106 protein-coding genes (2 of these 106 cut by a window edge) are annotated in these 114652 nt (G+C 62.1%); 33 read left to right on the top strand and 73 right to left on the bottom strand.

What is annotated here, in order from left to right; translation table 11 throughout:
* The 3 genes from J2857_RS02180 to J2857_RS02170 form a co-directional block, all read right to left on the bottom strand.
* On the bottom strand, positions 1-915 hold the 5' portion of the coding sequence (locus tag J2857_RS02180) for a substrate-binding domain-containing protein (protein ID WP_210008340.1). Its footprint begins 36 nt before the window's first position; the window shows 915 of its 951 coding nt (coding positions 1-915); it begins with the start codon at positions 913-915; its stop codon lies beyond the left edge, outside the window.
* 75 nt (positions 916-990) lie between these two features.
* Positions 991-1992: an ABC transporter permease gene (locus J2857_RS02175; protein WP_210008339.1), complete on the bottom strand. Its 1002-nt coding sequence runs from the start codon at positions 1990-1992 to the stop codon at positions 991-993.
* Positions 1992-3515, bottom strand: coding sequence for a sugar ABC transporter ATP-binding protein (locus J2857_RS02170; RefSeq protein WP_210008338.1), 1524 nt, complete (start codon positions 3513-3515; stop codon positions 1992-1994). The genes J2857_RS02175 and J2857_RS02170 overlap by 1 nt, the downstream gene beginning before the upstream one ends.
* 327 nt (positions 3516-3842) lie before the next feature.
* Here J2857_RS02170 and J2857_RS02165 point away from each other — a divergent pair, with 327 nt between their 5' ends.
* Positions 3843-4409, top strand: a complete 567-nt coding sequence (locus J2857_RS02165) for a hypothetical protein (RefSeq protein WP_210008337.1) — start codon at positions 3843-3845, stop codon at positions 4407-4409.
* 117 nt (positions 4410-4526) lie between these two features.
* Here the strand turns inward: J2857_RS02165 and xylA are convergent, their stop codons facing one another.
* The 5 genes from xylA to J2857_RS02140 form a co-directional block, all read right to left on the bottom strand.
* On the bottom strand, positions 4527-5837 hold the full coding sequence (xylA, locus tag J2857_RS02160; RefSeq protein ID WP_210008336.1) for a xylose isomerase: 1311 nt from the start codon (positions 5835-5837) through the stop codon (positions 4527-4529).
* Between the two features lie 124 nt (positions 5838-5961).
* The gene (gene xylB / locus J2857_RS02155; RefSeq protein WP_210008335.1) at positions 5962-7416 is read right to left on the bottom strand and encodes a xylulokinase; all 1455 of its coding nucleotides are present in this window, start codon (positions 7414-7416) and stop codon (positions 5962-5964) included.
* Positions 7417-7441: 25 nt separating this feature from the next.
* Positions 7442-8482: a LacI family DNA-binding transcriptional regulator gene (locus J2857_RS02150; RefSeq protein WP_210008334.1), complete on the bottom strand. Its 1041-nt coding sequence runs from the start codon at positions 8480-8482 to the stop codon at positions 7442-7444.
* Between the two features lie 141 nt (positions 8483-8623).
* Positions 8624-10216, bottom strand: coding sequence for a DHA2 family efflux MFS transporter permease subunit (locus J2857_RS02145; protein WP_210008333.1), 1593 nt, complete (start codon positions 10214-10216; stop codon positions 8624-8626).
* 21 nt (positions 10217-10237) lie between these two features.
* Positions 10238-11452, bottom strand: coding sequence for an HlyD family secretion protein (locus J2857_RS02140; RefSeq protein ID WP_210008332.1), 1215 nt, complete (start codon positions 11450-11452; stop codon positions 10238-10240).
* A gap of 133 nt (positions 11453-11585) precedes the next feature.
* Between J2857_RS02140 and J2857_RS02135 the strand changes: the two genes are divergently transcribed.
* The 4 genes from J2857_RS02135 to J2857_RS02120 all read left to right on the top strand — a co-directional run bounded on the left by J2857_RS02135 (position 11586) and on the right by J2857_RS02120 (position 13892).
* Complete coding sequence (locus J2857_RS02135) at positions 11586-12287, top strand: TetR/AcrR family transcriptional regulator (protein ID WP_210008331.1); 702 nt, start codon at positions 11586-11588, stop codon at positions 12285-12287.
* Positions 12288-12385: 98 nt separating this feature from the next.
* Positions 12386-13150: a TerC family protein gene (locus J2857_RS02130; protein WP_210008330.1), complete on the top strand. Its 765-nt coding sequence runs from the start codon at positions 12386-12388 to the stop codon at positions 13148-13150.
* A 95-nt stretch (positions 13151-13245) separates the two neighbouring features.
* Positions 13246-13533, top strand: a complete 288-nt coding sequence (locus J2857_RS02125; RefSeq protein WP_210008329.1) for a toxin-antitoxin system TumE family protein — start codon at positions 13246-13248, stop codon at positions 13531-13533.
* Positions 13530-13892 carry a hypothetical protein gene (locus J2857_RS02120; protein WP_210008328.1) on the top strand — a complete coding sequence of 121 codons (363 nt, stop codon included), beginning with the start codon at positions 13530-13532 and terminating at the stop codon, positions 13890-13892. Before J2857_RS02125 ends, J2857_RS02120 begins: the two co-directional genes overlap by 4 nt.
* Before the next feature lie 113 nt (positions 13893-14005).
* Here J2857_RS02120 and J2857_RS02115 read toward each other — a convergent pair whose 3' ends face one another.
* Positions 14006-14548, bottom strand: a complete 543-nt coding sequence (locus J2857_RS02115) for a glutathione peroxidase (protein WP_210008327.1) — start codon at positions 14546-14548, stop codon at positions 14006-14008.
* 205 nt (positions 14549-14753) lie between these two features.
* Here J2857_RS02115 and J2857_RS02110 point away from each other — a divergent pair, with 205 nt between their 5' ends.
* The 3 genes from J2857_RS02110 (at position 14754) to lysS (ending at position 19824) form a co-directional block, all read left to right on the top strand.
* Entirely contained in the window at positions 14754-16526 is a 1773-nt protein-coding gene (locus J2857_RS02110) for an SLC13 family permease (RefSeq protein ID WP_210008326.1), read from the top strand.
* 115 nt (positions 16527-16641) lie between these two features.
* Entirely contained in the window at positions 16642-18099 is a 1458-nt protein-coding gene (gene gltX / locus J2857_RS02105) for a glutamate--tRNA ligase (RefSeq protein ID WP_210008325.1), read from the top strand.
* A gap of 228 nt (positions 18100-18327) precedes the next feature.
* Positions 18328-19824, top strand: a complete 1497-nt coding sequence (gene lysS, locus J2857_RS02100) for a lysine--tRNA ligase (RefSeq protein ID WP_210008324.1) — start codon at positions 18328-18330, stop codon at positions 19822-19824.
* A gap of 137 nt (positions 19825-19961) precedes the next feature.
* On the opposite strand, the gene J2857_RS02095 is transcribed toward lysS, so the two are convergent.
* Both J2857_RS02095 and J2857_RS02090 read right to left on the bottom strand, forming a co-directional pair.
* Positions 19962-20279, bottom strand: coding sequence for an antibiotic biosynthesis monooxygenase family protein (locus J2857_RS02095; protein ID WP_210008323.1), 318 nt, complete (start codon positions 20277-20279; stop codon positions 19962-19964).
* A gap of 243 nt (positions 20280-20522) precedes the next feature.
* Entirely contained in the window at positions 20523-21857 is a 1335-nt protein-coding gene (locus J2857_RS02090; RefSeq protein WP_210008322.1) for a hypothetical protein, read from the bottom strand.
* Positions 21858-22074: 217 nt separating this feature from the next.
* On the opposite strand from J2857_RS02090, the gene J2857_RS02085 reads away from it, so the two are divergent.
* From J2857_RS02085 to J2857_RS02070, 4 genes are all read left to right on the top strand, one after another.
* The gene (locus J2857_RS02085) at positions 22075-22476 is read left to right on the top strand and encodes a MarR family winged helix-turn-helix transcriptional regulator (protein WP_210008321.1); all 402 of its coding nucleotides are present in this window, start codon (positions 22075-22077) and stop codon (positions 22474-22476) included.
* A gap of 75 nt (positions 22477-22551) precedes the next feature.
* Entirely contained in the window at positions 22552-23847 is a 1296-nt protein-coding gene (locus J2857_RS02080) for an MFS transporter (RefSeq protein WP_210008320.1), read from the top strand.
* 128 nt (positions 23848-23975) lie between these two features.
* Positions 23976-24773, top strand: a complete 798-nt coding sequence (locus J2857_RS02075; RefSeq protein WP_210008319.1) for a class I SAM-dependent methyltransferase — start codon at positions 23976-23978, stop codon at positions 24771-24773.
* Between the two features lie 192 nt (positions 24774-24965).
* Positions 24966-25199, top strand: coding sequence for a hypothetical protein (locus J2857_RS02070; protein WP_210008318.1), 234 nt, complete (start codon positions 24966-24968; stop codon positions 25197-25199).
* An 80-nt stretch (positions 25200-25279) separates the two neighbouring features.
* On the opposite strand, the gene tal is transcribed toward J2857_RS02070, so the two are convergent.
* The gene (tal, locus tag J2857_RS02065; protein ID WP_210008317.1) at positions 25280-26245 is read right to left on the bottom strand and encodes a transaldolase; all 966 of its coding nucleotides are present in this window, start codon (positions 26243-26245) and stop codon (positions 25280-25282) included.
* Between the two features lie 234 nt (positions 26246-26479).
* Here tal and J2857_RS02060 point away from each other — a divergent pair, with 234 nt between their 5' ends.
* Entirely contained in the window at positions 26480-27433 is a 954-nt protein-coding gene (locus J2857_RS02060) for a sugar-binding transcriptional regulator (protein WP_373426823.1), read from the top strand.
* Between the two features lie 29 nt (positions 27434-27462).
* On the opposite strand, the gene J2857_RS02055 is transcribed toward J2857_RS02060, so the two are convergent.
* The 3 genes from J2857_RS02055 to J2857_RS02045 form a co-directional block, all read right to left on the bottom strand.
* Entirely contained in the window at positions 27463-27747 is a 285-nt protein-coding gene (locus J2857_RS02055) for a PilZ domain-containing protein (protein WP_348635648.1), read from the bottom strand.
* Positions 27748-27872: 125 nt separating this feature from the next.
* Complete coding sequence (locus J2857_RS02050; protein ID WP_210009996.1) at positions 27873-28754, bottom strand: methylated-DNA--[protein]-cysteine S-methyltransferase; 882 nt, start codon at positions 28752-28754, stop codon at positions 27873-27875.
* 147 nt (positions 28755-28901) lie between these two features.
* Entirely contained in the window at positions 28902-29384 is a 483-nt protein-coding gene (locus J2857_RS02045) for a DUF2244 domain-containing protein (protein ID WP_210008315.1), read from the bottom strand.
* Between the two features lie 36 nt (positions 29385-29420).
* Between J2857_RS02045 and nth the strand changes: the two genes are divergently transcribed.
* Positions 29421-30212, top strand: a complete 792-nt coding sequence (gene nth, locus J2857_RS02040; RefSeq protein WP_210008314.1) for an endonuclease III — start codon at positions 29421-29423, stop codon at positions 30210-30212.
* 24 nt (positions 30213-30236) lie between these two features.
* Here nth and J2857_RS02035 read toward each other — a convergent pair whose 3' ends face one another.
* Positions 30237-30950 (bottom strand): sulfate transporter family protein, encoded by a 714-nt coding sequence (locus J2857_RS02035; protein WP_210008313.1) that lies wholly within the window; start codon positions 30948-30950, stop codon positions 30237-30239.
* Between the two features lie 364 nt (positions 30951-31314).
* Between J2857_RS02035 and J2857_RS02030 the strand changes: the two genes are divergently transcribed.
* Positions 31315-33069 carry a peptidoglycan D,D-transpeptidase FtsI family protein gene (locus J2857_RS02030; protein WP_210008312.1) on the top strand — a complete coding sequence of 585 codons (1755 nt, stop codon included), beginning with the start codon at positions 31315-31317 and terminating at the stop codon, positions 33067-33069.
* Between the two features lie 90 nt (positions 33070-33159).
* Here the strand turns inward: J2857_RS02030 and J2857_RS02025 are convergent, their stop codons facing one another.
* From J2857_RS02025 to J2857_RS01980, 10 genes are all read right to left on the bottom strand, one after another.
* A complete protein-coding gene (locus J2857_RS02025; RefSeq protein ID WP_210008311.1) occupies positions 33160-34752 on the bottom strand; it encodes an FGGY-family carbohydrate kinase in 1593 nt (530 codons plus the stop codon).
* Positions 34753-34804: 52 nt separating this feature from the next.
* Positions 34805-35515: an HAD family hydrolase gene (locus J2857_RS02020; protein WP_210008310.1), complete on the bottom strand. Its 711-nt coding sequence runs from the start codon at positions 35513-35515 to the stop codon at positions 34805-34807.
* 12 nt (positions 35516-35527) lie between these two features.
* The gene (locus J2857_RS02015; RefSeq protein WP_210008309.1) at positions 35528-37009 is read right to left on the bottom strand and encodes a mannitol dehydrogenase family protein; all 1482 of its coding nucleotides are present in this window, start codon (positions 37007-37009) and stop codon (positions 35528-35530) included.
* Positions 37010-37031: 22 nt separating this feature from the next.
* Positions 37032-38036 (bottom strand): ABC transporter ATP-binding protein, encoded by a 1005-nt coding sequence (locus tag J2857_RS02010; protein ID WP_210008308.1) that lies wholly within the window; start codon positions 38034-38036, stop codon positions 37032-37034.
* Between the two features lie 11 nt (positions 38037-38047).
* Positions 38048-38872 (bottom strand): carbohydrate ABC transporter permease, encoded by an 825-nt coding sequence (locus J2857_RS02005; RefSeq protein ID WP_210008307.1) that lies wholly within the window; start codon positions 38870-38872, stop codon positions 38048-38050.
* A gap of 9 nt (positions 38873-38881) precedes the next feature.
* Positions 38882-39754, bottom strand: a complete 873-nt coding sequence (locus tag J2857_RS02000; RefSeq protein ID WP_210008306.1) for a carbohydrate ABC transporter permease — start codon at positions 39752-39754, stop codon at positions 38882-38884.
* A 213-nt stretch (positions 39755-39967) separates the two neighbouring features.
* Positions 39968-41293 carry an ABC transporter substrate-binding protein gene (locus J2857_RS01995; protein ID WP_210008305.1) on the bottom strand — a complete coding sequence of 442 codons (1326 nt, stop codon included), beginning with the start codon at positions 41291-41293 and terminating at the stop codon, positions 39968-39970.
* Between the two features lie 146 nt (positions 41294-41439).
* Entirely contained in the window at positions 41440-42393 is a 954-nt protein-coding gene (locus J2857_RS01990; RefSeq protein WP_210008304.1) for a sugar-binding transcriptional regulator, read from the bottom strand.
* 459 nt (positions 42394-42852) lie between these two features.
* Complete coding sequence (locus tag J2857_RS01985; protein ID WP_210008303.1) at positions 42853-44700, bottom strand: ABC transporter ATP-binding protein; 1848 nt, start codon at positions 44698-44700, stop codon at positions 42853-42855.
* Positions 44701-44714: 14 nt separating this feature from the next.
* Complete coding sequence (locus J2857_RS01980; RefSeq protein ID WP_210008302.1) at positions 44715-45878, bottom strand: M20 aminoacylase family protein; 1164 nt, start codon at positions 45876-45878, stop codon at positions 44715-44717.
* A 325-nt stretch (positions 45879-46203) separates the two neighbouring features.
* Here J2857_RS01980 and J2857_RS01975 point away from each other — a divergent pair, with 325 nt between their 5' ends.
* The 4 genes from J2857_RS01975 to J2857_RS01960 all read left to right on the top strand — a co-directional run bounded on the left by J2857_RS01975 (position 46204) and on the right by J2857_RS01960 (position 50246).
* A complete protein-coding gene (locus J2857_RS01975) occupies positions 46204-47913 on the top strand; it encodes a peptide ABC transporter substrate-binding protein (protein ID WP_210008301.1) in 1710 nt (569 codons plus the stop codon).
* Between the two features lie 77 nt (positions 47914-47990).
* Entirely contained in the window at positions 47991-49001 is a 1011-nt protein-coding gene (locus J2857_RS01970) for an ABC transporter permease (protein WP_210008300.1), read from the top strand.
* Positions 48994-49920, top strand: coding sequence for an ABC transporter permease (locus J2857_RS01965; protein ID WP_210008299.1), 927 nt, complete (start codon positions 48994-48996; stop codon positions 49918-49920). The genes J2857_RS01970 and J2857_RS01965 overlap by 8 nt, the downstream gene beginning before the upstream one ends.
* Before the next feature lie 128 nt (positions 49921-50048).
* Complete coding sequence (locus J2857_RS01960; protein ID WP_210008298.1) at positions 50049-50246, top strand: CsbD family protein; 198 nt, start codon at positions 50049-50051, stop codon at positions 50244-50246.
* 277 nt (positions 50247-50523) lie between these two features.
* Here J2857_RS01960 and J2857_RS01955 read toward each other — a convergent pair whose 3' ends face one another.
* The 3 genes from J2857_RS01955 to J2857_RS01945 form a co-directional block, all read right to left on the bottom strand.
* Entirely contained in the window at positions 50524-51525 is a 1002-nt protein-coding gene (locus J2857_RS01955; RefSeq protein ID WP_210008297.1) for a sensor histidine kinase, read from the bottom strand.
* Positions 51526-51628: 103 nt separating this feature from the next.
* Positions 51629-51793, bottom strand: coding sequence for a DUF1328 domain-containing protein (locus tag J2857_RS01950; protein ID WP_007758228.1), 165 nt, complete (start codon positions 51791-51793; stop codon positions 51629-51631).
* An 80-nt stretch (positions 51794-51873) separates the two neighbouring features.
* On the bottom strand, positions 51874-52668 hold the full coding sequence (locus tag J2857_RS01945) for a response regulator (RefSeq protein WP_210008296.1): 795 nt from the start codon (positions 52666-52668) through the stop codon (positions 51874-51876).
* Between the two features lie 168 nt (positions 52669-52836).
* On the opposite strand from J2857_RS01945, the gene J2857_RS01940 reads away from it, so the two are divergent.
* On the top strand, positions 52837-53019 hold the full coding sequence (locus J2857_RS01940; protein WP_210009995.1) for a NepR family anti-sigma factor: 183 nt from the start codon (positions 52837-52839) through the stop codon (positions 53017-53019).
* A complete protein-coding gene (locus tag J2857_RS01935; RefSeq protein ID WP_037077490.1) occupies positions 53016-53582 on the top strand; it encodes an RNA polymerase sigma factor in 567 nt (188 codons plus the stop codon). Before J2857_RS01940 ends, J2857_RS01935 begins: the two co-directional genes overlap by 4 nt.
* 31 nt (positions 53583-53613) lie before the next feature.
* Here J2857_RS01935 and J2857_RS01930 read toward each other — a convergent pair whose 3' ends face one another.
* The 22 genes from J2857_RS01930 to J2857_RS01825 form a co-directional block, all read right to left on the bottom strand.
* Positions 53614-53958: a hypothetical protein gene (locus J2857_RS01930; protein WP_210008295.1), complete on the bottom strand. Its 345-nt coding sequence runs from the start codon at positions 53956-53958 to the stop codon at positions 53614-53616.
* 209 nt (positions 53959-54167) lie between these two features.
* Positions 54168-54599: a hypothetical protein gene (locus J2857_RS01925; protein WP_210008294.1), complete on the bottom strand. Its 432-nt coding sequence runs from the start codon at positions 54597-54599 to the stop codon at positions 54168-54170.
* 23 nt (positions 54600-54622) lie between these two features.
* Positions 54623-54976, bottom strand: a complete 354-nt coding sequence (locus J2857_RS01920; RefSeq protein ID WP_210008293.1) for a DUF883 family protein — start codon at positions 54974-54976, stop codon at positions 54623-54625.
* Positions 54977-55196: 220 nt separating this feature from the next.
* The gene (locus J2857_RS01915; RefSeq protein ID WP_210008292.1) at positions 55197-56591 is read right to left on the bottom strand and encodes an amidase; all 1395 of its coding nucleotides are present in this window, start codon (positions 56589-56591) and stop codon (positions 55197-55199) included.
* A gap of 21 nt (positions 56592-56612) precedes the next feature.
* Positions 56613-57431, bottom strand: a complete 819-nt coding sequence (locus J2857_RS01910) for an ABC transporter permease (RefSeq protein ID WP_210008291.1) — start codon at positions 57429-57431, stop codon at positions 56613-56615.
* 11 nt (positions 57432-57442) lie between these two features.
* The gene (locus J2857_RS01905) at positions 57443-58393 is read right to left on the bottom strand and encodes an ABC transporter permease (RefSeq protein WP_210008290.1); all 951 of its coding nucleotides are present in this window, start codon (positions 58391-58393) and stop codon (positions 57443-57445) included.
* Positions 58394-58663: 270 nt separating this feature from the next.
* Positions 58664-60193, bottom strand: coding sequence for an ABC transporter substrate-binding protein (locus tag J2857_RS01900; RefSeq protein ID WP_210008289.1), 1530 nt, complete (start codon positions 60191-60193; stop codon positions 58664-58666).
* A 144-nt stretch (positions 60194-60337) separates the two neighbouring features.
* Complete coding sequence (locus tag J2857_RS01895; RefSeq protein WP_210008288.1) at positions 60338-61267, bottom strand: LysR family transcriptional regulator; 930 nt, start codon at positions 61265-61267, stop codon at positions 60338-60340.
* Positions 61268-61347: 80 nt separating this feature from the next.
* Entirely contained in the window at positions 61348-62097 is a 750-nt protein-coding gene (locus J2857_RS01890; protein WP_210008287.1) for an ABC transporter ATP-binding protein, read from the bottom strand.
* Entirely contained in the window at positions 62094-62933 is an 840-nt protein-coding gene (locus J2857_RS01885) for an ABC transporter ATP-binding protein (protein WP_210009994.1), read from the bottom strand. Before J2857_RS01885 ends, J2857_RS01890 begins: the two co-directional genes overlap by 4 nt.
* A gap of 2 nt (positions 62934-62935) precedes the next feature.
* Positions 62936-63880, bottom strand: coding sequence for an ABC transporter permease (locus J2857_RS01880; protein ID WP_210008286.1), 945 nt, complete (start codon positions 63878-63880; stop codon positions 62936-62938).
* Positions 63877-64881 (bottom strand): ABC transporter permease, encoded by a 1005-nt coding sequence (locus J2857_RS01875; protein ID WP_373426824.1) that lies wholly within the window; start codon positions 64879-64881, stop codon positions 63877-63879. Before J2857_RS01875 ends, J2857_RS01880 begins: the two co-directional genes overlap by 4 nt.
* An 80-nt stretch (positions 64882-64961) precedes the next feature.
* Positions 64962-66605 (bottom strand): ABC transporter substrate-binding protein, encoded by a 1644-nt coding sequence (locus tag J2857_RS01870; RefSeq protein WP_210008284.1) that lies wholly within the window; start codon positions 66603-66605, stop codon positions 64962-64964.
* Positions 66606-66650: 45 nt separating this feature from the next.
* On the bottom strand, positions 66651-67700 hold the full coding sequence (locus tag J2857_RS01865; protein WP_210008283.1) for a dipeptidase: 1050 nt from the start codon (positions 67698-67700) through the stop codon (positions 66651-66653).
* A 91-nt stretch (positions 67701-67791) separates the two neighbouring features.
* Positions 67792-68469 (bottom strand): phosphoribosyltransferase, encoded by a 678-nt coding sequence (locus J2857_RS01860; protein ID WP_210008282.1) that lies wholly within the window; start codon positions 68467-68469, stop codon positions 67792-67794.
* Positions 68470-68478: 9 nt separating this feature from the next.
* Positions 68479-70266, bottom strand: coding sequence for an adenine deaminase (locus J2857_RS01855; protein ID WP_348635647.1), 1788 nt, complete (start codon positions 70264-70266; stop codon positions 68479-68481).
* On the bottom strand, positions 70263-71186 hold the full coding sequence (locus J2857_RS01850; RefSeq protein WP_210008281.1) for a nucleoside hydrolase: 924 nt from the start codon (positions 71184-71186) through the stop codon (positions 70263-70265). Before J2857_RS01850 ends, J2857_RS01855 begins: the two co-directional genes overlap by 4 nt.
* Positions 71187-71197: 11 nt before the next feature.
* Positions 71198-72235 (bottom strand): ABC transporter ATP-binding protein, encoded by a 1038-nt coding sequence (locus tag J2857_RS01845; protein ID WP_210008280.1) that lies wholly within the window; start codon positions 72233-72235, stop codon positions 71198-71200.
* The gene (locus tag J2857_RS01840; RefSeq protein ID WP_210008279.1) at positions 72228-73010 is read right to left on the bottom strand and encodes an ABC transporter permease; all 783 of its coding nucleotides are present in this window, start codon (positions 73008-73010) and stop codon (positions 72228-72230) included. Before J2857_RS01840 ends, J2857_RS01845 begins: the two co-directional genes overlap by 8 nt.
* The gene (locus J2857_RS01835) at positions 73007-73849 is read right to left on the bottom strand and encodes an ABC transporter permease (protein WP_210008278.1); all 843 of its coding nucleotides are present in this window, start codon (positions 73847-73849) and stop codon (positions 73007-73009) included. Before J2857_RS01835 ends, J2857_RS01840 begins: the two co-directional genes overlap by 4 nt.
* A gap of 165 nt (positions 73850-74014) precedes the next feature.
* Positions 74015-75049, bottom strand: a complete 1035-nt coding sequence (locus J2857_RS01830) for an ABC transporter substrate-binding protein (protein WP_210008277.1) — start codon at positions 75047-75049, stop codon at positions 74015-74017.
* Positions 75046-76143 (bottom strand): LacI family DNA-binding transcriptional regulator, encoded by a 1098-nt coding sequence (locus tag J2857_RS01825; RefSeq protein ID WP_245362986.1) that lies wholly within the window; start codon positions 76141-76143, stop codon positions 75046-75048. Before J2857_RS01825 ends, J2857_RS01830 begins: the two co-directional genes overlap by 4 nt.
* Positions 76144-76297: 154 nt before the next feature.
* On the opposite strand from J2857_RS01825, the gene J2857_RS01820 reads away from it, so the two are divergent.
* The gene (locus tag J2857_RS01820; protein WP_210008276.1) at positions 76298-77725 is read left to right on the top strand and encodes an amidase; all 1428 of its coding nucleotides are present in this window, start codon (positions 76298-76300) and stop codon (positions 77723-77725) included.
* Between the two features lie 201 nt (positions 77726-77926).
* Here J2857_RS01820 and J2857_RS01815 read toward each other — a convergent pair whose 3' ends face one another.
* Entirely contained in the window at positions 77927-78850 is a 924-nt protein-coding gene (locus J2857_RS01815) for a LysR family transcriptional regulator (RefSeq protein ID WP_210008275.1), read from the bottom strand.
* Positions 78851-78964: 114 nt separating this feature from the next.
* On the opposite strand from J2857_RS01815, the gene J2857_RS01810 reads away from it, so the two are divergent.
* Positions 78965-80140, top strand: coding sequence for an acyl-CoA dehydrogenase (locus J2857_RS01810; protein WP_210008274.1), 1176 nt, complete (start codon positions 78965-78967; stop codon positions 80138-80140).
* 94 nt (positions 80141-80234) lie between these two features.
* On the opposite strand, the gene J2857_RS01805 is transcribed toward J2857_RS01810, so the two are convergent.
* Both J2857_RS01805 and J2857_RS01800 read right to left on the bottom strand, forming a co-directional pair.
* Positions 80235-80729 carry an SRPBCC family protein gene (locus tag J2857_RS01805; RefSeq protein WP_210008273.1) on the bottom strand — a complete coding sequence of 165 codons (495 nt, stop codon included), beginning with the start codon at positions 80727-80729 and terminating at the stop codon, positions 80235-80237.
* An 11-nt stretch (positions 80730-80740) separates the two neighbouring features.
* The gene (locus J2857_RS01800) at positions 80741-81214 is read right to left on the bottom strand and encodes a VOC family protein (protein WP_046628929.1); all 474 of its coding nucleotides are present in this window, start codon (positions 81212-81214) and stop codon (positions 80741-80743) included.
* Positions 81215-81432: 218 nt separating this feature from the next.
* On the opposite strand from J2857_RS01800, the gene J2857_RS01795 reads away from it, so the two are divergent.
* From J2857_RS01795 to J2857_RS01785, 3 genes are all read left to right on the top strand, one after another.
* The gene (locus J2857_RS01795) at positions 81433-82014 is read left to right on the top strand and encodes a cupin domain-containing protein (RefSeq protein WP_210008272.1); all 582 of its coding nucleotides are present in this window, start codon (positions 81433-81435) and stop codon (positions 82012-82014) included.
* A 157-nt stretch (positions 82015-82171) separates the two neighbouring features.
* A complete protein-coding gene (locus J2857_RS01790) occupies positions 82172-83608 on the top strand; it encodes an NAD-dependent succinate-semialdehyde dehydrogenase (RefSeq protein WP_210009991.1) in 1437 nt (478 codons plus the stop codon).
* Positions 83609-83735: 127 nt separating this feature from the next.
* Positions 83736-84842 carry a DNA alkylation repair protein gene (locus tag J2857_RS01785; protein WP_210008271.1) on the top strand — a complete coding sequence of 369 codons (1107 nt, stop codon included), beginning with the start codon at positions 83736-83738 and terminating at the stop codon, positions 84840-84842.
* On the opposite strand, the gene J2857_RS01780 is transcribed toward J2857_RS01785, so the two are convergent.
* The 13 genes from J2857_RS01780 to J2857_RS01720 form a co-directional block, all read right to left on the bottom strand.
* A complete protein-coding gene (locus J2857_RS01780; RefSeq protein ID WP_210008270.1) occupies positions 84839-85858 on the bottom strand; it encodes a sulfate/molybdate ABC transporter ATP-binding protein in 1020 nt (339 codons plus the stop codon). The two genes, J2857_RS01785 and J2857_RS01780, sit on opposite strands and share 4 nt — an antisense overlap.
* Positions 85855-86742: a sulfate ABC transporter permease subunit CysW gene (gene cysW / locus J2857_RS01775; RefSeq protein WP_210008269.1), complete on the bottom strand. Its 888-nt coding sequence runs from the start codon at positions 86740-86742 to the stop codon at positions 85855-85857. Before cysW ends, J2857_RS01780 begins: the two co-directional genes overlap by 4 nt.
* A gap of 2 nt (positions 86743-86744) precedes the next feature.
* Complete coding sequence (gene cysT, locus J2857_RS01770; protein ID WP_210008268.1) at positions 86745-87566, bottom strand: sulfate ABC transporter permease subunit CysT; 822 nt, start codon at positions 87564-87566, stop codon at positions 86745-86747.
* A gap of 80 nt (positions 87567-87646) precedes the next feature.
* Positions 87647-88633 carry a thiosulfate ABC transporter substrate-binding protein CysP gene (gene cysP / locus J2857_RS01765; protein ID WP_210008267.1) on the bottom strand — a complete coding sequence of 329 codons (987 nt, stop codon included), beginning with the start codon at positions 88631-88633 and terminating at the stop codon, positions 87647-87649.
* 209 nt (positions 88634-88842) lie between these two features.
* Entirely contained in the window at positions 88843-89046 is a 204-nt protein-coding gene (locus J2857_RS01760; RefSeq protein WP_037077586.1) for a DUF1059 domain-containing protein, read from the bottom strand.
* Positions 89047-89144: 98 nt separating this feature from the next.
* Positions 89145-90038 (bottom strand): 3-hydroxyisobutyrate dehydrogenase, encoded by an 894-nt coding sequence (gene mmsB / locus J2857_RS01755; RefSeq protein WP_210008266.1) that lies wholly within the window; start codon positions 90036-90038, stop codon positions 89145-89147.
* A 23-nt stretch (positions 90039-90061) separates the two neighbouring features.
* The gene (locus J2857_RS01750; RefSeq protein WP_210008265.1) at positions 90062-91141 is read right to left on the bottom strand and encodes an enoyl-CoA hydratase/isomerase family protein; all 1080 of its coding nucleotides are present in this window, start codon (positions 91139-91141) and stop codon (positions 90062-90064) included.
* 13 nt (positions 91142-91154) lie between these two features.
* A complete protein-coding gene (locus J2857_RS01745) occupies positions 91155-92750 on the bottom strand; it encodes a GMC family oxidoreductase (protein WP_210008264.1) in 1596 nt (531 codons plus the stop codon).
* A gap of 70 nt (positions 92751-92820) precedes the next feature.
* Positions 92821-93819: a branched-chain amino acid ABC transporter permease gene (locus tag J2857_RS01740; protein WP_210008263.1), complete on the bottom strand. Its 999-nt coding sequence runs from the start codon at positions 93817-93819 to the stop codon at positions 92821-92823.
* A 1-nt stretch (position 93820) separates the two neighbouring features.
* Positions 93821-94708 (bottom strand): branched-chain amino acid ABC transporter permease, encoded by an 888-nt coding sequence (locus J2857_RS01735; protein WP_210008262.1) that lies wholly within the window; start codon positions 94706-94708, stop codon positions 93821-93823.
* Between the two features lie 4 nt (positions 94709-94712).
* On the bottom strand, positions 94713-95414 hold the full coding sequence (locus J2857_RS01730) for an ABC transporter ATP-binding protein (protein ID WP_210008261.1): 702 nt from the start codon (positions 95412-95414) through the stop codon (positions 94713-94715).
* The gene (locus tag J2857_RS01725; protein ID WP_210008260.1) at positions 95414-96196 is read right to left on the bottom strand and encodes an ABC transporter ATP-binding protein; all 783 of its coding nucleotides are present in this window, start codon (positions 96194-96196) and stop codon (positions 95414-95416) included. The genes J2857_RS01730 and J2857_RS01725 overlap by 1 nt, the downstream gene beginning before the upstream one ends.
* Positions 96196-97395 carry an ABC transporter substrate-binding protein gene (locus J2857_RS01720; protein WP_373426825.1) on the bottom strand — a complete coding sequence of 400 codons (1200 nt, stop codon included), beginning with the start codon at positions 97393-97395 and terminating at the stop codon, positions 96196-96198. The genes J2857_RS01725 and J2857_RS01720 overlap by 1 nt, the downstream gene beginning before the upstream one ends.
* Before the next feature lie 196 nt (positions 97396-97591).
* On the opposite strand from J2857_RS01720, the gene J2857_RS01715 reads away from it, so the two are divergent.
* Positions 97592-98578: a LysR family transcriptional regulator gene (locus J2857_RS01715; protein ID WP_210008258.1), complete on the top strand. Its 987-nt coding sequence runs from the start codon at positions 97592-97594 to the stop codon at positions 98576-98578.
* Here J2857_RS01715 and J2857_RS01710 read toward each other — a convergent pair.
* The 3 genes from J2857_RS01710 to J2857_RS01700 form a co-directional block, all read right to left on the bottom strand.
* Positions 98527-101682, bottom strand: a complete 3156-nt coding sequence (locus J2857_RS01710; protein ID WP_210008257.1) for an efflux RND transporter permease subunit — start codon at positions 101680-101682, stop codon at positions 98527-98529. The genes J2857_RS01715 and J2857_RS01710 overlap by 52 nt on opposite strands.
* Before the next feature lie 27 nt (positions 101683-101709).
* Complete coding sequence (locus J2857_RS01705) at positions 101710-102867, bottom strand: efflux RND transporter periplasmic adaptor subunit (protein ID WP_210008256.1); 1158 nt, start codon at positions 102865-102867, stop codon at positions 101710-101712.
* 71 nt (positions 102868-102938) lie between these two features.
* The gene (locus J2857_RS01700; protein WP_245362985.1) at positions 102939-103541 is read right to left on the bottom strand and encodes a TetR/AcrR family transcriptional regulator; all 603 of its coding nucleotides are present in this window, start codon (positions 103539-103541) and stop codon (positions 102939-102941) included.
* 272 nt (positions 103542-103813) lie between these two features.
* Here J2857_RS01700 and J2857_RS01695 point away from each other — a divergent pair, with 272 nt between their 5' ends.
* Together J2857_RS01695 and J2857_RS01690 are read left to right on the top strand one after the other, a co-directional pair.
* Positions 103814-105757: a hybrid sensor histidine kinase/response regulator gene (locus J2857_RS01695; RefSeq protein ID WP_210008254.1), complete on the top strand. Its 1944-nt coding sequence runs from the start codon at positions 103814-103816 to the stop codon at positions 105755-105757.
* A gap of 52 nt (positions 105758-105809) precedes the next feature.
* A complete protein-coding gene (locus J2857_RS01690) occupies positions 105810-106085 on the top strand; it encodes a BON domain-containing protein (RefSeq protein WP_210008253.1) in 276 nt (91 codons plus the stop codon).
* A gap of 69 nt (positions 106086-106154) precedes the next feature.
* On the opposite strand, the gene J2857_RS01685 is transcribed toward J2857_RS01690, so the two are convergent.
* Positions 106155-108497 carry a glucose/quinate/shikimate family membrane-bound PQQ-dependent dehydrogenase gene (locus J2857_RS01685; protein ID WP_210008252.1) on the bottom strand — a complete coding sequence of 781 codons (2343 nt, stop codon included), beginning with the start codon at positions 108495-108497 and terminating at the stop codon, positions 106155-106157.
* 178 nt (positions 108498-108675) lie between these two features.
* On the opposite strand from J2857_RS01685, the gene J2857_RS01680 reads away from it, so the two are divergent.
* Together J2857_RS01680 and J2857_RS01675 are read left to right on the top strand one after the other, a co-directional pair.
* Positions 108676-109311 (top strand): UdgX family uracil-DNA binding protein, encoded by a 636-nt coding sequence (locus J2857_RS01680; protein WP_210008251.1) that lies wholly within the window; start codon positions 108676-108678, stop codon positions 109309-109311.
* A 2-nt stretch (positions 109312-109313) separates the two neighbouring features.
* Positions 109314-110039 (top strand): glutathione S-transferase, encoded by a 726-nt coding sequence (locus J2857_RS01675; RefSeq protein ID WP_210008250.1) that lies wholly within the window; start codon positions 109314-109316, stop codon positions 110037-110039.
* A gap of 112 nt (positions 110040-110151) precedes the next feature.
* On the opposite strand, the gene J2857_RS01670 is transcribed toward J2857_RS01675, so the two are convergent.
* On the bottom strand, positions 110152-110658 hold the full coding sequence (locus tag J2857_RS01670) for a sigma-70 family RNA polymerase sigma factor (protein ID WP_306871951.1): 507 nt from the start codon (positions 110656-110658) through the stop codon (positions 110152-110154).
* Positions 110659-110834: 176 nt separating this feature from the next.
* Between J2857_RS01670 and J2857_RS01665 the strand changes: the two genes are divergently transcribed.
* A complete protein-coding gene (locus J2857_RS01665; protein WP_210008249.1) occupies positions 110835-111683 on the top strand; it encodes a Ku protein in 849 nt (282 codons plus the stop codon).
* A 2-nt stretch (positions 111684-111685) separates the two neighbouring features.
* A complete protein-coding gene (gene ligD / locus J2857_RS01660; protein WP_210008248.1) occupies positions 111686-114202 on the top strand; it encodes a DNA ligase D in 2517 nt (838 codons plus the stop codon).
* Positions 114203-114211: 9 nt separating this feature from the next.
* On the opposite strand, the gene J2857_RS01655 is transcribed toward ligD, so the two are convergent.
* Positions 114212-114652, bottom strand: the 3' portion of a protein-coding gene (locus J2857_RS01655) for a Ku protein (protein WP_210008247.1). The gene runs 366 nt beyond the window's last position; only the last 441 of its 807 coding nucleotides appear in the window; its start codon lies beyond the right edge, outside the window — the gene reads right to left on this strand; the stop codon is at positions 114212-114214.

Below are 114652 nucleotides of genomic sequence, written 5' to 3'. Positions count from 1 at the left end.
ATTTTCCTTCGTCACCAGCGTGGCGTCGAGGATGTAGGTGCCGCTGACCGGAACCTTGTCGTAGAAATTGCCGGCGGTAAGTTCCATGGCGGTCGCCACCATTGCCGGCGGATAGAGAACGTCGACCGGAACCATCTTGTCGCCGTCCATGACCTTCTTGATCATGTCCTTGGAACCGGCGCCGGCAACGATATACTTGATGTCTGTACGCTTGGCCTGGGTGATGGCTTCGAGAACGCCGACGGCCATGTCGTCGTCCTGGCACCAGACCACGTCGATCTTCGGATATTTGGTCAGGTAGTCCTGCATGACCTTGAATGCGTCGTCGCGGCTCCAGTTGCCGAACTGGCGATCGAGAACCTTGACCTTGGAGCCTGCAATGCCCTTGTCGAAACCGTCCTGGCGCTGCTGGTCGATCGGGATCGGCAGGCCACGGATGACGACGACCTGTGCGTCCGGCGTGGTCTTCTTGATATATTCGCCGGCGACCTGGCCGAGCGCCGGGTTGTTGCCCGCGACATAGAGGTCACGGATGGTGCTGTCGTTGACGGAAGGCGCGCGGTCGACGAGCGCCACGAACGTGCCCTTGTCCTTGACCTGCTGGATGGCGTTGACGAGCGGATCCGGATCGGACGGCAGGATGACCAGCGCGTCGAGGCCCTGGACCGCGAGGTCCTGCACGGCGTTCGCCTGGCTTGCCGCATCCGGCGAGGTCTTGACGATGACGTTGAGGCCCGGATGCTCCTTCATCAGCAGCTTGGCGACGCGTTCGGCATGGAACACGACGCCGGCGGTCCAGCCATGGTCAGCTGCCGGAATGGAAACGCCGATCGTCACCTTCTTGTCCTGGGCGTAAGCGGCGCCGGCGAGAAGCGCCAGCGACGCGACGGCCAGTCCCAAAATTTGTCTGCGCATTGTTTCTCTCTCCCACAATATCAGGGTCTTTAATATTTGAAGACCGGACGCGACCCATCAGCCCGGTCAATCTCCTCATTTCCGCATCAGCGACCTTTGGACCAGCATGGCGATGATGATGATCGCTCCCTGGATGGCGCCGATCAGGTATTCGCTGACGAAGTTGGACAACAGCATGATGTTGCCGACGATTTCCAGAATGAAGGCACCACAGATCGTGCCCCAGATGCGCCCGACCCCTCCCCGGAGCGCCGTGCCGCCGACGACGACGGCGGTGATCGCCTGCAGTTCCCAGAAGCTGCCGGTCGTCGCCGATGTCGAGCCGAGGCGCGGCACGTAGAGCAGCACCGCAACGGCGACGCAGAGCCCCTGGATGACGTAGGTTACGGTGCGCACCCGGTTGATCGAGATGCCGGAATAACGCGCGACGTCCTCGTTGGAGCCGACTGCGGTCACATGGCGGCCGTAACGGGTGCGGTAAAGCACGAAGGCTGCGATGGCGGCGGTGACGAAGATGACGATGATCGGGATCGGCACGCCGACGAAAGAGCCGGAATAGACCGGCCGGTAGAGCGCCAGAATATCGCGGTCGCGCACCGTGATGGCGCCGCCCTGGCTCAGCCAGGTGGTGAGGCCGCGATAGATGCCCATCGTGCCGAGGGTGGCGATGAAGGGTTCGATCCGGCCGATCGTGGTGATCAGGCCGTTGGCGAGCCCGCAGACCGCGCCGATCGCAATCGCCAGCGCCATGCCGGCCACCAGCGCCATGGACGGATCGGCTATCGTCCCCGAGTTGAGGAACAGGATCATCAGGCTGGCGACAAAGGCGAGCATTGCGCCGACCGAGAGGTCGAGCCCGCCCGCGGTGATCACATAGGTGGCGCCGAGCGCGATGACGGCGATGAAGGAACTGCGTGTGACGACGTTGAGCAGATTGGGGATCGTCATGAAGTTCGGATTGGCGAAATAACCGAGCACCAGAAGCAGGGCGAGCGCGATGAACGGCGCGACCGCCGCCATGTCCCAGTCCTTGGAGGTCTTCGGCGCCTTGGCCGTTTCGGTCGCGACATTCGCCATCACGCGGCCTCCCCTTTGGTGACGCCGGTGGCGAGCACGACAATTTCGTTTTCGTTCATATGGTCCCCCGTCACTTCGCCAACGATCCGGCCGGAGCGCATGACGAGGATGCGGTCGCAGATACCGATCAGTTCCGGCATTTCGGAGGAGACGACGATGATCGAGCGTCCCTCCTCTGCCAGGTTGGCGATGAATTTGTAGATCTGTTCCTTGTTGCCGATATCGATGCCGCGCGTCGGCTCGTCGATGATGACGATCGACGGATCGAGCAGCATCATCTTGGCGAGCAGCAGTTTCTGCTGGTTGCCGCCGGACAGCTGGCCCGCAAGGATATCCTTTCGGCCGGTGCGAATATCGAAATCGCGGATAGCCTTGTCGAGTGCTGCACTCTCGCGCTTGCGGTCGATTTGGAGCGCGCCCGCGAACTTGCCGAGCGAGGCGAGCGTCAGGTTGACGATCAGGTCCTTGGTGAGCAGCAGGCCCTTGCCCTTGCGATCTTCCGACAGATAGACGATGCCGGCCTTGAGGCTCGCATGCACGTCCCTGAAATTGACCGGCTTGCCGAGATGGCGGACCGCGCCGCGGCTCGGGCGAAGGCCGACCATACCCTCCATCAACTCGGTGCGGCCGGCCCCGACGAGGCCGGCAAAACCGAGGATTTCCCCCTTTTTAAGCTGGAACGAGGCATCCTGCGCATACCCGGGAACGCTGAGATGCTCGACCTCCAGCACCGTCTCGCGCGCCTGCGCCGCATGGCGGTCCGGATAGAGCTTCGCGACGTCGCGGCCGACCATCAGCCGCGCCATGTCGGCGGGCTGGATCTCGCTCGTCTCATGGCTGGCGACAAGTTTTCCGTCGCGCAGCACCGTCACCCGGTCGGCGATCTCCTTCACCTCCGGCAGGCGGTGGGAAATGTACAGCACGCCGACACCCTTGGCGCGGATCTGCCGGATGACCTTCAGCAGCGCGTCGGTTTCGTGCGGCGTCAGCGACGCGGTCGGCTCGTCGAAGATGACGATGCGATGCGGCACCAGCAGCACGCGGGCGATCTGCACCAGCTGGCGCTGGGCGATCGACAGACGACTGACGATGGTGTCGGGGTCGATATCGCCGCCGAGACCGCGCACCGCCTTTGCGGCACCTTCGTTCATCCTGCGGTCGTCGATGAAGACGCCCTTGTGCAACTCGCGGCCGAGATAGATGTTCTGGGCGACGGTCAGGTCCGGCGCCAGCAGGATTTCCTGGTGCACCAGCACGATACCGCGATGTTCCGCATCGACAGGACCGGAAAAAGTCACGGTCTCGCCGTCGATCCTCATCTCGCCGCGGGTCGGGGCCAAGTTGCCGGCGATGATCTTCATCAGCGTCGACTTGCCGGCGCCGTTTTCACCGATGATGGCGTGAACCTCGCCGGCGCGGACGGTGAGATTGATGTCCTTGAGCACCTCGACAACGCCGAATGTCTTGGAAAGGCCGGTCGCTTCGAAGAGCGGCACGGCGGGGTTGGCGTCCGCAAAACTCATCGCGCGCCACCCTTGACCATAGAGCAACACACGACCCGACAGCGGACCGCTGCGTTACCGACAGCACGCCTGTATATGACAATCTGCACCCGAACTCCTCCCTACAAGAACGCTAGCCCAGATTCTGAGGTACGTAAAGCAGATTTCCCTCTCAGATATACATGCGTTGAAATGGCTCGCGCAGATCTACCTGCATTTATCGTTGGCACGAACAGCGCCTCAAACGAGAACGCTAGTAACACCCTGGCGTGCAAGACGCTCTTGAAGAGGGCTCCTTGGCGTGCCAGAGAAGCTCCAGATGGGCTACCGGACGGGCGATAAGGTTGCATGGATGAGCTAGAGGAAAAGCCGATAGGGCAACCGGCCAAACAAGCATGGAGGCTAGTCAAAATCGCTTTTCTGATTGGCGCAGTGCCTGCTTTACCGCAAGTGTTTGGTTTTCAGTTCACGCCATCGGCGGAATGGACAAGGACCGCATTCGTTCCCGGTCTTGCAGGAGGTTTACTCGGTGGGATCCTGCTGCCTTGCCTCCTGTCGCGGCACATCGATAATATGCCCGGTAACGATCTGAAAAAGCTTTGTGCCGCTCTAGCATCTCCGTTAGGTGGGTTCTTTCTGGGAAAGAGCTCCATCGTCATTGCAGGGCCAATGATCCTTGCGGTGATCGCGGGTCATCAGACCGACCTCACATATGTGGTTGACGATGCTCATCCCCCCAGTTCCAGAGGGTGCCGCTCTCCTCTTTCACTCCAAGAGCTTCCCTTTTTCTTTGACAAGCTTTGCGGCGTCAAAAACGAGTTCAAGCTAGGTTTGGCGCGGGGTAGCAAGATCGTCGTCACCGGTCGCGGCACCAGCTTTGGAATATTTGCGTACGGCATGCGTCGGTTCGATTAACAAACCTGGCCATCGGCAAGGCGACGCGCACCACTCCGACCGTCCCAACATCATCTGAAGGCGAGAACCACCCGCAGCTTGCGGGCGGGCGAGGCTGAGCCTCACCCGCCTCCAACATCAAACGTAGCGATTGACGACGTTTTCCAGATATTCCTGGCGGCCGGACTTCGGTTCCGGGTTGATGTTCTGCTTCTCGACCCAGGAAGCGATGTCGTCGAGCTTGTACTCGCCGCGCAGCATCTTCTGGTACTCCGGGCTGTCCCACTTCTCGTAGCGGGCGTCGAGCGGAGCCTTCAACGCACCGTCGTCCAGCATCTTCGCCGCCGCCTTGATGCCGCGGGCGCAGCAGTCCATGCCGCCGATATGGCCGATCAGCAGGTCTTCAGGATCGAGCGACTGGCGGCGCAGCTTGGCGTCGAAATTGGTGCCGCCGTTCTGGAAGCCGCCGCCGGCCAGGACATGATAGTAGGCGAGCGCCATTTCCGGCACATTGTTGGGGAACTGGTCGGTATCCCAGCCGGACTGCATGTCGTTGCGGTTCATGTCGATCGAACCGAAAATGCCGAAGGCGTTGGCCATGGCGATTTCGTGCTCGAAGGAATGGCCGGCGAGGATCGCATGACCCTGCTCGATATTGACTTTCACTTCCTTCTCCAGCCCGTTCTTCTGCAGGAAGGCATAGACGGTGGAGACGTCGTAATCGTACTGGTGCTTGGTCGGCTCCTGCGGCTTCGGCTCGATCAGGATCGTGCCTTCGAAGCCGATCTTGTACTTGTATTCGACCACGAGGTTGAGGAAGCGGCCCATCTGGTCGAGTTCACGCGACAGGTCGGTGTTGAGCAGCGTCTCGTAACCTTCGCGGCCGCCCCACAGAACGTAGTTGGCACCGCCGAGGCGCTTGGTGGCGTCGAGGCAGGTTTTGACGGTCGCGGCGGCAAACGCAAAAACGTCCGGATCCGGATTGGTCGCAGCGCCCGACATGTAGCGGCGGTTCGAGAACAGGTTTGCCGTACCCCAAAGCAGCTTGGTGCCGGTCTCCGCCTGCTTCTTCTCGAAATAGTCGACGATCTCGTTGAGGTTTTTCGTGTTCTCGGCGAAATTATTACCTTCCGGGCGCACGTCGGCATCGTGGAAGCAGTAGAACGGCGAACCGAGCAACGAGAAGAATTCGAAGGCGACATCGGCCTTCATCTTCGCCGCTTCCATCGTATCCGAGAACCAGGGGCGCTGGAACGTCTGGCCCCCGAAGGGGTCACCGCCTGGCCAAGTGAACGTGTGCCAATAGGCGACGGCGAAGCGGAGGTGATCCTCCATGCGCTTGCCGGCGACGATCTCGTCCGGATTGTAGTGGCGGAAGGCCAGCGGATTGGTGCTGTCCGGGCCTTCGTATTTGATTTTCTGGATGTCTCCGAAAAAGCCTGTGCTCATGGGGTGTTTCTCCTTGGGTTCGAATTGTTGTTTGGCGGATGGGTCGCCCCCTTATCCGACCCTTCGGACCATCTTCTCCCCGAGGGGAGAAGATGGTCGCGGCGGATGAGGGGGCGCCTCATACTCAATGCGCCAGCGATCTGATCGCCGGATAGAGCGCCCGGTAGCGGGCGTATGCGGTGTCGTATGCTTCCGAAAGAGCCGCGACAGGCTCGATGGTCTCGTCGGTTTTCGGGGCCGAGCAGACGGAAAGCGGGTCGGCGCCGGTGGCTGCGATGAGGCCGAGGCGCGCGGCTCCGAAGGCGGCTCCGAAATCGCCGTCGGCCGGAATATCCACCGGCACGCCAAGAGACGTGGCGATCGATTGCAGCCAGTAGCGGGAGCGGGAGCCGCCGCCGATCGCGGTGACGCGGGAAATCGAGGTGCCGGCGGATTTCAGTGCTTCGAGATTGTCGCGGATGGCAAAGGTGACACCTTCGAGCACCGCCTGGGTCAGTACCGACCGGCTGCTTTCATGTTCCAGACCGATGAAGGCGCCTCGGATGGCCGCGTCGTTATGCGGCGTGCGCTCGCCGGAAAGGTAAGGCAGGAAGGTGACGCCGGAGGGCGTCTTCAGCGTGTCGCCGAGTTCGCCGGTGAGTTCGGCGGCCGTCTTGCCGGCAATCTGCGAATACCAGTTGAGCGCGTCGGTCGCCGACAGGATGACGCCCATCTGGTGCCAGGTCTTCGGCAGCGCATGGCAGAAGGCATGCACGGCACTTTCCGGCTTCGGCAGATACGAGGCGTTGGCGGCGAAAAGCACGCCGGACGTGCCGAGCGAAACGAAGGCATTGCCCGGGGCGACCGTGCCCATGCCGCAGGCGGACGCCGCATTGTCCCCTGCCCCGCCGGCGATCACGACGCCCTCGCCCATGCCCCACTTGTAGGAAAGCTCGCCACGCAGCTTGCCGGCCTGTTCGGTGCCTTCGACCAGCGACGGCATCTGGCTTTCGGCAAGGCCCGTGGCCGAAAGCAGTTCCGACGACCACTTGCGGGCGCCGGTATCGAGCCAGGACGTGCCGGCCGAATCCGACATTTCGGAGATGTGCTCGCCGGTCAGCCAGAGACGCAGGTAATCCTTCGGCAGCAGCACCTTGGCGACCTTCGCGAAGATGTCAGGCTCGTTTTTCGCGACCCAGACGAGCTTCGGCGCGGTGAAGCCGGGGAAGACGATATTGCCGGTGAGCTTGCGGAAGATCGGGTTCGCATCAAGGGCGGCCGCTTCCTGATGGGAACGTGTGTCGTTCCAGAGAATGCAGGGCCGCAGCACCTTGTCTTCGCTGTCCAGCAGCGTCGCGCCATGCATCTGGCCGGAAAGGCCGATGCCCTTCACCGCCGCGAGTTCCTTCGGAAATTTTGCCTTGAGACCGGTGACCGCTTCTTCGGTAGCGCGGATCCAGTGGGCGGGATCCTGTTCAGACCAGCCGGAATGCGGACGCGAGACGTCGAGCGAGCCGCTCGCCGAACCGACGATCGTCTGATCGCCGTCGATCAGCATCGCCTTGACGCCCGAAGTGCCGAGATCGAGACCGAGATACATGGTGTTTCTCCTAATGCTCCGCCCTTCAGGGCAGATTGTCTTTCAAGAATATGTCGATGCGGATGCGTTCCTGGGCGGCGAGCACCGGCAGGCCGTCTGCCTTGGCTTTCAGCACGCGGATCGCGCTTCTCACTTCGTGGCCCGCATCCTGGTTCAGAACCGCGTCGATGACGCCGTCGGCAAGTGCGGCGCGGGTCGAGGCGGTCAGTTCATGAGCGATGACGAGCGGCCGGCGGGGTCCGTGCGCCTTCTGCAGCGCGCGGATGAGGCCTCGGTTGCCGGCACCGAGACTGTAGATGCCGGCGATGTCCGCATTGCGGCGCAGCGCCTCCGCGACCATCGTCTCGGAGAGCCCCGGATCGTCACGGCCTTCGAGCACGGGCAGGATATGGACGTTCGGATAGGCGTGTGCGATGACGGTCGAAAAACCTTCAAGCCGCTCGCGATGGTCGCGCACCAGCATGGAGCCGGCAAGTACCGCGACGGTTGCCCCTCGTTCGCCGAGGAGAGGGCCGCTGAGGAATCGTCCCATCAGGCTGCCGGCGGTGCGGCCGGCGGCGATATTGTCGATGCCCGCATAATGGTCGCGGGAGGAATCCGGCAGATCCGACACGAGCGTTACCATCGGGACGCCGGCCTCCGTGAGGCGGCGGGCGACGGCTCGGACTTCCGGCGCATCGATGGCGACGAAGGCGACACCGGCCGGCTTCTCGGCAAGCACGGCTTCAAGTGCCGCAACCAGCGCGCCCGGATCGAAGGGCGGCACGTCGACGATGCGGATATCGGTGCGTTCGGCGCTCGAGCGGGCGACCGCGCCACGCACTTCCTCATGCAAGCCGATCATGAAGGAGTTGTCGTTGGCCGGCAGAATGAAGACGAAGGAATAGGTCCGGCTTTTGGCAAGGTTGGCTGCGGCGAGATCGCGCACGTAGCCGAGCGAAGTGATCGCGTCCTCGACCTTGCCGCGGGTGACGGAACGCACGCCCGGCCGGCCGTTGAGGACCCGGTCGACGGTCGCGAGGCTGACGCCGGCGATCTTCGCAATGTCGTGGACTGTGGGCTTCATGAACTCCTCCGCCGACCGTGTTAGCGGAAATTCTGAGGTACGTAAATCAGAATTTGAGGTACGTGTTTCAAAAAGCCGCCCCCAAAAGAAAAAGGCCGCCACTTGCATGACGGCCCCCTTCCCGGCGGTGGAATGCTGCGATCAATGCCCGCCGCCACCGGCCCCTGCGGGGCGGGCCGGCTTGGCGATCAGGAAGACGAAGAAGATCAGGCTGCCGAACAGCCCCGTCAGGATGAAGAAGACATCCATGAAGGAAAGCAGCGTCGCCTGCTGGGTGATGATGCCCGAGATCTTCTGAAGCGCGACGGCGCTGCCGTCGAGGCCAAAGGAATTGTAGTTGGCGCCGACGCTGTCGAGCCAGTTCATCGCAGCCGGATTGCCGTAGTTGACGTGTTCGGAAAGCCGGGCGTAGTGCTCGTCGGAACGCTGGGTCAGCGCCGTGTTGATGACGGCGAGGCCGACCGCGCCGCCAAGGTTGCGGGTCAGGTTGAAAAGACCCGACGCGCCCTGGATACGTTGCGGCGCAAGCGTGCCGAGCGCTATATTACTGATCGGCACCATGCACATCATCATCCCGAACCCGCGCAGGATCTGCGGCAACAGCAACTCGTAGAAATCCCAGTCGGCGGTGAGCCCCGTCATCAGGTAAGTGCCGATCGCAAACGAGCCGAAACCGATCGCCATCAGAATGCGCAGGTCGACGATGTTCGACAGCCGCCCGACGATCGGCGCCGAGACGAACATGGCGATGCCTGAAACGAACATCGTCTCCCCGATCATCAGCGAATCGTAGTGGCGGATGCGACCGAGATAGAGCGGATAGAGATAGGTGAGCCCGTAGAGCCCGACGCCCATGATGAAGGAGAACAGTGAGCCGAAGGCGAAATTGGCGTTGCCGAACGCCCTGAGATCAACGATCGGGAACTCGACCTTGAAGGCACGCCAGAAGAACACCACGGCGCCGATGACGATGAAGACGGTGCCGATGACGATCTTGTCGTCGCTGAACCAGTCCTTGTTGTTGCCCTCTTCAAGCACGTATTCCAGCGCGCCCAGGAAGACGGCCATGGAGGCGAGCCCCCACCAGTCGAACTTCTTCATGAGCTGCAGCTGTGGCTTGTCGAAGTCGATCAGCGTGAAGGTGACGGCAGTCACGATGATGCCGGGGATGACATTGACCAGAAACAGCCAGTGCCAGGAGAAGGAATTGGAAAGGTAACCGCCGACGGTCGGACCGATCGTCGGGGCGAGCGTCGCGACGAGACCAATGATCGGCGACACGATGCTGCGTTTCGACGGCGGGAAGATGGTGAAAGCCGCCGCGAAGACCGAAGGGATCATGCCGCCGCCGATGAAGCCCTGGATGGCGCGATAGACGATCATCTCGTCAATGTTCGTGGCAGTGGCACACAGGATGCTGGCTATCGTGAAGCCGGCCGCGCACATGGAGAACAGGATGCGCGTCGACATGATGCGGGCAAGCGTGCCCGACAGCGGGATCATGATCACTTCGGCGATCAGGTAGGAGGTCTGCACCCAGGCGATCTCGTCCGAGCCGGCCGACAGGCCGGCCTGGATTTCCGCGAGCGAGGCCGAGACGATCTGGATGTCGAGGATCGACATGAACATGCCGAAGACCATCGCGAAGAAGGCGATGAGCTTGCGTCTGTCCATCGGCTGGTCGGCCGGCATCGCCATAGGGGATGGACCCGCCGTGGCCGTTACTCCTGCCATGGCCGCTCTCCTTGGTTCTCTTTACTTGGCAGCGACGGCGCTGTTGCCGGGTGCGGTCCGGGTATCGACGTCGACGACGACGCTCAAGCCGGCGCGAAGGTGCTGGCGTTCGAGGTCTTCCTTCGGGATCGCGATGCGAACCGGAACGCGCTGCACGACCTTGGTGAAGTTGCCGGTCGCATTTTCCGGCGGCAGCATCGAGAAGACGGCACCCGAGGCCGGCGCGATCGACACGACCGTGCCTGTGATGTTGTGATCCTCATAGGCATCCACATGCACGCGGACCTTGGAACCCGGCTGCATGTTGCCGAGCTGGGTTTCCTTGAAATTCGCCTCGATATAGAGCTCGGTCAGCGGCACCAGGGACGCGAGCCGCTTGCCGATCGAGACGAGATCGCCCGTCTGGACGGAGAGGTTGCCGATGACGCCGTCATAAGGCGCCTTCAGGACCGTGAAGTTCAAATCGCGCTGGGCCTGGTCCCGGGCGAGCTCCTGGGTATGGATCGTATTGACCGCCTCGTCGCGCTGGGCACGCAGGAGACCGATATTGGCCTGGGCCGACGCGACCGCCGCTTGGCCGGCGACGAGGTTGGCGCGAGCCTGTTCGAGCGCGATCTCTGCATTGTCGAGCGCGGCGGCGGTGCCGACCGCACTTGCCTGCAGGCTCGTGGCGCGCTTCTGGGTGATCTCGGCGCCGCGAACGGCGGCTTCGAGAGCGCCCTGCTGGGCCTGCGCCTGCTTCACCGCCGCTTCGCCGCCGACGATCTGCGCGTCGATGCGGGAGACAGCGAGATTGGCGGATTCGATGGCGGTCTGCGCCTTGCGAAGGGCAAGCTGATAATCGCCGTCGTCGAGGGTGACGAGCGGCTCGCCGGCCTTGACGGCCTGGTTCTCGACAACGTTGACCTTTGCGACGTAACCGGAGACTTTCGGCGAGATCACCGCGATATTGCCCTCGATATATGCATCGTCGGTGGAAACCAGGAACCGACCGTCGATCCACCAGTTGTAACCATACCAGCCGGCGCCACCGAGGAGGGCAAGCGCGATGATAGGCAAAAGCAGACCGCGGCGTTTCTTCTTTTCAGGCGCCTTGGCGGCAGCCGGAGCCGCAATCGCCTCGGCAGCGGCCGGCTGTTCCGCAGCCGGCGAGCCTTTTCGGGCTTCGGCCTCGAGAGGGCCAACATTTTCCGTCGTCACAGCGCGCAATGCGCCGGAATTCTGAGAGGACGTCATTTTCTATCTACCGTTGGGAGCGTCTTATTCCATCGAACCGATCGGTTCAGCGACCTTGACATAGACCCATCGATGACACATATCAAGAGCAATCGAACCGCTCGGTTCGAAAAGATTAAAAAAGGGCATCGAAATGGCCAGGCAGACAAGGAAACTGGAAAGATCCGATCCGGTTCCCGCCGGACGTTTCGCAGCGGGCGAGGACCCGGCGAAACGGGAGCAGATTATCGACGGGGCGAAAAGCGTCTTCATGAAGCTCGGCTTCGACGCTGCAAGCATGAACGACATCACCCGCGAGGCAGGTGTCTCGAAGGGGACGATCTACGTTTACTTCCAGAACAAGGAAGATCTCTTCGGCGCGATTGTCGCTCGTGAGCGCGAGCGGATCACGCTGCGCATGCGCGATATCCTTGCAGGCAGCGAGGAGGTCGAGGACGGCCTCTACCGCTTCGGCATGGGTTTTGCGACGCATATCACAGCATCGCAGGTGATCGAGGCGATGCGTACCGTGATCGGCGTCGTCGATCGCCTGCCGAGCCTCTGTCGGCATTTTTTCAATTCGCCGTCCCAGAACGTCCGCACCGTCCTTGACGATTTCATCAGGCGTCACGTCGCGCTCGGCAATCTCAAGGTGGAAGATACGGATCTCGCAGCCCGTCAATTCATCGACATGGTAAGCGGCACGTTCTTCAAACTCCGCCTTTTCGGCGATCTCGACGACGTACCGCCGTTCCGGGAGATCGACCACGTGGTGACGGGAGCGATCCGGGTGTTCATGGCAGCCTATGGCGTCCATGACAATTCCGTGACCGCAAAAACGAAAGAACATGCCTGATTTCAGGAGGTTGTAGCGCAACCTCCTCTTGTCTTCCGCTCATCAATCCTTAAATCGGTCAGGCAATTACGCCTTGCGATTGAAAAAAGGGAATGTTGATGCAGAATATCGTCATGCTGGTTCAGGATCCGGCCGCCTGGGTGGCGCTCGTCACTCTCGTCGTCATGGAAGTCGTGCTCGGCATCGACAACCTCATCTTCATCTCCATCCTCACCAACAAGCTGCCGCCCGAAAGCCGTGAGCGCGCCCGCAAGATCGGCATCGGCCTGGCTCTCGTCATGCGTCTCGCCCTGCTCGGCACCGTCGCCTGGATCGTCCAGCTCACCAACCCGATCTTCGAGGCCTTCGGCCACGGCTTCTCCTGGAAGGACCTGATCCTCATCGCCGGCGGCCTTTTCCTGGTCTGGAAGGCGACCAAGGAAATCCACCATTCCGTCGATGTCGACGACCACAGGGAAGACCTGGTCGGCGCCGGCAAGGACGTGCTCAAGATGAGCTTTGCGTCTGCCATCGGCCAGATTCTGCTGCTCGACCTCGTCTTTTCGATCGACAGCATCATCACCGCCGTCGGCATGACCCCGCACCTGCCGATCATGGTGGTCGCCGTCATCGCCGCCGTCACCGTGATGCTGATCGCCGCCACCCCGCTTGCAAACTTCATCGAGAAAAACCCGACCATCGTCATGCTGGCGCTCGCCTTCCTGCTGATGATCGGCGGCACTCTGATCGTCGAAGGTTTTGGCGTGCATGTACCCAAGGGCTATATCTACGCCGCCATGGCCTTCTCTGCCGGCGTCGAGGTGCTCAACATGGTGGCGAGAAACGCTCGCAAGAAGAAGGCGGGCGGCACGACGCTGCATTGACCCAAGCGAATCTTATCCGTTGTCTCCCATTTGCGGTATAGATCGAGCCAGCCCTCGTTGATGCCATCCATAGCATATGCTATATAGATCATCATATGGCGCGAGCGACCTTGATCATGGATCGGAAATTTCATCTGGATGATGGAAAGATCATCCAGATGAAGGTCTGGCAACTTTCCGATCGCAATCCGGAACGTCCACATGGGTTGAAGTACTCGTTTTTCTTCGGAAACCCAGGGGAGAGGATCATCGGTTACGACAACGAGGCTGGCAAAGGCGATCATCGCCACTATCGCCATCCCGAGGAACATTATCGTTTCGTGAGCCTCGAGCGCATGATTAGGGATTTCGAGGACGATGTCCGCCGGGAGTTGAAGGCATGAGCGAAGTTCGAATCCATGTTTCGAATATGGGCGCATTTTTCGAAAATGCCGCGAGCGCTGCAGCACGGATCGACGCGGGGGATTTGAGTACCCAAGAAGGGGAGATCGCCTTCGAGAGTATGGATCTTCTCCTGAAGGTGCTGACCGCCAATCGATGGCGACTTCTGCGTTCCCTGAAGGCGGCTGGCGCCTCCTCGATCCGCCAGATCGCCCATTCCCTCAAGCGGGATTATCGCGGGGTGCATGCGGACGTCATCGCGTTGATTGAAGCCGGCCTAATCGAAAAAGACGAAGACGGCCGCATCACCGTACCGTGGGACCGCATTACGGCGGAAATGGCGATCACCGAAGTGGCATAGTCGAAAGTTGGATTACCGCCGGTTGTTTCGTGGCGTCCGGCGATTTCACGTACCTTCGTATTCGTCGCTACAATCTATCGGCGGGATTGGGGCCTCGGCTATACGAGAGTCCCTCAGTTCTTCGCCAGCTCCCTGTCGATCGCCTCCACCAGCCGGCTATCTTCGGCGGTGACATCGGGCGCAAACCGGGCCTTGATCTCACCATCCCGGCCGATCAGGAATTTTTCGAAATTCCAGACGATCTCGCCGTCCTCGATCTCCATGCCGAAGCCGCGCAGCTTTTCCTTCATCGGGCCGTCGCCGGTGGTCGGCACGCCGGAGCCCGTCAAGCCCTGGTAGAGCGGGTGCTGGTCGTCGCCCTTGACGGAGATCTTCGAGAAGATCGGGAACTTGACGTCATAGGTGAGCTGGCAGAACTCGACGATCTCGGCGTCCGTGCCGGGCTCCTGGCCCTTGAAGTTGTTGGCCGGGAAGGCGGTGATTACGAAACCGTTCTCGTGCTTGTCCTCGTAGAGCTTTTCGAGGCCTTCATACTGCTTGGTCAGGCCGCATTTCGACGCGACGTTGACGACCAGCATCACCTTGCCCTTGTATTCGGAAAGCGTGGTCTCGCGGCCGTCGGCCAGCTTCACCGGCACGTTCAAAACATCAGTCATCGACAAATCTCCATTCAAAACAATTCGGTCGTTCTGCCGCGACACCCTAGCGAAGCGGCCTTCATTGTCCAGTGGACAGGCGTCCCCCCGCCCTCGGCGCGCCGGAACTTTGGACCGATCCCCGCATTGACGGGCGGCACGGCAGCGCACGTTACCTCCTGCCGGCGGTGATCCTTCCGCCGGTCCTCTCGACATCAAGGACGGCATGACCACTCAGCAGATCCTCGCGTTTTCCGTCATCGCCATCATGATGGTGGTCTTCATCTGGGACCGGTTTCGCTACGACCTGGTCGCCTGCTGCGCGCTGGTGCTGGCCGTCGCACTCGGCGTCGTGCCGGTCGATAGGGCGTTCTCCGGCTTTTCGGACGATATCGTCATCATCGTCGGCAGCGCGCTGGTGGTCAGCGCCGGCGTGGCGCGGTCGGGCATCGTCGATATCGCCATCAAGAAGTTCTTTCCGAACCTCAACACACTGAACGCCCAGCTGGCGCTGTTGATGATCGTCGTGGCGGTGCTTTCCGCCTTCATCAAGAACATCGGGGCGCTGGCGATCATGATGCCGGTTGCTTTCCAGTTCGCCAGGAAATCCGGCGTTTCGCCGTCGAAATACCTGATGCCGATGGCGTTTGCGGCCCTGCTCGGCGGACTGATGACCCAGATCGGCACCTCGCCCAATATTGTCGTCTCGCGGCTGCGCCAGGAGCTGACAGGCACCTCGTTCACGATGTTCGACTTCACACCGATGGGGGCGGTCCTCACCGTCGTCGGCATCACCTTCCTGCTGTTCTTCCATTGGCTGGTGCCGAGCCGTACCCGGGAGAACAGCTCGATCGAAGAGGCGGTGGAGATCAGGAACTACACGTCCGAGGTCTCCGTAACGTCCGATTCCACGCTCCTCGAAAAATCGATCGGCGATCTCCTGAAGCTCGGCGACGGAGAGGTGCTTGCCACCGCCGTGTTGCGCGGAACGGCCCGCATGTCACCCTTCCCGGATCTCGTCTTGCGCGAAGGCGATGCCGTTCTCCTCGAAGGCCCGTCGGTCGCGCTGGATAGGATCGTCTCCGGCGGCAAGCTGAAACTCTCCGGCAAGCCGCTGAGGGAAAACGGCCAGGCACAGGCGGACGTGATCTCGGTCGAGGCGATCATCACCCAGGAATCGCCGCTCAAGGGCCTGTCCGCCAAGGAACTGGCGCTCTCCTATACGCGCGGCATCAATCTTCTGGCGATCAGCCGGCGCGGCGAGCGGCTGAAACAGCGGCTGGGCGAACTGACGCTAATGGCCGGCGACGTGCTGGTGCTCCAAGGCAGCCGCAAGAACCTGCCCGCGGTGCTGCAGGACTTTTCTCTGCTGCCACTGGCGCAGCGGGAAATCCTGCTTGGGACGCAGCGTCGCGCCTTCATTCCGTTGGTCATCCTGGCGCTGGCTATGGCCGCGACCGCCGTCGGCATCGCTCCGGTTCCTGTCGCCTTCTTCACGGCCGCCCTTGGCATGGTCGTCTTCCGGGCGATCCCGCTCAACGATTTCTATAAATCGGTCGACGGGCCGATCCTCGTCATGCTTGCGGCGCTGATCCCCGTCTCGGATTCGCTGAGGACGACCGGTGGCAGCGAGCTTATCGCAGGCTGGCTCGGCCAGGTGGCCGCAACGCTTCCGGCCTGGGGGGCACTGGGGCTGATCCTTGTCACCGCCATGGCGGTGACGCCGTTCCTCAACAATGCCGCGACGGTGCTCGTCATGGGTCCGATCGCCGCGAGCTTCGCCACCAGTCTCGGTTTTCGGCCGGAGGCGTTCCTGATGGCGGTAGCGATCGGCGCCGGCTGCGATTTCCTCACACCGGTCGGCCACCAATGCAACACACTGGTCTTCGGCCCCGGCGGCTACAAGTTCTCCGACTATCCGCGCCTCGGCCTGCCGCTTTCTTTCCTGATCATCCTCGTCAGCGTGCCGGCGCTGCTCTATGTCTGGCCGGTAAGGTAGGGTTCAAGGCCAAAAACCTTGACGCTCGCGGCTGAATATGGCCTAAGCCTGCGCCAATCCGCATTTCAAAAACAGGCTTGGCGCCCAATCGCGCGCCACAGATAGAGCATTCTTCATGATCGCCACGAAGCCCCGCGTCCGCATCGCCCCCTCGCCGACCGGCGAGCCGCATGTCGGCACCGCCTATATCGCGCTCTTCAATTACCTCTTCGCCAAGAAACATGGCGGCGAATTCATCCTGCGCATCGAGGATACCGATGCGACGCGTTCGACGCTGGAATTTGAGCAGAAGGTGCTGGACGCGCTGCGCTGGACGGGCCTGACCTGGGCGGAAGGCCCGGATGTCGGCGGGCCCTACGGTCCCTATCGCCAGTCCGACCGCAAGGACATGTACCAGCCCTATGCCCAGCAGCTGCTCGACAAGGGCCATGCCTTCCGCTGTTTCTGCACGCCGGAGCGGCTGGAGCAGATGCGCGAAGGCCAGCGCGCCGCCGGCAAGCCGCCGAAATACGACGGTCTCTGCCTGAGCTATACCGCTGAAGAAGTGACCTCCCGAATGGCGTCGGGCGAAACCTCGGTCATCCGCATGAAGATCCCGACCGAGGGCTCCTGCGACTTCCACGACGGCGTCTACGGCGACGTGTCGATCCCGTGGGATTCGGTCGACATGCAGGTGCTGATCAAGGGCGACGGCATGCCGACCTATCACATGGCCAACGTCATCGACGACCACCTGATGAAGATCACCCACGTGGCGCGCGGCGAGGAATGGCTGGCATCCGTGCCCAAGCACATCCTGCTCTACCGCTATTTCGAGTGGGAACAGCCGGTGTTCATGCACCTGTCGCTGATGAGGAACGCCGACAAGTCGAAACTGTCGAAGCGCAAGAACCCGACCTCGATTTCCTATTATTCCGCGCTCGGCTACCTGCCGGAAGCGCTGATGAACTTTCTGGGCCTGTTCTTCATCCAGATCGCCGAAGGCGAAGAGATGCTGACCATGGACGAACTGACCGAAAAGTTCGATCCGGAGAACCTTTCGAAGGCCGGCGCGATCTTCGACATCCAGAAGCTCGACTGGCTGAACGGCCGCTGGCTGCGCGAAAAACTGTCGCCAGATGAATTCGTTTCCCGCGTGCTCGAATGGGCGATGGAAAACAGCCGCCTGACCGAAGGCTTGAAACATTCGCAGAGCCGCATTTCCAAGCTCGGCGAACTGCCGAACCTCGCCGGCTTCCTGCTGTCGAGCGATGTCGGCCTGACGCCGGCCTCGTTTGCGGGCCTGAAGACCAGCCCGGCCGAGACGCTGGAAATCATCAATACCGTTCAGGCCGATTTCGAGAAGATGCTCGAGTTCAATGTCGAGTCGATCGACGGCGAACTGCGTGCCATCGCCGACAAGCTGGGCAAGAAACTGCGCGTCGTCACCCCACCGCTCTTCGTCGCCATGTCCGGTTCGCAGCGTTCGCTGCCGCTGTTCGATTCGATGGCACTGCTCGGTCGTTCGGTCGTCAGGCAGCGGCTGAAGATCGCGGCGACGGTAGTGGCCTCGATGGTGGGCGACGGGAAGTAAGCTTACGCTGCGCTCTCGTGGCTGTTGACGGGCGCCTCCTCACCGTCATCCTCGGGCTTGACCCGAGGATCCATGCCGCCCCCAAAAGGGTGGAGTGCAGAGCGGCGCACCGCCAGAAAGAATGGATCCTCGGGTCGAGCCCGAGGATGACGAATTCGGTGGGTGGCGTGCAAACAAAACGATCGCCCGATTAGACTAAAGACACTAGCCCGAAAAAGGCGAAACACGATGACCGAGAACACGACCGAAACCGCCCTCTCCTCCGACGCCACGCAAGTGCGTGCCCAGAAGCTCGCCATCCTTCGCGAAAAGATCGGCGACGTCTATCCGGCGCATTTCCACCGCACCATGACCAATGCGGAACTGGCCGAGAAATACAAGAACCTGGAAGCGGACGTCGAGACGCAGGATATCGTCACCGTCGCCGGCCGGGTCTATTCCTCGCGCAATTCCGGCATGTTCATGGATATCCATGATGCGTCGGGCAAGGTGCAGATCTTCTCCCACAAGGACACCACGCCGCAGGAAGCGCGCGACCTGCTGCCGATGATCGACATCGGCGACATTATCGGCGTCACCGGCGTCGTGCGCCGCACCAAGCGCGGCGAACTGACCATCAACGCGCAGAACATCAAAATGCTCACCAAGTCGCTGCTCCCCATGCCGGAGAAGTGGCACGGCCTGTCGGACGTCGAGTTGCGTTACCGCAAGCGCCATCTCGACATCATGACCAACGAGGAGTCGAAGCTCCGCTTCCAGCAGCGCAGCCGCATCGTCTCGGGCATCCGCCGCTTCATGGAAAACGACGGCTTCATGGAAGTCGAAACGCCGATGCTGCACTCCGTCTATGGCGGCGCCACCGCCGAGCCGTTCAAGACCCATCACAACACGCTGAAGCTCGACATGTACCTGCGCATCGCGCCGGAACTGTTCTTGAAGCGCACGCTGGTCTCCGGCCTCACCGACAAGGTATTCGAGATCAACCGCAACTTCCGCAACGAAGGCGTCTCCACAAGGCACAATCCCGAATTCACGATGATGGAGTGCTACTGGGCCTATGCCGACTACGAGGACATCATGGACCTCGTCGAGCGCCTGTTCTCGACGCTCGCCATGACCATCCACGGCACGACCGAAGTGAAGTTCGGCGACAAGGAACTGTCCTTCAAGGGCCCGTTCAAGCGTGTGCCGATGCCCGACGCCGTCAAGGAAGCGACCGGCATCGATTTCCTTGCCATGAAGACCGACGAGGAAGCCCGCACCGCCGCCAAGGCTGCCGGCTTCGCGGTCGAGAAGGACTGGACCTGGGGCGAATGCCTCGCCTTCATCTTCGAGGAAAAGGTCGAGGGCACCCTGATCCAACCGAGCCACGTCACCCACTTCCCGAAGGACATCTCGCCCTTCGCCAAGGAAGTCCCGGGCGAACCGCGCCTCGTCGAACGCTTCGAGACCTATTGCAACGCCTGGGAACTGGGCAACGCGTTTTCCGAACTCAACGACCCGGAAGAGCAGCGCAAGCGCATGGTCGAACAGCTCGAACAGGCCCATGCCCGCGGCGAGAAGGACAAGCAGCTCGACGACGAATTCCTGGATGCCATCGACCAGGGCATGCCCCCCGCCGGCGGCTTGGGCATCGGCGTCGATCGCCTGGTGATGCTGCTGACGGATTCGCCGTCGATCCGCGATGTGATTCTGTTCCCGGCGCGGCGCGCCAAGGCGGATTGATCGCGATCTTGCGGGCGAACCACAGCCACGGTCGTCACCCTCGGGCTTGACCCGAGGGTCCCATAGGGCTGGCGGTGCGGATGCGCGGATCCTCGGGTCGAGCCCGAGGATGACGGTGGGTGGGATTGGTGCCCTGCTCAACGCTCCAGCATGAACACCACGTCATAAAGCCCGGGGTTTGCCTCGCCATAAGCCTTGTTGCCATCGATCATGCCGGCAGCGTTGAGCCGTTGGAAGACCCTTCCCATCGCCTCCCTGTCTTCGCACTGGGCGTAGTTGGCCACCCTAGTCCCGTCGAGGCTCTTGTGCAGGCTGGCGGAAAGCCATCCCGGCACCTCGCTTGCGACCCTTGCTGCTTCGCCAAGATAAGCGATCAACGCGTCCTGCCCGCCCTCGGGGACGGTAAAGACGTTGATCTGGGTGATGATGCCGGTATGGGCGCGAATAATGGGCATTGCAGTCTCCTTCGTTTGAGAAGACGCAAGTGCATGGCGGGCAGGAACGCTTCGAAAAGACGCGCCAAGCCGCCGGCACTTGCGCCGGTTGCTTGCCGCGGGTCCGCCGGATGACGGTACGGAGCTTCCTGTTGGGAAGGAAACGGGCTTACCTCTGCCGTTTCAGGTCCTTTTCGACGGGGGAACTCTAGCGCCATTTGCAGACGGCGCAAGGTCGGCGGCGCCGGCCTGCGCTTCTGCCACTCAATGCACGACCTTGGCAGCCGGAGCCTTTTCATCCGAAGCCGAAGCCGCCTGGGCGGGCTTTGCGGGCGCGGCCGGAGCCTGTTGACCGCGCAACTTGGCCAGCCATTCCGCGCCGGCGGCATCGGCTTCGGTAGCACCGTTTGTCTTGGCCGGGGCCGCTTCGGCATGCGTCGCTTCCGGCGGCTTGGCATCGGAACGGACGGCATCCGCATCGGTCTGTTTGGACCAGCGCTTGCCGCCTTCCGCAGACGTGCGAGGCTCGGGCGCGGGCTCCGATGCCTTGGCCGCAACCGGGGATGCCTTCGGCGTATCCTGCCCGCCGCTGCCGAAGATCATACCGGTCAGGGAAGCGAGAAACCCGCCCTCTTCCTTTTTCGGCTCGGCGGATGCGACCTGGATCGGGGCGGCAGGCTTCTGATGGTCCTGCGCAGCAGCGGCCTTGTTCTTTGCTGCCGGTGCCGGATGCGTGTCGGCTGCCGGAGCAGCGGCATGAGTTTCGGCAGCGTGGGCGTCACCTTCGGGCGCATAGGCGGCCTCGGCCGGCGTTTCCGTCTTCGAGCCGAAGATCATGCCTGTAATGGAGCTGAAGAAACCGCCGCTTTCCTTGGCGGCGACTTCGTCGCCATGACCTTCGGCGGGAGCACCATGGGCGTCCGCAGGAGCGCCGTGGGCATCGGCCGCCGGTGCCCCGTGGCCGTCAGCCTTCTTCGGCTTTTCGCCATGGCCGGCGGGAGCACCGTGTTCGCCTTCCGGCACGGCGACGACCGGTTCCACGCAATCGGCGTGATCGGTCAGCCGGGCGGTGAGCGTCTCGACATCCTCGACCGGCAGGTCGATGCGCATGCCGTAATATTCACCGTTCGCATTGGCCGTGCCATCTAGGTAATAGGCGGAATAGGGCTGCGCGCTGGTGCCCTCGGGCGCCTTTTTGGGATCCGGGATATAGACGACCTGGGCGCCGATTGCGCGGCCGCGCATCTGGGCGCGATCACGCGGGCCGGCCTTGTCGATCATCGCCACCTGGACGAGGTCGGCTTTTTCCTTTTCCTGGACGGCCTTGGCGACACGCAAAGCCGTGCGGATGCGCGCCAGACCGTCGCCGCTCCCGTCGCTCACCACATATTTGCGGATCCAGTAGCGCTGGTCGCGCTTGATCTTGACCGTTTCCAACGCGGTACATTCCAGCCCGTTGATCTCCAGATAGGAGGGACCGAGGATCTTGTCCGTGCCGATGAGCACAGCCGCCGCACCACTACCACCGCCGAGCACGACGATGCTGCCCATGAGGATGAAGACGAGCTTCTTGGAAAACCGGAACTTCAGACCCTTCACTTGCCGAGCTCCGGCATGGTCAACTCCATATCTACGCAAAACAAAAGGATGGAATAGTGCCGGGATAGTCGCCTATTCTTGTTGAGGAAGCTTTAAGCCGAGGGATTCTTTTCGACCCGAGAAGATCTTTCTTGCTATCGGCCTGCTCCATTCCGAAACGGTCCGGCTTTTGACGTGCCCTCTTGCGCAAATCGAACCGCGGGTATATACCCGCTCCATGCCGAACGACACCTGCCACTGCATTCTGCTGCGCAAGGCCTCCCGAAAGGTCTCGTCTTACTACGACGAGGCCCTGGCGCCGCTCGGCGTCAACATCGGGCAGTTCAGCCTGCTGCGCAACATCAACCGGCTGGCGCCGATCTCGCTGACCGATCTCGCCGTCCAGGTGGAACTGGATCGGTCGACGGTCGGCCGCAATGCCAAGGTGCTGGAGCGCATGGGTCTGGTGGCGATCGGCCATGGCGAGGACCAGCGGGAAGCGATGCTGACCGTCGCGCCGAAGGGTGCGGCCATCCTGAAGCAGGGCGCGCCCCTTTGGGACAGCGTCCAGGACGATATCGAGGCCCGGCTCGGGGCCGAGAAAACCAGGCAACTGCAGGAACTGCTTGCAGCCCTCTGATTTTCAACCAGAAGCGGGTATATACCCGATTTCATCATGCTGCTGGTGCGGCAACGACCAGGAAAGGGACAGACCATGATCTCCAATCGCGCCGCCCGATGGATGGCAGCCAGAAACCTGCACTATGGATGGGTGGTCGCGATCACCACATTCCTGACGATGCTCGCGACCGCCGGCGCCATGGGCTCGGCCGGCGTGATGATCCAGCCGCTGCATCAGGAGTTCGGCTGGGATATCGCCGACATTTCCTCGGCCATGGCGGTGCGCCTGGTGCTTTTCGGCCTGCTTGGGCCCTTCGCCGCCGCCTTCATGAACCATTTCGGCGTCCGCCAGGTCGTCACGTTCGCACTCGCGCTGATCATGAGCGGCATCGTCGTCTCGCTGTTCATGACCGAAGTCTGGCAGCTCGTGGCGCTCTGGGGCGTGGTGATCGGCGTCGGCACCGGCATGACGGCGCTGGTTCTCGGCGCAACCGTCGCGACCCGCTGGTTTTCCAAACGCCGCGGCCTCGTCGTCGGCCTGATGACCGCCAGCAACGCCACCGGCCAGCTCGTTTTTCTCCCGCTTCTCGCCGCCATGACAGAAGCCTACGGCTGGCGCACGGCGCTGACCTTTACCGTCGTCGTCATTGCCGCCGCGATGCTGCTGGTCCTGCTTTTGATGCGCGACTATCCCGCCGATGTCGGCCTGCCGGCCTATGGCGAGACCGCGGTCACGCCGGCACCCAAGCAGGACCACAAGTTCCTGGCAACGCTCTACTCGCCAATCGGCGCACTCCGCCACGCGTCGACAAGCCCGACCTTCTGGGTCCTGTTCGGTACGTTCTTCGTCTGCGGCCTTTCGACCAACGGGCTTATCCAGACCCACTGGATCTCGATCTGCGGCGACTTCGGCATGGCTGCGGTCACCGCCGCCAGCACGCTTGCGGTGATCGGCATCTTCGACTTCTTCGGCACCATCTTCGCCGGCTGGCTGTCGGACCGCTACGACAATCGCTGGCTGCTGTTCTGGTTCTACGGCCTGCGCGGCCTGTCGCTGGTCTACCTTTCCCTTTCGGGCTTCAGCTTCGTCGAGCTGTCGGTCTTCGCGATCTTCTATGGCCTCGACTGGGTGGCGACCGTGCCGCCGACCGTGAAGCTCGCCGCCGCCGAATTCGGCCGCGAACGGGCCGGACTGATCTTCGGCTGGGTGTTTGCCGGCCATCAGATCGGTGCTGCGACCGCGGCCTTCGGTGCCGGGTTCCTGAAGAGCGACTTCAACACCTATATGCCGGCCCTGCAGATCGCCGGCGTGATGTGCATGATCGCCGCGGTTTCCGTCCTGCTGCTGCGCAAGCCGGGCACCGCCCAGCTGGTACCGCAGCCGGCCTGATGACGCGATACCTCTCCGGCGGCCGGCCTCGGCAGCCGGAGACCCAGCCTGCCGATTGCAAAACTGCAAAACTTGCCGGATATGATACTGATGCGCAGGGCGAGTGGCATTCGAGCGCGGGAGGCACCATGTCGTCGATCACCTCGGGCAATGCCATCCAATATGCCGACAGCCGCAAGCTGGCGGCCCGCGGACGCCTCAACAGTGAATATACGATCGCCGAAACCGGCTGGTTTCCCTGGGTTGCGCGGCAACTCCCCCTGCGGGAGGGTGACCGCGTCCTCGATATCGGCTGCGGCCCGGCCTGGTTCTGGGCAGCCGTCATCAACGATATTCCTGAAAATCTCCACCTCACGCTTGCCGATCAGTCCTCCGGAATGGTGGAAGAGGCCCTCGCGCGCTGCACGCTCCTACCCTTTGGATCGGTCGCGGGCCGTCAGACGGACGCTGCCGCCCTGCCCTTCGGGGACGATAGCTTCGATGTCGTCATTGCCATGCATATGCTCTACCACCTGCCGGACCCGTCGGCAGGCATCGCGGAAATGTACCGTGTGCTGAAGCCGGGAGGTTCGCTTGCTGTCACCACCAACGGCGTCGGCAACATGCGCGGCATCTACGAACTCACCACGGTCTTCGGCAGCGAGCCGTTCGATCCGAGCGCGGCCGTCTTCGGATACGACAAGGCTGAGGAGCTGATGCGCGAGAGGTTCGGCGATGTCGCCTTCGCGCAGCATCCCGCCCGCATGCGGATCACCGATCAGGAAGACGTGTTCCTGGCACTGACCTCCTATCCGCCCGGAGATGGCGCGAGTGAAAATCAGCTGGATTCGTTCCGGGCAGCAATCGCCGGCGCATTCAAAGACGGCAACGGCATACTTGAGGTGGAGAAGGAAACCGGCCTGTTCATCAGCAGAAAGCCGATCTGATATCGGGCAACAACGACGGCACGTCGCTTGCTGCCTGGAGAGAATCCGGGCATGAATGTCTCGGTCATTGAACGACAATGGCTCCCATTTCAGGAGGAATAGTCATGAGGCAGTTCGAACTCTAGCGCATAAGCGGAGTTCAACGTTCGCTTGTGCGCCAAGCCCGATCTTATCGAGCAATTGGAGCATGACATGCGAACCATCACACCTATGCCCGAAAGTGGCATGGAGATTTACGATATCGATTCCGGAATGGGCGGCGTCTTCACGGTCTCTGTAACCAGGGAACTGGCGAGAGGTATGGTCGAAGTGCGCATCTGGTATGGGAAGCGAACGGAAACCGGCTGGCAATCCTACGGCCTGTTTGACGGGAAAACCTTTCAAACCAGCCGCGACAAGCTGACGAACCGACGTAGATCAGTATGAAAGACCACCGTCCGATCCGGAAAACAACAAAGGCCCGTCGCGAGACGGGCCTTTCTTCATGCCGGCGGTGGAAGCTGATATCAGGCGGCGGCCAGCGTTAGTTCCTTCTTGACCATCTGGCGCAGCGACGCGAGGTCCTTGGCAAACGCCCGGATGCCTTCCGAGAGCTTTTCGGTCGCCATGGCGTCCTCGTTCAGCATCCAGCGGAAGGACTTCTCGTCGAGCGACTGCAACGGCTCCGCATGGAATGTTTCCGGCACGAGCTTGCGCTCCAGCTTGCCGGTGTCTTTGTCGAGCTCGTCGAGCAGGGCCGGGCTGACCGTCAGGCGGTCGCAGCCGGCCAGCGCTTCGATTTCACCCGCATTGCGGAAGGAGGCGCCCATGACGATCGTCTTGATGCCGTTCGCCTTGTAGTAGTTGTAGATGGCGCGGACGGAGACGACGCCCGGATCGGTCTCGGCGGTGTAGTCCTGGCCGGTCGACTTCTTGTACCAGTCGAGAATGCGGCCGACGAAGGGCGAGATCAGGAACACCTTGGCTTCCGCGCAGGCGATTGCCTGGGCCTGGGAGAACAGAAGCGTCAGGTTGCAATCGATGCCTTCCTTCTGCAGCACTTCCGCGGCGCGGATGCCTTCCCAGGTGGAGGCGAGCTTGATCAGGATGCGGTCGCGCTCGATGCCGCGCTCCTTGTAGGAGGCGATGATCTGGCGGGCCTTGGCGATCGACGCTTCCGTATCGAAGGAAAGGTCGGCATCGACTTCGGTCGAAACGCGGCCTGGGACCAGCTCGGACAAGGCGGCACCGACGGTGATCGCCAGGCGGTCGGCCACGGCGGATACGACGGCGTCCGGAGTGCCGGACTGCTTGCGGCCCCAGGCGATCGCTTCCTTGACCTTGTCGGCGAAGATGGGCGTGCCGAGCGCCTTAAGCACGATGGTCGGGTTGGTGGTGCAATCCACGGGCTTCAGGCGGGCGACCGCCTCGATGTCGCCGGTATCGGCAACGACCGTGGTCATGGAACGAAGCTGCTCTAGTTTGGACGTCATCCGAATATTCCTCGATATATGGAGAACTAAACGCCTGTTGCGCGATTTGGCTCCTCCGGCGCGTTGGTAAGAACTATCCCCCGGCCACGGTTAAAAAGTCAAGACATTTGTCCTTCGGAATTGACATATGTATCAGTTGGAACAAGTATCATCTCGCTTGTCCATGATCGTCCCGGAGGCCCGTTGGCTAGGCTCAGACGCGAGACCCACACCGCCTATTCCGAAGCCGCCTCCATGCGGCTGCGCGCGGCATGGCTTTATTATAACCAGGGATTGACGCAAAAAGATGTCGCCGAACGGCTGGGGTTGAGCCGCTCGACGGTGATCCGCCTGCTCGACGAGGCGATGAAGCGCTCCGAGGTGCAGATCTGGATCAGCGAAGGCATCGATACCTGCGTCGAACTGGCGATCCGGCTGGAAAAAGCTTACGGGCTCGACGAGGCCGTGGTCGTGCCGGCGCCGCGCGACAACAGCGCCGCGGCGCTCGCAAGCTCGGTCGGGCTCGCACTCGGGCAGTTCCTCTCCGAAGTGGTGCAGGACGACATGACGATCGGCGTTGGCTGGGGCCGCACCATGACCGCCTCGCTCGGCAGCTTTCGGCCGCCACGGCGGGAAAACTGCAAGGTCGTGTCGCTGCTCGGCGGCATCGTCGCGGTGCACCAAACCAACCCGATCGATTACACCTGGCGCTTCGCCGGCCAGCTTGGTGCCGAGTGCTACATGTTCCTGGCGCCGCTTCTGGTCGACTCGGTCAAGACCAAACGGGCGCTGATCGAGGAATGCGGGCTGAAGACCATCTATGACCTTGCCGAGAACCTCGATCTGGCGGTGGTGAGCTGTGGCGATATCGGTCTACATTCCACCTCGCTGTCGGAAGGCTTCATCTCCAAGGCGGAGCTCGACCGGCTGATCGCGGCCGGCTGCGTCTGCGACACGATGTTCAACTTTCTCGACGAGGAAGGCCGCTCCGTGGATCACAAGCTGAACGAGCGGGTGATGTCGGTGGATCTCGATACGCTGAAAAAGGCCCGGCACATCGTGCTGTCGTCGGGCGGCGCGCACCGGGCGGTCGCGATCCGCGCCACGATCCGCAGGATCGGGTGCCATACTCTGATCACCGACGAGACCGCGGCCAAGGAGTTGTTGCGGCTGAACGAACCCTCCGAGAGCGCACAAGGGGCAGCCTGACCACCGGCTGCGCGTGAACGGAAGGGCAATCACGCGGCGGTCAGGAACTCTACTCCGAGGGAATTGATCCGCCGCCAGCGGACTTCGCATTCGAAACGTCGGCCATCTGACAAGGCGAGGCCGAAGCTTTCCGGCACGGACAAGGCATTCTCGATCTTGATCAACGCGCCGCCGGCCGAAATTTCCTTCACGATGCAGTCGAAGGTCGAATGGTCGCCATTGAAGATGATCTTGGCGCCTAGAAAGCTTTTCGATCTCTGGTGTCTGCGCTCATGCACCTGACGGCGTCCTTCGACAATTATTTCAGGTATCACTTATATGCCTCCATGGGCAATCCCGCAATCCTCGGAGGCCGCCCATGGCTTTTCAGGCAACGTGGTATCTGCCGGCTTGCGGCCCGGCAACGGAACCTGACCGCCGAACTCATGCGTTCGGCCCCTTACGCGTTTCCCGCTTCCCAGCCCAGGATCGCCCGCTTGCGCGTCAGCCCCCAATGATAGCCGGTGAGCGCCCCGCTCTTGCCGAGCGCCCGGTGGCAGGGCACCACGAACGAGATCGGGTTCGCCCCGACCGCCGCACCCACCGCGCGGCTCGCGGTCGGCTGGCCGATATCGTTGGCGACGTCGGAATAGGTGACGGCCTTGCCGAACGGGATCTTCAACAGGCTCTGCCAGACGCGCACCTGGAAGTCGGTGCCAATAAGCACGACCTTCAGCGGCCGGTCGCAGGACCAGTTCGCACGGTCGAAGACGCGGCCGACATAAGACGCCGTCATCTCCTGGTCGGCAACGTATTCGGCGTTCGGCCAGCGACGCATCATGTCGTCGAGCGCCGCCTGTTCTTGTCCAAGATCGGCAAAGGCAAGGCCCGAGAGGCCACGATCCGTCGCCATGACCAGTGCCTCGCCGAAGGGCGACGGGTGGAAACCGTAGCGGATCGTCAGGCCACCGCCGCGCGCCTTCCATTCGCCGGGCGACATCGCCTCGTGGGTGACGAACAGGTCGTGAAGGCGGCCGGGACCGGACAGGCCGAGTTCATAGGAGGCTTCGAGCAGCGGCAGTTCCTCCTTGCCGAGCAGGCGCTTGGCATGGTCGAGGGTGACGGCCTGAAGGAAAGCCTTGGGCGACAGCCCGGCCCACCGGGTAAATACTTTCTGGAGCTGGGTCGGCGACTGGCCGAGTTCGAAAGCAATCGCCTCGAGCGACGGCTGGTCGCGATAATCGAGCGTGATCATCTCGATGACGCGGCGGACGGTTTCGTAGTCGGAACCATCGGGCGTCACGTCGATGGGCGGCGAATCGATCTGGGCGAGAGCGTTCATCATCTGTCTCCTCTGCAGCGCCACGCACCGGCCAACCTGGACCTTGGGCGCGCAAGAACCGCTGCGCAACTGGTATGCTGCTTAGATGCGCCTTCGGCCTGACCGAAACCACCCGTTTCTTGCCCGATTGCAGGTTTTCCAACCCGATCAGACCCTTTGCTTGACGGTCGCCAGCGCCCTCTTGAAGGCCTTGGCGAAACTCTCCCGGTCGTCCGGATTGAGGAAGGAGCCGATATCGGTGCCGCGCCCCTCGCCCGTCACATGCATGGACGTGATGCCGAACTCCCCGTGGCGGCGGACGTTGAAGCGTGCCCAGAACGGATTGAAGCGATGCTCCACCATCCGCCCCGCCGGAGAGAATTTCCGGATCGACAGGTTGCTGCGCGAGACAGTCACCTCCTCGCGCGCGCGGCCCGCGCGGTAGCTCATCTTCATCGCGAGATAGAGGCCTAGGAAATCCAGCCCGAAGAAGAAGCCGATCGGATAAGCTCCGGTGATCAGGAAAAAGCCGCCATAGAGAAGGCAGATGCTGCCCGCCAGCACCAATACGACGCGAAAGCCCGTCTTGCCGAGCGAACGGTAGGGCGTCAGTTCGGCTGCGAAAACGGGCTGATCCTCGGAAACGTCCACGTTGATTTCCCTCCTGCGGGATGCCTATACAGGCATATGGCGACTCCAAAGATCAAATCCAAAACCAGCACCCCGCAAAAGTCAAATCACACGCCCGAGCGCAAGGCGGCACTGAAGCCCAAGCGCTTCAAATCCGCCTATTCGAAAGCGGAGATGGAGGAGATCTTTCGCCGCTTTTCGGTACAGCGACCGGAGCCGAAGGGCGAACTGGAACATGTGAACCCGTTCACGCTGGTCGTGGCGGTGGCATTGTCTGCCCAGGCGACCGATGCGGGCGTCAACAAGGCGACAAGGGCCCTCTTCAAGGTCGCCGACACGCCGGAAAAGATGCTGGCGCTGGGCGAAGAGGGCGTCACCCAATATATCAAGACGATCGGGCTCTATCGCAACAAGGCGAAGAACGTCATCGCCCTCTGTCGCATGCTGATCGACGAGTTCGGTAGCCAAGTGCCGAAAACGCGCGAAGAACTGATCCGCCTGCCGGGCGTCGGCCGCAAGACGGCGAATGTGGTGATGTCGATGGCCTTCGGCGTGCCGACGCTCGCAGTCGATACCCACGTCTTCCGCATTGCCAACCGGCTGCTGATGGCACCGGGCAAGACGCCCGACGAAGTTGAGGAGAACCTCCTGAAGGTGATCCCCGACCAGTATCTCTTCCATGCCCACCACTGGCTGATCCTGCACGGCCGTTATTGTTGCAAGGCGCGAAAACCGGAATGCGAGCGCTGCGTCATCGCCGATCTCTGCCGCTCGCCGGAAAAGACCGTTGACGTGCCGGCGCCGCTTGTCGAATTGCCGCAGCAGTTAGTCGGCGAGGCCGTCGAGTAAGGCCGCCTCCGCCATGCCCGCCGGCTAAAGCTTGAAACCGGGATCGCGCTTCGAGACCGCCTTGTGGAGATGCACCATCAGGCCGGCGGCAAAAAGCGGGGTGAGCAGGTTGACGATCGGGATCGCCAGGAAACAGGCGATCAGCAGGCCCGCCATGAACACCGTCGAGGAATGCTTCGAGCGGAAGGCCCGCGCTTCCGTCGGCGTCCTGAACCGCATCGCCGCGAACTCGAAAAATTCCCGGCCGAGCAGGTAGCCGTTCACCAGGAAGAAGGCGATCAGGTTGATGCCGGGGATGAACAGCAGGAACAGCGCGATGATATTGCCGACGATAACGACGCCGAGGAACTGGATCGAACCGATAACCGCCTGGGCGAGCGGCATCGCCTTGCCTGGCGAGTCGTTCGGGTAATCGCGCTTCTCGACCACCTCCGCGACGTCATCGAGAAACAAGCCAGCGATCAGCGCCGTGATCGGCGCAATCAGCAGCGCAAGCGCCAGAGCAAGGCCGATACCGGCGAAGATTGCCGCGAAGAACGTTAACCAGCCGGCCCAATCCGGCAGGTCGGGGAAAAAGGCTGCAAACCACGGCCAGGCATAGAGGACGAAGATTTCCCGCAGGCCGAACCATATGCCTATCAGCACCAGGGCGGTGAGACCCAGGGTCTTCCAGAAGACGGAACGGGTCTCGGGGGCAAAGAGGTTGGCGATCGACAGGCGTGCGGCGTCGAGGATCATCGGCGTCTCCAGGTTGGCGGGAGAGATGTAGGTTTGCGGGGGCGGAGGAGCAAGGAGGGCGGCAAAGCGAGGCGACGGCTCCCCGCCTTTTTCTGAGAGTTGCCGATACGCGATCGCAAACAAGCCGAACCGGCCAGGGTATGCAAGATGGATGGCACGAGGCTTCCCACGGCAAGTGTCGGTTAATCTTCCGCATGCCGCCAAATACAACTTTAATTGTATATTAATACAACTTTAAACATGTTCGCCGCGCCAGGAACTCTCCTGTTGGCTTCCGGTTCCCCCGCATGCAGGCTGCAATCCGGCGGCCGTCAAACCGCTCAATTTTTGCCTTCGGCTGACATGTTTTTTGGATTTGTCCGGAATGATCTCTTTTGTCGTTCGGCTCAGAAGCCGCGCACATTTCATCGTTAGGAGCAATGTCGTTGCGAAAACTGCGACCTTCATGGGCGCAAGCGCACGCCGGAAGAAAGAGACCAGGCAAAGGCTCGGCATCCTGATCGCCGGATTTCTTGTCGTTTATTTCATCGTCGGCGCGCGGCTGGTCCAATACGGTCTGGCCGAACCGGCCGCCACTGGCGCGATTGCCGGCAACAGCATCGCGTCCAGGCCGGACATCGTCGATCGCAACGGAGCGCTGCTGGCCACCGACCTCAACATGATCTCGCTCTACGCCGACCCGCGCAGGATCATCGATGCGGACGAAGTCGTGGAGAAACTCGCCTTCGTCATCCCCAACCTCGACTGGAGCGAAACCCACAAGAAGTTGAAATCGCAGACCGCCTTCCAATGGCTGAAGCGGCAACTCACCCCCAAACAGCAGGCGGATATCCTGGCGCTCGGCATTCCCGGCATCGGCTTCAGACCGGAAAAACGCCGGTTCTATCCAGGTGGCGTGACCGCCTCTCACATCGTCGGCCATGTGAATATCGACAATCAGGGCCTCGCTGGAATGGAGCGCTACCTGGACCAGCAGGGCCTTGCCGATCTTCGCCAGGCCGGGCTGACCGGCAGCGCCCCGCTCGAACTCGTCAGACTGTCCATCGATCTTCGCGTCCAGAATATCGTCCGCCAGGTCGTTGCAAATGCGATGACTGCCTATAAGGCCGAGGCTGCAGGCGCCGTGGTTCTCGACGTCGATACGGGAGAGGTCCTGGCAATGGCTTCGGTGCCCGACTACGATCCGAACGAACCGTCCCGCATGCTGCCCGACGGGAGTGTGGACAAGGACTACGAAAAAGGCTGGTTCAACCGGATAAGCAACGCCACGTTCGAGATGGGTTCGACGTTCAAGAGCTTCACCCTGGCGATGGGCCTGGACGAAGGCAAGATCACCCTCAACTCCGTCGTCGATGCGTCCCGGCCGATCCGCATGGGCGGCTTTACCATCAAGGACTTCCGCGGAAAGAACCGGGTGCTGACGATCTCCGAAGTGTTCCAGTATTCATCGAATATCGGCACCGCGGCGGTTGCGGACAAGGTTGGTATCGAGGGCCACCAGCAGTTCCTCACGAAGCTCGGGCTTCTCTCCAGGATGGAGACCGAGATGCCGGGCGTGGCGATGCCAACCCAGCCGAGGATATGGAAGAAGATCAACTCGGTCACCATCTCGTTCGGCCATGGGGTCGCAACCACTCCGCTGCAGACCGCGGTTGCCGCCGCCGCCCTGATCAATGGCGGCACGCTTGTTCCTCCCACCTTTCTTCCTCGTTCCCCCGACCAGGCCGCACGCATTTCCCGCCCGGTGATAAAGCAGGGCACAAGCGCCGACATGCGCTACCTGTTCACCTGGAACGGCGTGAAGGGCTCCGGACGCGGCGCGCAGGTCGAAGGTTTCCACGTCGGCGGAAAGACGGGCACGGCCGACAAGGTGATCAACGGGCGTTATGCCAAGGACATCAATTTCAATGCCTTCGTCGCAGCCTTCCCGATGGACAAGCCCAAATACATCGTGCTCTCGATAATCGATGCTCCGCAAACAGGAGAACATGGAGGACGGACGGCGGCATCCACCGCCGCCCCGATGATCAAGGAAATCATCGGCCGATCAGCGCCATTGCTCGGCGTGCAGCCCCGTTTCGGATCTTCGGAGGCGCCGAACCTGCTGGTGAACTATTAGACTTCCGGGTGGCTCGCCGCCGGTGCTGTAGTCACAAATGCGCTGGGGGCGACCGTTGAAGTGCCTGATCTTGCGATGCCAGGGCGGCGCCTACCCCATCCCCCGCAATTCCTCCCGGTGCCTGACCATCGCCAGGAACCGCCGGTAATCCAGTCCGTATTGCTCCACGCGCGCCGGATCAGGCAGCCGCTCTGTGCCGCCGCTATCCATCGCCCGCCCCGCTTCGAACAGCGAGCCATGTACTCCGCCGGCAACCGCGGCCGCCATTGCGGTCCCGAGCAGGACCGCGTCCCGGTTCTCGGGGATCACCACTTTGCGGCCGGTGACATCGGCGTAGAGTTCGACCAAGAGCGGGTTGTTGACGTGGCCGCCGGTGACATGGAGGGTTTCGAAGCGATAGCCGTAGTCCGAGAGCGCATCGAGAATGTGCCTTATGCCGAGCGCGATCGAGACGCAGGTTCGCCAATAGAGGCGGCAGAGGCCGTCGAAGGAGGTGTCGAGGGTCAGGCCGCTGATGACGCCGGTCGCGTGGGGATCGGCGAGCGGCGAGCGGTTGCCGTGGAAATCCGGCAAAATGTGCAGGTTCGGGGCAATATCGCCGTCGGTCTCGGCCCGCAACTCACTGATGCGGGCGATGATGCGGCCATGCAGCTCCGCCGTCGGTTCGCCGCCAGCCGCGTGCATGATCACGATATGGTCGAGCAGCGCGCCCGCCGCCGACTGTCCGCCCTCGACCAGCCAGTGGCCGGGCAGGATCGCCTCGAAATAGGGACCCCAGAGACTACGGCCGGGCTTGGAATCCCTGGTGAAGGCGACGATGCAGCTCGATGTGCCGCCGATCAGCGCCACGCTGCTTTCGAGCTTCGAACCGCCCGACGCGCGCCCCGACACCCCACCGAGTACCCCAAAGGCGCCGGCATAGGCGTCGATCAAGCCGGGGGCCACCTGCACCTGGATATCGAGGCCGAGCTCTTCGGCCGCCTGCCGGCTGAGGCTGCCGACGCTTGTTCCGACGCCGATCGTCTCATCCGGCAGGCCGCCCCTGTCGAGCAGGTCTTCGAGGCCGGCTAGCGCCAGGTAATCGGCGCTCCAGCCGGGGTTCTCGTGGGCGAGATAGTTCCACTTGGCGGTGAGCGTACAGCGGGAGCGGGCGGACGAGCCGGTCGCCTTCCAGGTGAGGAAATCGGCGAGATCGAAGAAATAGCCCGCCCTCGCCCAGCTTTCGGGCAGATGCTGTTTCAGCCACATCAGCTTCGGCATCTCCATCTCGGGCGATAGCGAGCCGCCAGAGAATTCGAGCACCTTGTGGCCGGTGGCGGAAAGCTGCTCGGCTTGTCTGATCGCCCGGTGGTCGAGCCAGACGATGGTGTCCTGGTTAGCCTTGCCCGTCGTGGAAACCGTAAGCGGCCTGCCCTCGCGGTCGCGGGCGACCAGCGAACAGGTCGCGTCGAAGCCGATCGCCGCGATGCGGTCCGCCGCAATACCCGCCTCGGCCATCGCCTCTTTCACCGCGCGACAGGTGGCCGCCCAGATATCCTCGGAATCGTGCTCGGCGTGGTTTTGCCTGGGGCGAAACATCAGGATCGGGTGCTTGGCCTTGGCGAGCAGGCGGCCGTTGCGATTAAAGACGCCGGCGCGGGCGCTGCCCGTGCCGATATCGACCGCAACGAGATGATCACGCATCCGGATTCGTTTCCTGTCCCTTGTCGTCGCTCAGGTATTTCGCAGGCAACAGCTAAACTGCCGACTGCGAAACGGGGCCGTTGCGACCCTCTATGTGTTTCTGGACAAGGTGGATCAAATCCGGCATCGCGTCAAACACGACTTCCGGTGAAAGTGCATCGATCCGCTCCCGGTAGCCGGGAACGCTGGCATGCGAACCGCCGACGAACGCGAAGACCGACATGCCGGCGCTGTGTCCCGCCTGGATACCGGCGGGACTGTCCTCGATGACGATGCAATCTTTGGGATCGGCGCTCATCTCGCTCGCAGCATGTAGGAAGAGGTCCGGCGCCGGCTTACCCTTTTCCACCATCGTGGCGGAAAAGATGTTCGGCTCCAGCTTGTCGATCAGGCCGGTCAGCGACAGGGACAGGCGGATGCGCTCCGGCTGGCTGGAGGACGCCACGCAGCGACGGAAACCCAAAATATCCAAGGTCTCGGCAATGCCCGGCATCGGCTGCAGTTCGGCACGGAAGCGGTCGTAGAGATCGTGGCGCATGTCTTCGAGGAACGTGTCGTCCGCCTCGACGCCGAATTCCTCGCGCATCGCCTTGGTGACCGTGCCGAGGCTGCGACCGAGGAAGCGGCGATAGGCCTCAGCCGCATCCATCTCGACCCCCTTTCGGCGCAGCGCATCAACCAGCACGCGCACCGAAACCGGCTCGCTGTCGACGAGGACCCCGTCGCAATCGAAGATCACCAGTGGTCCCGCCGACTGTTGCACGTCCGTCACCCGCTATTTGACCAGCTTGCCGCCGAGATAAAGCTCGAGCGTCTTTGCCGTCCCCTGCTCCCAGAGCGTCTTCAGCGCATGCGCGAAGCGGGTGCGAAACAGCTCGGATTTCGCAACGTCACCAAAAATGTCGCCAAGCGCAAGGAAGGCCGCCGGGTTGTCCCTGGCTTTCAGCGCCGCGGCGTTCAGGCGGTCGGCACTGGCATCGTTGAAGACGATCTCCTTGCCGCTGTCGGACGTACCCGCGAAATAGCGGCACCACAGCGCCGAAACCAGCGACAGGCCGATAATGTCCTGCCCCTTGGCGAGCCGGTCGGCGGTCGAGGGCAGGATGAATTTCGGCTGGCGGTTGGAGCCGTCCTGCGCCAGCCGCGGGATCGTGTCGCCGATCTTCGGGTTGGAGAACCGCCGCTCGATCAGCTTGTAATAGTCGATGAGGTTGGTGTTCGGCACCGGCGGGATGACCGGAATGATCTCGTCCTTTTCCAGCTTTTCGAGGAAGCCGCGGATCAACTTGTGCTCCATCGCCTCGTGGACGAAATGAATGTCGAGCAATGCCGCCGGATAGGCGATGGCCGCATGGCCGCCGTTGAGGATGCGGATCTTCATCAGCTCATAGGGCGCCACGTCGGCCACGAACTGGACACCGACCTCTTCCAGCCGCGGACGGCCGGCGGGGAACTTGTCCTCCATCACCCACTGCTTGAATTCCTCGCAGAACACCGGCCAGTTGTCGTCGATGCCGAAATCGTTCTTGAGGATGTCGATCTCGCGTTGGCCTGTGGCCGGCGTGATGCGGTCGACCATCGAGTTCGGAAAAGCGACGTTCTCATGGATCCAGTGGGCGAAATCCGGGTCGGAAAGCCGGGCGAGCCCGATCACGGCGTTCTCGGTCACCTCACCGTTTCCGGGAATATTGTCGCAGGACATGATGGTGAACGGGGCAATCCCCCGCGCCCTGCGCTCCCTGAGGCCGGCAAGGATCAGCCCGAACACGGTCTTCGGGTTCGCGGGGTTCTTCCCATCTTCGGCGATCGCCGGATGGGCCGGGTTGAACGCACCCGAGGCATCGATGAAATAGCCGCCTTCGGTGATCGTCATCGAAACGATGCGGATGTTCGGATCGGCCAGCGTCTCGATCAGGCTCGCGACCTCGCCGGGGGCGATGATGTCGATCATCGGCGCGGTGACGCGGGCGGCGGTCCTGTTGTTGTCCTGCTCGACGACGGTGGTGAGGAAATCCTGGGCCTTCAACTTGTCGCGCATGGCACCGTCGGACGGCATCACGCCGGCGCCGATGATTGCCCAGTCATGCGCCTTGCCGGTGTTGAACAGGTCGTCGAGATAGATCGCCTGATGGGCGCGGTGGAAATTGCCGACACCGAAATGCAGGATGCCCGCGGTCAGCCCCTTGGGATCGTAAGCCGGCACGGCGGCGGTGACCGCAGCGTCCTTCAAGCTCGCCAGCGAAAGCTTCACAGTCATTGTCTTCACTCCAGTCTTGCGCTCAGGCGCGAAGGGCGATGCCCTTGTCGTCGAACCGATGCAGCTTGGCTTCGTCGGGCGTAAGGTAAACCCGGTCGCCGTATTGGGCGCCGAACTCGCCACCCGCGCGGGCAGTGACCTGGCCGATGCCATCGACATCGAGATGCAGGAACGTGTCGGCGCCGAGATGTTCGGCGACCTTCACCGTGCCGGTCCACAGGCCGCTGTCCTTCGAAAGGATGAGATGCTCCGGCCGAATACCGGCGGTCTTGGCGCTCTTCGATTGCGCATAGGCACCATCGACGAAGTTCATGTGCGGCGAACCAATGAATCCGGCGACGAACAGGTTGCGTGGGCTCTTGTAGAGTTCGAGCGGCGAACCGACCTGCTCGATATTGCCGCGGTTCAGGACGACGATCTTGTCGGCCATGGTCATCGCCTCGACCTGGTCGTGGGTGACGTAGACCATCGTCGTCTTGAGCTGGTGGTGCAGGTCGCTGATCTCCAGCCGCATCGTGCCGCGCAATGCGGCGTCCAGATTGGAGAGCGGCTCGTCGAAGAGGAAGGCCGAGGGTTCGCGCACGATCGCGCGGCCGATCGCGACGCGCTGGCGCTGGCCGCCGGAGAGCTGCGAGGGGCGGCGTTCAAGGTAATCGGTAAGGTTCAGCACCCGGGCGGCATCCGTCACCTTCTTGTCGATGGCAGATTTCTCCATCTTCGCCATTTTCAAGGGAAAGGCGATGTTGTTGCGCACACTCATATGCGGGTAGAGCGCGTAGGACTGGAACACCATGGCAAGACCGCGTTCGGCGGGGGCAGCCTGGGTGACGTCCTTGCCGTCGATCAGGATCTGGCCGTCGCTGACGTCTTCCAGCCCGGCGATCAGGCGCAGCAGCGTGGACTTGCCGCAGCCGGAGGGACCGACGAAAACGACGAACTCGCCGTCATTGATTTCAAGATCGATCGAAGGGATGACCTTCGCCTCGCCGAACACTTTCGACACTTTTTGGAGCGTGATGCTGCCCATGTCCGTCTTCCTTACTTAACCGCGCCAAACGTGAGGCCGCGAACGAGTTGTTTCTGTGAGAACCAGCCGAGGATGAGGATCGGCGCAATCGCCATGGTCGAGGCGGCCGAGAGTTTTGCCCAGAACAGGCCTTGCGGGCTGGAGAAGGACGCGATGAAGGCCGTCAGCGGCGCCGCATTGGTGGTCGACAGCCGGATCGTCCAGAACGACTCGTTCCAGGCGAGGATGATGTTGAGGAGCAGCGTCGAGGCGATGCCCGGCACCGCCATCGGCGTCAGCACGTAGACGATCTCCTGCCACAGCCCCGCCCCGTCCATCCGCGACGCTTCTAGGATCTCGCCCGGAATTTCGCGAAAGTAGGTGTAGAGCATCCACACCACGATCGGCAGGTTGATCAGCGTCAGCATGACGGTCAAGCCGATGCGGCTGTCGAGCAGGCCGAAATCGCGGAACATCAGGTAGATCGGCACCAGCACGGCGACCGCCGGCATCATCTTGGTCGACAGCATCCACATCAGGATGTCCTTGGTGCGCTTGGTCGGCGAGAAAGCCATCGCCCAGGCGGACGGGATCGCGATGATAAGCGCCAGGATGGTGGAGCCGACCGACAGGATCACCGAGTTCATGAACGGCTTCAGGTAGTCGCGTTGCGTCTGGACCGTGATGTAGTTCTCGAACGTGCCGGACGGCCAAAGGCTGAAGCCCGCAATCGCTTCCGGCTCGGTCTTGATGCTGGTGATCAGCGTGTAGAGGATCGGGAAGAAGATGATCAGCGCGACGATCCAGGCGGCGGCGGTGGCGGTGACCTTGTGTCTTGTCGTAACGTTGCGTGCCATGATCTTCTCCTACCGGTCCAGGTTCTTGCCGACGGCGCGCATCAGGAAGAAGGCGACGATATTGGCAAGCACGACTGCGATAATGCCGCCTGCCGAGGCGCCGCCGACATCGTAGCCGAGGAGCGCCGTGCGGTAGATCAGGAAGGCGAGGTTCGTGGAGGCGTAACCGGGGCCGCCATTGGTGGTGACCAGGATTTCCGCATAGACGCCGAGCAGGAAGATCGTCTGGATGAGGATGACGACGGTGATCGACCGGGCGAGATGCGGCAGCACGAGATAGACGAACCGGTTGAAGAAGTTGGCGCCATCCATCTCCGCCGCTTCCTTCTGTTCGCCGTCGAGCGACTGCAGCGCAGTCAGAAGAATGAGCGTCGCGAAAGGCAGCCACTGCCAGGCGACGATGATGACGATCGAGAAAAGCGGATATTGCGCGAACCAGTCGATCGGCCGGAGCCCGAAGAACCTCGAGATGTCGGCAAACACCCCGTAGCTCGGGTTCATGATCATATTCTTCCACACCAGCGCCGCAACCGGCGGCATGACGAAGAAAGGCGAGATGATCAGGATGCGGACGATGCCCTGCCCGAAGATCGGCTGGTCGAGAAGCAGCGCGATCGCGATGCCGCCGATGACGGTGATCAAGAGCACCCCGCCGACGATGACCAGCGTGTTCCAGATCGACTGGAAGAAAGCAGGGTCGGTATAGAAGAACTGGTAGTTGAAGAGACCCGTGAAGCTGACATTGGACGGATCGAGCAGATTGTAGTTCTGGAACGAGAACCACAGCGTCATCGCCAGCGGCACGATCATCCAGACCAGAAGAAGCAGAACGGAGGGCGCCATCATCAGGCGCGCCAACGTCTTGGTGTTTTGCGTTGCCATATCAGACGCCCTCCCGTGGAACGTGGTCGTTCCAGTTATCCCGCGCCTTTTTCTTTTGGGGAAGGAGACGGTCGCGGGATGCAGCTTTTTGTTGTTATCTGGTTGTCTTTGTCCGATTGCCTTGCCTGATCATCGCCCGCTCCGAGCGGGTGACATCGGCAGGATCCGGCTGTCCGGCGCAAGAACGACCGGACAACCAGAGGCCCTGGAGGCTTACTTCGGATAACCGGCGCGCTTCATTTCGCGCGTCGTTGCCGTCTGGGCCTGGGCAAGCGCATCGGCGACCGTGGACTGGCCGGCGACGACTGCCGAGAACAGCTGGCCGACATTGGTGCCGATTGCCTGGAATTCAGGGATCGCCACGAACTGGCCGCCGGTATAGGGCACCGGCTTGACGGTCGGCTTGGTGATGTCGGCAGCGTTCATTGCGGCAAGCGTCGGAACCGCGAAGGCGGCGGCCTTCTTGTAGTCCTCGTTGTTGTAGAGCGAGGTGCGGGTGCCCGGAGGAACGTTGGCCCAGCCTTCCTTGGAGGCGACGAGCTGGGTATATTCCTTGCTGGTCGCCCAGGAGATGAACTTCTGCGCCGAGTCAGCCTTCTTCGAAGAGTTCGGGACCGCGAGGTTCCACGACCACAGCCAGTTGCCATGGTTCTTCAACTCGCCTTTCACCGGGAAGAGCGCGTAACCCACCTTGTCGGCAACCTTGGAATCCTTCGGGTTGGAGACGAAGGAGGCAGCCACGGTAGCGTCCATCCACATGCCGCATTTGCCCTGCTGGAACAGCGTCAGGTTTTCGTTGAAGCCGTTCGAGGAAGCGCCCGACGGTCCGGCATCCTTCATCAGGTCCACGTAGAACTGCAGCGCTGCCTTCCATTCCGGCTGGTCGAACTGCGGGGTCCACTTTTCGTCGAACCAGCGGCCGCCAAACGAGTTGGTGAGCGCGGTGATGAACGCCATGTTCTCGCCCCAGCCGGCCTTGCCGCGCAGGCAGATGCCGTTCACGTCCGCCTTGCGGTCGGTGATCTTGCGGGCCGCATCGCCGATGAATTCCCAGGTCGGGTTTTCCGGCATCTTCAGGCCGGCCTTCTCGAACAGGTCCTTGCGATACATGATCATCGCCGACTCGCCGTAGAACGGCGCGGCATAGAGCTTGCCGTTGACCGTCAGGCCGCCCTTGATCGCCGGCAGGATGTCGTTGGTGTCGTACTTGTCGCCGAGTTTGTTCAGCTCCAGCAGCCAGCCCTGCTTGGCCCAGATCGGCACTTCGTAATTGCCGATGGTCAGGATGTCGTACTGACCGCCCTTCGTGGCGATGTCGGTGGTGACGCGCTCGCGCAGCACGTTTTCTTCGAGCGTGACCCAGTTGATCTGGATGTCCGGATTGGCCTTGGTGAACTCGGAGGTCAGGCCCTGCATGCGGACCATGTCGCCATTATTGACGGTCGCGATGGTGAGGGTTTCAGCCGAAGCCGTGGTGGAGAAAAGGCCGGCAAGCGCCAGCGCCGAGCAGGCGCCCAGCAAAATCGTCTTCAATGTCATATCTTCCTCCCAGAAGATGAGTAACGAGCATTCGCTTTGCTCATGGGCAATTACTCACTTATTGCCGCAAAAAGTCAATCGCCATTCGTCGCTGCAATGCAGCAGACGAAGGTCATATCATTGATTTGGCTAATTATAATTTTTGCTCAGCGAGAGAGCAATTGCTCCGCGGTCGCCTCGTCGGTGATCACACCGTTGATGATATTGCCCTTGAGCGCGGCGGAAATTGCCTGGAGTTTCTTGCGCCCCTGAGCGATTCCGATGACCGCGGAGGTCTCCCGCGAAGGGATCGGCACGCTGGCGACGCGGTCGTTGATGGAATTGGCGAGAAACCGGCCCTCGCTGTCATAGACCCAGCCGCAGATCTCGCCGGCCGCCCCTTCCTGGACGAGCTTCAGCATCTCCTCCTTGCCGAGAAAACCGTCGACGCAGAGCGGGCCGTCTGGCCCAAGTTCCCCGATTCCGACGAAGGTGACGTCGGCCTGGGCCCCAAGCTTCAGCGTCGAGCGCACCAGCACCTGGTCGTGCAGGGTCTCGCGCTCTTCGGCCGAGGAACAGAGAACCGGCAGCGGCATCGGGAAATGCCGCGCCTTGATGGCGTCTGCCATGGAAAAGATGACGTTGTAGAAGGCAGCCGACCCGTCCGGCCCGATATTGCCGGTGAGCGACACGATGCGGTGCTGCGGGCATTCCATCGGCGGCAACTGGTCGACGGCGGCCTTCAGCGTGCGGCCCGTGCCGACCGCAATCACGATCGGATCCGGCCGCTTCAGCCAGCGCTCGATCTCGGCGGCCCCGGCTTCGGCGATCCCGACGGTGCCGGAGACGCCGGCCGGGTCACTCGGCACCACTTCGACATGTTTGAGATCGTATTTTTTGCGCAGCGCCTCGGCGAGTTCCAGGCAGGCGGCAATCGGATGGTCGAGCCGCACCTTGATCAACCGCTCGGCAACCGCCAGCGACACCAGCCGCTGCGCCGACTGCCGCGAAATGCTCATGGCCGCGGCGATCTCGTCCTGGGTGCGCCCGGCGACATAGTAGAGCCAGCCGGCCCGCGCCGCATCATCGAGCCGCCCTTGCGTATCAGACCGTTTTGCCATGGCAGAATTCTCCTCCGCGTGTTGCTGCCATGGTTTCGGATGGTCTGTCAAACGGTCGGAGGAACGGGGGGCAAGCAATGCAGCCTGCGTAATACGGATCGCGGAAAGCGCGTGATATCCGCTCACCTAGGCAACGGACTATCGACGGGCGACAGCAGAAACAATCGACTCTTTCTTTGCTGAAGTCGCTTTTTCAGGTCTTCGCGCACATAGGCTAGCTGCTCTTCGGTCGACAATCCTTCTCGGTCGAACATTTCGAACATAGCGATGTCCTCTGCATCGAGAGGATTGTCCTCGATCGCCTGAGGGGTGCGCTGCCGGATCGTGTCCTTGTCGCGCTCATGAAAGACCGTTTCCTCAATGCCAAAATTAGCAAATCGCCCGGATTTCTGACATCACAAAAATACCAGAAATCCGGGCGACCGGCAAATTCGGCGATCACTGACAGCGCGGAAAGCCTCAAGCCACCTGCACCACATGCCCTGCGGAAACCTCACGGTATTCCCGCTTCGGCGGCACGTAGTTGACCGGGCGGATCGGGCTCTTGATCTCGTCGGTCGACATGTTGCGCTTGATCCGCCGGCGGGACGGATCCGGAACCGGCACGGCCGACATCAGCTTCCTCGTATAGGGATGCTGCGGGTTTTCGAACACCGCTGCCCGCGGACCGATCTCGACGATCTCGCCGAGATACATGACCGCCACCCGGTGGCTGACGCGCTCGACCACCGCCATGTCGTGGGAAATGAACAGGAAGGCGAGGTTCAGGCTCTGCTGCAGATCTAGCAACAGGTTGCAGACCTGCGCCTTGATCGACACGTCGAGCGCCGAGACCGCTTCGTCGGCAACGATGATCTTCGGGTCGAGCATCAGGGCGCGGGCAATCGCGATGCGCTGGCGCTGGCCGCCGGAAAATTCGTGCGGGAAACGCTTCATCATGTCGGCCGAAAGACCGACTTTTTCCATCAGGCTGGCGGCCTTGTCGCGGGCCTGTTGCTTGGTGCCGAGGCTGTGCTCGATATAGGGTTCCATGACCGCGGAACCGACGCTCATGCGCGGGTTCAATGAGGCAAACGGGTCCTGGAAGACCATCTGGATCGACCGGCGCATCTGGCGCAGCGTCGGCTGGTCGAGCTTCATCACCTCATAGCCGTCGAGGGTGACCTCGCCGCTGGTCGGCGTGATCAGGCGGGTGACCGATCGGCCGGTGGTCGACTTGCCGCAGCCCGATTCTCCAACGAGCGACAGCGTCTCGCCCGGGAACAGGTTGAAGGAGACCTTTTCGACGGCGTGCACGGCGCCGGACTTGCGGCCGAACAGGCCGGAGTGGATATCGAAGCGGGTGGTCAGGTCCTTGACGTCCAATATCGGCGTCTTGCCCTTGCCGACCGTGTCGGTCACATCGGCGAGCGGCTGCTGTTCGCCGGTCTTGATATCGACGATCGGGAAACGCAGCGGAAGCTTGCGCTCGCCCATCGAACCGAGCCGCGGCACCGCGGAGAGAAGCGCGCGGGTATAGGGGTGCTGGCCGCGGTGGAAAATGTCGCTGGTCTCGCCCGTCTCGACCGCATCGCCGCGATACATGACGATCGTGCGGTCGGCAACCTCGGCCACCACGCCCATGTCGTGCGTGATGAACAGGACCGACATGCCCTCCTCTTCCTGCAGCACCTTGATGAGATCGAGGATCTGGCCCTGGATCGTCACGTCGAGCGCAGTGGTCGGCTCGTCGGCGATCAGTAGCTTCGGCCTGGCGGCGAGCGCCATGGCGATCATCACGCGCTGGCGCATGCCGCCCGAAAACTGGTGCGGATATTCGTCGAAACGCGAGGAGGCGTTCGGGATGCGCACCTTTTCGAGCAGGCGGATGACCTCGGCCTTCGCATCGGCATTGCTGATATCGGTATGGACGGTCAGCGCCTCGGCGATCTGCTTGCCGATCGGGAAGATCGGGTTGAGCGAGGTCATCGGCTCCTGGAAGATCATCGAGATGTCTTTGCCGCGCACCTGGCGCATCTGCTCTTCCGGCAGCGACAGCAGTTCGCGGCCGTTGAGGAAGACCTGGCCTTCGATCTTGCTCGTATTCTTCGGCAGCAGCCGCATGATCGACAGGGAGGTAACGCTCTTGCCCGAGCCCGATTCGCCGACGATCGCCACCGTCTCGCGCGGCGCCACATCGAACGAGATGTTGCGCACCACGGTGCGCCACTCGTCGTTCACACGAAACGAGGTGGAAAGATTGCGGACAGACAGGACGGGGGTCACCGAACCGCCGCCCTGTTCCATGGAAGTTCCCGAAAGCAGCATGGAGATCTCCTGGTTCAGGCGGCGAGCGCGGTTTCGGCGAGCGTCACCCAATAGCTGACGCCAAAGGGAATTGCCTCGTCGTTGAAGTCGTAGGCAGCGTTGTGGAGGCTGGCGGTATCGCCGTTGCCGATGAAGATGAAGGCGCCTGGGCGCTTTTCCAGCATGTAGGAAAAGTCTTCCGCGCCCATATGCGGCGCCATGCCCGTCTGAACTGCCTTGGGACCGGCGACCTTGGCCGCGATCTCGACTGCAAAATCGGTCTCGTTGTCATGGTTGAAGGTGACCGGATAGCCGCGGCGATACATGATGTCGGCTGTCGCCCCATGGGCGATCGCGGTCGATTGCGCCACTTCGCTCAGGCGTTTCTCGGCGAAATCGCGGGTCTCCGGCAGCAGCGTGCGCACCGTTCCGGTCATCTTCACAAAGGCCGGAATGACATTGCTCGCCTCGCCGCCATGGATCGAGGCGACGGTGACGACGAGCGACTTCAGGGGGTCGGTCTCGCGCGACACGATCGACTGCAGCGCCAGCACGATATGCGAGGAAACAAGGATCGGATCGATGGAATTGTGCGGCTGGGCGGCATGGCTGCCGCGGCCGTGGATGGTGATCTCGAATGTGTCGGCGGCCGCCATGATGCCGCCCTTGCGGGTGGAGAAACTGCCGACTGGAAGCCGTGGCTCGTTGTGCATGCCGTAGACTTGGCGGATGTCGAACTTCTCCATCATGCCGTCGTTGATCATCGCCAGCGCGCCGGCGCCGCCCTCTTCCGCCGGCTGAAAGATCACCGCGATCGAGCCTTTGAAATTGCGGGTCTCGGCAAGATACTGGGCCGCGCCGAGCAGCATGGCGGTGTGGCCGTCATGGCCGCAGGAATGCGCCTTGCCGGGCGTCTTGGAAGCCCAGGGCTTGCCGGAGGTCTCGAGGATCGGCAGCGCGTCCATGTCGGCGCGGAAACCGATCACCGGCCCATCGCCCTGGCTGCCCTTGATGATGCCGACGACGCCGGTCCTGCCGATGCCGGTCTCGACGACGTCGCAACCGAATGCCTTCAACTTCTCGGCGACGAATTTCGAGGTCTCGTGGACGTCATAGAGAAGCTCCGGATTCTCATGCAGATGGCGCCGCCACTCGGCGACCTGATCCTGCATTTCGGCGACGCGATTGATGACGGGCATTACGCAGACCTCATTGTTTTTTTGCTGTTTCCCACACTGGTCGGAGCGGATATTGCGACGCGAAGACACGATTTTGCAAGCTTCAATTTTCCGGCTTGAACGGAAAATAGGCCTATGCTTAGATGGCTCAAAATTTGATCATGCTCGCTAAAAGCGGCAGGATGTAACTTGTTCTTAAGGTAGTTTCGGAGGAGGAACGGACAAGAAATACGCTGCGAAGTCAATAAGTTGAGGAAGGCGACTTCGCAGTCCCGAGGCATAAAAAGCCGGCTTGACCGGCCTGCCCAACCACAACTCATAAGAGAACGACAAGGGGAATAGCAGCATGAAAAACCTCAAACTTCTTCTGGCAGGCACCGTAGCCGCCTTGGCCTTCGCAGGCTCGGCCGCCTATGCGGCCCGCGGCACAGACGGGGATCTGAAGATCCTGTTCTGGCAGGCCGTTTCGACGATGAACCCCTACCTCTCCGGCGGCACCAAGGAAGTCTACGCGTCCTCGATGGTGATCGAGCCGCTCGCCCGCTACGACGAGACGGGCGCGCTTGTGCCGACGCTGGTCACCGAGATTCCGACCGTCGAGAACGGCGGCGTCGCCAAGGACCTGCTCAGCATGACCTGGAAGATCAAGCCAGGCGTCAAGTGGTCGGATGGCACGCCTTTCACGGCCGACGACGTCATCTTCACCTGGAAATACTGCATCGCGCCGGACGGCGGTTGCGCCCAGGCCGCCCAGTACGAGGGCGTCAAGAGCGTCGAGGCTCCCGATCCGCAGACGGTTAAGATCACCTTCACCGAGCCGAAACCGTATCCCTACAGCGCCTTCGTCGGCGCCCAGTCGCCGGTCATCCAGAAGAAGCAGTTCGAAAACTGCGTCGGCGCCAAGGCTCCGGGCTGCACCTCCGCCAATTTCGGCCCGATCGGCACCGGCCCGTTCGTCGTCAAGGAATTCAAGCCGAACGACGTCATCACGCTGACTGCCAACACGAACTACCGCGACGCGGCCAAGCCCGCCTTCGCGACCGTCACCCTCAAGGGCGGCGGTGACGCCGCGTCGGCTGCGCGCGCCGTTCTCGAAACCGGCGAATACGACTATGCCTGGAATATGCAGGTAGAGCCGGAAATCCTCGCCAAGATGGTCGCAGCCGGCAAGGGCAAGCTGGAAACGGCATTCGGCACCCAGGTTGAGCGTATCAACCTCAACCACTACAACGCCGATCCCTCGCTTGGCGCAAAGCGCTCCACCAAGGAAGCCGGCCCGCATCCGTCGCTCTCCGACCCGGCCGTCCGCCGCGCCCTGTCGCTTGCCATCGACCGCAGCATCATCGTCGAAGCCGGTTACGGCGCTGCCGGCAAGGCGACCTGCAACATCGTGCCCGCCCCGGCCGCCGTTGCGTCCACCAAGAACGACAGCTGGTGCCTGAAGCAGGATATCGCAGCAGCCAACAAGCTGCTCGACGATGCCGGCTGGAAGAAAGGTCCGGATGGCATCCGCGCCAAGAACGGCGTCAAGCTCTCCTACCTCTACGCCACCTCCACCAACTCTGTTCGCCAGGCGACCCAGGAACTGGTGAAGGACATGTGGTCGCAGATCGGCGTCGGCGCTGAACTGCGCAATGCCAGCGCCTCTGTCTTCTTCGGCGGCGACCCGGCAAGCCCGGACACCTTCCAGAAGTTCTATGCCGACGTCGAAATGTACACCAACAACTTCGACGGCACCGATCCGGAAAAATATCTGGCGGAATGGCTGTGCGACAAGGTTCCGGGGCCGGCAAACGGCTGGCAGGGTCAGAACATCCCGCGTTACTGCAACCCGGCCTATGACAAGCTGGTCGGCGAGCTCTCGAAGACTGCTGAACTCGACAAGCGCGCCGCACTTGCCAAGCAGCTCAACGACATGCTGACCGAGGAAGGCGCGCATATCCCGCTCGTCCACCGCGGTAGCGTCTCCTCGCATTCCCTCAAGCTCGCCGGCGTGAAGATGAACGCCTGGGATAGCGAGCTGTGGAACATCGCCGACTGGTCGCGCGGGAAGTGATGCCGATCGTCGGGCCTGCCCTTGAGGCAGGCCCGACGTCCGCATTTTCTTCTCCGTGCTAGTCGGGAGACTTCTTGATGTTCACCTACACCTTGCGGCGATTGCTCTTCGCAATCCCGACGCTGCTGATTATCAGCTTCGTTATTTTCGCGCTGCTCGATCTTGCACCCAACGATCCGACCGGCGACCTGCCGTTGACGATCCCGCCGGAGGTTCGCGAACAGATCCGCGCATCGCTCGGCCTCGATCAGCCATTCTTCTTCCGCTACCTCTACTGGCTGCAGCAGTTCTTCATCAACGAACCGCTCAACATCCTCGAACGCATGACCGGTTGGCAGTTCGGCGACGGGAACCGCATGCGGGTGCTTTCCTGGGCGACCAGAAGCCCGGTCGTCGACCTGATTGTCCAGCGCCTGCCCCAGACGCTGTGGGTCGTCGGCCTCGCCTATCTGTTCGGCGTGCTGATCGCCGTTCCGATCGGGGTCATCTCCGCCTACAAGCAGTACTCGATCTTCGACCAGATCGGCACCTTCCTGTCGATGGTCGGTTACTCGGTACCGACCTTCTTTACCGGCGTCCTGCTTGTCGTGATCTTCTCCTCCTACCTGCAGTGGTTCCCGTCGGTCTATGACACCAATCTCGTCGTCAACGACTTCTCGAGCTTCTTTCAGCAGATCAAGCAGATGGCTCTGCCGGTGACAGTCCTGTCGCTCTTCAACGCGTCGCAGATCACCCGCTTCGTGCGGGCCTCGATGCTGGACAACCTGCATCAGGACTATGTGCGCACGGCGCGCGCCAAGGGCGTCAAGGAAAAGTCGGTCCTGCTCGTCCACGTGCTGCGCAACAGCCTGATCCCGGTCGTCACCGTGATCGCGCTCGGCGTCCCGACGATCTTCTCGGGCGCCATCATCACCGAGCAGATCTTTCGCGTGAATGGCCTCGGCCAGCTTCTGATTATCGCCGTCCAGGGGGCCGATATCCCGCTCGTCCAGACCCTGACCTTCATCTTCGCGGTGTTGATCGTGCTCTTCAACCTCATCGCCGACGTGCTTTACGGCATTCTTGACCCGAGGATCCGTTATGACTGATGCGACGCTCACAACCACGCCACCCGCCAAGGCGGCAACCCCCACCCGATCCGCCTTCGCCGACATCTGGCGCCAGTTCCGTGCCCATAGGGGCGGCGTCGTCGGGCTTATCGTCTTTACCTTCATAGTCCTAGCGGTCTTCGTCGGCCCGTATATCCACCGCGTGGCCCCGAACGCCATCAACATCCGCGACAAGAACCAATGGCCGTCCCTGGCTCATCCGTTCGGTACCGACAACCTGGGCAAGGACATGCTTGCCCAGGTGCTCGCCGGCGGCCGCATCTCGCTTGCGGTGGGCATCACGGCCATGCTGCTGGCGCTCTTCCTCGGGACCCTGGTCGGAGTGGTGTCCGGCTATATCCGCAGGCTCGACGGGCCGCTGATGCGCATCACCGACCTGTTCCTGGCCTTGCCGCTGCTGCCGCTGCTGCTCGTCATCCTGATGCTGTTCCGTGATACCTTGCGGGCAGCGTTCGGACCGGAAACCGGCATCTTCATCCTGATCGTCTTCGTGATCGGGATCACCAGCTGGATGCACACCGCCCGCATCGTGCGCGGCGACGTGCTGGCCGTCAAAAGCCAGGAATTCATCCTGGCGGCGAAATCGAGCGGCATGCGGGAATACCGCATCATCCTCAGGCACATCCTGCCGAACGTGCTGAGCTCGATCATGGTTTCCGCGACATTGGGGATCGCCTCGGCGATCATCACCGAATCCGCGCTGAGCTTCCTCGGCCTCGGCTTTCCCTCGGATTTCCCGACCTGGGGACGGCTGTTGTTCGACGGCGCCAACTTCCTCCAGCTAACGCCCTCGCGCGTGCTCTGGCCAGGCCTGGCGATCTCGCTGACCGTCCTCAGCGTCAACTACATGGGCGACGCGATCCGCGACGCGCTCGACCCGAGGGCGCTGAAACACTGACCGCGATTGGCATCCGCGAAAATGGCGGCTTCGGCCGCCATTTTTGTTGGCGGGGGCAGGAACAGGATGGCCGGAGCGTGGTTAGGCCTTCGGCGGGATCGTCCGCCAGCAATCAGGAGGAACACGCAATGAACTGGAATCAGGTCGAAGGAAATTGGGAACAGTTCAAAGGCAAGGTCCAGACCCAGTGGGGCAAGCTCACCGGCGACGATCTGGATAAGATCGCCGGCAACCGCAAGCAGCTCGCCGGCAAGATCCGGGAGCGCTACGGCAAGGCCCAGGAAGACGCCGATCGGGAGGTCGACGACTGGCTTCGCAAGCACTAAATTTTTTTTCGAACGCCCCGGAACTTATTTCCGGGACGCTCGTTCTACCAGTGTTCGAAGGCGACCCCCCGTCCCCCGCCCTACAAAGCCTTCGAACCTACTCTTCAATCCCCCTCGAAGAGACGAACTGGCTCGGCTCCGTCAATCGGAACCGGGCCAGCTCAGTTTTAGGCGGATGGCGGTGAGTGGGCAGTATCGCCGCGATCGAGGGCGGGCTTTTCGCAGCCGTCTTCCGCGAGATCCTAAAAACTGCTCGCTAACGACTGCCGGCTGATCTTCAATCCCCACCGCTTTCAAGCGGGAATACCAGCCGATAGCTGATGCGATCGCTGGAAATGACGTATTGCGCCTTGCCGTTGACCGAAGCCGGCACGACACGTTCCAGGACGGTACTGCCGAAATGCGCCTTCAGGGAGTCCTCGGTGTCTTCGGAGCTCCGGCTGGCATCCAGCACCTCGTCCCAGATCATCTCGAGCGAGTCATGCCCGTTGAGATGCATGCGGGTGCAGGTGACGTTGATGACCCTGCCGCTGCGCAAAAGCGAACCGTGGCTGACAGCATTGACGATCAGCTCGTGCAGCGCCAATCCGATATGCAGCGAGGCGTTTGGCGTCAGAAGAATATTGTCGCCGTGGACGCGCACCAGATGTTTGTTTTCGGGCAGGTATTTTTCCGTCTGCTGCTGCACCAGTTCGAAGAAATAAGCGCCGCGCCAGCTTGAATCGGTGATCAGGTCCTGGCTCTGCGAGAGGGAATACAGCCGCCCCCGGAACTTGTGCAGAAACAGTTCCAGCGAGCCCGAATACCGCGCCGTCTGCAGCGCGATGCTCTGGATGATGGCGAGCAGGTTCTTGGAACGATGACTGACTTCCCGCAGCAGCGCGCGCAGCAGACGCTCGCGATGACGTTCCTCGGAACGGTCGATGATCGTGGTGACGAAATGCAGGCCGCCATTGGAGAATTCAACCGTCTGGACCCGGAACTCGTAGATCTGCTCGGTGCCGATGGTGATCTCGATATGGCCCTTGCGCCCTGCTTCCGTCATGGCCTCCTTGAGGGTCGCGAGCTTTGCCCCGACCTCCTCCCCGAACAGGCTGACATCGGTTGGGGTCCTGACATGCTCGACAGCCCAGATCTCCGGAAGATGGGTCACGAAGAGATAATTTCGGCCGGCGTCCTGGATCATGATGCTGGCGCCGAGATCCACCAGCGCCGGCATGAAGAATTCACGTAACTTGTCATCACTCTGACCAGCCTGCTGCCATGTCAGGGGATGCACCAAATTCCTCACTCCGTCCGCGGGCCAGTTGGGAAGACCGGGCGCCTGCTGAACGCATAGATACCCGCATTTATGAGCATGATTATCCGCCTTTTATAGGACGTCAAACGCGCCGGAACAACCCGACGACCAGCGATATCAGCAGCAACGCGAGAAACAGGAAAAACAGGAGCTGGGCGAGACCGGTTGCCGTTCCTGCAATGCCGCTAAAGCCGAGCGCACCGGTGAAGATCGCCACGAGCAGGCAGACAAGAGCATAATACAACATGGTTTCCCTCTTCGGATGTGCCAGAACGCCCATCTGTTGTATATTGTTCCGGCCTGCCAGCCCGACCGCCGCCGATGGGATCAAGCGGCGGCCCTGACGGCCTCGTTGAAGAACAGCGCCTGGCTGATCAACGCCTTCACCATGTCCGGATTGAACGGCTTGGTGACGAGGAAGGCCGGCTCCGGCCGTTCGCCGGTCAGAAGCCGTTCCGGAAAGGCGGTGATGAAGATCACCGGCACGCTCGACGACTTCAGGATTTCGTTGACCGCGTCGATGCCTGAGCTGCCGTCGGCAAGCTGGATGTCAGCGAGTACCATTTTCGGATGCGAGGACTGGAAGAGCGACACCGCTTCCTTGTGGGTGCGGGCGATGCCCGTGACGCGGTGGCCGAGATCCTGCACCATCTGCTCGATGTCGAGCGCGATCAGCGGCTCGTCCTCGATGATCATGATGTCGGTTGCCACCTGTCGCGAGATTTCGCGGGTTGCGTCGTCGAGCAGGCGGTTCACCTCGGCGGTGCTGACGTCCAGGACTTCGGCGGCCTCCTCAAGGCTGAACCCTTCGACCGAGACCAGCAAGAACGCATGCCGAGACTGAGAAGGAAGCATCGAGAGATTGGCCGCCGCGCGCTGCTCCCAGGCGAACGGCGATTCGATGGGGCGAATCTCAATGTTCGTGGAACCAAAAATTGTAACAAAGAGTTTATAGAGCGAGACACGGTCCTTGGACGTTTCGGGGAATATCGAAACGTCTGCGATCAACGCTTCCAGGACCGCGGCGACATAAGCGTCTCCCGAAGTCTGTGACCCGGTGACGGCGCGAGCATACCGACGCAGATATGGAAGGTGAGACGCAACGCGTGTGGTGAGTGACATACAAAATCTCCCTCGATGCCCAGCGGGCAATTGACCTGTTATGAACGTGAGCCTGGAAAAAAAGTTCCGCAAGAGTGGAACTTTTTTTGCCGCCAGGAATTCCTTTGCCCGACGATATCGCAACAGGCTGCCCGCGTGATGAGTGACGACAACAGAAAAAAAGAAGAGATGACAGAAATCCAATCCCACGAAGTCCGACCCGGAGCGGTGCCGCCGAATGCATCCATATCCCGCAAGTTACGGGACTTCTACGACGCGGTACAGGAAGAAGGGATTCCGGATCGTTTTCTCGATCTTCTTGAGCGTCTGGAGCAGGCGGAGAAGAATGCCAAGCCGGTGAACGCAAAATGAGCAAGGAAGACGAGATCGACGATCGCGGCTTCAAGCGCGACCTTCTCGCGTCGCTGCCCAACCTGCGTGCATTTGCCGTATCCCTGACAGGCCGGCACGACAAGGCGGACGACCTTGTTCAGGATACGATCATGAAAGCCTGGGCAAACCAGACCAGCTTCACCGCCGGTACCAATATGCGGGCGTGGCTGTTCACCATCCTGCGCAACGAATTCTACAGCCAGATGCGCAAGCGCGGGCGCGAGGTTCAGGATAGCGACGGCCTTTTCAGCGAGCGGTTTTCTGTCCATCCGGAACAGTACGGCCGACTTGACCTGCAGGATTTCCGCAAGGCCTTGGACAAGCTGCCCGACGATCAGCGCGAAGCGATCATCCTGGTGGGTGCTGCCGGTTTCGCCTATGAGGAGGCGGCTGCCATCTGCGGCTGCGCCGTCGGCACCATCAAGAGCCGTGTTTCCCGCGCCCGCACCCGCCTCCAGGAACTGCTTGGCGTCTCCGGCGAGGGCGACTACGGCCCGGACGCAGGCGACGCTGCGATCACCTCGCGCGCCTTCGGCAGCTGATCCTCTAAACTCCAAACTCAGGAAACGCCGCTCACAGCCGGGCGGCGTTTTTGACGGCCTCGACGAGGTGGTGGTCGTTGAACGGCTTGGCGACGACGGTTACTCCGTCCCAGCCCTTCACACCCTCCATGTCCGCAGCACTGAGCGTGGTGAAAACCAGCCCCGCCCCGCAGGCTCGCAATCGAAGCGCGGCATCCTCGCTCTCCTCACGGACCAGGGCTGAATCGATGACTACAACGTCGAACAGGCCTTGCTCCAGGTCTACCGCATAGGTGCGCGGCGTTGCGACCTTAACCTCGCAGGAAAACGCCTCGGCGAGCACGGTCTCCACTTCCATGGCCACCAGAAATTCCCGATCGACAACGAGGATTCGCAACAACAAGGTCCGCCCAAATTTCCACAACGAAATTCGGCTAGATCATCGAGAGAGCGCGTGGTCATTTACAAAAGACACAGGGCGGTCGCAAACAGCCCACTATTGTTCGCGGCAGCCTTTTTTCATGGAGAGCAGGCCTTGGCAGATCGCAGAGTGCGACCGCCCGCATAAAGGCAGGCGACCGTTGAGATCGCGGTGACAAGATTTGCTTACTCGGCCGGCTCGGAATCGCGCCGACCCGAAGCGCCCAGGGTCTTTGTTGCGAGGAAACCAAGGCCGCCGACCACCGCGACGAGCAATAGCGGGCGGGATTTGACGAGCAGGGGCAATGCCGTCAGAGCAGCCGTCATCATCAGCGCCTTGGAACTGTTGGAGGCTGCGGCCTCCCGTTTGCGGCGCTGTTCGGCGCCGTTGGCGATCGCGACGCAGAGATATACAACGAACGCCAGCACAAGCGCGCCGCCGGCCACTGCCACCAGCGCCATCGGCGCTCCCCATATGCCGGCCAGGTAGACTGCGAGCGCCGCCACTAGCAGCCCATAGGCGGTCAGCAGGAAAAGCAGCACGAGGGCGTAGAGAAACGCGTTTCTTTTGAGCCTGCGCGTGAACGCCGCGACATCCATCGCGGCGAGCGAAGCCAACAGGGGACCAAGTCCTGCCATCATCAGCGGCGCGTCAGCAGCGCGAAGAGGAAGCCGACGCCGGCGGCGATGGCGACGGCCTGGATAGGGTTGGTGCGAATCTGGCGCTCCAGGTCCCTTTCCATCGACAACGCCTGATCGCGCGCAGCTTCTACCATCTGCATCGAGGCGTCGGCGGCGTCGTTGGCAACACGACGAGCCTTGCCCTTGTATTCGCTGGCCTTCTCATTGCCCACGGCAGCAACGCTGCGGGTAAGCGCTGCGATATCATCGCGAAGCTGCTGGATCTGGGCTTCGACATCCTTGCTGGCTGACGAAGTCTGGCCGGTGCCGGTGCCATTGCGGGCGAAGTCGGTCGTGGGATTGGCTGCGGGCATATCGATCTCCTGTTTTGCGGACCTTAGAGGATGCGCGCCGTGGAAGGCTTTGCGCGGAATCAAACGGCGTCGGAAAACGTGAAACGGGATCGGTCTTCCCCAGCGAGCGACGCACGCCACCCGCTTCACGGTTCTTTGCCGCCGTTGAACGCAGCAAAAGCGCGATTGTTCCCCAGCACGGTCGCACCGACGCAGAAATCGCCCGAAAGATTTGGAAAACTCAGGCGGCCGGCGGCTCCGGCCAGACGGAGATGCCGCCGGTCCATTGCTCGAAGGCCCTGGAGAGTTTCAGCACGAGCAGATCGTCGTAGCGCGGGCCGACGATCTGCAGGCCGATCGGCATGCCGGATTTCGAGAAACCGCAATTGATCGACGAGGCCGGCTGTTCCGACATGTTCCACGGCACGGTGAAGCCGATATGCTCGAAAGGTTTGGCGGGATCGTTGGTCGGCGACGCCCATTCCGCCGGATAGGAAACGATCGGATTGGTCGGCGAGATCACCGCATCGACGGTTGTGAACAGCTTTCCGCAGGCCTTGCGCATCTCGATCGTCTGGTTGAAGCCGCGCACCGCCTCGACGCCGGAAATGTAAGTGCCGCCTTCCGCCCACTGATAGATATAGGGCAGGATCAGCGCCCGCCGCTCCTCCGGCATCTTCTCGATGTCGCCCCAGAACCGCGAGCGCCAGAAATTGTCGAGACCGTCGAGCATGACGCGGGTCATGACCGGTTCGACCGGAATAACGATCGCGCCCGCCTCTTCGAAGCGTCTGGCGGCGGCCACGACCGCCTCGCGGACCTCCTCATCGACGGCAAGGCCGATGCCGGCATCGAGCATCAGGCCGATCTTCATGCCCTTCACGTCGATATCGAAATCCAGCCAGTCGAAATCGTTGGGCGGCAGCGAGGTGCCATCGCGCCAGTCGGGCCGCGACAGCGTCGCCATCGAATAGGCGGCATCCTCGACCGTGCGGGTCATCGGCCCGGCGCAGCGGCCGACATAATAGGGATCGACCGGAATGCGGCCCTGGCTCGGCTTGAAGCCGAACAGCCCGGTCCAGCCGGCCGGTAGGCGTACCGAACCACCGATATCCGTGCCGATATGCAAGGGGCCGAAACCCGCGGCACCGGCAGCAGACGCGCCGGCGCTCGAACCGCCGGGGTTCTGGGTCAGGTCCCAAGGGTTGCGGCTGAGGTGGTGAAAGCTCGACAGGCCGGAGGAGAGCATGCCGTAGTCCGGGCATGTGGTCTTAGCAAAAATCACCGCACCGTCCTCGCGGCAGCGGGCGGCGATCGGGGCATCCTCTGCGGCCGGCACCAGTTCGACTGCAGCGGTCCCGAGTGGCACCGGCTGGCCCTTGGTGGCGATCAGTTCCTTCAGCGTTACCGGAATGCCGTCCAGTACGCCCAACGTCTCGCCTTTCATCCAGCGGTTGGTGGACGCAGCAGCCTGCGCCCGGGCGCTTTCGGGATCGTAGAGATAGAGTGCCTGCACACGCGGTTCGAAGGCAGCCACGCGATCTTCCACCGCCAGCCAGTATTCCGAGGGCGACAGTTCTTTCACCGAATAGAGATCGAGCAGTTCGCGGATCGTCAGTTTGAGCAGGTCATTCATGGCAATATCTTCATTTCGAAATCAGGAATTGTCGCGGGGATCGAGAAGGTCTCGCAGGCCGTCACCGAGCATATTGAGGCCGAGCACGGCAAGCGCGATCGCAAGCCCCGGCATCAGCGCCAGCCACGGCGCCTGGCCGAGGAAGGTCTGAGCATCCGCCAGCATCCGCCCCCAGGTCGGCGTCGGCGGCGGCATGCCGAGGCCGAGGAAGGAGAGGCCGGCTTCGGTCAGGATCGCGAGACCAAGCTGGATCGTTATTTGCACTATAATCTGGTTGGAAATGTTCGGCAGCACATGCACGAGCGTGATCTTGGCTTTCGGCCGGCCCATGCTGACGGCGGCAGTGACATAGTCCCGCGTCCAGACCTGCAGGGCGGCGCCGAGCGAGAGCCGCGCGAAGACCGGCACCATGAACACGCCGATGGCGATGATCGCCGTGAACCGGCCCGATCCGATGAAGGCGCCGAGCATCATCGCCGACAGGATTGGCGGAACCGCGAAGATGATGTCGCAGCCGCGCATGACGACAAGTTCCAGCCAGCCTCGCCGCATGGCGACGACGACGCCGACGGCCGTGCCGACGCTTGCGCCGAGAAGCACGGCGAGGATGGAAGTCGACAGCGAATTCCAGGCCCCGACCATCAGCATCGATGCGACGTCGCGACCAAACTGGTCGGTGCCGAGGAGACCGAAATCGAGTGGTGCCTTCAGCTTGTGGACGATGTTCATCTTGGTCGGCGGAAACGGCGTCCAGACGAGCGACAGCAGCGCCACTGCAAACAGCGCCAGCGTGATGACAAACCCGATGAGGAGGACGGGGCGGCGAAGGGTTTTCCTCATTGCACCCGACCTCATTGTGCATTGGCCCTGAGGCGCGGGTCGACGACCAGATAGGCGAGATCGACCAGGAAATTCATCAGGATCACCAGGGCCGAGAAGAACAGCACGACATCCTGCATGACGATGATGTCGCGCTGCGACAGCGCCTGATAGGCAAGCCGCCCGAGGCCAGGCAGGTTGAAGACGTTCTCGACCAAAACCGCGCCTGCGATCAGGAAGGTGAACTGCAGACCGAGCATGGTGAAGACCGGAACCAGCGCGTTCGGCACCGCATGCCGCCAGATGGCGACACCCTCGCTCAGGCCCTTCGCGCGGGCAGTACGCACGAAATCCTCGTTCATCACCTCCAGAACCGCGGCCCGCGCCACGCGCGTCAGCACGCCGGCCTGCGGCAGGGCGAGTGCCACGGCCGGCAGGAGGAGCGCCTTGAGGCCGGCAAGAAGCCCCGCGTCCCAGCCGGGAAACCCGCCGGCCGGCATCCAGCCCAGCATGGTCGAGAACAGGATGATCAGCAGCAGCCCGACCCAGAAGGCCGGCACCGCAATGCTGACATAGGAGAACAGGCCGGCTGCGAAATCAAAGACACCGTTATGCTTGCGCGCCGCCTGAACGCCGAGGGGAATGGCGATCGTCACCGAGAGAAAGATAGCAATCAGCGCCAGCGGCAGGGTGACGGCGAGCCGTTCGCCGATCAACCCCGCGACCGGCACGCCATAGGTATAGGACTGCCCGAGATCGCCCCGGAACACGCCGGCAAGCCAGGCGAGGTAACGCACCGGCAGCGGCTGGTCGAGACCCAACTGCTTCTGGAGCGCCGCGAGCGTTTCCGGGCTCGCCGAAGTGCCGAGCATGATCGCCGCCGGATCGCCCGGTAGCAGGTCCATGACGGTGAAGATCAGCAGCGAGACGACGAGCAGCGTGATGGCGAGGCTTAAGGTTCGGCGGATGAGAATGGAGATCATGGGGAGACCTCCTGATTTTGAACGATCCTCTTTCCTGTGCTTGTCATAGCGACGAGGGTACGGGAAGCGGTGCGGCAAGCTTCCACCGATCTCCCCCCTCGAGGGGGAGATGTCACTGAAGGCGACAGAGGGGGGTAGCAACGGCACGGCAAACACAATGGCTCAAGAACATGCTGAGAGGTTACCCCCCTCTGCCCTGCCAGGCATCTCCCCCCAAAAGGGGGAGATCGATATGCCGCCCGCACCCCACTCCAACTCATCGCTTAGACTTCACTCTTCCCAATGAACATCTGTGAGCACGTTCGAGGGGATCGGCTCGTTTTCCCAAAGCCCCTTCACCTTGCCGTCCCACACACCGAGCTTCGGCATGACGAACAGGAACAGCGACGGCACGTCACCGGCGAGGATGGTCTGTGCTTCGCCGTAGAGCTTTTCCTGCTCGGCGGCATCGGAGGTCATCTCGACCTTTTTCAGCACGTCGTTGAAGGCCGGGTTCTTGTAGTTGAAGTAGTAGGGATCGCGGGAATAGATGTCGATGTCCATCGGTTCTGCGTGGGCGACGATGGTCATGTCGTAGTCGGCCGCCTTCAGCACGTCGGCCACCCATTTCGCCGGGAATTCGGTGGTCTCGATATTCATCGTCACGCCGATTTCCGCAAACATCGCCTGCAGCACCTGCGAGGTGCGCTGCGCATAGGCCATCTGCGGGGCCTTGATGGTGAAGGTGAAGCCGTTCGGGAAGCCGGCCTCGGCGAGCAGCGCCTTCGCCTTTGCGGCATCGTACGGATAGACGCCGGTCAGGTCCTTGTAGCCGCGGTCGTTCGGCGTGTAGTGGCTGCCGATCGGCGTGCCGAATCCGGACCATGCACCCTCGACGACGGTGGCGCGATCGACGGCCATCATCAGGGCCTGGCGGACCTTCTTGTCGCTGAACGGCTTGCGGGTATTGTTCATGCCCGCGACGACCTTGAGCTCGGTATTGCCGATAACGGTCGTCAGCCGCTTGTCGCCCTCGAAGGACTTGATCAGTTCGGGCGCCCCGAATTCCGGGAAGGCATCGACGTCGCCGGCCTTCAGCGCCGCGGCCTGGGCCTGGGGGTCGCTGATGAAACGGAAGGCGGCTGTGGCGAGCTTCAGCGAGACGGCCTTGTTCCAGTAGTCGGCATTCTTGGCGAGATCGACCTTGGAGCCTTTCGACCAGCTCACGAACTTGAACGGGCCGGTGCCGATCGGGGTGGTCTTGTTGTCGGCAGCCGACTTCGGCTCGACGATGCTGGAGGACGGCCAGCCGAGCCAGTAAAGCAGGCTGCCGGCCGGCTGCTTGAGCTTCAGGACGAGCGTCGAGGCATCCGGTGTCTCGACCGTGTCGATCGAGGCGAAATAACGCTTCTGCGGGTTGACCGAGTCGGCGCCTCGGGCGCGGTCGATCGAAAACTTGGCGACAGAACTGTCGAAGGCAACGCCATTATGGAACTTGACCCCCTGGCGGAGCTTGAACGTGTAGGTCAGGCCATCCGGCGAGATCTGCCAGCTTTCGGCAAGCTGCGGCTTGATCTTGCCGTCCTTGTCGATGGTCGTCAAACCCTCGAAAATGTTCTGCCAGGTCACCTGGCCGATCGCGACCGGTGCTGCGACCGTGGGATCGAGGCCAGCCGGCTCGATTGCCATCCCGACTGTGATCGCGGTCTTCGCCGCCGCCTCGGCGCCTGTCTGGCCCAAAAGCAGGCCCGCGCTGATCGCAAGGCCAAAAGCTGCACTCTTCAATATCGTAGCAGAGCCCAAAAGCGTCATCCTGCCCATCCGTCATCCCCTTTTTTTGGAACGAGACCCGCCTGATCGGCACCTGCGGGATCGTCGATTGCCAAAAGTGTGTCATTTCGCAGGTGCACACACAATGCAGAATTTTGTGTGCTCTGTGTAGCCGAAAACGCTACGCCAACACATTTAAGCCGATGCTCTTTTAGGCGCCGATTTGCGCGCATCGGCGCCACGCATGAAGCGCTCGATGAAATCGACCAGCTTGCCGGCCGCAAACGAAAGCTGGCGGTCCGGTGCGACGCAGAGATCGATCGGCGTGCGCACCGCCTTGCCGGCGACGATCGGCACCGCGGCAAGCTGGCCGGCATCGATTTCGCGCTGCACCGCGAGCGCCGGCAAAAGCGTCACCGCCGCGCGGCGCAACACCAGTTCCTTCAGCATTTCCAGGGAACCGGTGACGAAAACCGGATCGAGCTCCAGCCCGTCCTTGGCGAACAGTTCCTCGAAGGCCTGGCGGGCGCCGAAATTCTTGTCGGGCAGCGCGAGCGGCATGCGGACGAGGTCGCGCAACGTCAGTTCACTGGCGCCGGCGGACGGATGGTCGGCCGCCATGATGACGTCATAGGTAATCTCGGAGCGCAGCCGCACCTTCACCCCGGATATCTTTGGCGCAAACAGCGTCACGACCAGGTCGGCCTCCGCCGCGGCGAGCGCCTCCACCGCCTCGCGGGCGCTGGTGATCGCCACCTCGAAACGCAGCTTCGGATAACGTAGGCTGAATTCCGCAAGCACCGGCGCGATCAGGTTGGCGACCGTCGCGCCGTTGGCATAGATGACCACCTTGCCACGCTGCAGGCCCTGCAGGTCATCGATCAACTGGTGCACGTGTTCGAGCTCGCGCAGCGTCCGCCCCGCCCGCGCCGCCAGGAGTTCGCCAGCGGCGGTCAGCTTGATGCCGCGATTGCTGCGCTCGACGAGCGGCGTGCCGAAATAATGTTCGAGATTCTCGATCTGCCGGGAGACCGCGGTCGCCGCGACGTTGAGGTTCTCGGCTGCCGCCCGCATCGAATTGGTGCGGACCAGTTCGTCGAAATACATAAGCGCCCGAAGCTGCATGCGATCCTGCCGGCTGAAACATGTCGCCCGAAAGCGGGGACCGGTTTCGGGATAGTGACATTGATAAATCGAGACACCCGTCAGCCGCGGCGAAAACCTTCGCTGGCGACGAGCAGTTGGCGCGTATATTCGGCGGAAAACTCGCGGTTTTCCAGCGCTTTCCGCGGCACCGTCTCGACCACCTTGCCGGTTTTCATCACGGCCAGCCGTTCGCACATGTGGCTGATGACGCCGAGATCGTGGCTGACCATCACGAAAGTGAGGTTGCGGTCACGGCGCGCCTGTTCGAGCAGGTTCAGGATTTCCGCCTGGATCGAGGCATCCAGCGCCGAGGTCGGCTCGTCGAGCAGCAGGATCTTCGGCTCCACGATCAGCGCTCGGGCGATCGCGATACGCTGTCGCTGGCCGCCGGAGAGCTGGTGCGAATATCGGAACCGGAAGCCGGTCCCGAGCCCTACCTCGTCGAGCGCACGGTTGATGCGCGTCTCGATATCGGTGAAACCGTGGATGACGAGCGGTTCCAGCAACAGCCGATCGACCGTCTGGCGCGGATGTAGCGAGCCATAGGGGTCCTGAAACACCATCTGTACGGTGCGGTAGAACTCCTTGTCGCGCTTGCGGCCGGAATAGGGGCGACCGTTGACACTGAGCGTGCCCTGCTCGAAGGAGACAAGACCCGAGACCGCGCGCAGCAGCGTCGATTTGCCGGAGCCGGATTCCCCGACGATGCCGAAGGATTCGCCGGTACCGATATCGAAGCTGACATGGTCGAGTGCTGCAAATTCGTCATAGGTGACGACCATGTCGCGGATGGAGAGAGCCGAGGTCATAGCGCCCACTCCGGCTTGCGGTCGAGCACGGGCAGCGGATGCCGGTCCGAACCGATGGTCGGCAGACAGTTGAGCAACCCGCGCGTATAGGGATGCTGCGCATCGGCCAGGTTGGCGGCCGGCAGTTCCTCGACGATCCGGCCGGCATACATGACGATGACGCGGTCGCAGAAGGAGGAGACGAGCCTGAGATCGTGGGAGATGAAGATCAGCCCCATGCCGCGATCGGCCACCAGCTTGTCGAGAATATCCAGCACTTCGAGCTGCACGGTGACGTCGAGCGCCGAGGTCGGTTCGTCGGCGATCAAGAGTTCCGGGCCGCAGACCAGCATCATGGCGATCATCGCCCGTTGGCCCATGCCGCCGGAAACCTCGTGCGGATAGAGCGAAAAGACCCGCTCGGGATCGCTGATCTGGACGGCTTCCAGCATGGCCAGCGCCCGGGCCTTGGCCGCCGAAGTCGAGATCCGCTCATGCGTTTTCAACGTCTCGACGATCTGCCGGCCGATGGTCATCACCGGGTTCAGCGAATATTTCGGATCCTGCAGGATCATCGCCACCTGCTTGCCGCGCAAATGCCGCCGCTCGCGGGCCGGCATGGTGAGCAGGTCCCGGTCGCCGAAGGCAAGCTTGCGGGCCGTGATCTTCGCATGTCCGGGGGTCAGGCCCATGATCGCGCGGCCGGTCTGCGACTTGCCGGAACCGGATTCGCCGACGATGCCGAGCCGCTCGCGGCCAAGCGCGAAGGAGACGCCGCGCACGGCCTGCACGTCGCCGGTACGGGTCGGAAAGGTGACGCGCAGATCTTCCACCGTCAGAAGCGGCTTGGCTGGCATCGTCATTGCCCCGCCTCCTTCGGATCGAGCGCGTCGCGCAATCCGTCGCCGAGTAGGTTGAAACCGAGGCTGACGATCAGGATCGCAAAACCCGGCATGGCGGCGACCCACCATTGATCGAGGATGAAGCGGCGGCCGGACGCGATCATCGCGCCCCATTCGGGAAGCGGTGGCTGGGCGCCGAGGCCGAGGAAACCGAGGCCTGCGGCGGTGAGGATGATGCCGGCCATGTCGAGCGTGACACGCACGATCAGCGACGAGAGACAGAGCGGCATGACGTGGCGCAGCACGATACGGAAGGGAGACGCCCCCATCAGCTTCACCGCCGAGATGAATTCCGAATTGCGGAAGGTCATCGTCTCGGCGCGGGCGATGCGCGCATAGGGCGGCCAGGAGGTGACGGCAATCGCGAGGATCGCATTCTCGATGCCGGGACCGAGGGCAGCAACCAGCGCCAGCGCCAGCACCAGCTTCGGAAAGGCGAGGAAAATATCGGTGATCCGCATCAGCACCGCATCGATCCAGCCGCCGGCATAGCCGGAGACCGTGCCGACGATCAGACCGATCGGCGCGGCAATGATCGCCACCAACACCACGACGAGCAGCGTCAGCCGCGAGCCATGGATCAGGCGCGAGAGAATGTCCCGGCCCTGGTCGTCGGTGCCGAGCAGATAACCCGCCGTGCCGGGGGGCAACAGGCGTGCGTTACGCAAGTCTCCCTGCACCGGGTTATGGGGTGCCAGCACATCGGCGAAGGCCGCGACGAAGAGCAGGAGGATGAGGATGACGAGGCCGAGGAGGGCAAGCCGGTTCTCCGCGAACCGGCGCCAGATCACATAGGCGCGGCCAAGTCGGGCCTGGCGGCGCGAAGCGGGCCGGTCGGACAGCAGCCACTCGCGGCTATAGGGCTTCGGGGTCTCGCCCAGGGCTATTGAGGGCCGGCTCATCGGTTTCGTGTCCTGGGATCAAGCGTCCGATATAGAAGATCGGAGAAGAGATTGATGCTGACGAAAACGACGCCAATGGCGATCGTGCCGCCGAGCACGGCGTTCATGTCGGCATTCTGCAGCGAGTTGGTGATGTAGAGGCCGAGCCCTGGCCAGGAGAAGATGGTTTCCGTCAGCACCGACCCCTCGAGCAGACCCGCATAGGACAGTGCGATGACCGTCACCAGCGGCACTGCCGCATTGCGCAATGCGTGGAACCAGATGATCCGCGTCTCCGACAGGCCTTTGGCCCGCCCCGCTACCACATATTCCTGCGCCAGTTCGTTCAGCATGAAGGAGCGTGTCATGCGGCTGATATAGGCAAGCGAGAAATAACCGAGCAGCGATCCTGGCAGGATGATGTGACGGAACAAGTCCCAGGCCACGTCCCATTGCCCCTGCCAGATGGCATCCAGAAGGTAGAAGCCGGTATTCGGCGTGAACGTGTATTCGTAGACGATGTCGATGCGGCCCGGATAGGCAACCCAGTTGAGGCGCGCATAAAAGAGCACCAGTGACAGAAGGCCCAGCCAGAAGATCGGCACGGAATAACCGATCAGGCCGATCACGCGAACGATCTGGTCGGCGATGCTTCCCCGCTTGACCGCCGCCAGCACCCCGAGCGGCACGCCGATGAGCGCCCCGATGATCGTGCCAATCGTGGCAAGCTCGATCGTCGCCGGGAACACCCGGGCTATATCGGCCATGACAGGATTGGTCGTCAGCACGGACGTACCGAAATCACCCGTCACGGCCTGCTTGAGATAGATCCAGAACTGCTGGTAGAGCGGCAGGTTGAGGCCCAGCTCTTCGCGCACCCTCTCTACGACATGCGCCGGCGCCCGGTCGCCCACGATAGCGAGCGCCGGATCGATCGGCACGACGCGGCCGATAAAGAAGGTGACGGCAAGCAGGCCGAGGAATGTGGTGGCCGCGGTCACGATGAACCGCAGCGCTGCCATTGTGGAAGACGATGCACGGCGCCGTCTGCGCCGTGTCGCCGCTGTCGTATCGATCAAGGTCAAGGAAGCGGCCTTTCAGGCTATTCCTTCGACACCGTATAGACGAAGTTCGTATCGAAGCTCGGGCCAAGCTTGAAGTTCTTGAGCTTGGGCGAATAGCCGGCCACTTCCGTCTGCTGAAAGATGAGGACGAACGGGCTCTGCGCCAGAACCTTCCGCTGCAGGTCTTCATAGATGGCGGCGCGCTTTCCGGCATCCTTTTCGACCAGCGCGCCCTTGGCGGCGTCCGAGAGATCCTTCGGAACTTCCCAGGCATTGCGCCAGGCAAGCGTCTTGGTCTTGCCCCCGTCCGAATTGTCGGGGTTGATCGTGAAGGTCTCGGCGTTCGAGTTCGGGTCGAAATAATCCGAGCCCCACTGGCCGATATAGATGTCATGCGTACGGGCGCGGAATTTGGTCAGCGTCTGCTTGCCGTCGCCGGGGATGATCTCGAGCTTGATGCCGGCTTGCGCCAGCGTCTGCTGCACGCTTTCGGCGATGCCGGTCACCGGCTGATTGTTGCGCACATCCATGCTCACGGTAAAGCCGTCCTTGAAACCTGCCTTTGCCAGCAACTCCTTGGCCTTGGCCACGTCCAGCTTGTAGGGATTTTCGTTGAGCGCGCCGAGCTGGCCCTTGGGAAGGAAAGTCTGGTGGATCTCGCCGATGCCCTTGATCAGCGTCGCACCGATCGCCTCGTAGTCGACAAGATACTTGAAGGCTTCAATCACTTCCGGCTTGGCCAGGTTCTTGTTCTTCTGGTTGAGGCTGAAATAATAGACCGTGCCCTTGGGTGCCGACGTGAGCCGGATGCCGTTCTTCTTCTGAACCGCATCGAGATCGCCCGGCTCCAGGTTGCGGGCAACGTCGATATCGCCGTTTTCAAGCGCCAGCCGCTGGCCCGAGCTTTCCTTCATGTGACGGTAGATAACCCGCTTCAGCTTCGGCTTTTCGCCGTAGTAGTTGGGGTTGACCTCCATGATGACGGCTTCGTTTGCGCGCCAGGCCATCGTCTTGTACGGGCCAGAGCCGGCATAGCCGGTCTTCATCCATTCATTGCCGAAATCTGTGTCGTATTTATAGTCGGCAGTCGGCGTTACCTTCTTGGCATGTTCCGTCACGACCTTCTTGTCGACGACGGAAGCGACCGTGGCGGTCAGCACGTTCAGCACGAAGCTCGGTGCATAGGGCTTGTCCACGGTGAATACGAAGGTCGTGTCGTCGGTGGCCTTGGCCTTGTCTGCGACATTGTCGCCCGTCAGGCCGAACTGGGTGAGCAGGAAGGCCGGCGACTTGTCGAGCTTGACCGCGCGCTCGAAGGAATAGGCAACGTCGGCGGCGGTGATCGGGTTGCCGGACGCGAATTTCAGGCCGAATTTCAGCTTGAACGTGTAGGTGAGGCCATCGCCGGATGTGGTCCAGCTGTCGGCCAGGTCGCCGATCACCTTGGATGTATCGGCAGGGTCCAGCATGACGAGCTTGCTGTAGCAATTGGCCGTGATTTCGGCGGTCGACAATTCGAACGCTTCGCCCGGATCAATCGTGATGATGTCGTCGATCGCAAAGCCTTCGACGAGCGTATCGGCCGGCGTCGCGGCAAAGGCCTGCGGTGCTGCCGACAGCAACAGCCCAAGTGCCGCGCTGGTGGATAGCACTCGAAGGCTCTTGTTGAGCGAATGGATCATGTAAGTTCCCCTGTTTTTTGTTCGTTCGACCTTTGGAAAAGAAGCCTATTCGTGCCAGGCCTTCCCCAAAACTCTGAGCCAGTTTTCCCGGCATAGCTTTTTTAGCTCTGCGTCAGCGTAGCCCGCTCGCTTGAGCACCGCAACCAGATTTTGATTGCCCGCAGCATCATGTATTTCTTCAGGAATCGAGGCGCCGTCGAAGTCCGATCCGAGCGCTACGTGATCGATGCCCATGCGTTGCACCATGTGGTCGATATGGCGCACCATGTCCGAAAGCGGCGTGGCGACATTGTCGCGGCCGTCGGGGCGCAGCATGGTCACGGCATAGTTGAGACCGACGAGGCCGTCGCTCTCCTTGACAGCGTCAAGCTGGCGGTCGGTGAGGTTGCGGGCGACCGGCGTCAACGCATGCGCATTCGAATGGCTGGCGATCAGCGGCTGGTCGGAGGTCTTCGCCACATCCCAGAAACCCTTTTCCGTAATGTGGGCGAGATCGATCAGGATGCCGAGCGTGTTGCAGGCCTTGACCAGCTCGAAACCATGGCCGGTCAGGCCGGGGCCGGTGTCGGGCGACATCGGATAGGCGAAGGGCACGCCGTGGCCAAAGATGTTGTGGCGGCTCCAGACGGGCCCAAGGGAGCGCAAGCCGGCAGCATGGAAGACTTCGAGATTGTCGAGATCGGGATCGATCGCCTCGCAGCCTTCCATGTGCATGACGGCGGCGAAGATACCGTCGTCCATCGCCCTGCGGATGTCGGCGGTCGAACGGCAGAGCCGCCAGGCGCCGGCGCGGTCGAGTCGCAGCGCGATCGATGCCATTTCGAGCGCGGTCGTCAGCGACGGAAGATGATCGAGCGGGACGGACAGCGGCGTGACGTAATGGCCGTTCTGATCGGGCTCTTTCAGAACCAGTTCGCCCGACGGGATATAGATGGCGCAGAGGCCACCGGCGAGCCCGCCGGCCTTGGCACGCGGCCCGTCGATATGGCCGTTCGGCGTGCCGTTTACAAATTCCGCGATCGGATCGCCGCCAGCCTTCATGTTCCGCCAGAGCCGCAGGAGCACGTCGTTATGGCCGTCGAACACCAGTTCCATGAAGTCTATTCCCGATTGTCTTGTGAAAGTTCCAAGGTGAGCAATGCGCCGATCCTAGCCAGCCCCTCCTCTTTCGCAAGCTGGAAAAGCATCAGGCCGTCCAGTTCCCCTCGCCCGCCTTCTTCAGCATCGGCGTCCGGAAAACGCCCGCGACTCGTGGACGCCATTGCGGGCCGAACGCATCGAGCTTGTCGTGCCAGCGCTCCGATTGCAGCATGGCGGCGCCGATCACGACCGGCTCGATGCCGAGCGAGGCCATCAGCGTAAGCCCGGAGACGATCGAGGTGCCGCTGGAGATCACGTCGTCGACCAGCGCGACGCGCTTGCCCTGGATGAGAGGCAGCATGCGCGGATCGACATAAAGCCGCTTCTGCTGCTCCGGCGTGGTGATCGAAGAAAGTGGCACCGAGAGGCTCTCGTCGTACCAGAATTTTCGCGAGGTCCCGAGCGGGACGTAACGGGCGTAGCCGAGCGACCGGGCAACGGCAGCGGCGAGCGTCAGGCCGAGCGTCGGCAGGCCGATGATCACTTCCGGGCGAAAGGCGGCGATCTTCGGCGCCAGATCGGCGGCAAGCGCGTCCTGAACGTCGAAACTCGCCTGGTTGATGATCAGCGACGCCAGCGCATGTTCGCCGTCGGCCAGCGGCCGGATCGGCAGCCTGATCTGGCTGCCGTCATCGAGCGTAGCGGGAAAGAAGCCGGAAAACGGCCCCGCCCGCTCGAACGAACCCGCCGGATGAACATCCTGCCAGAAATCATGCGGCTGCATGCGCTTTTCCTATTCGAGCACTTCGAGGATCGGCGATTCCAATACCGTGCCTTTGCCTACGTCGGCAATGCCGCGATCGGTCTGGTGAGGCCCGGGATTGCAGGCAAGCGTCGCGCCGAAACAGGCCTTGAACACGAGATAGGGCGGCTGCCAGTCGACAATACGGTCCATGACGGCGCGGATGTCTCGGAAGCCCTCAGCAACCTCTGCCATCGGCGCTTCGGAGACAAGGCCGGAAAGCGGCAGCGGCAACAGCACGTCGATCTTGCCGCCGGTCGCAACCGCCATGCCGCCGCCGGCTTCGATCACCGCATTGGCGGCGGCGGCCATGTCGGCCGGGTCGGACCCGAAGACGGTGAGGTTATGGCTGTCATGGGCGAGCGTGGTGGCGAATGCGCCCTTCCACGTGCCCCAGCCGGTCAAGAACCCAAGACGGGTGCGGCTGTCGGCACGGCCGTGGCGGTGGGTTACGGCGATCAACGTCGCGCCCTCCGGGGGTACCACGTAACCATCGACGACATCCGCATCCGTCTGCCCCCAGTTCGTGAAACGCGGACGATCGATCGTCGCGAGCCTGACTTTGCTGCCCCCGGCAGGCAGCATGAAATCTTCTGCCTGAAGCGGCTTGAGCTTGACCGAATCCTGCAAGACGCAAGGATCGGTCGTATGAAGTTCGACCGTCATGACGCCGTCACGCGCAATCAGCGTGCCGCTGGCGAACACATGGCGGGCGCGAAAATCCGTGAGGTCCTCGAAAAGCACGATATCGGCCCGGCGACCGGCGGCGATCAGTCCGAGGTCGGGCCGGCCGATGCGGACCGACGCGTTCAGCGTCGCCGCCTGCAGCGCCCATTCCGGTTTCATGCCGTAGCGCACCAGCCGGCGCACCACGTCGTCGAGGCCACCGCCCTCTACGAGATCATCCGGAAAGACGTCGTCGGTGCAGAGCGTCACCGTCTGCGGCAGACGGCCGAGCGCGTTGAGCGCCTCGACGAATTCCGGCAGCAGATGATCGTGGGATCCGCGCATCTCGATGGTCAGCCCCGCCCGCAGCTTGGCCATCAGATCGGCGGCGGAGACGAGTTCGTGGTCGGAGGTAATGCCCGACGCCATGAAGGCGGCAAGATCCGGCCCGACGAGACTGCGGGCGTGGCCGCAGACCAGCTTTTCCGATACCAGCGCCGCCTGCACGATGCCGCTCATGCGCGGATCGCGGTCGATGACGCCGCGCATGTTCATCACTTCCGCAAGCCCGCCGATCTTCGGCCAGAACAGCATTTCTTCGATCGTCGCCGCGTCGAAATCGGCCCCGGCCATTTCGAGACCCGGTGCGGACGGCACGCAGGATGGCGCCAGAACCACGGCGCGCAACGGCAGCGGCTTTACCGCCTCCAGCGCCCAGGCGACGCCTTCGGTTCCGTGCACATTGCCGAACTCGTGCGGGTCCCAGACGATGGTCGTCACCCCGCGCGGCAACACGGCGCCGGCATAGGTCGCAGGCGTCACCATCGAGCTTTCGATATGCATATGCGTGTCGATGAGGCCGGGCGAAATGAACGCCCCCGTCGCGTCGACGATGTCGGCGGCATCCGAACGGGAACCGGTCTCGTGGACGCTGGCGATTACCGGCCCAACGAGGCCGATATCGGCTAAGCGCAGCTCACCCGTCACCATATCGACCAGCGTGCCGCCCGATATCAGGATGTCGAACGGCGCATCGCCGCGCGCCGCGGTGACGGCACGGTCACGCAGACCCGGCTCGGTAAATTCCTGTACGCTCGAGATGATATTCTTCACCAGCTTGCCTCTGACCGCAGTGTTTCAAGAATGACGGCTCTCGCCTTCTCCACGTCGATCTCGACGCCATAGGCCGCATTGAATTCGCCCCGGCCTGTGCGCGTCTCGACGACAGTGCGGCCCCGCGTCAGCGTTCCGGAAAGCTCGACGTCGAGGCGCGCCTCGCGCCAGGTCACGTGTTCGGGAAAGACGAAGGCGACGGCTGCGACCGCATCGTAGAGCGCCATGGCCGGACGACCGCGGCTGGTGGCGATGGCGACGAAACCGGCGAGAAGATCGGCGACCAGTTCAGCATTGCGCCCGCCCGCCGCCCGGATCGGCGCGACATCTTCCGGCGCGCAGAGCACCTTGCGACAGAGATCGAGATCGACCATCCGGAACGGGATCTTGTGAGCAAGCGCGATCGCCAGCGCTTCCGGATCGGCAAAGGCGTTGAACTCGGCGGATGCCGTGTGGTTGCCGTTGGTGACACCGCCGCCCATCCAGGTGAGATCGGTGATCCTGGCCGCAAGATCCGGCCGGGCAAGCACGACGGCTGCGATATTGGTGAGCGGCCCGAGCGCCATGATCCGGCGCTCACCCTCGCCCTTTTCTAACCAGGAACAGAGCGCTTCGAAGGCATCGGTATGAAACGCATCCGGCGCTTCAGGCAAGGCCCGGCCCGCGGTCGGGATGCCAGTCTGGCCTAGAATGCCGGTCGCGGTTTCCATTTTGGCCAGCACCGGTGCGGCGCGTCCCGCATGGATCGGAAAGGGCCAGACGAAAGCCGACGCTGCGCCGGCCGCATTTCGGCGGACATGCTCGATAGGCGCATTTCCATAGACCAGCGAAACACCGTCGATGCCAAGCCCCGCATGCGCTGCGACCATGATCGCGGCGATGTCGTCGAAACCCATGTCCGTGTCGATCCAGATACCCATGTCAGCTGATCCTACACGAATCGGGAGAGCGGCGCGGCCTTTTCGGCCGGCAGGTCGAAGACAAGGGCATCACCCAGCGCATGCGTCGGTCGGCTCGCCTCCACCTCGGCCTTGATCGGACCAAACGCGCTATCGAGCAGATATTCTCGGCTATCGCCGGCAAAGGATGTACCGCGCACGGTGCCCTGGAAAGGACCTGTCCCCAGGGTCACCATACGCGGCCGCCAGGCAAGACCCGCCGCTGAAGGGGCCCCGCTGGAAAGATGGCCCGAGAGATCGATGAGACCTGCGCTGGTCTTCATCTTTCCGTTTTCGAGCGGGAAAATGTTCTCGAACCCGACGAAGTCCGCGACGAAGGACGATGTCGGGCGGTTGTAGATGTCTTCCGGCGAACCGATCTGCTCTATCTTACCGCTCTTCATGACCACAATGCGGTCGGCGAGCGCCAAAGCTTCGGCCTGGTCGTGGGTAACGAAGATCATCGTCACGCCGGTCTCCTTCTGGACGCGCTGCAGTTCGGTGCGCATTTCGAGACGCAGCCGGGCATCGAGGTTGGAGAGCGGCTCGTCGAGCAGCAGCACCTTCGGTTCCATGACCATCGACCGGGCAAGCGCGACGCGCTGCTGCTGGCCGCCGGAAAGCTCGGCCGGCTTGCGGTTGGCGAAGTCGGAAAGGCCGACGGACTTGAGGCCGGACTTGACCTTGGTATCGAGTTCGGTGCCGCGCATGCCCTTGAGCTTCAGCCCGAAGCCGACGTTCTCGTAGACGGAGAGATGCGGGAAGAGCGCATAGGACTGGAACATCAGGCCGACGGCGCGTTTATTGGCCGGCACGCGGGTGATGTCGGCACCGTCGAGGCGGACATGGCCGCTTTTGACCGGCAGCAGGCCTGCAATGGCGCGCATCGTCGTCGTCTTGCCGCAGCCCGACGGGCCGAGCAGCGCGATCAGCTCGCCCTTGCGGATGTTAAGATCGAGGTTCGCCACGGCGACGGAATCGCCATAGGCGAGCGTCAGCTTTTCAAGCGAGAGATAGGACGCATCAGACATAGCGGGAGAACCCTAGGAAACGTTCGGCAATAAAAACGATGCCGATGGAGAGGAAGGCGAGCAGCGAGGAGAGCGCTGCGACGGACGGATCGAAGACGATTTCCATATAGGCGATCATGTCGACCGGCAGGGTGCGCACGCCCGGTCCCGAGAGGAAGAGCGACACCGGCACCTGGTTGAAGCTGGTGACGAAGCCGAGAATGAAGGCCGACATGATGCCGCCGCGGATATTCGGCATCACCACCCGGAAAAAGGCGCCGAGCCGTGACGAGCCAAGCAACACTGCAGCTTCCTCGATATCGGAGCGCAGATTGTCGAGGCTGGCGGAGACGACGCGTACCGCGTAGGGCAGGACCAATGCCGTATGGGCGAGGAACAGCGCCAGGGTGATACCAACCTGGAAGGGCACGACGATATAACGCAAGAGCGCCAGGCCGACGATGATGCCCGGCACGATGATCGGCGCCGAGACGACGGTACGGACGATCTCGGCCCCCGGCAGCTTGTAGCGCGACAGGGCGTAGGAGGCCGGGATGCCGAGGACAAGCGCCGCCGCCGTGCCGCCGATCGCCAGGAACAGCGACATGCCGAACGAGGCGCGGAAACTTTCCACCGTGAAGACCTTGGCGATCCAGCGCAGCGAAAAGCCCTGCGGCGGGAAGGCAAGCGTCTCTCCGGCCGAGAAGGAGGCCGCGACGATGATCAGGAACGGACCAATCAGGAAGGCGATCACCAGCAGCAGCGTGATCGGAATGAAGAGGCTGCGCGCGGTCATTGCGGGCTCCTCTGCTTGTTGCGCGCCGTGGCGACGCGTTTGAGGAGGATGTTGGCGGCAAAGCTCATGACGATCAGGATGAAGGCGATGACGCTCGCCGCGACGAAATTGTTGGAGACCGCAACCTGCTGGTAGAGCAGCGTTTCGAGCATCAGCACCTTGGAGCCGCCAAGGATGGCGGGCGTGATGTAGGCGGTGAGCGAACCGGTGAAGACCAGCGTTCCCCCGATGACGAGGCCTTCCTTGGTAAGCGGTAGCACGACCTTCCAGAACACCTGGAACCAGTTGGCGCCGAGCACCCGCGCCGCAGGAATGGCGTCCTTCGGCATGTTTTCGAGCGCCGAGATCAGCGAGATGATCATCAGCGGCAGGAAAAGCTGCAGCAGGCCGATGAAAATAGCCGTTTCGGAAAACAGGATGCGCAGCGGCGCCTCGGTGATGCCGAGCGCCTGGAAAGCCTGGTTGACGATGCCGGTACGGCCGAGGATGACGATCCACGCATAGGTGCGGGCGACCGGCGAGATCATCAGCGGCAGCACGACGAGGCCGGTCACCTTGCCCTTGGCGCCGGGCTCAAGGCTGACGATCGCGAACGCCGCCGCATAACCGATCACCGCCGAAGCGATCGTGACCAGCGCCCCGAGCCTGAGCGTGCGCAAGAAGACGGCCTGGTTCAGCGGATTGGAGAAGAAATCCGTATAGGCGGAAATCGTCCAGCCGCCGGCGGGCGCCCGAAATCCGTCCGATAGCAGGATCACCACCGGCACGAGAAACACCGTCGCCGCGAAGATCGCGGCCGGCAGCGCAAGTGCCAGCGCTTCAGCCCTGTTTTGAAACATCGGTGGTCTTCTCCAAAGTAACCCTCCCCTCCGCCGTCATCCTGGGGCTTGACCCGAGGATCCAGGCCCAAGCCCCAAGGGGCCGAATGCGGAAGGGACTATGCAAGAAAGAGTGGATCCTCGGGTCAAGCCCGAGGATACGGGCATGGGCGGGAACCTCAGCCCTTACTGGCCTACCTTCTCGTTCCAGGTCTTGATCCAGCCGGCGCGGTTGTCGAGCGCCACGGCGGACGGGATCAGCTTCAGGCTCTTTGCCGTTTCCTCGCCATAGGTGAGGTTGTTGGCGATCGCCTCGGGCAGCTTGACGTCCTTGTTGGCCGGGCTGTCGATCAGCTTTTCGGCGAGCTTGGTCTGGACTTCGGTCGATAGCCAGAAATCCATGAACTGCAGCGCGAGCTCCTGGTTCTTGGCACCCTTGGTGAGGATCATGACGTTCATGCCGCCCGTCTGGCCTTCCTTCGGGGTGGCCCAGGCGATCGGGAAGGCGAGCTTGGTGAAGGGAGCCCAGGTGAAACGGCCGATCGGCGCTGCCCAGATTTCTTCCTGCTGCATCAGTTGCACGAGCTGCGAGGACTTCTCGTAGAAGGTAACGATCTCGGCCTTCTTGGCGCCGACCGCCTCGATCGGTGCCTTCAGGTCAGCCGTGTCCTTGGCAAGCGCTAGGCCCAGCATATAGAGCGCCGGCGGGCCCTGGTTGGTGGTGACATTCGGCCATGCGACATGGCTTGCATATTCCGGCTTCAGCAGATCGGCCCAGCTGTCGATCTTCATCTTGTCCGAACGATAGGCGATCGAGGTGGCGTAGAACGTGTAGCCGACGCTCATGCCGTCCTTGTTCGGGTCCTTGGCGACATCATAAAGCTTGCCGAAGCTGGAGAGCTTCGACGTATCGATCTTGTCGATCAGGCCGGCGCGCGAGGCGGCCAGCGCATCGGCCATCGAGACGACCGCCATGTCGACCACCGGATTGGCCTTGTTGGCTTCCATCTTGGCAAGGCGCTCGACGCTGTTGCCGGTCTCGACCACCAGCTTGCACCCGCAGATCTTCTGGAAGGGTTCGTAGACGATCTGCTTGTATTCGTCCTGAGCAAGCGCATAGACGGAAATCGTCAGCGTCTTTTCCTGGGCGAGCGCCGGGGTTTGCGCGGCACCCATGGTGAGCATCAGGGCGGCGCCCGACGCAAGAATGACCTTGTTCATGATGTGACTTCTCCTGCTGTCGGTTTGTTGGGGGTTCTGGCATGTAAATTCGGTGCGCCACCGGCGTGCGGAGCACCCGTTGATTGGCGCACGATGAGCTGCATCGGGACCCGGTCGGTCTCGGAGGTAACGTTGCCGGCTGAAATCTCCTCGGCACCGTTCTCGGCCTCTCCCTCGGGCTCGATTGCGCGGATGAGCGCTGCAATCGCCAGGTCGGCGATCGTTGCCATGTCCATGCGCACGGTGGTGAGCGCAGGCGTGACCACCGGGGACCAGATGAGGTCGTCGAAACCGGTGACGCTGACCATTTCCGGCACGCCGATGCCGGCGCGCTGCAACTCCGTCAGCGCCCGAAGCGCCGAAAGATCGGAAACCGCCGCAAAAGCCGTAAAACCAGCCGCCGCCTTGTCTGCAAGGCCAAGCGGGCAGCCTTCGCCCGAAACCGCCTCGACCTTCTCGATCCACATCGTATCGCATTCGGCATCCGGCCCGAGACCCGCCTTCAGTCCGCCGATACGGTCGTTCTGTACGTTCGAGAAGGCGCTGGTACCGATCAGCAGCACCTTGCGATGGCCAAGTGCTGCGAGATGACGGCCCATCTGGGCGCCCCCCTCCCAGTGATCGGCAGAAACCGTGTTGCCGGGGGTGGAGGGCGTATCGATGACGGCGACGGGGCAGCCTATGTCGGCGATCCGTGTGCCGCGGCGGGGCACGATGACCATGCCATCGACACCGCGTTCCAGAAGCCGGCCGATCGCCTCGGTCTGCTTGGCGATGTCGCCGCGGGAGTCGGCGATCAGAACGCCGTAACCGGCATTCGAGGCCGCATTCTCAATCGCCTGGGCGATCTGCGGAAAGAGCGGATTGGCGATATCCGGCAGCACGAGGCCGAGCACGCCGGCGCGGCCGGTGCGCAGCGCCCGGGCGGTGAGGCTCGGCACGTAACCGAGTTCGCTCGCCTTGGCCCGCACCTTCTCGATAAGCTCCGGCGACACACGTCCCTTGCCGGAAAGCGCATTCGACACGGTCGCCGCCGACACGCCGAGGGCGGCGGCGATTGCGCTCATATTGGAGCCGGGACGGGGCAATGCCATGGCAGTCTCTGATTAAACGTTTAAGCACGAATACTTTGATCAAAAGGCTTTGTCGAGTCGTTTGTAATTGCCGACCGACCAATATCCCCACATCCTGCCTTGACTCTTCCCCGGCGACCAGTGGAAATCCTTGGGTATTCATGAGGGAAGAGTGATGAATAACGACGAGATCACCGGGCTTTCGGCAACCGCACTTTCGGAGGCGATTCATGACGGCCGGGTGTCCTGCGCCGCCGTGGTGACGGCCTATCTCGACCGGATCGACCGGCTCAATCCGGCAATCAACGCGATCGTCAGCCTGCGCGGCCGCGACGAGCTCCTCGCCGAGGCGGCTGGATGCGACGCCGAGCTTGCCTCTGGCAGATCGCGCGGCTGGATGCATGGAATGCCGATCGCCATCAAGGATCTCTGCGAGGTAAAGGGCATCCGCTGCACCTACGGCTCGCCGATCTTCGCCGATTTCGTGCCTGAGAAGGACGAGGTGATGGTCGAACGCATCCGGGCAGCCGGTGCGATCATCATCGGCAAGACCAATACGCCGGAACAGGGGCTCGGCTCGCAGAGCTACAACCCGGTGCATGGGGTTACGAGGAACCCCTACGACCTGACAAAGACCGTCGGCGGATCGAGCGGCGGCGCGGCCGCCGCACTTTCCGCCCACCTCCTGCCGGTCGCCGATGGCGGCGATCAGATGGGTTCCCTGCGTAACCCGGCCGCCTTCAACAACGTCGTCGGCTTCCGCCCGAGTTTCGGCCGCGTTCCTTCTTCGCTGAAGCCCGAGAGCTTCCTAGGCCAGCTTTCGGTGCTCGGCCCGATGGGCCGTACGGTGCGCGATACCGCCGCCCTGCTCGCCACACAGGCGGGCTACGATCCGCGCGACCCACTGTCTCTTCCGACCGAGGACCTGACACCGCAGGAAAGCCGCGATTTCTCAGGCGCCCGCATCGCTTGGCTCGGCGATCTCGGCGGTTACCTGCCCTTCGAGCCCGGCGTGCTGGAACTCTGCCGCTCGACATTGCCGGTCTTCGAGAAGATCGGCTGCAAGGTCGATGAGATGATGCCGGAATTCGACATGGCGGATGTCTGGCGCTCCTGGACGACGCTTCGGAGCTGGCTCACCGCGAGCAGTATGCGGGACAACTATGACGACCCGGCCAAGCGCGCTAGGATGAAGCCCGAGATCATCTGGGAAATCGAGCGCGGCCTCGACATGAGCGCCCGCGAGGTCCATTTCGCCTCGAAGCGCCGCAGCGCCTGGTATCAGTATCTGCTGACGGTATTCGACCGTTACGACTACCTGATCCTGCCCTCCGCCCAGGTCTTTCCCTTCGAGGCCGACACCCATTGGCCGAAGGAGATCGCCGGACGAACAATGGATACCTATCACCGCTGGATGGAAGTCGTGATACCGGCCTCGATGGCCGGCCTGCCGGTCGCCGCCATGCCCGCGGGTTTCGGCGACAACGGCCTGCCGAACGGCATCCAGATCATCGGCCGGCCCCGTGCCGACAAGGCAGTGCTGGAGATTGCGCTGGCTTATGAGGCGGAGACGGATTGGCTGGATCGGCGGCCGAGGCTTTAGACCAGGCGGTGCCTTTATTTCTCCCTTGCGGGAGAGAAAGTGATTTCAACACCTTAGCTTCAGCTGAGTGTTAAAAATCGCAAGTGAGGGGATTTCTCCGCTCAAGAAGGCCCCCTCACCAACAAAATCTATGACTTGGTTGCGCTAAGATCATGATTTTGTAACCTCTCCCCCAAGGGGAGAGGTAAACCCGCGGCAAGGCTACCACCCGACGACGTCCACATCCTCGCGATACCGGCCAACTTCCTCCAGAAGCCATGCTCGAAAAGCGACCACCGGCCGAAAGTCCGCCTTGCTGATCGGCGCAACCGCATAATAGGCGCTGGGGCTCGTCACCTGATGCGGAAAAGCCTCGACGATCTGGCCGGTCGCCAGTTCCGAGTCGATCAGGAAGAGCGGCATCAGCGCCACGCCCAAGCCCGCGATACAGGCCTGCGCGACGCTGCCGAACTGCTCGAACCGCATGCCCTGCGACGGCGTGCCGGTGACGCCCAGGCTTTCGAACCAGTGATTCCAGGCGCCCGGCCGCGAGGCCATGTGCAGCAGCGGCAGGCGCAACAGATCCTCGCCTTTTTTGATCGGATGGCTTGCAAGGAATGCCGGCGAGCAGACCGGAGCCACCATCTCCTCCATCAGGAAGGTGCATTCCGCCCCCGGCCAGTCAGGTTGGCCGATATGGATCGCCATGTCGATGCCGTCGCGATCGAAATCGAAGACCCCGATGCGGGTGGCGAAATTCAGCGTGATCTCCGGGTGCCGAGCGACGAATTGCGGGATGCGCGGCATCAGCCAGCGGGTGCCGAAGGTCGGCAGGATCGCGAGGTTCAGCTGATCGCTATGCCGTTTGGTCATGACCTGCAACGAGGCGGAGCGGATCTGCGACAGTGCGCTCGCCACCACCTTGGCGTATTCCGCCCCCGCCGAAGTGAGGCTGACCCCGCGGCTGGTACGGTCGAAAAGCTGGATACCAAGCTGCTCCTCCAGCCCCGAAACCTGCCGGCTGATTGCCCCTTGAGTCAGCGACAGCTCTTCGGCGGCCCCCGAGAAGCTGCCGAGCCGGGCGACGGAATCGAAGGCCGCGAGCGCGGACGTGGAGGGTAGCAGTTTTCGCGAGAGGCTCACCATGCCCTATTACTATAGATCATGGCCTGATGAGTAAACGGTGCTTGCTCTCGGGCGCAGGGTGGCGATAATTCTTCAAACTTCAAATTGCCCGATTTCAAACCGGAGGCGAGACCCGTGGCTTTTTCCTGGAACGATCCCTTTCTTCTCGAAGACCAGTTGACCGAAGAGGAGCGGATGATCCGCGATGCGGCGGCCGCCTTCGCCAAGTCCGAACTGATGCCGCGCATCAATGAGGCCTATCTCGACGAGACGACCGACAAGGGCCTGTTCAAGCTGATGGGCCAGACCGGCCTGCTCGGCGTGACCCTGCCGGAGGAATATGGTGCTGCCAACGCCTCCTACGTCGCCTACGGCCTCGTCGCCCGCGAGATCGAACGTATCGACAGCGGTTACCGCTCGATGATGAGCGTCCAATCGTCGCTGGTCATCTACCCGATCTTCGCCTACGGCTCCGACGAGCAGAAGAAGAAATATCTGCCCGGCCTCGTCTCCGGCGAACTGATCGGCTGTTTCGGCCTGACCGAGCCGGATGCCGGCTCAGATCCGGGTGGCATGAAGACCCGCGCCGAAAAGATCGAGGGCGGTTATCGCCTGCGCGGTTCGAAGATGTGGATCTCCAATGCCCCGATCGCCGACGTCTTCGTCGTCTGGGCGAAGTCGGAAGCCCATAACAACGAGATCCGCGGCTTCGTGCTCGAAAAGGGCATGAAGGGCCTGTCGGCCCCGAAGATCGGCGGCAAGCTTTCGCTGCGCGCCTCGATCACCGGCGAGATCGTCATGGACAGCGTTGAAGTCGGCGAGGATGCCATCCTGCCGAACGTCTCAGGTCTCAAGGGTCCCTTCGGCTGCCTCAACCGCGCTCGCTACGGCATTTCCTGGGGCGTCATGGGTGCCGCCGAAGACTGCTGGTTCCGCGCCCGCCAGTATGGCCTCGACCGCAAGCAGTTCGGCAAGCCGCTCGCCGGCATGCAGCTCTACCAGAAGAAGCTGGCCGATATGCAGACCGAAATCACCCTCGGCCTGCAGGCTTCGCTGCGCGTCGGCCAGCTGATGGACCAGCACAAGATGGCCCCGGAAATGATCTCGATCGTCAAGCGCAACAATTGCGGCAAGGCGCTGGATATCGCTCGGGCTGCCCGCGACATGCACGGCGGCAACGGCATCCAGATCGAGTATCACGTCATGCGCCACTCGCAGAACCTGGAAACGGTCAACACCTACGAAGGCACGCACGACGTCCACGCACTGATCCTCGGCCGCGCGCAGACCGGCATCCAGGCGTTCTTCTGAGCGGAAACTTTACCGCTTCGACAAATCAGCCCGGCCGCTTCCAGCGCGCCGGGCTTTTATATCTCGGCGTTTCAGCCGAATGGCGGTCGCGGGCTCACGCGCGCGCGCCAAGAGTGACGAGAAGCTCATCCAACTGCCCCAACTGTTCGGGCATCGCACCTTCCATGCCGGCGCAGGATTCGTCGGCGGCTTCCCTGGAAGGATAAAGTTCATGCAGGACCAGCAGCGTCTTACCGCCGTCCTCCTCCTCGAAGCTGACCGTGGTGACGGAGCCGTTTTCGCTTTCGTCATTGGTCCAGACGAGGCGCGAGGGCGGCGACACTTCGAGATATTTTCCGAAGAAGGTCATGGAGTTTGCGGCGTCCTGTCCGAACGTGACACTATAGCCTCCCCCGGCGCGGGCATCCATCTCGCAGGCGAGAAGCGGGACGCCGCTGGACTTGGGCGCCCACCACAGCTTGAACAATTCGGGCTTGGTCCATGCATCGAACACGAGGCGAACCGGAGCGTTGAAGCTGCGCGTCACGACGAGTTCGCGCTCGGATCTCCGTTCGACCGCCGTGCGGCCGTCACTCGCTTTCTTGTCCATCGATTTTCTCCCTAACCCCGCCGGGCAGCCTCGATCGCCGCGACGTCGATCTTCTGCATCTTCATCATCGCATCAAAGGCGCGCTTCGCCTCGGCGCCGCCGACAGCAAGGGCCTCCGTGAGCACGCGCGGCGTGATCTGCCAGGAAATACCCCATCTATCCTTGCACCAGCCGCATTCGCTTTCCTGGCCGCCGTTACCGACAATCGCGTTCCAATACCGATCGGTCTCTTCCTGGTCTTCGGTCGAGATCTGGAAGGAAAAGGCTTCGTTGTGCTTGAAGATCGGGCCGCCGTTCAGGCCGATGCATGCCACGCCGGCAACGGTAAATTCCACCACGAGCACATCTCCCTGCTTGCCGTCCGGGTAATCCGCCGGCGCGCGCATTGCGGCGCCGACCTTGCTGTCCGGAAAAGTCTCGGCATAGAAGCGGGCAGCCTCCTCGGCATCCTTGTCGAACCATAGGCAGATCGTGTTCTTCGCCATTGCATTTCTCCCTTTTTATCCTGGTTGCCCGGTCGTCGGCGACGACCATATCTTAAAGACGCACGTACTTTCGGTAATCCGACATCCAGCCGAAAAAACTCAGGTCCCTTCACCAACCACGCCGTTTTTCGTCATTGGAGAAATTTGCGCCTTCGGTGTATCAGTGATGCGCCGCCGCGATCGGGCGGCGAGAAAATGAGCAAAGGTCGTTTTGAAGAATGCACGCCATGGAGAATGCGGCGGAAGAGGCCGGTGGCGGTTTCAATGTCGGCGAGCGTCTTTGCCTGGTGCGCAAGCAGCACGGGCTGTCGCAGCGGGCGCTGGCGGTCAAGGCGGGCGTCACCCATTCCCTCGTCTCATTGATCGAGAAGAACAAGGTAAGCCCTTCCGTAGCCTCGCTGAAGAAGATCCTCGAAGCAATCAACTATCCGCTGACCGACTTCTTCGCGCTGACGCTGCCGCCGGTCGACCAGGTGTTCTACCGCGCCGATGAACTCACGCCGCTTTCGACCGGCGCCTTGACGCTGCTGCAGGTCGGCGACGCCAAATCCCACGATGTCCAGATCTTTCACGAGTTCTACGAGCCCGGCGCCGATACCGGCGAAACCATGCTGCAGCACGAGGCCGAGGAAGGCGGCGTGGTCGTCGCCGGCGAATTGGAACTGACCGTCGGCGGCCAGACGCGTATCCTCAAGAGGGGCGACGCCTTCCTCTTCGACAGCCGCCAGCCGCACCGATATCGCAATGTCGGAACCGAGCGCTGCGAGGTGGTAAGTGCCTGCACGCCACCCTATCTTTAAGGTGGGCAGAGCCCGGATTTCATTCAGCACCTTTTGGACATTGCCAATGAACGTTGATTGTTGCTGTCAATTATTTTAGGTCAGAACCCGATATTCCCGCACCCTCTCCCAACGCCTTGAAAACGGCGTATCCAGCCTTGAAATGAAAGTGGACACCATGCACAGCTATCCCGACGTCAAGCTTTTCATCAACGGCGAATGGCGCGATGCCATCGGCGGCGAAACCATCGATGTTTCCGATCCCGCGACGGAAGAAGTGATCGGGAAAATTGCCCATGCCCGCAAGGCGGACCTGGACTTGGCGCTGGAAGCTGCCGAAAAGGGTTTCAGGATCTGGCGCGACACCTCCCCCTTCGACCGCTCGAAAGTGATGCGCAAGGCCGCCGACCTGCTGCGCCAGCGCGTCGACCAGATCGCCTATTACATGACCCGCGAACAGGGCAAGCCGCTCGCCCAGTCGAAGATGGAAGTCATGGGCGCTGCCGATACGATCGACTGGTTCGCCGAGGAAGCCCGCCGCACCTATGGGCAGGTCATCCCGGCCCGCTTCACCGGCGTTTCGCAACTCGCGATCAAGGTGCCGGTCGGCCCGGTCGCCGCGTTTACGCCCTGGAATTTCCCGCTCAACCAGGTGGTCCGCAAGCTCTCCGCAGCCGTTGCCACCGGTTGCTCGATCATCGTCAAGGCGCCTGAGGAAACCCCGGCATCGCCGGCCGAACTGATCCGCGCCTTTGTCGATGCCGGCGTTCCTGCAGGCGTCATCAACCTCGTCTACGGCATTCCGGCCGAGATTTCCGAATACCTGATCCCGCATCCGGTCATCCGCAAGATCTCGTTCACCGGCTCGACCCCGATCGGCAAACATCTGGCGGCCCTTGCCGGCAAGCATATGAAGCGCGCCACGATGGAGCTCGGCGGCCATGCGCCGGTGATGATCTTCGACGATGCCGATCTCGAAAAGGCGATCGAAGTCACCGCCATGTCGAAATTCCGCAACGCCGGCCAGGTCTGCGTCGCCCCGACCCGCTTCCTCGTTCAGGACGGCATCGCCGACAGGTTCACCGCCGGCTTCGTCAAGGCGGCCCAGGCGATCAAGGTCGGCAACGGCCTGGAAGACGGCGTCGGCATGGGCCCGCTCGCCAACGAGCGCCGCATCCCCGCCATGGAAGCGCTGATCCAGGACGCCATCACCCATGGCGGCGAGTTGAAGACCGGCGGCCACCGCATCGGCAACAAGGGCCACTTCTTCGAGCCGACGGTACTTTCCGAAGTGCCGACCTCGGCCAAGATCATGAACGACGAGCCTTTCGGCCCGGTCGCCATCATCAACCGCTTCTCGCACTATGACGATGCCATCGCGGAAGCCAACCGCCTGCCCTTCGGCCTCGCCTCCTACGCGTTCACCGGCTCGGTCAAGACCGCCCATGCGCTCAGCCGCCAGGTGGAAGCCGGCATGCTGACCATCAACCACAACGGTCTCGCCCTGCCGGAAGTCCCCTTCGGCGGCATCAAGGACAGCGGCTACGGCACGGAAGGCGGCTCGGAAGCCACCGAAGCCTATCTCGAAACCCGCTTCGTCAGCCAGATGAGCTGATCTGAGGGTTTCGAACCGAGTTCTCGACGCCGGTCGGTGCTGACGCATCGGCCGGCGTTTTCTTTTGCCCTTGCCGGTTCCATTCGAGTCGAATACCAAAACAAACAGTGAACGCCCGGACAAGCCCATGGCCGAGACTGAGACCGAAGCAGCACCGCTCCTGAAGGAAATCTTCAACCGCGACCGCCTGGAGCATTTCGCCCGCGAGACGGTCGCGGTGCATCCGGATTTCGACGGCGCACATTTCCTGACGCTCGCCTCCATTGGCCTCGACGATCTCAGCATCATGCAGCGGTTGCGGCAGATCGCGGTCGTCTTTCACGACGTTCTGCCCGGCGGTTTTGCGACCAATCTCGAAATCCTCCGGGCCTTAGCGCCGCGCATCAACCATGGTTTCGCCTCCATGGTCCTGCCGGAATATGTGGCGCTCCACGGCCAGGACCATTTCGACCTGTCGATGGATGCCCTGGCCTTCTTCACCCGCTTCGGCTCATCGGAATTCGCCATTCGGCATTTCCTGTTGAAGGACCTTGCCCGGACGCTGAAGGTGATGGAACGCTGGTCGCGGGACGACAACGAACATGTGCGCCGGCTGTCGAGCGAAGGCTGCCGGCCACGCCTGCCCTGGTCGTTCCAGCTGAAAGACCTGATTGCCGACCCCTCGCCTGTCGCGCCGATTCTCGAAAACCTGAGAAGCGACCCGAGCCTTTACGTGCGCAAGTCGGTGGCCAACCATCTGAACGACATTACCAAGGACCACCCCGCCTGGGTGTTCGACAGGATCGCCGACTGGCCGAAGGATGACCCGCGCACGGCCTGGATCATCAAGCAGGCGCTGCGCACGCTGATCAAGAAGGGCGACGCCCGGGCGCTCCACGTCTTCGGCGCCGGTCACAAGGCAGAGGTGAAGATCGAGAGTTTCGCGGTGACACCCTCGTCGTTGAAACTCGGGGGCGCGGTGAGGATATCGGCCAGGCTCGTATCGACCGCGTCTGCGCCGCAGAAGCTCGTCATCGACTATGCGGTCCACTACGTGAAGAAGGCTGGCGGCACGTCGAAGAAGGTCTTCAAGTGGAAGGAGATCACGCTTGGTGCCGGCGAGAGCTGCGAACTCACGATCAGCCGCGCCATCCGCGACTTTACCACCCGGATCCACTACGCCGGCCGGCATCCCGTCGAGCTGATGGTCAACGGCGAGGTGCTGGCGGATAGCGCGTTTGAGCTGACGGCTTAGAGCGCGAACACCTTTGCCCGCCGCAGCGTCACGAAACCACCCTCGCCCGCCTTGACCGGCCGCTCCGGCTCGACGTCGAATTCCAGCTGATCGCCGGTCTCCGTGGTCGCCAGCACCCGCCGGCCGTCCGGACGGTCGAGAACGCGGGTGATGCTGGCCGGGATGCCCGGCCCCTGCGCGGACCAGTCGAGATCGGCCGGGCGCGCATAAAGTTCGGCCTTGCCGTCCGCCATGCCGGAAACGTCGATCGCAGCACCGCTCGCGTAAGCCTTGCCGTCGCGCACTTCCGCGGCAAGCACGTTGGCGTCGCCCAGGAACTTCATCACGAAGGCGGATTGCGGGTTGCGGCAGACTTCTTCCGCCGTGCCCTGCTGGATGATATGGCCGTCTTTCAGGATGACGACGCGGTCCGCGAGATCCAGCGCCTCTTCCTGGTCGTGGGTGACGAAGATCGTGGTGATGCCGAGCTCGCGGTGGATTTCGCGCAGCCAGCGGCGCAGGTCATGGCGCACATTGGCATCGAGCGCGCCAAATGGCTCGTCGAGCAGCAGCACCTTGGGATCGACCGACAGCGCCCGGGCCAGCGCCACGCGCTGCCGCTGGCCGCCGGAAATCTGCGCCGGGAACCGGTCGCCGAGACCTTCAAGGCGCACCAATCTCAGCAGCTCCACGACGCGCGCCTCGATCGCCGCCTTCTCGCGCTTTACCTTCGAGACCTTCATGCCGAAGGCGATGTTTTCAGCCACCGTCATATGCGGAAACAGCGCGTAATGCTGGAAGACGAAACCGACGCCGCGGTCGCGCACCGGAATGTCGGTGGCATCCTGGTCGCCGAAATAGATGTGGCCGCCATCGGCATATTCGAGGCCGGCGACCATGCGCAGGATGGTTGTCTTGCCGGAACCGGAAGGGCCTAGCAGCGCGACGAGCTCGCCGCTTTCGATCGTGAGCGAGACATCGCGCACGGCGCGAAAGGTCTCGAAGGTTTTGACGACGTTCTCGAGGCGGATTTTCATTGGGCTTTCTCCGCGGGACTGGTGACCAGAGCCGGGCGACGGACGCGACCGGCTCCCTGGCGCTCGAGCGCCACCTTGGCGATGATGGTGAAGACGGCGATGAGCGCCAGGATGGAGGCCGCGGCAAAGGCGCCGGCCGCCTGGTAGTCGTGATAGAGCAGCTCGATATGCAGCGGCAGCGTATTGGTCTGACCACGGATATTGCCCGAGACGACCGAGACCGCCCCGAACTCGCCCATGACGCGGGCGTTGCAGAGCACGACGCCATAAAGCAGCGCCCATTTGACGTTCGGCAGTGTGACCGAGAAGAAGGTTCGCCAGCCGGACGCGCCAAGCGAGGTGGCAGCTTCCTCAAGATCGCGGCCCTGCGCCTGCATCAGCGGGATCAGTTCGCGGGCGACGAAGGGGGCAGTGACGAACATCGAGGCGAGGATGATCCCGGGGATCGCAAACAGGATTTTGATCCCGTATTCGTCCAGCATCGGACCGAAGACGCCCTGCAGGCCGTAGACGAAGAGATAGGCGACGCCCGCGACGATCGGCGAGACCGAAAACGGGATCTCGATGACGACCAGCAGGAAACGCCTGCCCCAGAAATCGAACTTGGTGATCGACCAGGCGGCTGCGACACCGAAAGCGGTGTTGACCGGCACGGCGACGATCGCCGCAAACACCGTGAGCCCGATCGCATGCAGCGTATCGGGATGGATGATCGTGTCGCGATAGACAACCCATCCCTTCGAAAAGGCCTCGACCCCGATGACCACCAGCGGCGCGACGATCAGCAGGGCGACGATCACCAGAACGATGCCGATCAGCATCCGGCGGAAGAGCGGCTGGTCGCCGACGCGCGGCGGCTTTCTGCCTGTACGGGTCGCGCCCATGGTCACCCCTTCACCGTGTAGCGAAGCGCCCGCGACTGCATCCAGTTGGTGAGCGCGAGCATGACGAAAGCCGCAATCAGCAGCACCGAGGCGATGGCTGCGGCGGCCTGGTAGTCGTATTCCTCCAGCCGGATGAAGACGAGAAGTGCGGTGATCTCCGTCGACATCGGCTGGTTGCCGGCGATGAAGATGATCGCACCGAACTCACCGAGCGAGCGGGCGAAGGACAACGACACGCCGGCAAGCAGCGCCGGCGTCAAAAGCGGCAGGATGACCTTGCGAAAAATCTGCCAGTCCGAGCCGCCGAGCGACTGCGCCGCCTCTTCCAGCGCCGGATCGAGATCTTCCAGCACCGGCTGCACGGTACGCACGATGAACGGCAGCGAGGTGAAGCACATCGCGATCATGATGCCGAGCGGCGTATAGGCGACCTTGATGCCGAGGTCGGCGAGGATGGAACCGAACCAGCCGTTGGTGGTGAAAAGCGCCGTCAGGGCAATGCCGGCCACCGCCGTGGGCAACGCGAAGGGCAGATCGACCATGGCGTCGACGATCCGCCAGCCCGGGAACCGATAGCGCGTCAGCACCCAGGCGAGCGCCAGACCGAAGAACAGGTTGAAGATGGTGGCGCCGAGCGCCGAAAGCACGGTGACGCGGTAGCTCGCGAGCGCCCGGGACGACGAGACGATCCGCCAATAGTCCTCCGGGCCGAGGCTCGAGGCCTTGAAGACCAGAGCTGCCAGCGGCAGGACCACGATCAGCCCGACATAAAACAGCGTCACCCCCAGCGACAGGCGTAACCCGGGCAGGACATTGCGTCTCAAGCGATCGTATCCTCTTTGCACGGCAAAGCCCGGCGAACTTTCGTTCGCCGGGCGAGGCTTGGTTGAAGTCCAGTCTGCGCTTAGCGGCTGCCGTACAGCTTGTCGAGAGTGCCGCCGGAAGCGAAGTGGTCCTTCTGGATCTTGTCCCAGCCGCCGAAGACGTCGTCGACCTTGACGAGGCGGATTGCCGGGAACTGGTCCTTGACCTCTGCGGCGACCTTTTCGTTCTGGACACGATGGCCAAACTGGGCAGCGATCCGCTGGCCTTCCTCCGTGTAGAGGAAGTCGAGATAGGACTTTGCGAGCGCTTCGGTGCCGTGCTTCTTGGCAACCTTGTCGACCACCGCAACCGGGAATTCGGCGAGCAGGCTGACCGACGGGATGACGCTCTGGACCTTGTCGGCGCCGTACTGCTTGACAATGCCGCGGGTCTCGGCCTCGAAGGTGATCAGCACGTCGCCGGTTTCGCGCTCGACGAAGGTGGTGGTGGAGGCGCGGCCGCCGGTATCGAAGACCGGCACGTTGTCGAAGATCTTGGTGATATAGGCATCGATCTTCTCCTGGTCGTCCTTATAGGCTTCCTTGGCCCAGGCGTAGGCGGCGAGATAGGTGTAGCGGGCGTTGCCGGAGGTCTTCGGGTTGGGGAAAACGGCGTGCACATCCGCACGAGCGAGATCACCCCAATCCTTGATGTTCTTCGGATTGCCGGCGCGCACCAGGAAGGACGGGAAGGAATAGAAGGGCGAGGCGTTGTTCGGAAATGCTTTTGTCCAGTCCTTGGCAACGAAGCCTTGTTTGGCGAGGAAATCGATATCCGTCGACTGGTTGAAGGTCACGACGTCGGCTTCAAGGCCTTCGGCGATCGAACGGGCCTGCTTCGAGGTGCCTGCATGCGACTGGTCGATGGCGACGCCCGGATGGCTCTTGATGAAGGCCTCGTTCTCGGCAACGAACAGTTCGCGCGAAACGTCGTAGGAGGCATTGAGGAGCTTCGTCGGCGACTGGGCCAGCGCGGGCTGAACAAAAAGCGCGGCAACTGCGGTGCCGAGGATCAGGAGGCGGTTCATGCAAGTCTCCGGTGTTGGATTGTGCCGGTGAAACTACCGGTACGCCCAGCAAACGGCGAGGAACCGCGGACTTTCCTTTGTTACGACGTTAGAATTTTTGTCCATTATCCGCCATAAACGGCGGAGCTTTTCGCGCGTCATTCAGACCGGTGCCGCTTCATGGAACGAGGCAGCACCGGGAGCGTCGGCAAAGCCCTGTCGTGGCATCGTCAGGCGACGGCGCGCGGGACATCCATCTCGTGGATGGCCTTCCTGATCTCCGTGCGGAATTCAGGAGTGTCCTGGTGACCATGCACGGAAATGGCATGCTGCACGGCTGCGTTGACGAGTTCATCCACATTGTCCGCCGCGATCGCAACGGTGCATTTCATCTCGCTCGGAAATTCGCGGCAATCGATGTATTGGCGTCCCATGTCTGCCTCCATCACAAGCCCTGAACCGACTGGCCAGAGGATGAGAATTTACTCCCTTTGCGCAGAGGAAACAAACACCGTCAGCCTGATCAATCGGCCTAGCTCGTCCTACCGGCCTTCTCGCGCAGCATCCGGATGATGGCGGAAAAGTCGTCTGCGCCATGCCCCGCGCGCTCGAACTCGGCATAAAGCTCGGCCGCGTGAGCACCGAGCGGCGTGGCCGCACCAGACTGTTTCGCAGCCTCCTGGGACAGCGTCAGGTCCTTCAACATCAGCGCTGCGGCAAAGCCTGGCCTGTAGTCGCTGTTGGCCGGCGAGGCGGGCACCGGACCCGGCACCGGGCAATAGGTGGTGAGCGACCAGCACTGGCCTGACGAAGTGGAGGCGACGTCGAACAGCGCCTGATGCGAAAGGCCGAGCTTTTCCGCCAGGCCGAATGCCTCGCAGACGCCGATCATCGATATGCCCAATATCATGTTGTTGCAGATTTTTGCCGCCTGGCCGGCGCCGGCGCCGCCGCAATGGACGATCCTCTTTCCCATCGCCTCGAGGATAGGCTTGCCCAGGGCGAACGCATTTGCCGAACCGCCCACCATGAAGGTAAGCGTGCCGGCCGCCGCCCCGCCCGTGCCGCCGGAGACGGGTGCATCGAGCGAGATGCAGTTCATGACATCCGCCAGTTCATGTGCCTTGCGAGCGCTTTCCACGTCGATGGTCGAGCAGTCGATGACCAGAGTTCCCTCGGGGATGAGCGTGGTGAGGTCGGTCCACACCGCGGTGACGTGCTGACCCTTCGGCAGCATGGTGATGACGCATTCCGCATCGCGCACCGCCTCCGCCAGCGCGCCGGACGCCTTCACGCCCGTTTCGGCAGCTGCCTTCACCGACGCTTCCGACAGGTCGAAGCCGCGCACCTCATGACCGGCCTTCACAAGGTTGGCGGCCATCGGCCCGCCCATATTGCCAAGGCCAACGAAAGCGATCTTGGTCATGTCTTCCTCCCGTCCTTCTTGTCTTAAAGTCTGTGATCAGGAAACAGCACCGGATGGCGCGCGGCGAAATAGCGATCAAGATCGGCCTCCGCGACCTCCTCCAGTCTCGCCGGAGACCATTTTGGATTGCGATCCTTGTCTATGATTGCGGCGCGCACGCCCTCGTAGAAATCGTGGTTGCGCAGGATTTCAGCGCCGGCGGTGAATTCCCGCTCCAGGCATTCGACCAAGCTCGAACTTTCGCGGCCGCGCCGAAGCAGCCGAAGCGCGAGCTTGAGGCTGGTCGGCGAGCGTTTGGCGATGACGTCGCGCGTCCTGACGGAGAATTCATCATCCTCCCTATTCAGGGCCTCGACAACCTCCCCGACCGTATCGAAGCGAAAAACCCGGTCGATCAGGTCGCGATGGGCTTCGAGCTGGCTTTCGCCCGGCAGAACGGCAAAACGATCGATCACAGCCCTCACCTGCTCGTCGGACGCGCCGCCTTTCAGTTCCCCCAGCGCCTCGACAAGGGGCCCAAGCCGTTCCGAGGGAACATTCACATCGGCAAGACCGGCGTAGATGGCATCGGCCGCGCCGATCACCTCGCCCGTCAGCCCCACCCAGGTGCCGGTCTCGCCCGGCGCGCGGGGAAGCAGCCAGGTGGCGCCGACATCCGGCACGTAGCCGATGCCGGTCTCGGGCATCGCAAGGCGGGTGCGTTCCGAGACGATCCGGTGTTTCCCGTGCGAGGCGACGCCGACGCCGCCGCCCATGACGATGCCGTCCATCAGCGCCACATACGGCTTTTCGTAGTGGGAGATCATATAGTTGACCGGGAACTCCTCGCGCCAGAATCGCGTGACGTCAGGATCGTCCGACTTGCCGCTTTCGTAGATGACCCGGATATCCCCTCCGGCGCAAAGAGCGCGCTCTCCTTCGCCTTTCAGGATGACACAGGAGATTTCCGGGTCGTCGGCGAACCGCTCTAGCGCCGCCTTCATCGTCCGCACCATGGAAAGGCTGAGGCTGTTCAGCGCCCTCGGCCGGTTGAGCCGGATGATGGCGGCCGAACCTATACGGTCGGTGAGGACTTCGTCGCTCTGGGAAGATGTGTCGGACATGCGTTTCTCCGGTCTACCGATTGTCCGCCAGGATCATCTCGGCCGCTTTTTCGGCGATCATGATCGTCGGCGAATTGGTGTTGCCGGAGACTATATTAGGCATGATCGAGGCATCGGCGATACGCAGCCTTCCGACTGCGCGCATTTTCAGGCGGGGATCGACGACGCTATCCGGATCGGATCCCATACGCGCGGTCCCGACCGGATGGAAGATCGTCGTGCCGATATCGCCAGCCGCCTTTTCGAGATCCGCATCGGTCTCGTAGGAGGGGCCGGGTTTGTATTCTTCAGGATGATAGCGCGCAAATGCCGGTTTCCTGACGATGTCGCGGGTGATCCGTATTGACCTGACGGCAACGTCGCGGTCGGCGGCCGTCGACAGGTAGTTCGGATGGATGCCCGGCGCTGCCGCGAAATCCGGGCTTTTGAGGTGCACGGAGCCGCGGCTCTCAGGGCGAAGGTTGCACACACTCGCCGTCATTGCCGGGAATGAGTGAACCGGTTCGCCGAACTTGTCGAGCGACACCGGCTGGACGTGATATTCGAGATCCGGCGTCTCCTTGTCGGGACCGGATCTGGTGAAGATGCCGAGCTGGCTCGGCGCCATCGACATCGGTCCGGAGCGCCGGAAGGCGTATTCCAGCCCTATCGAGGCCTTGCCGATCAGGCTCGACGCCTTTTCATTAAGGGTCGGAACGCCGGTCACCTTGTAGACGAGTCGGAGCTGCAGATGGTCCTGCAGGTTCTCCCCGACAGCCTTGACCTCCTTGACCACCTCGATACCGGCATTGGCTAGCACGTCGCCGCGACCGATGCCGGAAAGTTCGAGGATATGCGGCGTGCCGACTGCGCCAGCGCTGAGCACGGTTTCTCGCTTCGCATAGGCCTTCTTCGCCACGCCGTCATGCTGGAACTCTACGCCCTTCACCTCGCCGTTTTCGATGATCAGCTTTCGAACATGCGCCTTGGTGAGCACCGTGAGGTTCGGCCGCTTCATCGCCGGGCGCAAGAATGCCTTGGAGGTGTTCCAGCGGATCCCGGAGCGCTGGTTGACGTCGAAATAACTCGAACCCTCGTTGCTGCCGCGATTGAAGTCGTCGATGATCGGTATGCCGGCCTCTTCTGCCGCCTTCTGGAAACTGTCGAGCACCGCCCAGCGGAGACGCTGCTTTTCGATGCGCCACTCGCCGCCGGCGCCGTGCATGTCATCGGCACCCTTGTAGAAATCCTGGCTTTTCTTGAAGATCGGCAGCACGTCGTCCCAGCCCCAGCCGGTGCAACCCATCTGCCGCCACATGTCGTAGTCGTAAGCCTGGCCACGCATGTAGATCATGCCGTTGATCGACGAACACCCGCCGAGGATCTTTCCCCGGGGGTAGGAGAGCGAGCGGCCGTTCAGCCCCTCTTCCTTCTCGGTCGTAAAACACCAGTCCGTGCGCGGATTGTTGATGCAATAGAGGTAGCCGACGGGAATATGCACCCAATGATAGTTGTCATTGCCGCCCGCTTCGAGGATCAGCACCCGGTTGCCCGGATCCTTCGACAGCCGATTGGCCAATACGCAGCCTGCGCTGCCCGCCCCGATAACAATGTAGTCGTAATTTTCCATGCTCATGCTCCAGGGAAAGACGCCTCGCGAACCATGCCCGCAAGCCGCATCCCTGCACTCTCCCTCTATCTTATCGTCTATGCTCGAAACCAAGCTTCCGGCCGAGCCGGGAGGCGTAGAATTCTCCGATAATGCCCCGTCGGAAGACGAGGACGCAGATCATGAAGATCACTCCGGTGACGATCGTCACCGGGAATTGAGAGGTCGCCAGATAGTTTTGCAGCGTGACCACCAGGCCTGCCCCGAATATCGGCCCGATCAGCGTGCCTATACCGCCGAGCAGCGTCATCAGGATCACTTCGCCGGACATCTGCCAGGCGACATCCGTCAGCGTCGCGAACTGGAAAACCAGCGACTTCAGCCCGCCCGCAAGGCCCGCCAGCGCCGCCGACATCACGAAGGCGCCAAGTTTGTAGCGCGCGACGGAGTAGCCGAGCGAAATGGCCCGCGGCTCGTTCTCGCGGATCGACCGGAGGATCATGCCGAAGGGGGAATTGATGAACCGCCAGATGATCACCATGCCGATCAGGAACACGCCCAGCACGAAGTAATACATATTCGTCGAGCTGTTCAGATCGATGAAGCCGAACAGATGGCCCCGAGGCACCGACTGGATGCCGTCCTCGCCCTGGGTGAACTTCGCCTGCAGGCAGAAGAAAAAGAACATCTGCGACAATGCCAGCGTAATCATCGCGAAATAGATGCCCTGCCGGCGGATCGCGAAGAACCCCATGACCAGGCCGAGCAAGGCTGCGCCCACGACGCCGGTCAGGATACCGAGTTCCGGCGGAAAGCCCCATTCCTTGACCACATGCGCGGTGAAATAGGCTGCACCGCCGAAGAAGGTCGCGTGGCCGAAGGACAAGAGCCCGGTATAACCGAGCAGCAGGTTGAAGGCGCACGCAAACAGCGCGAAGCACAAGAGCTTCATCAGGAAGATCGGGTAGAAGAACATCGGCGCGAGGATCAGAGCCGCGAGGCCGATGATCACGAAGATCGTGTAGGTCCTGGAAGCGGTGGCCGAGCGCTCGATATGCGGTTTGGCGGCAGTTTGGGTCATCTCGCTCATCTCACGCATCCCGTCCGAAAAGGCCGGCTGGCCGGAGTAGAAGCACGATTGCCATGATCACGAAGATCACGATATTGGACGCTTCCGGATAGAACACCTTGGTGAGGCCCTCTGCAATACCGAGCATGTAGCCAGTGATGATGGCGCCCATGATCGAGCCCATGCCGCCGACCACGACCACCGCGAAGACGACGATGATGATGTTCGAGCCCATCAGCGGCGAGACCTGGTAGATCGGCGCGGCCAGCACGCCGGCAAAGGCGGCGAGCGCGGCACCGAGCCCGTAGGTAAGCGTCAGGAGCACCGGCACGTTGACGCCGAAGGCCTGCACGAGCACCGGATTTTCGGTCGCGGCGCGAAGATAGGCGCCGAGCTTGGTCTTCTCGATCAGCAGCCATGTGCCGATGCAAGCGACCAGCGACACGACGACCACCCAGCCGCGATAGATCGGCAGGAACATGAAGCCGAGATTGGTGCCGCCGGCAAGCTGCGTCGGCACCGAATATGGCTGGCCCGCGGCGCCATAGAGATAGCGAAACGTACCCTCGATGGTCAGTGCCAGGCCGAACGTGAAGAGCAGGCCGTAGAGCGGATCGAGATCGTAGAGCCGCGACAGCATCGTCCGTTCGATGATGGCTCCGAACAGGCCGACGACGATCGGCCCGAGGATCAGCGCGACCCAGTAGTTGATGCCGAAATATTCCAGCATCAGCATCGCCGCAAAGGCGCCGAGCATGTACTGCGCGCCATGGGCGAAGTTGATGACACGCAGAAGGCCGAAGATGACCGCAAGGCCGAGGCTCAGGAGCGCGTAGAAGGACCCGTTGATCAGGCCGATCAGGAGCTGCCCGAGAAAGGCCTGAAGCGGTATGCCGAAGATCATCGTCACAGCGTCACACTCCCAGCACTTTATGCAGCATGTCCATCTTGCCCGGCAGTTCGCCTACCGGGAAATTGGCGACCATCCGCCCATGGTCCATCAGGTAGAACCGGTCGGCGACCCGGCTCGCAAAGCGGAAATTCTGCTCCACCAGGAGCACCGTCATGCCACGCTCCTTCAGCGTCTTCAGCACCTCGCCGATCCGCTGCACGATGACCGGCGCCAGGCCTTCGGTCGGCTCGTCCAAGATCAAAAGCTTGACGCCTGTGCGCAGGATGCGGGCGATCGCCAGCATCTGCTGTTCGCCACCGGAAAGCTTGGTGCCGGGGCTGGAGCGGCGCTCCAGGAGGTTGGGGAAGAGCTCGTAGATTTCCTCAAGGGACATGCCGCCCTCGGCCACGACCGGCGGCAGCATCAGGTTTTCCTCGACGGTCAAAGTCGAAAAGATGCCGCGCTCCTCCGGCACGAAGCCGATGCCGTTATGCGCCGTACGGTGCAGCGGCACGCCGAGCATATCCTTGCCCGCGAAACGGATTTCGCCTTTCCGCTCGCGGATGATGCCGACGATGGTCCGGAGCGTCGTCGTCTTGCCGACGCCGTTGCGGCCGAGAATGGTGATCGTCTCGCCCTCGCCGACCGTCATGTCGACGCCGTGCAGGACGTGGCTTTCGCCGTACCAGGCATTGAGGTTGGAAACTTGCAACAACGGCGCCATCAAGCCTCCTCCGTGCCCATATAGGCGGTGCGCACGCGAGGGTCCTGGCTGACCTCGGCATAGTCGCCCTCGGCCAGAATTTCGCCGCGCTGGAGCACCGTGACGTGGTGGCAAATATCGGCGACGACGGAGAGATTGTGCTCGACCATCAGCACCGCACGGGTCTTCGCCACCTCGCGAATGATATTGGAAACGGTGCCGATATCTTCCTGGCCCATGCCGGCCATCGGCTCGTCGAGCAGCAGCACCTTGGGATCGAGCGCCAGCGTGGTGGCGATCTCCAGCACGCGCTTGCGGCCGTAAGAGAGATCGGCGGCGAGCGCATTGCGTTCGCGCTTCAGGCCGACCGACTCAATCAATTCGTCGGCCCGCGCATTCAGCCGATCGAGCGAGGAGACCGGCAGCCAGAACTGCGTCGAAAGCCCGTTCGTCCGCTGCAGTGCGACGCGCACGTTGTCAAGCACCGTCAGATGCGGGAAAACCGCCGAGATCTGGAAGGAGCGGACCAGCCCCATGCGGGCGATCCTGTCCGGCGGCGTTTTGGTGATATCCGTGCCCAGAAGCGTGATCGAACCCGCCGTCGGTTGCAGGAACTTGGTGAGCAGGTTGAAGACGGTCGTCTTGCCGGCCCCGTTCGGGCCGATCAGCGCATGGACGCGCGCATGGTGGACGTCGAGATCGACGTTTTTCACCGCCATGAAGGCGCCGAAGCTTTTCGAGAGGCCGCGGGCGGACAATACCACCCGCGGCTGTTCTTGTTTTGCTGTCGCGGAAACCGCCATTACTTCACCAGGTCGCAGCCGCTCTTGGCGGGATCCATGTAGGCGTCCTTGCCCGGGATGGTGGCGAGTACGGTGAAATAATCCCAGGGCTCCTTGCTTTCGCCAGGCTTCTTGACCTGCAGCAGGTACATGTCGTGGATCATCCGGCCGTTCTTGGCGACCGTGCCGCCGCGGGCGAAGAAATCGTCGACCGGCATTTCGTGCAGTGCCTTGGAAACGGCATCCGCATCGTCGGTGCCGGCCTTCTGGATCGCCTTCAGATATTGGGTGACCGCCGAATAGGTGCCGCTATGGACCATGTTCGGCATCTTCTTGGTGCGGGCGAAGAACTTCTTCGCGAATTCGCGGCTCTTGTCGTCGAGGTTCCAGTAGTAACCCTCGGTCAGGGTCAGGCCCTGGGCCGCCTGCAAGCCGAGGCCGTGCACTTCGGCGAGCGTGAAGAGCAGTGCCGCGAGCCGCTGACCGCCGGCGGTAATGCCGAATTCCGCCGCCTGCTTGATGGCGTTCGACGTGTCGAGGCCGGCATTGGCAAGGCCGATGACCTTGGCGCCGGAGGACTGGGCCTGCAGCAGGAAGGACGAGAAGTCGGTGGTCGCGAGCGGATGGCGGACCGCGCCGACGATCTTGCCGCCGGAGGATTTTACGAAGTCGCCGGTCTGCTGCTCGAGCGAATAACCGAAGGCATAGTCGGCGGTCAGGAAGAACCAGCTGTCGCCACCCTGCTTGACGAGCGCGCCGCCGGTGCCTACCGCGAGCGCATGCGTGTCATAGGCCCAGTGGAAGCCGTAGGGGCTGCAAGCCTTGCCGGTAAGGTCGGTGGTCGCAGCACCCGTGACGATGTCGATCCTCTTCTTTTCCTTGCCGATCGCCTGCACGGCGAGCGCGACGGATGAGGTCGTCAGCTCCATGATCGCGTCGACCTGCTGCGTGTCGTACCACTGGCGGGCGATGTTGGAGGCGATGTCCGGCTTGTTCTGGTGGTCGGCATCGACGATCTCGATCGAAGCCCCGAGAACCTTGCCGCCGAAATCCTCGACCGCCATCTTGGCCGCTTCGACCGACGACTTGCCGCCGAACTCGGAATAGACGCCCGACTGGTCGTTCAGGATGCCGATCTTGACCTTGTTGTCGGATGCACTCTGCGCGAATGCCGCGCTGCTTGCGAGAACGACGGCCAGGGACGTTACAAGTGACGTCATAATTGTCTTGCGCATAATTTCTCCTCCCAGAGAATAGGCCCAGAAAATGTGAAGGGTCTGTTCAAAATTGGTGAGCCTCTCTCCTCAAAGCGGCTGCTCCGGATTGCATGGTTCAGGAAAACGGTCGTTGACGCAAGCAGGTCGCTGTAATTAATTGCAAACAGCATCTGTGCATTTTTGAACAGACGGGAACATCTTGAGCAACAATCAGAACTTCACCTGGGACGATCTGCAGTACTTCCTGGCGGTGGCGCGCAGCGGGCAGCTGTCCACCGCGGCCCGTCAGTTGCGCACCAGCCACGCCACCGTTTCACGCCGCATCGACCGGCTGGAGTTCGCCCTCAAGGTCAAACTGTTCGAGCGCAATCCACGTGGATATGTCCTGACCGGCATGGGCCAGCGCTTCATCGAGACGGCTGAGAGGATCGAAACCGAGGCCGACCGGCTGCAGGCGGATGTGGCCTCCGGCACCACGGCGCAGCGCGGTGTGGTTCGTCTAAGCACGCCGGAAGGGTTTGCGAATTTCTTCTTCGCCGACAAGATCCGCAGCTTCTGCGACAGCCATCCGAACATCTCGCTGGAACTGGTGACGATCCAGCAGATCATGTCGCTTTCGCGCAAGGAAGCGGATATCGCCGTCTCGCTCGATCCGCCGAAGGACGGGCCTTATCTGACGGAAAAGCTCACCGACTACAGTCTCAACGTCTACGGCGCGAAGTCCTACCTGGCCAAGGCCGGCCCGATCCGCAGCCGGCAGGATCTGCTGTCGCATCCCTTCATCGGGTATATCGAGGATATGATCTTCGCGCCCGGGCTCGACTATCTTGGCGACGTCCATCCGGGCATCAAGGCGCGTTTCCAGAGTTCCAGCATCTTTGCGCAGCTGACCGCGACGCTGAACGGTCTCGGTCTCTGCGTGCTGCCGAACTTCATCACCCGCACACGGCCGGATCTCGAAATCGTACTGCCGGAAGAGGTGGAACTGAGACGCGGCTACTGGCTGATGTGCCATCGTGATCTGAGCCAGATCCCCCGGGTGCGGATGGTCAGGGACTATATCTTCCAGTCCGTCAAAGCCAGTCAGGACGCCTTCCTCAGGAGTTACCAGGCTCCCGAGGAAGGCGTTCGCCGTTACTCCGCTGCCATCGGCAGGTCGTCACGGCTTTCGAACAGATCGCCCTGATTGGCGGGCGACCGGTCGTCCCTGTTCTTCTTGGGCTCGCGGCCGAAGAAGAGGGCGTAGGCGGCCGGCAGGACGAGGATTGTCAGCACCGTCGCGACCAGGATGCCGCCCATCATCGCATAGGCCATCGGCCCCCAGAACACGCCGCGCGAGATCGGGAACAGCGCCAGCACGGCGGTCAGTGCCGTCAGCATGATCGGCCGGAAACGACGCACGGCCGCGCCGACGATCGCCTCCATCCGCTCCATGCCCGCCGCGATGTCCTGGTCGATCTGGTCGACCAGGATGATCGAGTTGCGGATGATGATGCCGAGCAGCGCGATGACCCCGAGGATCGCCACGAAGCCGAACGGCGCGCCGGTCAGGAGCAGCGCCATGGCAGCGCCGATGATGCCGAGCGGCCCGGTGGCGAGCACCAGCATCGCCTTGCCGAAATGCTGCAGCTGGACCATCAGCAGCACGAGGATGACCAGGAGCATGATCGGCGCCTTGGCGGCGATCGAGTTCTGGCTTTCGGCTGCATCCTCCGCACCGCCCTGGATGTCGACATGATAGCCGGCAGGCAGGCTGGCACGCAGGTCGGCCATGCTGTTGTAGAGGTTGAGCGACACCTGGGTCGGTTCCACGCCATCCGGGAGCGTTGCCTTGACGGTGATCGTCGGCAGGCGGTCACGGCGCCATTCGATGCCCTGTTCGAGGACCGGTACGACCTTGGCAATCTGCGAGACGGGCACGAAGCCGCCGAAATCCGTCGGGACATAGACCGACTGGACGGCCGAGAGCAGGTTGCGGGTGGCATCCGGCTCGCGGACGACGATCGAGACCGTTTCCTCGCCGTCACGGAAGTCGCTGATCGGCGCGCCGGAGACGGCTGCCTGCAGCATCTGGCGGACACGTTGCGAGGTGACGCCCAGCGCCCGGGCACGATCCTGGTCGATGACCAGTTTCATGGCTGTCACCGGCTCCATCCAGTCGTCATGGATCGCGCCGAACAGCGGTTGTTGCTGGTAACGTTCCTTGACCTGATCGGCAATGCGGCGCACTTCCGCCGGGTCCGGACCGGTGACGCGCATCTGAACAGGCCAGCCGACAGGCGGACCGAGGAACAGGCGGTCGACCTTGCCCCGCACGGTCGGGAAGTCCTGCGCAAGGATCGCGCGCAGCTTGACGATCAGACGCTCGCGGGCATCGACATCCTTCGACATGATCAGAAGCTGCGCGTAGTTCGGGTTGCGCAGCTGCTGGTCGAGCGGCAGGAAGAAGCGGGGCGCGCCCTCGCCAATATAGGTAGCGACGAAGGTCTTGTCCGCGTCGGGCAGGATCTTGTCTTCAAGCACTTTCGCCTGGCGTTCGACCTCCTCGATCGCCGTGCCTTCCGGCAGCCACAGGTCGACGAGGATTTCCGGCCGCGAGGACTGCGGGAAGAAGCTCTGCGGGATGAACTGGAAGGACCAGAGGCTGCCGACGAAGGCGCCGAGCGTGACGAGCAGCACGATCGCCTTGTGACGCACGGACCAGCCGACCGCATGTCGGACGCCGCGGTACATGCGCGTGTCATAGGCATCGTGATGATTGCCAACATGCGCTCGCTGCTTGAGGATCATGTAGCCGAGCCACGGGGTAAAATAGACGGCTACGAACCACGACGTGACGAGCGCGATGCCCACCACGTAAAACAGCGAGCGCACGTATTCGCCGGCGGTGGAGTCAGCGAACCCGACCGGGATGAAGCCGGCGGTGGTGATCAGCGTGCCGGTCAGCATCGGGAAGGCGGTGGATGAGTAGGCGAAGGTGGCGGCATCGAGGCGTGCGAGCCCCTCCTCCAGCTTCCGTTCCATCATCTCGACGACGATCATCGCGTCATCGACGAGCAGGCCGAGCGCGATAATCAGCGCGCCGAGCGAGATGCGCTGCAACTCGATACCCATGTAGAACATGATCGCAAACGTCGCAGACAGCACCAGCGGAATGGTGATGGCGATGACGATGCCCGATCGCCAGCCGATCGAGATCAGCGAGACGATGAGGACGATGACGAGAGCTTCCAGCAGGGCCTGGGTGAATTCGCCGACCGCTTCGGTGACGACTTCCGGCTGGTTGGAGACCTGTTCGACGGAAACGCCGACCGGCAGGGTCTGTTCGAAGCGCTCATAGGTCGCCTCGACTTCATGGCCGACATCGGTCACCTTGAAGCCGGGCGCCATGACGACGCCGACCTGGACGCTGTCGTGGCCATTGAAGCGGAACTTGCGCTGATAGGGGTTTTCGAGGCCGTCGGTGACGGTGGCGATATCGCCGAGCCGGAACACCTGGTTACCGGCCTTGAGGCGCAGCTCGCGGATGTCCTCCGGCGTGGTGACGCCGCCCTCGACCGAGATGCGCACCGAGCGGTCGGCGGTCTGGACGCTGCCGGCGGGATCGATATTGTTCTGGCCGGACAGCGCATCGCGAATGCTGAGGGCGGTGAGGCCCCGTTCGGCGAGCGCCTTGGACGAGACGTCGATGAAAATCTTCTGCGGTTGATCGCCGAGAATGACGGCCTTTTCGACGCCGGGCGTCGCGAGCAGCATGTCGCGGGCCTGAATCGCGAACTGTTTCAGTTCCGGATAGCTGTAGCCTTCGCCGCTGATCGAATTGAGGGTGATGTAGGTATCGCCGAACTCGTCGTTGAAATAAGGACCGAGCACGCCGGCCGGCAGGTCCTGGGTGATATCCCCGATCTTCTTACGGACCTGGTAGAAGGCGTCCTTGACCTCGGCGGTATTGGTGTCGCCCTTGATCTGCACCGTGGTGATCGCCACGCCGGCACGGGTATAGGACTTGACCCAGTCGAGATGCGGGGTTTCCTGCAGCTTGCGCTCGATCTTGTTGACGACCTGATCCTGCATCTCCTGGATGGAGGCGCCGGGCCAGACGGCCTGCACGACCATGACGCGGAAAGTGAAGTCGGGATCTTCCTTCTGGCCCATGTTCATGACGCCGAGCGCGCCCATGACGATGATGAGGCCGAAGAGGAAGCGGGCGATGCTGGGATGGGCGATCGCCCAGCGGGACAGGTTGAACCGGGCCTTTTCCGGGGGATTGGCCTGATGTGAGGAGCTCATGGTCTTGGGTCCTTTAAGCCGGGGCGATCAGGGCGCGAGCGAAGCGGTGGTAAGGCTGCTGACGCTGCCGAAGCGGGAGGCGATGGTTTCCGGCAGTTTGACCTTCATGTCTTCCTTCATGAACTGGGTGCCGGCCGAGACGACAAGGTCGCCCTTGGCAACGCCTTCGGCGACGCGAACGCCGTCGTCGGAGAAATCGGCGACCTTGACGGCGCGCGAACTGACGGTGCCCTTGCCGCGATCGACGATCCAGACGACGGACTGGCCATCCTTCTTGGAAAGGGCTGCAAGCGGAATGGCATAGGTGGCGACGGCATTGTCTTCATCCGCTTCGATCGTCGCGGTCATGCCGAGCAGGACCCGCGGGTCGTCGGGCAGGCTGACGCGAACCGCGAAAGTGCGCGATTGCGCATCGGCGCTGCCCGCCACTTCGCGAACCTTGCCGTCAAGCACCAGATCGGTGGCCGACCAGAAGCTGGCCTTCACGGTCTTGCCCGGCTTGAAGTGAGCGACGTCCATTTCCGGAACGGCGATCTGCACTTCCTTGCTGCCCTCGACGGCGACGGAGAGGACCGGCGTGCCGGATGCCACCACTTGGCCGATATCGGCGCTGACCGCGGTGATAATGCCGTTCTGGTCGGACTTCAATTCCGTATAGGCGACCTGGTTGCGGGCCTGATCGAGTGCCGACTGGGCCGATTCTTTCTGCGACACGGCCTGGTCATTGGCCAGTTGCGCCTGCTCGAACTGCGATTGGGAGGAGATGCTCTTTTCAACAAGCGTCTCGGCCCGGCGGCGGGCGAGGCCCGAGATTTCCACCTGCTTCTGGGCCGACGCGAGATCCGCCTCGGCGCGGCGCACCGCGAGCTGGTAATCCACTGCGTCAAGCTTTGCGAGCACGTCGCCGGGGCGAACGCGCTGGCCGACATCGACGAGCCGCTCGGTGATCTTGCCGGCGACGCGGAAGCCGAGGTTCATCTCGGTGCGCGCCTTGACCGAGCCGGAATATTGAAGCCTGCGCCCGTGATCGGCGGCGGCAACCTCGGTCACCTTGACCGGGCGGACGATTTCCGGGGCTTCGGCTTTTTTCTCTTCCGAGCAGGCCGTCAGCGCGCCGAACGCTACTGCAACAACAAGGCCTTTGAAGAGAAATGAAACATCGCGTCTGGTCTTTACGAAAGACATGGCTCCGCACTCCTGATGGCGGTTTTTTTGATGAAGACGCCCCTTGGCGCCCCGGGACTATTTCTGGCGAATTATCTGAGGGCCTTGAGGCCGAACTCTACGAGATCCTCTGGCTTGCCGATCCTGGTTTCCAAGAGGCAATCTGCAACGAGCTGCGGATGACAAAGGATGACCACGGACGACATGAAGCATTCGGATGCGAGCTGGTGATCCTGTTCGCGGAATTCGCCGGCTTCGATGCCTTCCTTGATAAGATCTGCAATGATGAGGCGAATCCGTTCGAGATGCCGCTCGATGACCGGCCACTGCTGCTCGATGGCGATCACCACCATCTCATGCACCTTCTTCTCGTCGAGCATGGTCTCGAGCGTGAAGCGGTGCTGCTGCATGACGTGATTACGCAGTCGTTCCGCAGCGCTCACCGGCCGCTTCGCATTGGCGAGTGCCGCCTGATAGCTGCCGTCGAGCATGCGGTGCGCCAGGGCCTGATGGATGTCGGCCTTGGACGAGAAGAACCGGTAGATATTGGCGGGCGACATGCCGAGATCGCGCGCGATATCCGCCACGTTCGTCTTGGTATAGCCGTAATGCTTGAACAGCCGCTCCGCCGCATCGAGGATGCGGCCGACATTCTCCTGTCGCGACGTTTCCAGGGTATTTTCGTTGGTATCCATACCGCTGAAGTCTTTCATTTTACGTGTGACGATTTTCATCTTTCGTCAGTCGTAAAGGAAAATCCGTCATCCGTCAACCCAGGCCCGGCAGCCGCCGCCGAGGCACAAGATAAAAACTCTGGAGAAAGGGAACCAAAATGAGACTCGGACATTATCTCGCGTTAGACCACGGGCGTCGTGGGCCGGGGAAGAGTAATGATCCTGTTGCAGAGTCACAACTATTCGTTGTTACAGCGCATTAGACCACAAACGTTGTGGGCCGGGGACGATTTATGAGCGTACCTCAAGGTTACGACGTCTCGTTGCTTGACGAGGAGCGGTATCGTCTTCTCATAGACGCCATCACCGACTATGCGATTTACATGATTGATCCGGAGGGCAAGATCGTCAGCTGGAATCCCGGCGCCCAGCGCTTCAAGGGATACGAGGCCTGGGAAATCCTCGGCGAGCATTTTTCCCGCTTCTATACACCTGAAGACAGGCTGGCACGTGCGCCGGAGCACGCCTTGCGGACCGCTGCGACCGAAGGCCGCTTCGAAAAGGAAGGCTGGCGCGTCCGCAAGGACGGCAGCCGCTTCTGGGCCCATGTCATCATCGATCCGATCTGGGGCCGCTCCGGCGAGCTTCTCGGCTTCGCCAAAGTAACCCGCGACCTGACAGAACGGAAAAAAGCCGAGACGGAACTCCGGTTGAGCGAGCAGAAATTCCAGCTCCTCGTCCAGGGGGTCACCGACTATGCTCTCTACATGCTCGACCCGGATGGCCGCGTCAGCAACTGGAACCCCGGCGCCACACGCATCAAGGGCTATACGGCTGACGAAATCGTCGGCCGGCATTTTTCGCAATTCTATACACCGGAGGATCGCGAGCGCGGAGAACCGGCCCGGAGCCTGGAGACCGCACGGCGCGACGGACGATTCGAGAGGGAAGGCTGGCGGCAGCGCAAGGACGGCACGCGTTTCTGGGCGCATGTGATCATCGACGCGATCCGCAACGAGGAAGGCACCCTTCTCGGCTTTGCCAAGATCACCCGCGACATCACGGAAAAAGTCGAGGCACAGAAGGCGCTCACCCAGGCGCGCGAGGAACTTTTCCAATCCCAGAAGATGGAAGCGATCGGCCAGCTGACCGGGGGCATCGCCCACGATTTCAACAATCTGCTGATGGCCGTACTGGGCAGCCTGGAAATTCTGAAGAAACGCCTGCCCGACGATCCGGCGCTGACGCCGCTGCTGGATAATGCCATTCAGGGCGCCGAGCGGGGGGCTGCCCTGACCCAACGCATGCTGGCGTTCTCCCGGCGACAGGAACTGAACATGCAGGCCATCGACGTGCCGGTACTCGTGGGCGGCATGATGGATTTCATTCAGCGGTCGCTCAGCGCCTCCGCCTCCGTGGAAACCCGCTTTGCCGAAAACCTGCCGCATATCACGAGCGATCCGGTTCAGCTCGAGACCGCGCTTCTGAACCTTGTCGTCAACGCCCGAGACGCAATGGCTGGCGGCGGCACGATCGTCATCAGCGCCGAGGAATATCTGGCCGACGAGAATACTGACAGGTTGAAGCCCGGTTGTTACGTTCGGCTTTCGGTCGCCGACAGCGGCGAAGGCATGGACGAAGAGACCCTTATCCGCGCCACGACGCCGTTTTTCACCACCAAGGGTGTCGGCAAGGGGACAGGGCTCGGACTTTCCATGGTGCAAGGCCTGACCGAACAGTCGGGCGGCAAACTTGAAATCGAAAGCCAAAAGGGCAAGGGTACGACGGTTTCGCTCTATCTGCCTGCGGCAGATGCAAACGACTGTCCGCAGTCTTCGGAGAAGACCATGCCCTCGCCCGCAGCAACTCCCAGAGGACGCCTGACCATTCTCGCCGTCGACGACGACGCGCTGGTCCTGATGAACACCACGCTGATGCTGGAGGATCTCGGCCATACGGTGATCGAGGCCTATAGTGGGACCGATGCCCTGAAGGAGCTGAGAAGCGGCGCCCATGACATCGATCTCGTCATCACCGATCATTCGATGCCCCGCATGACCGGCTCCGAACTGGCCGCCGCCATCCGCGAAGAGCGACCAGGCCTGCCGGTAGTGCTGGCAACCGGCTACGCCGAATTGCCGACCGGCGGCGACAACCGCCTGCCGCGATTGCCGAAACCCTTCTCGCAGAACCAGCTTCAGGAGATCATCGCCACGGTTCTCGCCGGCGGGCGCTGAACCAATCGCCCTCGCTGCGCGTTGTCGTGCCGTGTCAGAACGGAGTACGACAATGGTCTTCAAGCATCAGCATTTTCATGAGACGCCTCCCGAGGTCGAGGCGGAGTTTCCGCCAAGCGCGACGCTCGAAGGGGCGGTCGCCGATGCGCTGGCTTCAGCCGGCGGCGTCGATGCAAGCGACGTCACCGTCACCGCCAGCGGTTCCGAGATCACGCTGAGCGGGACCGTCCAATTGGAGACCGAAGTAGCGCGAGCCAAGGAAGTGGCGCTGAGTATTCCCGGAGTGACGGACGTTCGCAACGAAATCCGTTTCAACGGCATCGCCTAGTCCAGGCCGAAGCCGAATGCAAAAAAGGTCCGGATGCAAAACGTCCGGACCTTTTTCGTTGAGCTCTATCTATCGCGGCAGGGCATAGGCGATCACGTAGTCACCGGGCTTGGTCCCGACCGAGCCGTGCCCGCCGGCCACCATCACCACGAACTGCCGGCCGTCATCGACCGCGTAGGTCATCGGCGTCGCCTGGCCGCCGGCCGGCAACCGCGCCTTCCAGAGTTCACGACCATTGGTGAGGTTGTAGGCGCGCAAGTAATTGTCCACCGCAGCCCCAAGGAAAGCCACTCCGCCCTTGGTGATCATCGGCCCGCCGATGCCCGGCACCCCGACCTTGAAGGGCAGCGGCAGCGGCGTCATGTCGTAGACCGTGCCGTTGCGGTGCTTGTAGGCGATCTGGCCGGTTCGCAGATCCACGCCCGAGACATAACCCCACGGCGGCGCCTGGCAGGGAATCTGCAGCGGTCCGAGGAATGGCCCCATAAAGACGCCATAGGGGGCGCCTTCGTTGCGGTTGAGGCCCTGCTCGCTGCCCTTCTGGTCCTGGCCCTTGGGCGGAATGTCCGCACGCGGAACCAGCCTCGAGGTGAAGGCGAGATAGGTCGGCATGCCGAACATCACCTGCCGTTCCGGATCGACCGCGACACTGCCCCAGTTGAAGGTGCCGAAATTGCCCGGATAGACGATCGAGCCCTTCAACGACGGCGGCGTGTAGCGGCCGAGATAATTGTACTGGTGGTACCAGATGCGGCAGACCATCTGGTCGAACATGCTGATGCCCCACATGTCCCGCTCCTCGAGCGGCCGCGGTTTGAACGTCAGAGCCGAGGTGGGCTGCGTCGGCGCGGTCCGGTCTTCCGGAATGGCACCTGCCGGCGCCGGCTCCTCGGTGATCGGAATGATCGGCTCGCCGGTACGCCGGTCGAGCACGTAGATGTCGCCCTGCTTGGTCGGGCCGACCAGCGCCGGCACCACCGTATTGTCCGGTTTGGTGATGTTGAGGAGAACCGGCTGGGCCGGCACGTCCATATCCCAGAGATCGTGATGCACCGTCTGCCGCACCCAGCGGTCGGCACCGGTATTGAGATCGAGCGCGACGATCGACGAGGAATATTTCTCCACGCTCTCGCTGCGTCCCATGCCGAGCTGGTCCGGCACCTGGTTGCCGAGCGGGATATAGACGAGCCCAAGGTCCTCGTCGACGCTGAATACCGACCAGCTATTGGGCGAATTGGTCGTATAGGTCTGGCCGGGCGGCAGCGGCTGGGTCTGACTCGGATTGCCCGAATCCCAGTTCCAGATCAGCTGCCCCGTGTTGACGTCGAAGGCCCGGATAACACCGGATTGCGACTGGGTGGAATAATTGTCGTTGACCGCGCCGCCGATGATGATCTTGTTGCCCGCGATCGCCGGTGGCGAGGTCGAGTAGTAATACCCAGCCGGATTGTACTGCATGCCGCTGGTGAGCTGCAGCGTCCCGTTGTCGGCAAAGGAGGTGCAGACCTGGCCGTTGGCGGCATCGAGCGCAATCAGCCGCGCATCCGACGTCGGCAGATAGACGCGTTCCGCGCACGGACTGCCGGCAGCCGCCGCCTGATCTCTGTAGTAGCTGACGCCGCGGCAGGTCTGGTGCTGCCGGTCCGGGTTCATGCCGGAATTCGGATCGTATTTCCACTTCTCCTTGCCGGTCGTCGCATCGAGCGCGATAGCGAGATTGTGCGGCGTGCAGAGATAGAGCGAATTGCCGACCTTCAGCGGTGTCACCTGATAGGTGGTCTCGCCGACGTCGTCCGGCCGCTTCACGTCGCCGGTCTGATAGCGCCAGACTTCCGTGAGGTGAGCGACGTTGTCGACCTTGATCTGGTCGAGCGGCGAATAACGCTGGCCAAAGGGCGTTCGCCCATACTGGTGCCATTCGCCGGGCGGCACGTTGCCACCCATCGGCGGAGCGGCGGCGACGGACTGTGTCGGGAGTTCGCCGCTCCGGTCGAGCGGATCGAGAAACATCGAGATGATCGCGACGATGATCGCGATCATCACCGAAATGCCGAGCGGCTGGGCGCTGGCGCCGTAGCGCATGCCCGTCGGGCTCGAAAAACCGAGCGGAGTTCGGATCCAGGGTGTCAGGAGCCAGAGGCCGAGCAGGATGATTACCCCGCCGCGCGGGCCGAGCTGCCACCAGTCGAGCCCGACTTCCCAGATCGCCCAGGCAAGCGAGGCCAATACGAGCACCGCATAGACCCTCAGCGCCATCGCGTTTCTGAGGAAAAGCAGAATGGCGGTCAGCACGAAGCCGAGACCGCAGATGATGTAATAGGCGCTGCCGCCGAGCAGCAGCAACTGCCCGCCCCCGATGGCCAGTGCCACCCCGATCAGCGTGAAAAGGATCGCGGTAATCCTGATAGCCATATTCGAAACCCTGTCCGACTTGAAAATCTCGAAATCGCGCGCGCGAAAAACCTCGCGGCACCCGAGCCCTCAACACAACCTCGGTGCAAAAGTTCCAGCGCGTGTTCCCGCGATGCAAATTTAACGGAACCGTCACGCGGCCCAGCTGGTTCTGGGATTTCCACGAGGAGTTGGAAGAATGCTGACATCGCGCAAAGGCCCTGCCTTCGAAACACCCGGTGCGGAAGGCGACAAACTGCCGGACGTCAGGCAGGACGCCGAAAGCTGCACCCGTTGCGATCTCTACAAGAACGCCACGCATCTGGTTTTCGGCGAGGGGCCGGCCAAGACGGCAGTACTGTTTGTCGGGGAGCAGCCGGGCGACAAGGAGGATCAGGCGGGCAGACCGTTCGTCGGGCCGGCGGGAAAACTCCTCGACCACTGCCTGGAGGAAGCCGGCGTCGAGCGTGATATCTGCTACGTCACCAATGCGGTGAAGCATTTCAAGTTCACGCCACGCGGCAAACGACGCATCCATTCCAAGCCCAATGCCGGCGAAGTGCAGGCCTGCGCCTGGTGGCTGGCGGCCGAACTGCGCCTTGTCAAACCGAAACTTGCCGTAGCGCTCGGCGCAACGGCGCTCTTTTCATTGCTTGGCCGACAGGCAAAAGTGACCCGCGACCGCGGCACGGTGTTGAGATCACCGGACGGCCTGCCGGTGCTGGTGACCATCCACCCTTCGGCACTGCTGAGGACGCTGGATCAGCCGGACGCGGAACTCAATCGGAGCCGTTTCGTCGATGATTTGAAGAAGATCTTTGAATTTCTGGAGTGAAGATGACCTACGAGCTTTATTACTGGGACGGCCTTCAGGGCCGCGGGGAATACGTGCGGCTGGCGCTGGAAGAAGCAGGAGCCGACTACGTGGACGTCGCCCGCGGCGAGCGCGGCACAGCGAAGATGATGGACTATATCCACGGCAAGCATGGCTACGACATGCCCTTCGCACCACCCTTCCTCAAGGATGGCGACCTGATCGTCTCGCATGTCGCCAACATCCTCAACTATCTCGGGCCGAAGCTAGATCTGGTGCCGAAGGACGAGAAATCCCGCATCTTCGCCCACGGGCTGCAACTGACGATCACCGATTTCGTGGCCGAAGTGCACGACACGCACCACCCGATCAGCACCGCCGACTATTACGAGGATCAGAAGGAAGAGGCCAAAGCCCGTTCCAAGGCGTTCCTGAAACATCGGGTGCCGAAGTTCATGGGTTATTTCGAGCGCATCATCGCGGCCAATCCGGCAAAGAGCGGCCACACGGTGGGTAATGCCCTGAGCTATGTAGACCTGTCGCTCTTCCAGCTCGCCGAAGGCCTTCGTTATGCCTTCCCGCGTGCCATGAAGAACTTCGATGGCGACTATCCCAACGTCGCCAACCTGCGCGACGCGGTCGCCAAGCGTCCGAATATCGCAGCCTATCTCACGTCGAAGCGCCGGCTCGCCTTCAACGAGTCGGGCATATTCCGGCATTACCCGGACCTCGACCAGGATCCGGTCTGATCGGCTAGATAAACGCGAAAACCGGGGCGATCGTCACAAGGACGATCGCCACCGCGATCAATGTGAACTTCATGACGACCTCCAAAGAAAAAAGCTGTCGCGATGCGGCAGCTCAATTGGTTTCTTCCCCCAGTTCCTGCAGGATTTGATGCCGCGCCCGGTTCAGGCGGCTTTTCACCGTGCCCACCGCACAATCGCAGATTTCCGCCGCCGCCTCGTAGCTTTCCCCAAGGATCGCGACGAGCGTCAGCACTTCGCGATAATGAGGCGGGAGTTTCTGCAGCGCCCGCTGGACCTCGCGGGCTCTCGCCGCCATCTCCTGGTTTGCCGCAATCGGCGTGTCACCGGAAATATTCTCCTCGATCCCGGGGGCCTCGCGACCAAGCACCTTGGCGCGTGTGTAAAAGGTGTTGCGCATGATGGTGAAAAGCCAGCTCTTCAGCTTGGTGCCCGGCTCGAACTTGTCGAGATTGGCAAGCGCCTTCATCAGCGTCTCCTGCACCAGATCGTCTGCATCGCTGGGATTGCGGCAGAAAGTACGGGCAAATGCGCGGAGAGCCGGGATAAGCCTTACTATGTCTGCACGTGCAGGATCACCATTCAACTGTGATTCAGACACCGTTGCCTACCTCTCCGAAGTCTTCATGGCTGGAATGACGGGGGCAAACGCACGCCTTACGTATTTGGTTCCGCTAAGATGAATGCGCTGTTCATCTTCGTGACGGAAACCCCTTCCCGCTTGCGGAACAAACAGGCCATCAGGCCTGTTGATAAGGCTTTCACGGAGTTCTGATCGTGGCACCGCGTGCAAACTGGAAAGGGTATCTGAAGGTCGGAGAGTTGAGCTGCCCTGTGGCCCTTTATACGGCCGCCTCGACATCCGATCGCGTCAGCTTTCACATCATCAACCGGGAGACGGGCAACCGCGTCCACCGCCAGATGGTCGACGCCGATACCGGCAAGCAAGTCGAGAGCGAAGACATCGTCAAGGGTTACGAGGTCTCCAGCGGTCAATCCGTCTTCCTGGAGCCCGACGAAATCAAAGCCGCGGTCCCGGAGAGTGACAAGACCTTGGAGCTCGAGACCTTCATTCCCTGCGACGGCGTCGATACCATCTTTATCGATCGCCCCTACTATTTGGCACCGGCCGATAAACCTGCGGCCGAAGTCTTCGAGCTGATCCGCAAAGGGTTGACGGAAAAGAACGTCGCGGCACTCGCCCGCACCGTGCTGTTCCGGCGCCTGCGGACGCTGCTGATCCGCCCGAGCGAGAAAGGCCTCATCGCCAGCACGCTGAACTACGACTACGAGGTCCGGCCCGCGAAGGAAATCTTCTCCGACATCAAGAGCTTCAAGATCGAGGGCGAGATGCTCGATCTCGCCGAACACATCATCGATACCAAGCGCGGCGAGTTCGACCCGAGCAAGTTCGACGACCGTTACGAGGCAGCCCTTGCCGAGTTGATCAAGGCGAAGATCGAAGGGCGCAAGCTCAGGAAGCAGCCGAAGCCGGAACCCAAGAAGGTCTCCAGCCTGCTCGATGCGCTGCGCCAGAGCGCCGGCGGCAAGAAAACCCCTCCGAATAAGCCCGCCAAGAAAACCGTATCTCGTAAGACTGCCACCCCGCAGAGAAAGGCGAGCTGATCATGGCGCTCGAAACCTATAACCAGAAACGGAACTTCAAGGCCTCTCCCGAGCCCCGCGGCCGCAAGGCCAAGGCATCCGGCAACAGTTTCGTGATCCAGAAACACGACGCCACCCGCCTTCACTACGATTTCCGGCTGGAGATGGACGGCGTGCTGAAAAGCTGGGCGGTTACCCGCGGCCCGAGCTTCGTGCCGGGCGAAAAGCGGCTTGCGGTGCATGTAGAAGACCATCCGCTCGACTATGGCGGTTTCGAAGGCATGATCCCCAAAGGCAATTATGGCGCCGGCGCGGTCATGCTCTGGGATCGCGGCACCTGGGAACCGATCGGCGACCCCCACAAGGCCTACAAGAAAGGCCATATGGAATTCGAGCTGAAGGGCGAGAAGCTGGAAGGCCGCTGGCACCTGATCCGCATGGCCCCAAGGCAAGGAGAAAAACGCGAGAACTGGCTGCTGATCAAGGGCGAAGATGAATTCGCCCGGGCCGAGGGCGACAAGGACATTCTCGACGAAATGCCGCTTTCAGTGAAGTCCGGCAAGACGCTGGACGAAATCTGGGGCCGCAAGGCACCGGTGGCAAAGAACACGGCCAAACCGAAAGCAAAGGCGAAATCCGGTCCCGAAGCGGAAAAATCCGACATTGCAGCTTCGAAGATCAAGGGCGCCCGGAAAGCCGAACTCCCGGATTTCGTCGAGCCGCAGCTTGCGACGCTGGTAAAGACTGCCCCTTCCGGCAAACGCTGGGTCCACGAGATCAAACTCGACGGCTATCGCCTGCAGGCACGTATCGAAAATGGCAAGGTAAAGCTGTTGACACGCACCGGCCTCGATTGGACGCACAAGTTCGGGGACGAGATCATCGCGGAATTCACAAAACTTGCGGCGACCGATGCGATCATCGATGGCGAGGTGGCGGTCGAGGCGGGTTCCGGCGCCACGGATTTCTCGCTGCTTCAGCAGGACCTCAGCGAAGGCCGAAACGATCGCTTCACCTTCTACGCCTTCGATATTCTTCACCTGGACGGTTACGACCTGACCGGCGCGACGCTTCTGAAGCGCAAGGAGGCGCTGGAAACACTGCTGATCGGCGCCGGCCCGGGCCTGCGCTACAGCGAGCATTTCGGCGACGAGGGCGGCCTGGTCCTGAAACATGCCTGCCGGCTGAGCCTCGAAGGCATTATCTCCAAGATATCGGATGCGCCCTACCGACCGGGCCGAGGCCGCGACTGGGTGAAGTCGAAATGCTCGGCACGGCAGGAGTTCGTTGTCGCGGGTTTTGTCCCCTCCTCGGTTTCGCGGACGGCAATCGGATCGCTGGTCATGGGCTATTATGGCAAGGGGAAGCTGCGGCATGCCGGCCGCGTCGGCACGGGTTACTCGAATGCGGTGGCCCAGTCGCTGTTCAAGCGCCTCAAGGAAATCTCAATCGACGAAAGCCCGTTTGACGAAAAGCTTGCCGGGGTGGAAAAGAAGGATGTCGTTTTCGTGCGGCCCGAACTGGTGGCGGAGGTGGAATTTCGCGGCTGGACGGCGGATGCGCATATCCGCCATGCGGCCTTCCGGGGCTTGCGCGAAGACAAGGACCCAAAGGATATCGTCCGGGAGGGCGGGCCAGTGAACGTAGCGGAACAACCGAAGCCGCCGAAGAGGACGGTCAATCTCACCCATCCCGACCGGGTCTACTGGCCGGATGCCGGGGTGACCAAAGCCGGGCTTGCCGACTACTACACCGAAGTCTGGCGGCTGATGGCGCCCTTCGTCGTCAACCGTCCGCTGGCACTGGTGCGGGGACCTGACGGTGTCGGCAAACAGCTTTTCTTTCAGAAACACGGCTGGAAGGGCATGACCAAGAACGCCGTACTCGTGAAGGACCCGACCGATCCGGCGGAAGAGGACATCACCATCCGTAACCTCGACGGATTGCTCGGTCTTGTTCAAGGTGCGACGCTGGAAATCCACCCATGGGGTTCGAACCTGGACGACTGGGAAAAGCCGGACATGGTCAACATCGACCTAGACCCGGGCGAAGGTGTTACCTGGACCGACATCATTGCGGCGGCACACGAGGTCAAGCGACGCTTCGAAGACATGGGACTGGTGGCTTTCGTCAAGACGTCGGGTGGCAAGGGCCTGCATGTCGTCGCACCCGTCAAGCAGAAGGCGGAATGGCCGGAGGTGAAGGCGGCGATGAAGGCGTTGGCCGACGGCATGGCCGGTGACGACCCGGACAAATACGTCTCGACCATCACCAAGTCGAAGCGAACCGGTAAGATCCTCATCGACTACCTGCGCAACGGCCGCGGCAATACCGCAGTCGCCCCCTATTCCACCCGTGCCCGGCCCGGCGCGCCGGTCTCCATGCCGGTCGAGTGGGAAGAGCTCGGCGGGGCTATCGGCCCTAACTATTTCACGGTCATCAACGCCCCGGCCCGCATCGCCCAGCAGGCGAAGGACCCTTGGGGCGATTTCCGCAAGGCGGAAGCGCCGATCGAGTTCAAGGAAAAGAAAAAACGGTAGAAGGGAGGCTCACTTCCTCGGCGCCTTGCGCTCCGCCTCCAGGCTCTTCTTCAGCGCCGCGGTGATGTCGATCACGTTGCTGCTGCGCTCGGGCACCTTCTCGTCGACTTTCTTTCTGGTCTTCCGGCTCTTCTTGCGCTCGGCGATGATTTCGAGCAGCCGGTCCTGGACCGGGTCGTCCGCCATCGAAGGCTTCCAGGCTTCGGTGCGCTCGTCGATGATCTTCTTCATCATCGACAGATGCTCGGCATCAACCTTCTCTTTCGGTGTTTCGACGGCGTATTCGTCAGCGTCGCGTACTTCGTCGCCGTAACGCAAGGTCCAGACGACAATCCCCTTGTTCTTGGGCAACAGCAGAACCGCCCGCTCACGACGATACATGACGAGCCGGGCAATGCCGCCGGTAGCGCTCTTTGCCATAGCCTCTCGGATCACCGCAAACGCCTCGGC

The organism is Neorhizobium galegae (genome assembly GCF_017877055.1).
Classification (GTDB): Bacteria; Pseudomonadota; Alphaproteobacteria; order Rhizobiales; family Rhizobiaceae; genus Neorhizobium; species Neorhizobium galegae_D.
This window is presented reverse-complemented; position numbering and strand designations above follow the sequence as displayed.

Excerpts from the sequence above, each read along its gene's own strand:
- J2857_RS02175 (WP_210008339.1), bottom strand. The coding sequence starts at position 1,992 with ATGGCGAATGTCGCGACCGAAACGGCCAAGGCGCCGAAGACCTCCAAG.
- J2857_RS02170 (WP_210008338.1), bottom strand. The coding sequence starts at position 3,515 with ATGAGTTTTGCGGACGCCAACCCCGCCGTGCCGCTCTTCGAAGCGACC.
- J2857_RS02165 (WP_210008337.1), top strand. The coding sequence starts at position 3,843 with ATGGATGAGCTAGAGGAAAAGCCGATAGGGCAACCGGCCAAACAAGCA.
- xylA (WP_210008336.1), bottom strand. The coding sequence starts at position 5,837 with ATGAGCACAGGCTTTTTCGGAGACATCCAGAAAATCAAATACGAAGGC.
- xylB (WP_210008335.1), bottom strand. The coding sequence starts at position 7,416 with ATGTATCTCGGTCTCGATCTCGGCACTTCGGGCGTCAAGGCGATGCTG.
- J2857_RS02150 (WP_210008334.1), bottom strand. The coding sequence starts at position 8,482 with ATGAAGCCCACAGTCCACGACATTGCGAAGATCGCCGGCGTCAGCCTC.
- J2857_RS02145 (WP_210008333.1), bottom strand. The coding sequence starts at position 10,216 with ATGGCAGGAGTAACGGCCACGGCGGGTCCATCCCCTATGGCGATGCCG.
- J2857_RS02140 (WP_210008332.1), bottom strand. The coding sequence starts at position 11,452 with ATGACGTCCTCTCAGAATTCCGGCGCATTGCGCGCTGTGACGACGGAA.
- J2857_RS02135 (WP_210008331.1), top strand. The coding sequence starts at position 11,586 with ATGGCCAGGCAGACAAGGAAACTGGAAAGATCCGATCCGGTTCCCGCC.
- J2857_RS02130 (WP_210008330.1), top strand. The coding sequence starts at position 12,386 with ATGCAGAATATCGTCATGCTGGTTCAGGATCCGGCCGCCTGGGTGGCG.
- J2857_RS02125 (WP_210008329.1), top strand. The coding sequence starts at position 13,246 with ATGGCGCGAGCGACCTTGATCATGGATCGGAAATTTCATCTGGATGAT.
- J2857_RS02120 (WP_210008328.1), top strand. The coding sequence starts at position 13,530 with ATGAGCGAAGTTCGAATCCATGTTTCGAATATGGGCGCATTTTTCGAA.
- J2857_RS02115 (WP_210008327.1), bottom strand. The coding sequence starts at position 14,548 with ATGACTGATGTTTTGAACGTGCCGGTGAAGCTGGCCGACGGCCGCGAG.
- J2857_RS02110 (WP_210008326.1), top strand. The coding sequence starts at position 14,754 with ATGACCACTCAGCAGATCCTCGCGTTTTCCGTCATCGCCATCATGATG.
- gltX (WP_210008325.1), top strand. The coding sequence starts at position 16,642 with ATGATCGCCACGAAGCCCCGCGTCCGCATCGCCCCCTCGCCGACCGGC.
- lysS (WP_210008324.1), top strand. The coding sequence starts at position 18,328 with ATGACCGAGAACACGACCGAAACCGCCCTCTCCTCCGACGCCACGCAA.
- J2857_RS02095 (WP_210008323.1), bottom strand. The coding sequence starts at position 20,279 with ATGCCCATTATTCGCGCCCATACCGGCATCATCACCCAGATCAACGTC.
- J2857_RS02085 (WP_210008321.1), top strand. The coding sequence starts at position 22,075 with ATGCCGAACGACACCTGCCACTGCATTCTGCTGCGCAAGGCCTCCCGA.
- J2857_RS02080 (WP_210008320.1), top strand. The coding sequence starts at position 22,552 with ATGATCTCCAATCGCGCCGCCCGATGGATGGCAGCCAGAAACCTGCAC.
- J2857_RS02075 (WP_210008319.1), top strand. The coding sequence starts at position 23,976 with ATGTCGTCGATCACCTCGGGCAATGCCATCCAATATGCCGACAGCCGC.
- J2857_RS02070 (WP_210008318.1), top strand. The coding sequence starts at position 24,966 with ATGCGAACCATCACACCTATGCCCGAAAGTGGCATGGAGATTTACGAT.
- tal (WP_210008317.1), bottom strand. The coding sequence starts at position 26,245 with ATGACGTCCAAACTAGAGCAGCTTCGTTCCATGACCACGGTCGTTGCC.
- J2857_RS02060 (WP_373426823.1), top strand. The coding sequence starts at position 26,480 with ATGCGGCTGCGCGCGGCATGGCTTTATTATAACCAGGGATTGACGCAA.
- J2857_RS02050 (WP_210009996.1), bottom strand. The coding sequence starts at position 28,754 with ATGAACGCTCTCGCCCAGATCGATTCGCCGCCCATCGACGTGACGCCC.
- nth (WP_210008314.1), top strand. The coding sequence starts at position 29,421 with ATGGCGACTCCAAAGATCAAATCCAAAACCAGCACCCCGCAAAAGTCA.
- J2857_RS02035 (WP_210008313.1), bottom strand. The coding sequence starts at position 30,950 with ATGATCCTCGACGCCGCACGCCTGTCGATCGCCAACCTCTTTGCCCCC.
- J2857_RS02030 (WP_210008312.1), top strand. The coding sequence starts at position 31,315 with ATGATCTCTTTTGTCGTTCGGCTCAGAAGCCGCGCACATTTCATCGTT.
- J2857_RS02025 (WP_210008311.1), bottom strand. The coding sequence starts at position 34,752 with ATGCGTGATCATCTCGTTGCGGTCGATATCGGCACGGGCAGCGCCCGC.
- J2857_RS02015 (WP_210008309.1), bottom strand. The coding sequence starts at position 37,009 with ATGACTGTGAAGCTTTCGCTGGCGAGCTTGAAGGACGCTGCGGTCACC.
- J2857_RS02010 (WP_210008308.1), bottom strand. The coding sequence starts at position 38,036 with ATGGGCAGCATCACGCTCCAAAAAGTGTCGAAAGTGTTCGGCGAGGCG.
- J2857_RS02005 (WP_210008307.1), bottom strand. The coding sequence starts at position 38,872 with ATGGCACGCAACGTTACGACAAGACACAAGGTCACCGCCACCGCCGCC.
- J2857_RS02000 (WP_210008306.1), bottom strand. The coding sequence starts at position 39,754 with ATGGCAACGCAAAACACCAAGACGTTGGCGCGCCTGATGATGGCGCCC.
- J2857_RS01995 (WP_210008305.1), bottom strand. The coding sequence starts at position 41,293 with ATGACATTGAAGACGATTTTGCTGGGCGCCTGCTCGGCGCTGGCGCTT.
- J2857_RS01990 (WP_210008304.1), bottom strand. The coding sequence starts at position 42,393 with ATGGCAAAACGGTCTGATACGCAAGGGCGGCTCGATGATGCGGCGCGG.
- J2857_RS01985 (WP_210008303.1), bottom strand. The coding sequence starts at position 44,700 with ATGCTGCTTTCGGGAACTTCCATGGAACAGGGCGGCGGTTCGGTGACC.
- J2857_RS01980 (WP_210008302.1), bottom strand. The coding sequence starts at position 45,878 with ATGCCCGTCATCAATCGCGTCGCCGAAATGCAGGATCAGGTCGCCGAG.
- J2857_RS01975 (WP_210008301.1), top strand. The coding sequence starts at position 46,204 with ATGAAAAACCTCAAACTTCTTCTGGCAGGCACCGTAGCCGCCTTGGCC.
- J2857_RS01970 (WP_210008300.1), top strand. The coding sequence starts at position 47,991 with ATGTTCACCTACACCTTGCGGCGATTGCTCTTCGCAATCCCGACGCTG.
- J2857_RS01965 (WP_210008299.1), top strand. The coding sequence starts at position 48,994 with ATGACTGATGCGACGCTCACAACCACGCCACCCGCCAAGGCGGCAACC.
- J2857_RS01960 (WP_210008298.1), top strand. The coding sequence starts at position 50,049 with ATGAACTGGAATCAGGTCGAAGGAAATTGGGAACAGTTCAAAGGCAAG.
- J2857_RS01950 (WP_007758228.1), bottom strand. The coding sequence starts at position 51,793 with ATGTTGTATTATGCTCTTGTCTGCCTGCTCGTGGCGATCTTCACCGGT.
- J2857_RS01945 (WP_210008296.1), bottom strand. The coding sequence starts at position 52,668 with ATGTCACTCACCACACGCGTTGCGTCTCACCTTCCATATCTGCGTCGG.
- J2857_RS01940 (WP_210009995.1), top strand. The coding sequence starts at position 52,837 with ATGACAGAAATCCAATCCCACGAAGTCCGACCCGGAGCGGTGCCGCCG.
- J2857_RS01935 (WP_037077490.1), top strand. The coding sequence starts at position 53,016 with ATGAGCAAGGAAGACGAGATCGACGATCGCGGCTTCAAGCGCGACCTT.
- J2857_RS01920 (WP_210008293.1), bottom strand. The coding sequence starts at position 54,976 with ATGCCCGCAGCCAATCCCACGACCGACTTCGCCCGCAATGGCACCGGC.
- J2857_RS01915 (WP_210008292.1), bottom strand. The coding sequence starts at position 56,591 with ATGAATGACCTGCTCAAACTGACGATCCGCGAACTGCTCGATCTCTAT.
- J2857_RS01910 (WP_210008291.1), bottom strand. The coding sequence starts at position 57,431 with ATGAGGAAAACCCTTCGCCGCCCCGTCCTCCTCATCGGGTTTGTCATC.
- J2857_RS01905 (WP_210008290.1), bottom strand. The coding sequence starts at position 58,393 with ATGATCTCCATTCTCATCCGCCGAACCTTAAGCCTCGCCATCACGCTG.
- J2857_RS01900 (WP_210008289.1), bottom strand. The coding sequence starts at position 60,193 with ATGGGCAGGATGACGCTTTTGGGCTCTGCTACGATATTGAAGAGTGCA.
- J2857_RS01895 (WP_210008288.1), bottom strand. The coding sequence starts at position 61,267 with ATGCAGCTTCGGGCGCTTATGTATTTCGACGAACTGGTCCGCACCAAT.
- J2857_RS01890 (WP_210008287.1), bottom strand. The coding sequence starts at position 62,097 with ATGACCTCGGCTCTCTCCATCCGCGACATGGTCGTCACCTATGACGAA.
- J2857_RS01885 (WP_210009994.1), bottom strand. The coding sequence starts at position 62,933 with ATGCCAGCCAAGCCGCTTCTGACGGTGGAAGATCTGCGCGTCACCTTT.
- J2857_RS01880 (WP_210008286.1), bottom strand. The coding sequence starts at position 63,880 with ATGAGCCGGCCCTCAATAGCCCTGGGCGAGACCCCGAAGCCCTATAGC.
- J2857_RS01875 (WP_373426824.1), bottom strand. The coding sequence starts at position 64,881 with ATGGCAGCGCTGCGGTTCATCGTGACCGCGGCCACCACATTCCTCGGC.
- J2857_RS01870 (WP_210008284.1), bottom strand. The coding sequence starts at position 66,605 with ATGATCCATTCGCTCAACAAGAGCCTTCGAGTGCTATCCACCAGCGCG.
- J2857_RS01865 (WP_210008283.1), bottom strand. The coding sequence starts at position 67,700 with ATGGAACTGGTGTTCGACGGCCATAACGACGTGCTCCTGCGGCTCTGG.
- J2857_RS01860 (WP_210008282.1), bottom strand. The coding sequence starts at position 68,469 with ATGCAGCCGCATGATTTCTGGCAGGATGTTCATCCGGCGGGTTCGTTC.
- J2857_RS01850 (WP_210008281.1), bottom strand. The coding sequence starts at position 71,186 with ATGGGTATCTGGATCGACACGGACATGGGTTTCGACGACATCGCCGCG.
- J2857_RS01845 (WP_210008280.1), bottom strand. The coding sequence starts at position 72,235 with ATGTCTGATGCGTCCTATCTCTCGCTTGAAAAGCTGACGCTCGCCTAT.
- J2857_RS01840 (WP_210008279.1), bottom strand. The coding sequence starts at position 73,010 with ATGACCGCGCGCAGCCTCTTCATTCCGATCACGCTGCTGCTGGTGATC.
- J2857_RS01835 (WP_210008278.1), bottom strand. The coding sequence starts at position 73,849 with ATGTTTCAAAACAGGGCTGAAGCGCTGGCACTTGCGCTGCCGGCCGCG.
- J2857_RS01830 (WP_210008277.1), bottom strand. The coding sequence starts at position 75,049 with ATGAACAAGGTCATTCTTGCGTCGGGCGCCGCCCTGATGCTCACCATG.
- J2857_RS01825 (WP_245362986.1), bottom strand. The coding sequence starts at position 76,143 with ATGGCATTGCCCCGTCCCGGCTCCAATATGAGCGCAATCGCCGCCGCC.
- J2857_RS01820 (WP_210008276.1), top strand. The coding sequence starts at position 76,298 with ATGAATAACGACGAGATCACCGGGCTTTCGGCAACCGCACTTTCGGAG.
- J2857_RS01815 (WP_210008275.1), bottom strand. The coding sequence starts at position 78,850 with ATGGTGAGCCTCTCGCGAAAACTGCTACCCTCCACGTCCGCGCTCGCG.
- J2857_RS01805 (WP_210008273.1), bottom strand. The coding sequence starts at position 80,729 with ATGGACAAGAAAGCGAGTGACGGCCGCACGGCGGTCGAACGGAGATCC.
- J2857_RS01800 (WP_046628929.1), bottom strand. The coding sequence starts at position 81,214 with ATGGCGAAGAACACGATCTGCCTATGGTTCGACAAGGATGCCGAGGAG.
- J2857_RS01795 (WP_210008272.1), top strand. The coding sequence starts at position 81,433 with ATGCACGCCATGGAGAATGCGGCGGAAGAGGCCGGTGGCGGTTTCAAT.
- J2857_RS01790 (WP_210009991.1), top strand. The coding sequence starts at position 82,172 with ATGCACAGCTATCCCGACGTCAAGCTTTTCATCAACGGCGAATGGCGC.
- J2857_RS01785 (WP_210008271.1), top strand. The coding sequence starts at position 83,736 with ATGGCCGAGACTGAGACCGAAGCAGCACCGCTCCTGAAGGAAATCTTC.
- J2857_RS01780 (WP_210008270.1), bottom strand. The coding sequence starts at position 85,858 with ATGAAAATCCGCCTCGAGAACGTCGTCAAAACCTTCGAGACCTTTCGC.
- cysW (WP_210008269.1), bottom strand. The coding sequence starts at position 86,742 with ATGGGCGCGACCCGTACAGGCAGAAAGCCGCCGCGCGTCGGCGACCAG.
- cysP (WP_210008267.1), bottom strand. The coding sequence starts at position 88,633 with ATGAACCGCCTCCTGATCCTCGGCACCGCAGTTGCCGCGCTTTTTGTT.
- J2857_RS01760 (WP_037077586.1), bottom strand. The coding sequence starts at position 89,046 with ATGGGACGCCAATACATCGATTGCCGCGAATTTCCGAGCGAGATGAAA.
- mmsB (WP_210008266.1), bottom strand. The coding sequence starts at position 90,038 with ATGACCAAGATCGCTTTCGTTGGCCTTGGCAATATGGGCGGGCCGATG.
- J2857_RS01750 (WP_210008265.1), bottom strand. The coding sequence starts at position 91,141 with ATGTCCGACACATCTTCCCAGAGCGACGAAGTCCTCACCGACCGTATA.
- J2857_RS01745 (WP_210008264.1), bottom strand. The coding sequence starts at position 92,750 with ATGGAAAATTACGACTACATTGTTATCGGGGCGGGCAGCGCAGGCTGC.
- J2857_RS01740 (WP_210008263.1), bottom strand. The coding sequence starts at position 93,819 with ATGAGCGAGATGACCCAAACTGCCGCCAAACCGCATATCGAGCGCTCG.
- J2857_RS01730 (WP_210008261.1), bottom strand. The coding sequence starts at position 95,414 with ATGGCGCCGTTGTTGCAAGTTTCCAACCTCAATGCCTGGTACGGCGAA.
- J2857_RS01725 (WP_210008260.1), bottom strand. The coding sequence starts at position 96,196 with ATGGCGGTTTCCGCGACAGCAAAACAAGAACAGCCGCGGGTGGTATTG.
- J2857_RS01720 (WP_373426825.1), bottom strand. The coding sequence starts at position 97,395 with ATGACGTCACTTGTAACGTCCCTGGCCGTCGTTCTCGCAAGCAGCGCG.
- J2857_RS01710 (WP_210008257.1), bottom strand. The coding sequence starts at position 101,682 with ATGAGCTCCTCACATCAGGCCAATCCCCCGGAAAAGGCCCGGTTCAAC.
- J2857_RS01705 (WP_210008256.1), bottom strand. The coding sequence starts at position 102,867 with ATGTCTTTCGTAAAGACCAGACGCGATGTTTCATTTCTCTTCAAAGGC.
- J2857_RS01700 (WP_245362985.1), bottom strand. The coding sequence starts at position 103,541 with ATGGATACCAACGAAAATACCCTGGAAACGTCGCGACAGGAGAATGTC.
- J2857_RS01695 (WP_210008254.1), top strand. The coding sequence starts at position 103,814 with ATGAGCGTACCTCAAGGTTACGACGTCTCGTTGCTTGACGAGGAGCGG.
- J2857_RS01690 (WP_210008253.1), top strand. The coding sequence starts at position 105,810 with ATGGTCTTCAAGCATCAGCATTTTCATGAGACGCCTCCCGAGGTCGAG.
- J2857_RS01685 (WP_210008252.1), bottom strand. The coding sequence starts at position 108,497 with ATGGCTATCAGGATTACCGCGATCCTTTTCACGCTGATCGGGGTGGCA.
- J2857_RS01680 (WP_210008251.1), top strand. The coding sequence starts at position 108,676 with ATGCTGACATCGCGCAAAGGCCCTGCCTTCGAAACACCCGGTGCGGAA.
- J2857_RS01675 (WP_210008250.1), top strand. The coding sequence starts at position 109,314 with ATGACCTACGAGCTTTATTACTGGGACGGCCTTCAGGGCCGCGGGGAA.
- ligD (WP_210008248.1), top strand. The coding sequence starts at position 111,686 with ATGGCGCTCGAAACCTATAACCAGAAACGGAACTTCAAGGCCTCTCCC.